Here is a 114634-nt window from a genome sequence, read left to right on the forward strand (position 1 = left end):
GTGTTCCTGGACACCGGCTACCACTTCGAGGAGACCATCGGCACCCGTGACGCGGTCGAGGCCGTGATGGACGTCAACGTCATCACCCTCACCCCGCGCCAGACGGTCGCCGAGCAGGACGCCGAGTACGGCCCCCGGCTGTACGAGCGCGACCCCGACCTGTGCTGCAAGCTGCGCAAGGTGCAGCCGCTGGAGCAGGGCCTGACGGACTACCAGGCCTGGGCGACCGGGCTGCGCCGCGACGAGTCCCCGACCCGGGCGAACACCCCGGTCGTCGGCTGGGACGACAAGCGCCAGAAGGTCAAGATCTCGCCGATCGCCCGCTGGACCCAGGACGACGTGGACGCCTATGTCACCGAGCACGGCGTCCTGACCAACCCGCTGCTGATGGACGGCTACACCTCCATCGGCTGCGCCCCCTGCACCCGCCGGGTGCTTGAGGGCGAGGACGCACGCGCCGGCCGCTGGGCGGGCCGCGGCAAGACCGAGTGCGGGCTGCACGCATGACCATCACCGAGGAGAACCACGTGACGACCGGAGCCACCGTCTGGCTCACGGGTCTGCCGAGCGCCGGCAAGACCACCATCGCGTACGAGCTGGCCGGCCGGCTGCGCGAGGAGGGCCATCGCGTCGAGGTGCTCGACGGCGACGAGATCCGCGAGTTCATCTCGGCGGGCCTCGGCTTCAGCCGCGAGGACCGGCACACCAATGTGCAGCGCATCGGTTTCGTCGCCGAACTGCTCGCCCGTAACGGCGTGCTGGTGCTCGTCCCGGTCATCGCGCCGTACACCGACAGCCGCGACGCCGTGCGCAAGCGGCACGAGGCGAACTCCACGGCGTACGTCGAGGTGCACGTGGCGACCCCGGTGGAGGTGTGCTCGGTCCGCGATGTGAAGGGTCTGTACGCCAAGCAGGCCGCGGGCGAGCTGACCGGGCTCACGGGGGTCGACGACCCCTACGAGGAGCCCGAGTCGCCCGATCTGCGGATCGAGTCCCAGAACCAGACCGTGCAGGAGTCCGCGGCGTCGGTCCACGCGCTGCTCACCGAAAGGGGCCTGGCATGACGACCGTCGCCTCCTCCGTCCACGAGGACACCGACACCCCGTACGCGCTCTCCCACCTGGACGCGCTGGAGTCCGAGGCCGTCCACATCTTCCGCGAGGTGGCGGGCGAGTTCGAGAAGCCGGTGATCCTGTTCTCCGGCGGCAAGGACTCGATCGTCATGCTGCACCTGGCGCTGAAGGCGTTCACGCCGGCGCCGGTGCCGTTCTCGCTGCTGCACGTGGACACCGGGCACAACTTCCCCGAGGTCATCGAGTACCGCGACCGCACCGTGGAGAAGCACAGCCTGCGCCTCCACGTGGCCTCGGTGCAGGACTACATCGACCGCGGCGTCCTCAAGGAGCGCCCGGACGGCACGCGCAACCCGCTGCAGACGCTGCCGCTGACGGAGAAGATCCAGGCGGAGAAGTTCGACGCGGTCTTCGGCGGCGGCCGCCGTGACGAGGAGAAGGCGCGGGCCAAGGAGCGGGTGTTCTCGCTGCGGGACGAGTTCTCGCAGTGGGACCCGCGCCGCCAGCGGCCCGAGCTGTGGAACCTGTACAACGGCCGGCACGCCCCCGGCGAGCACGTCCGCGTCTTCCCGCTGTCCAACTGGACCGAGCTGGACGTGTGGCAGTACATCGCCCGCGAGGGCATCGAGCTGCCGGAGATCTACTTCGCCCACCACCGGGACGTGTTCCTGCGCGGCGGCATGTGGCTGACGGCCGGCGAGTGGGGCGGCCCGAAGGACGGCGAGACCGTCGAGCAGCGGCTCGTCCGCTACCGGACCGTCGGCGACATGTCCTGCACGGGCGCCGTCGACTCCGACGCCGACACGATCGAGAAGGTGATCACCGAGATCGCCGCCTCCCGGCTCACCGAGCGCGGCGCGACCCGCGCCGACGACAAGCTCTCCGAGGCCGCGATGGAAGACCGCAAGCGCGAGGGGTACTTCTAAGCATGAGCACGACCACGGAACTCTCCGAGACGACCCTTCTGCGTTTCGCCACCGCGGGCTCCGTCGACGACGGCAAGTCCACCCTGGTGGGCCGGCTGCTGCACGACTCCAAGTCGGTCCTCGCCGACCAGCTGGAGGCCGTGGAGCGCGTCTCCGCGAGCCGCGGCCAGGAGGCCCCCGACCTGGCGCTGCTCACCGACGGCCTGCGGGCCGAGCGGGAGCAGGGCATCACCATCGACGTGGCCTACCGCTACTTCGCCACCCCGCGGCGCCGGTTCATCCTGGCCGACACCCCCGGGCATGTGCAGTACACGCGGAACATGGTCACCGGCGCCTCCACGGCCGAGCTGACGGTGATCCTGATCGACGCCCGCAACGGCGTCGTCGAGCAGACCCGTCGGCACGCCGCCCTGGCCGCGCTGCTGCGGGTGCCGCACGTCGTGCTCGCCGTCAACAAGATGGACCTGGTGGGCTACCAGGAGGCCGTGTTCGCGGCGATCGCCGAGGAGTTCACGGCGTACGCCACCGAGCTGGGCGTCCCCGAGGTCACCGCGATCCCGATCTCGGCCCTCGAGGGCGACAACGTGGTGGAGCCCTCCGCCCACATGGACTGGTACGGCGGCCCGACGGTGCTGGAGCACCTGGAGACGGTCCCGGTCACCCACGACCTGAGCCACTGCCACGCCCGGCTGCCCGTGCAGTACGTGATCCGGCCGCAGACCGCCGAGCACCCCGACTACCGGGGTTACGCGGGCCAGATCGCCGCCGGTTCCTTCCGCGTCGGCGAGAGCGTGACCGTGCTGCCGTCCGGCCGGGCCACGAAGATCTCCGCCATCGACCTGCTGGGCAAGCCGGTCGACGTCGCCTGGACCACGCAGTCGGTGACCGTCCTGCTGGAGGACGACATCGACATCTCGCGCGGCGACCTGATCGTGCCCAGCAAGGACGCGCCCCCGACCACGCAGGACGTCGAGGCGACCGTCTGCCATGTGGCCGACCAGCCGCTGACCGTCGGGCATCGGGTGCTGATCAAGCACGGCACCCGCACGGTCAAGGCGATCGTCAAGGACATCCCGTCCCGGCTCACCCTCGACGACCTGTCCCTGCACCCGCACCCCGGGCAGCTCGTCGCCAACGACATCGGCCGCGTGAAGATCCGCACCGCGGAGCCGCTGCCCGTCGACTCCTACGCCGACTCGCGCCGCACCGGTTCGTTCATCCTGATCGACCCGGCCGACGGCACCACGCTCACCGCGGGCATGGTCGGCGAGTCGTTCGCCGCTCCGGAGCCGGTCAAGGACCGCGCCGAGGACGACGGGTGGGACTTCTGAGCATGAACTCCACCGACTACTACTCGACGTTCGCCAAGGAGGGCGGCCGCATCGGCAGCGGCGCCGTCGGCAGCGGGCAGGGCGGGGTGGCGCGATGTGTGCGCTGACGTACGCGCACCGCTTGCGCGCCCGCACCCCCCACGCCAGACGAAGACCTGCCGATCTCCCGGCCACGGCCTGAACAAACCGTGACCGCCGGGCCAACGAGAGGAACACCTCCCGTGCCTGCCAACTCCGCTCTCCGTCGTACCTTCGCGGTGGTCGCCGCGCTCCCCCTGTTCTCCCTCGCCGCCTGCGGCTACGGCTCCGACGCCAAGGAGACCCCGGCCCAGCAGAAGGTCGCCGCCGGCGCCGAGAAGATCGACGGCCTCGACTCCGTCAAGATCGGCTACTTCGGCAACCTGACCCATGGGACCGCGCTGGTCGGCGTGCAGAAGGGCTTCTTCCAGAAGGCGCTGGGCGCCACGGAGGCCAAGTACCAGGTCTTCAACGCCGGCCCGTCCGAGATCGAGGCGCTGAACTCCGGCTCGATCGACATCGGCTGGATCGGCCCGTCCCCGGCGATCAACGGCTACACCAAGTCCAAGGGCACCAACCTGCGGATCATCGGCGGCAGTGCGTCCGGCGGTGTGAAGCTCGTGGTGAACCCGGACAAGATCAAGTCGGTGAAGGACGTCGAGGGCAAGCGGATCGCGACCCCGCAGCTGGGCAACACCCAGGACGTGGCGCTGCTCAACTGGATCGCGGAGCAGGGCTGGAAGGTCGACCCGCAGAGCGGCAAGGGCGATGTGTCCGTGGTCCGCACGGACAACAAGGTCACCCCGGACGCCTACAAGTCGGGCTCCATCGACGGTGCCTGGGTGCCGGAGCCGACCGCGTCCAAGCTGGTCGCCGAGGGCGCGAAGGTGCTGCTGGACGAGGCGGACCTGTGGCCGGACAAGAAGTTCGTGATCACGAACATCATCGTGTCGCAGAAGTTCCTGAAGGAGCACCCGAAGGCCGTCGAGGCGGTGCTGAAGGCATCGGTCGACACCAACAAGTGGATCAACGCCAACCCGGACGCGGCCAAGAAGGCGGCCAACACCCAGCTGGGCATCGACTCCGGCAAGGAGCTCAAGCCCGAGGTCCTGGACCCGGCGTGGAAGTCCATCCAGTTCACCAACGACCCGCTGGCGGCGACCCTCAACACCGAGGCGCAGCACGCCGTGAAGGCCGGTCTGCTGGACGACCCGCAGCTGGACGGCATCTACGACCTGACGCTGCTGAACAAGGTGCTCGCCGCCGCGGGCGAGAGCTCCGTCGACGACGCCGGGCTCGGCGCCAAGTAACCCCGTAGACCGAACAGTTCCCAGGAGGTGACGACCATGGCCACCGCGATCGCACAGGCCGAGACCGCCGAGTCGGTCGAGCACGCCGCACGAATCGAGCACGTGTCGAAGTCCTTCGCCGGACCCGCCGGGCAGCAGCTCGTCCTGGACGACATCAGCCTCGATGTCGCCCCGGGCGAGTTCGTCACCCTCCTGGGGGCCTCGGGCTGCGGCAAGTCCACGCTGCTGAACCTGGTGGCGGGGCTCGACGCCCCGTCCGCCGGGCAGATCACCACCGACGGGCGTCCGGCTCTGATGTTCCAGGAGCACGCCCTGTTCCCGTGGCTGACCGCGGGCAAGAACATCGAACTCGCCCTGAAGCTCAGGGGAGTTCCCAAGAACGAGCGGCGCGACCGGGCCGAGGAGCTGCTCGAGCTCGTGCGCCTCACCGGGGCGTACGGCAAGCGGGTGCACGAGCTGTCCGGCGGTATGCGCCAGCGGGTCGCGCTGGCCCGCGCGCTCGCGCAGGACAGCCGGCTGCTGCTGATGGACGAGCCGTTCGCCGCGCTCGACGCCATCACCCGGGACGTGCTGCACGACGAACTGACCCGGATCTGGGCCGAGACCGGCCTGTCCGTGCTGTTCGTGACGCACAACGTGCGCGAGGCGGTCCGGCTGGCCGAGCGCGTCGTGCTGCTGTCCTCGCGGCCGGGCCGGATCGCCCGTGAGTGGCGGGTGGACATCCCGCAGCCGCGGCGCATCGAGGACGCCCCGGTGGCCGAACTGTCCCTGGAGATCACCGAAGTACTGCGTGGGGAGATCCGCCGTCATGGCAAGCACTGAGACGACGGACGCCTCCGTCAAGGACGACGCCCGGCCCGGCGCCGCGCTGGGCGGCCTGGAGGCCGGCCTCGACGCCCTGGAGTCCCAGGCGTCGGGCCGTACGCCCTTCCGCCGCACCTTCCTCGACAAGATCTTTCCGCCGATGGTGGCGGTCGCGCTGGTGCTGGTGATCTGGCAGGCGCTGATCTCGCTGAACATCGTCGACGACCCGACCAAGCTGCCCTCGCCCGGCGAGGTGTGGGCGGAGGTCGAGAACGCCTGGCTCCAGGGCACCCTGCTCGACTACATCTGGACCAGCGTCTCGCGCGGTCTGCTCGGCTTCCTGCTGGCGCTCGCGATCGGCACGCCGCTCGGCATGCTGGTGGCCCGGGTGAAGTTCGTGCGCGCCGCGATCGGCCCGATCCTGTCCGGGCTGCAGTCGCTGCCGTCGGTGGCGTGGGTGCCGCCCGCGGTGCTGTGGCTGGGCCTGAACAACTCGATGATGTACGCGGTGATCCTGCTCGGCGCGGTCCCCTCCATCGCCAACGGCCTGGTGTCCGGCATCGACCAGGTGCCGCCGCTGTTCCTGCGGGCCGGCCGCACCATGGGCGCGACCGGCCTCAAGGGCGCCCGGTACGTCGTCATGCCCGCCGCCCTGCCCGGCTATCTGGCGGGTCTGAAGCAGGGCTGGGCGTTCTCCTGGCGCTCGCTGATGGCCGCGGAGATCATCGCCTCCTCGCCGGACCTCGGGGTGGGCCTCGGCCAGCTGCTGGAGAACGGCCGCAACGCCAGCTCCATGCCGATGGTGTTCCTGGCGATCCTGCTGATCCTCATCGTCGGCATCGCGATCGACCTGCTCATCTTCAGCCCGCTGGAGCGGGCGGTACTGCGCAGTCGCGGCCTGCTGGTGAAGGGCTGAGTCCGTCATGGATCCGGTGCTCCTCGTCATCGCCCACGGCAGCCGCGACCCGCGGCACGCCGCGACCGTGCACGCCCTCGTGGAGCGCGTACGGTCGCTGCGGCCGGGGCTGCGCGTGGAGACCGGCTTCCTGGACTTCAACATCCCCTCGGTGCAGGGCGTGCTGGAGTCCCTGGCGGCGGAGGGCGTCCGCGACGTGGTCGCCCTCCCTCTGCTGCTGACCCGCGCCTTTCACGCGAAGGCCGACATCCCGGCCGTCCTGCGGGACGCCCCGCGCGGACTGCGCATCCACCAGGCGGACGTGCTCGGCCCGTCGCCGCTGCTGCTGTCCGCCCTGGAACGCCGGCTGTACGAGGCGGGCCTGAGCCCCGCCGACAAGTCCCGCACCGGGGTCGTCCTGGCCTCGGCGGGCTCCACCGACCCGGAGGCGATCGCGGTGATCGCAGCAATCGCGCGGGAGTGGCGGCACACCGGTTGGTGCGCCGTGCGACCCGCGTTCGCCTCCGCATCCCTTCCCCGCACGGAGGACGCAGTCCGCGAACTGCGCGCCCTGGGCTGCGAGAAGGTGGCCGTAGCCCCGTACGTCCTGGCCCCGGGCTTCCTCCCGGACCGCATAGCGAGGGGCGCTCAGGAAGCGGACGTACTGGCAGAGGTGCTCGGAGAAGCACCAGAGGTAGCTGAGCTCTTGATCGAGCGCTACGACGAGGTGGCTCTTTTGGGGGCGCGGGGAACTGCGCGAACGGCCACAACGACGCAGCGGCCGCAAGACGACACAAGGCGGCACCTCCTCAGGCGCACCGCCTAACGACACAACTCGTCCCCCAGCCGCGTACGCGCATACCGCACGATCCGCCCGCTGCGGGTCCGGTTGAGCAACCCCGCGTCGTAGAGCACCGTCAGATGCTGACTCACCGCCGACGGTGTAACCCCCAACCGATGCGCCAGCTCCGTCGTGGACGCCGGTTCACTCAACAGCATGAGCAGCCGGGCACGAGGCCGACCGAGCAGCCGAACCAGCGCATCATCCGTGACCGGGGGCGGCTCCTCCGACAGAGTCGCCCGCCCCCGAGCGGGATACATGAGCACCGGCGGCCGCGACGGGTCGATCAACGGCTGAGCCCCCCGCGCGAACATCGTCGGCAGCAGCACCATCCCCCGCCCGTCGATGGCCACATCGGTCCAGGGCGCGGGGACGTTGAAGTCCCGCGTGGACAGCCGCAGATGGCTGCCGGTCCAGCTGAGCCGGTGGTCCAGCGCGGGGAACAGCGCGCCCGCGCCCTGCTCGGCGAGCACCCGCCCCCGGTACGCGAGGTCGGCCTCCAGGATGCTCTGCACCCGGGGCCACCAGTCGGCGACCAGACAGGCGTGCCAGTACGCGTCGAGCGCGTCCGTGACCCGGACGAGGAACCGGGACGGCTCGGCGAGGCCGCGGGCGACGACGGGCGGCAGCGCCTGGGTGCGGTAGGTGGCGCGGAAGTCGGCGACGACGATCGCCTCCGGTGTGGCCCGCACCTGCTCCAGCTGCTCGGCGAAGGACGGCCGGGCGCGCTCCGGCCGCGGCGACAGAAAGTCCGGCACCCACAGCCACGGCGCGACCAGCGCGCTCAGCAGTTCCCGGTCGAGTCCGTCCAGCCGTGGGCGGATGCGCCGCAGCCAGGGCCGGTGGTGCGGATAGCGCGCCGGGTCGCGCAGACAGCGCAGCGAGAACACCGCCTCCTGGAGCGGGGAGTACGCGAAGGAGGTGGTGGCGAGGTCGCCGACGGCGAAGCGGAACTCGATCATTGAGTGCCACGCTAAATCAATGCCGGTGGACGAGCGCGGCCGGGTTGGCTGTCAGCATGACCACGACACCCACATCGGAGCAGGTCACCCGCGCGGGCGGCCTGCTCCCCACGGACCCCGCCCTGCGCCGCGCCACCGTGCTGACGGCCTTCAACTCCCTCGGCAACGGCCTCTACTTCCCGCTGGGCGTCCTGTACTTCACCAGGATCGTCGGTCTGGACGCCACCTCGGTCGGCGTGGGCCTGACCGTCGCCGGGCTGTTCGGGGTGGCGGCGGGCATCCCCGCGGGCCGGGCCGCCGACCGGTGGGGTGCGCGGCAGGTCGGCTCGCTGCTGTGGGGCGGGACCGGGGTGGCCACGGCCATGTACACGCTGGTGAACTCGTACGCGGCGTTCCTGGCGGCCGTGATCGTGGCGACGGCGTTGCAGATGGCGAGCCGCTCGGTGCTGGGCGCGGTGTACGCGGACGTGCTGCCCGCGGCGACGCGGGTGGAGGCACGCGCCTATCTGCGGATGATCACCAACGTGGGCATGGGTGTGGGTGGTGCCCTCGGCGCGGTGGCGCTCCAAGTGGACACGCGGGCCGCGTATGTGACGGTCATTCTGCTGAACTGTCTGTCGTTCGCGGCGCCTGCCGTGCTGTTGCGCGGGCTGCCGCTGGCCCCGCACGCCCTGGAGCGGGAGCGGCTGACCGAGGACGCGCCCGTCGCCGACCGCTGGCGTGCGGTGCGCGATCTGCCGTACCTGTCGGTGACGGTGCTCAACGCCGTGCTGGTCATGCAGTACACGCTGTCCGAGGTCGGGCTTCCGCTGTGGATCGTGGAGCGGACGGACGCGCCCCGCTGGACGGCGGCCCTGCTGATGATCGTCAACTGTGTGCTGGTGGCGCTGCTCCAGGTGCGGGTGGCCCGCACGGCCTCCCAAGTGCCTTCCGCCGTACGGGCGATGGGCTGGGCGGGCCTGCTGCTGGCGGTGGCCTGTGCGGTGTACGCGCTGTCGGCCGGGCTGTCGCCGGTGTGGGCGGTGCTGGCGCTGACGGTGGGCGCGGTGGTGCAGGTGTTCTCCGAGGTGCTGATGGCGGCGGGCGGCTGGACCCTGGGCTACGAACTGGCCGACTCCCGCGCCCACGGCGTCTACCAGGGCGTGTTCGGGGCCGGCATGTCCGCCGGGATGATGGCCGGCCCGGCCCTGGTCACGGTGACGGCGATCCAGCACGGCACCGCCGGTTGGGCGGTGCTGGGCGTGCTGTTCGCCGTCGCGGGCCTGGCGGTGGCCCCGGCGGTGCGCTGGGCGTCGAAGGACACCTGGCGGGGCGAGCCCGCGTAGGGCTCCGGGCTCCTCAGTCGAAGGACAGCCCGCCCGTGCGGGTGCGCTTCAGCTCGAAGAAGTCGGGCTCGTTCGCCAGCACCCGGAAGCTGTCGAAGAGCCGCGCGGCCCGCTCGCCGCGCGGGACGGCCCGCAGTACGGGGCCGAACCACACCGTGCCGTCGACGTGCAGGGTGGGCGTGCCGACATAGCCGCCGGTCTCCGGTTCCACGCCCGCCTCATGGCTGCGGCGCACCGCGTCGTCGTACGCCGGGTCGTGCGCGGCGGCCGCCAGGTCGGCGTCGAGGCCGAGTTCGGCGAGTCCCTCGGCGACGACGGCGTCGAAGTCCTTGATCTTGCGCTCGTGGATGCGGGTGCCGAACGCGGTGTACAGATCGCGCAGCACCTTCTCGCCGTGCCGCTCGGCCGCCGCTACGGCGACCCGCACCGGGCCGATCGACTTGTCGACCAACTCGCGGTACCAGTCGGGCAGTTCGTTGCCGGCGTTGTGCAGGTAGAGGCTCATCGCGTGGAACCTCAGGTCGAGCGGGCGCTCGCGCTCGACCTCCAGGAGCCAGCGGGAGGTGATCCAGGCGAAGGGGCAGGCGGGGTCGAACCAGAAGTCGACACGGGTGGGTCCGTTGCTCATGGTGTCGACCCTAGGGGCCCATTGGTCCAGGATCACGGTCCAATCCGGCTCACTTTCCCTGGTCCACTTCGGCCTCGGCCTTGTCCGCGAGCCGGACCAGTTCGGCCACCGCCAGCGAGCCCGGCTGCCGCCGCTCGCGTGCGAAGGTGTCGGCCAGGTGCTGGAGCAGCTCGTTGAGCGGGGTCGGCACACCGTGCAGGCGGCCCAGGAGCGCGATCTCGCCGTTGAGGTAGTCGGCCTCGATGGTGCCGGTGCCGCGGGCGAGGGACTGCCAGGAGGAGCCACCGCCGCGCGGGGCGCCCTCCAGCGGGACGAGGGTGACCTTGTCCCCGCGTACGGCCCGCTGTTCCTCGGCGCTCGCGCAGGCGATCCCCGCGGCGTCCAGCACGGCCACGGCCTCGGCGCGCACCCTGTCGTACAGCGCCACGGCCTCGTCACTCGCGATGGGCCCGGTGACGGCCTCCAGGGCGTTGCCGAGGTTGCCGAGGAGCTTGGCGTACTGCCAGCGCGTCACATCGGGCACCACGGGCGCCTCGAAGTGCGAGCGCTCCAGGTCGGCGGCGATCCGCCGTGCGGTGTCGTCGGTGCCGTGCGGGAAGCGGCCCAGGTGGAGGATGCCGGTGAGGGGCGCGCCCCCGGCGGAGACGACACCGGGCTCGACGTAGGTGCAGGGCAGCCAGACGCAGACGCCGTAGACGCGGCGGAACAGGCGCAGGGCGAGGCGCTGGCTCTCGACGCCGTTCTGGGCGCACAGCAGCGGCAGCCGCTCGGCGGCGGTGCCGCCGCCCGCGACCGGGCGCGGCGCCCACGCGGCGAGCGCGGCGGCGCTGTCCTGCGTCTTGACGGCGAGCACCAGCACGTCGTCGGGGCGCAGTTCGCCGAGCGCGTCGGGGCCGTCGACGGCCGGCAGCCGGTGGGTGCGGTCGCCGTCCGGGGTCATGAGCCGCAGTCCGTGCTCGCGCAGGGCCTCGACGTGTGCGCCGCGTGCGACGAGGACGACCTCGTGCCCGGCCTGGGCCAGCCGCCCGCCGATGGTGCCGCCGACCGCTCCCGCTCCGATGATCACATAGCGCATGGGTCGAGCCTGTCACGCTTCGGCGGTCAACTCCACGAGTTTCAGTACGGTGTTCCAGTTGCGGCTGGTCCCGATCAGGCCCTTGTTCAGGCGGGGGCGGGCGAGGTCACCGGCCAGCTTGGAGCGGCCGAGACCGTCGGGGGCATAGAGGTAGAGGCAGCGGTCGCCGAGGCGGAACTCCTCGGGGAGGTAGGCGTCCCGGTCGAGTTCGGCGAAGCGGTCCTCGGTGACGGGCGCGGAGAAGTAGGTGACGTGGAGCTGCTTGGGCTCCAGGTCGGCGGCCGGGAAGGGGCAGGCGTCGGCGACGGCCGTCAGATAGGCGTGGTCGCGCACCAGCACGTCGACGGCGAACCCGAACTGCTTCTCGATCGCGCCGGCCAGTTCGGCGGCGAGCGAGTCCTCGTCGCCGTGGCCGGCGGCGAAGACGGCCTGACCGCTCTGGAGGTAGGTGCGCACCCCGTCGTACCCGAGGCCCTCCATGAGCGTGCGCAGTTCCGCCATCGGGACTTTTCTGCTGCCGCCCACGTTGATCCCGCGCAGCAGTGCCGCATACGTCGTCATGGACACACCCTAAGGCGGCCGCCGTGCCCCGTGGGGGCGGGCACGGCGGCCTCGCGAAACTCTGGCCGATGGCCGGTCGTGGATCAACACCTACACACTTCTGTGACTTGTTCAACAAGGTTTCGTAATCACAAACCGGATGTCTGCACCCTGATCACCTTCCCCGAGAAGCTCGAACAGATGTAGGGGGCACTCTCCTCCTCGAAGGGGAGGGAACAGGTATCCGAGCGGATGATCCACCGGCGCCCTACTTCACCGGGCAGCAGGACGAGAAGTCCTTATCCGGCCCATACCTTCGAAGCGAAAGGTGGCGGCAGGGGGCTGTCACCGCTCACAAGGGGGAAAGCCCGTCATGGCGAACGGACACAGAAGGGTGCGTGGCCTGGCCGCGCGGGCCGGCGGCTGGAGCGCCCGCCATCGATGGGCAGCCGTAGGGATATGGGTCCTGTTCGTCGTCCTGGCGATGGGGCTCGGCTCGGCGGCGGGCATGGTCATGGTCAAGGACAGCGACCAGCTCAAGGGCGAGACGCACACCGCCGCGAAGATCGTCGAGGACGCCGGGATCGACGAGCCGGCCGGTGAGACGGTCCTGATCCAGTCGAAGGACGCCTCGGTCAAGGCCACCGACGCCGAGTTCCGTGCCGCCGTCGACGCGGTGATGAAGGCCGTCGAGGCCACCGGCCGGGTCACCGACGTGAAGTCGCCGTACGACACGGAGACGATCTCCCGGGACGGCCGCAGCGCGCTGGTGCAGTTCGACATGCGCGGGGAGTCCGACACCGCCGGTGAGCGCGTCGAGCCGGTGATGAACGCCGTCGAGAAGGTCCAGCGGGACAACGAGTCGCTGCGGATCGAGGAGATCGGCGGCGCCAGCATGATGAAGACGTTCGACGACGCGTTCGGCGACGACTTCAAGAAGGCCGAGTACTCCGCCGTGCCGGTGGCCCTCGGCATCCTGCTCATCGCCTTCGGCGCTCTGGTGGCCGCGCTGCTGCCGGTGGTGCTGGCGATGACCGCGATCATGGCGACGATGGGCCTGATGGGCATCGCCAGCCATGTCGTGCCGATGGGTGACAGCGCCAGCTCCGTCATGCTGCTGGTCGGTATGGCGGTCGGTGTCGACTACTGCCTGTTCTATCTGCGCCGCGAGCGCGAGGAGCGGGCCGCGGGCCGGGACGCGCAGACCGCGCTGCAGATCGCCGCCGCCACCAGTGGCCGGGCCATCGTGGTCTCCGGTGTCACCGTGTGCGTGGCGATGGCCGGCATGCTGTTCACCGGCCTCGCCGAGTTCGAGGCGATGGGTCTGGCCTCGCTGATGGCCGTGGCGGTCGCGATGGTCGGCTCGGTCACCGTGCTGCCCGCGCTGCTGTCGCTGCTCGGCGAGCGCGTGGAGAAGGGCCGCCTGCCGTTCCTGCGCCGCCGCCGCACGAGCGGCAGCAGCGAGAGCCGCTTCTGGGGCGCCGTCCTGAAGGGCGTCCTGGCCAAGCCGGTCCTGTCGGTGCTGGTGGCCACCGGTGCGCTGCTGGCCGTCGCCGCGCCCGCGGTCGGCATGAAGACCCAGCAGCTCACCCTGGACCAGGAGTTCGGCGACTCGCTGCCCATCGTCCAGACGTACAACCGCCTCAACGAGGCCTTCCCCGGCGGCAGCGACCCGGCCGAGGTCGTGGTCAGGGCCGACGACATCAACGCCCCCGAGGTGAAGTCCGCGCTCGCCGACTTCCGTGAGCAGGCGATCAGTTCGGGTGCCTCCCAGGGGCCGGTCGAGATCGAGCTGCACGACGCGCAGAACATGGCCTTCGTGTACGTCCCGCTGGTGGGCGGCTCCGACATGGACAAGGCGACCGAGAGCCTGGACAAGCTGCGCGACGAGGTGCGGCCCGCGACGCTGGGCAAGGTCGACGGCGTCGAGGCGCCGATCACCGGTCAGGTCGCCGGTTCCGCCGACTTCAGCGACCAGTTGGTCGGCTCGGTCGTGCCGGTCTTCGTCTTCGTGGTGGTGTTCGCCTTCCTGCTGATGCTGCTGTCCTTCCGCTCGCTGACGATCGCGATCACCTCGATCGTGCTCAACCTGCTGTCGGTGGGGGCCGCCTACGGCATCCTCGTCGCCGTCTTCCAGCACGGCTGGGGCGCTTCGCTGGTGGGCACGGAGGGCGTCGGCGCGATCGTCATCTGGCTGCCGCTGTTCCTGTTCGTGATCCTGTTCGGCCTGTCGATGGACTACCACGTGTTCGTGGTCTCCCGGATCCGCGAGGCCCGGATGCGCGGCCGTTCGACCAAGGACGCGATCCAGCACGGCGTGGTGACCACCGCGGGTGTCGTCACCAGCGCAGCGGTCATCATGGTCGCCGTGTTCGCGATCTTCGGCACGCTGTCCATGCAGTCGATGAAGCAGATGGGCGTGGGCCTGGCGGCCGCGGTCCTCATCGACGCGACGGTCATCCGCGGTGTGCTGCTGCCTGCGGTGATGGCGCTGCTCGGTGAGCGCAACTGGTACCTGCCCAAGTGGCTGAACCGGATGCCCGACCTCACGCACGACGAGGCTCCCGAGGCCTTCGAGAAGCAGGAGGTGAGCGGGGGCGAGCCCGTCCGGGTCTGAACCCCGCACGACTGAGGGCCCGCCGGCTCCTTCGGGAACCGGCGGGCCTTTCGGCGCGTCCTCCCCGCCGACCGAAGAGCTGAACGTCCGTCAACTCGGGGGAGGACGGCCCATGGACGTCACCATGAACCGACGCACACTGCTGCGCGGCGCGCTCGCCGGATCGGTCGCGGCACCGGCCGCGGGACTGCTGACCGCAGGAACCGCCGCAGCGGCACCCGCACCGTTCGACGTACTGCTCGGGGACGTCACCTCGGGCACGATCTACCAGTTCGACCGGAACAAACGCTTCACCCGGTCCCATGTGAAGTGGTCGTTCAAGCCCTCCGGCGGGCACCCGATGGAGCACCGGATCCGCGACACCACCGGCGACGGCCGCATCCTGCTGATCGCGACCGGCTCGCGGGACAGCGGGGTGGCGAGCATCCGCCGCCGCAGCGACAACAAGCTGCTGTGGTCGGCGTCGCTCGGCACCTATCTGCACTCCGTGGAGCGGGCGCGCGGCACCGGAGTCGTGGTGGTCGCGGGACGCAGCAGGGGCCCCGCACCGGGTGGCGACGGGGGCGCCACCACGGGCGGGAAGATCTACGTCTACCGGCCCACCGACCGCTACAGCCGCTCCCTGGTCAAGGCCCAGCAGTTCGACTTCCACCAGGCGCACGGCCTGCTGTGGGACCCGCAGCTGGAACGCATGTGGATCATCGGCGGCAGCGTGCTCCAGGCGTACCGCATCGTGACCACGGCGAGTTCCGCCAAGCTGGTCGCCGACCCGGAGCGCAGGGTCAAGGTGACCCGGGGCCACGACCTCCAGCCCGACTACACCAGCGCCGGCCGCCTGCTGTTCACCGACACAAACGGCGTGTACAGCTACGACAAGGCCACCAAGAAGGTCACCAGGCTCTACGGCCGCCACAAGGTGAAGTCCTTCGTGCGGCACGCCTCCGGCGAGGAGATGTGGACCGGTGCCGACGACGGGGGCAGCGCCTTCGGCACCAAGTGGGTCCACTTCAACCGGGCGGGCGCCCGCGCCCTGGAGGTGGGCAGCGGCCCGGTGGTCTACAAGGCGCGGATTCTCGACCCCGCTTATCTGTAGGCCCCTTCAGCGCCTGCTTTTCTGCAGGCCCGTTCAGCGCCCGGGCAGCTCGGCCTCGATGAGGTCGGCGGCCCGCCGGGTGCCGCCCTCGTCCGCCATCTCGGCCCGGATCTCCGCCAGTCGGCGGGCCACCTCCGGGTCGTCGATCAGGGCGAGGGCGGTGGTGCGCAGGGCTTCGGCGGTGGCCTCCTCCGTCGGCAGGTGCCGGGCGACGCCGAGGCCCTGGAGCATGTCGGCGTTGCCGAACTGGTCGACCGCCTGGGGGACGGCGATCATCGGCGTGGCGGTGGCCAGGCCCTCCTGGCCGCCGCCGGCCCCCGCGTGGGTGACGAACAGGTCGGCCTGCTTCAGGATCGCCAACTGCGGGACCCAGGAGTGCACTTCCACGTTGCCGGGGATCTCCCCCAGCTCCGACGGGTCGACGCTCCTGCCGATCTGGAGCACCACATGCCAGCCGGGCAGGCCGGCGAAGGCCTTGACGCACTCGCGGTAGAAGGCGGGCTGCTTGGTGAAGGACGAGCCGAGCGAGACCAGGACGACCTTCTCGGCGCCGGCCGGCCGCTGCCAGTCCCCCTCGTTCGAGCGGTCGCCCTGGCAGGCTCCGACGAACGTGTACACCGTCTCGTCGACCCGGTCGGCGTGCGGCTGGAGCGCCTTCGGGATCAGCACCAGGGAGCGGTCGGGGCGGCCCATGAACGGGTCGGGGTGCAGATCGATGCCGTTGTCCTTCAGCCAGTTCTCGAAGCGGGCGTAGTAGGCGCGGCCCCGCTCGGTCTTCTTCGGCTCCTCCCACATCGGCTCGGCGACCTCCTGCTCGTAGCCCTTCCAGGCGACGAGGTTCGGGGACAGGGAGATCGCGGGGACGCCCCAGCGGTGGGCGAGGACCCTGGCCGGGTAGGAGGTGATGTCGTGGATCACGAGGTCGGGTTCGTCGCCGTCGTAGGCCTCGATGAGCTGGGGCAGCGCCTGGACGGCGTCGTTCAGGAACGGCTCGACATTGTCCAGCAGCGTGGTCCCCCACGCGGACGGGTCGTCGTCGGGGGTGGGCAGGGTGGAGTTCCACGGCTTGACCTCGGCGCCGGTCGCCGCGACCTTCTCCGCGAAGATCGGCGGGATCGCGTACGTGACCCGGTGCCCGCGGGCGACGAGCTCGCGGATCACCTCGAGGCTGGGGTTCACATGGCCGTGGGCGGCGATGGAGAACATGGCGATATGTGCGGGCTGCGTCGTCATGCACCCGAGCGTAGACGAGACGAGACGTCTCGTGCAATGTTTTTCGGCGCGCTGTCGGCTTTCCCGCGCTGTCGGCTTCCGCGTGCACTGTCGGCTTCCGCGCGCGTCAGCTTCGGCGCGCTGTCAGCGCTGATAGCGGGCCAGCACCAGGTTCCCGTCCTCCTCCAGTCGTTTCCGCAAGGCGTCGAGCCCGATCGCGCCGCTGTAGTACTCCTGGAACGCCGGGGTCGCCACCTTGTCCTTCCACTCCGGATAACCTCGTACGGACTGTGCGGGCGCCGGGCGCAGATGGGCGGCGAGCGCGGTGCCGGTCGCCCAGTCGTGGCGGGTGGTGCGCAGCGCCGGGTCGGCGAGGGCCCGCTCGCCGGTCGGCAGCATCCAGTCGCCGAGGGCGAGCCGCACCATGTTCTCCGGCCGCAGCAGGAAGTCGAGGAACGCGGCCGCCTCCTTCTTGTGCGGGCTGTCCTCGGCGATGGACAGCGTCTGCGGGCTGACGCCCTGCGCGAGTCCGCCGGCGCCCGCGGGGGCGGGCAGCACCTGCCAGTCGAAGCCCTTGGGGGCCTGCTGCACGATCTGCTGGCGGTAGGAGAAGCCGAGCGGGACCATCGCGTACCGGCCGCCGAAGAAGCCCGGCAGGGTGTCCGAACCGCCGCTGCCGAGCGTGGTGTCGGAGGCGCTGCGGTCGGTGCCGACCTGGTGGTGGATGGTGCTCGGCACGATCTCGTCGCCCGCCTCGAAGCGGATGGTGACCTTGCCGTCGGGGCCCCGGTGGAACAGCCTGCCGCCCGCCGACAGGGAGAGGTTGAGCGTGGCGGACACGGGCTCCTTCAGCGGCCAGGCCACGCCGAACTTCCCGTCGCCGCTGAGCTGCCGGGTGACGGCGCGGAACTCCGCCCAGGTCCAGGGGTGTTCGGGCGTGGGTATCCGCACGCCGGACTCCTTGAGCCGGCGGGCGTTGGCGATCAGCACCCGCGGTTCCTGGAGGAAGGGGACGCCGTAGACGCCGTCGCCGAAGGTCGTCGTCTCCCAACTGCGCGCGGGGACGTCGGACTTCAGCCGCCGCGGCAGCAGGTCGGTCAGGTCGGCGAGATAGCCGCCGTAGGCGAAGTCGGCCAGGTCGTCGGAGGCGTCGTGGATGATGTCGGGCGCCTCACCGCCCTCGAAGGAGGTCAGCAGCTGGTCGTGCACACTGTCCCAACTGCCCTGCACATACTCGACGCGCACGTCCGGGTGGGCCGCGTTCCACTCCGCGACCAGCTCCTTGTTGGCCGCGACGGACTCCTCCTGCCAGGCCAGGGACTGAAAGCGCAGGGTGACGCGGCCCGCGTCGGGGCGGTCGTCGCTGCCGCAGGCGGTGAGCAGCAGGGCCAGCACCAGGCCCAGGACCAGTCGGGTGCGCATCAGCTCTTCACCGCCCCGGCGACCAGGCCGCCCGTGATCCGGCGCTGGACGACCGCGAAGACGACCAGCGAGGGCAGGGTCGCGAGGAACGCCGCCGCGGCCAGCGGGCCGAGGTCGGCGACGCCCTCCGCGCCGATGAAGTGCGTGAGCACCACCGGCAGGGTCTGCTTCTCGGGGGTCTTCAGCAGCACCAGCGCGAAGAAGAACTCGTTCCACGCGGTGACGAACGCGAACAGCCCCGTGGCCACGATCCCCGGCCCCAGCAGCGGCGCGGTCACCGACACCAGCGTCCGCAGCCGCCCGGCGCCGTCCACGGCCGCCGCCTCCTCCAGCTGCACCGGCACCGCCCGCACATAGCCGACCAGCATCCACAGCGCGAACGGCAGCGCCCACACCACGTACACCGCGATCAGCCCCGCCACCGAGTCGATCAGCCGCAGGTTCTTCAGCACCAGGAACAGCGGGATGATCACCAGCACGAACGGGAACGCCTGGCTGACCACCACCCACCCGCTCGCCGCCCGTGACAGCCGGGTGCGGTGCCGGGCCAGCACATACGCCATCGGCGTCGCGACCAGTACGGCGATCACCGCGGCCGCGCCGGCCGCCAGCAGCGAGTTGCCCGCGGCGCGCAGCAGCGGCTGCTCGTCGAAGGCCTGCCGGAAGTTGGCGAGCGTGGGGTCCTTCGGGATCCAGGTCGGGTTCAGACTGGCCAGTTCCCGGGGTGGTTTGAACGCGGTGGACACCAGCCAGAGGAACGGCAGCGCCAGGAACGCCAGATAGGCGAGCAGGGCGAGATACTGACCGCCGCGGGCCGCCTTGCCCGTCCTCATGCGTCGTCACCTCCCCGCAGCCGCCCCACGAGGAAGAGGGCGAGCAGGATCGAGATCGCCGCGACCATCACGCAGCCCATCGCCGCCGCGTAGCCGAACTGGCCGTAGCGGAACGCCTCTTCGTACGCGAACAGCATGGGCAGGCGGGTACGGCCGCCCGGTCCGCCGCTGGTGAGCACATAGACCAGGGCGAAGGAGTTGAAGTTCCAGATGAGGTTGAGGGCGGTGATGGCGAGCGCCACCGGTCTGAGCGCGGGCCAGGTGACCGTGCGGAAGCGTCTCCAGGCGCCCGCGCCGTCCAGGGCTGCCGCCTCGTGCAGCTCCCTCGGGGTGTTCTGCAGTCCGGCGAGCAGGGCGACCGTCGTCTGCGGCATACCGGCCCACACGCCGACGACGATCACCGCGGGCAGCGCGGTCGCCGGTCCGCTGAGCCAGTCCCGGCCGTCCCCGAGGCCCAGCCCGCGCAGGGTGTCGTTGAGGACGCCCGCGTCGGGGTTGTAGACCAGCCGCCACATCACCCCGACCACCACCTCGGGCATGGCCCACGGCACGATCGCCAGGGCCCGCGCCAGCCAGCGCAGCCGTAAGTCCTGGTTCAGCAGCAGCGCGAGCCCCAGCGCGAGCAGGAACTGCGGCACGGTCACCCCGACCGCCCACACCAGGCCGATCCGGAACGACTCCCAGAACAGCGTGTCGTGCAGCAGATCCCGGAAGTTGAGCGCCCCGATCCACTGCGTGGCCTGCGTCCGCCCCGACTGCGCGTCGGTGAACGCCAGCACGATCCCGTACAGCAGCGGTCCGACGCTCAGCACCAGGATCGGGATCAGCGCGGGCAGGACGAGGAACCAGGCCCCGCCGGGCCGGGGCCCTCCCCGTGCCGGCAGGCGTAATTGCCGTGCGGGCCGCTTCGTCGCGGTCACCAAGGTCACGTGATCGGCTCCTCCGACGACTCGCCACGATCTCGGACTGGGCCCCGTCATGGTCGTGACGCCACCCTGCTCCGTCAAGGCCCCGCGCACCGGTCCCACCTGCGAATGCGAGACTGGCCGACGGAGACGACCACGCACCGAGGGCGACATGGAGGCCGCACGCATGGACGAGACCCGAGCCCGGGAGGTGCTGGCCGGGGCGGGGGTTCTGCCCGGGTCGGCCGGGGACGCGCAGCTGCTCGCGCTCGGCGAGAACGCCGTGTTCGCCGCCGGTGACCTGGTGGTCAAGGTGGGCCGCGACGCCGAACTGCTGGACAGGGCACGCCACGAGCTGGCCGTGGCGCTCTGGCTCGCCGAGGAGAAGGTGCCCGCCGTCCGGGCGGCCTCGGACGAGGCACTGCTCGTCGAGGGCCATCCGGTGACCCTCTGGCAGCGGATGCCCGAGCCCGTACGCCCCGCCGAGCCCCGTGATCTGGCCGAACTCCTACGGGTCGTCCACGCACTGCCCTCACCTCCCTTCTCCCTCCCGGCCCGTGACCTCCTGGGCGGCGTGGAGCGCTGGCTGCGTCTCGCCGGCGACGCGATCGACCCCGCCGACGCGGCCTATCTGCGTGAACGCCGCGACGGCTTCGCGGCAGCCGCCTCCGCCCTCACTCCTCACCTGCCGCCGGGCCCCATCCACGGCGACGCCCTGCCCCGCAACGTCCATGTCGGCCCGGACGGTCCGGTCCTGGTCGACCTGGAGACCTTCTCCGCCGACCTGCGCGAGCACGACCTGGTCGTCATGGCCCTCTCCCACGACCGCTACGGCCTGCCGCCCGAGGCGTACGCGTCCTTCACCGAGGCGTACGGCTGGGACGTGCGTGAATGGGAGGGCTGCGGTGTGCTCCGCGGCGCCCGCGAGACGGCGAGCTGCGCATGGGTGGCCCAGCACGCACCGACGAACCCGAAGGCGAGGGCGGAGTTCGACCGCAGGGTGGCGTCACTGAAGGAGGCCGACGAGAAGGTGAGGTGGTTCCCCTTCTGAAGGAACGTGAGGGTGAGCTACTCAGGGGCGCGGGGAACTGCGCGAGCAACCACGACGAACCCGCACCCGACCGACGGCCTCACTTGGCAGACGCGATCTCCCCCACAACCTCCCTCACGGGCCAGACCCCCTCCACCACAGCCCCCGCCTCACCCTTGCGGCGCAGAAAGCTCTGGAAGTCCGCCGCCCACTCCGCATACCACCCGATCTGCCTCTGATGCAGCTCGGCCGCCCCCAGGGCGGCGACCTTCCCGTGCCGGTCGGCTATCGCGCAGGCGAGTCTCGCCGCGGCGAGGGCGTCCGCGGAGGCGTCGTGCGCGGAGTCGAGCAGGACGCCGTACTCGGTGCAGACCGCCTCGAGGTTGCGCTTGCCCCGCCGGTAGCGGTCGGCCCAGCGGTCGATGGTGTACGGGTCGACGACGGGCGCGGGATCGAGGCCGCCGAGCCGCTCGCGCAGGGACGGCAGACCGTGCCGGTGGAGCTCCGCGGAGAGCAGGGTCAGATCGAAGACGGCGTTGTAGGCGACGACGGGCACGCCCGTCTTCCAGTAGCCGGTCAGGACGTCGGCGATGGCGTCCGCCACCTCGTCGGCGGGCCTGCCCTCGGCGGCGGCGCGCTCGTTGCTGATGCCGTGCACCGCGACGGCGTCCGCCGGGATCGGGACGCCGGGGTCGGCCAGCCATTCGCGGCGCCCCAGCACCTGTCCGGCTCGGACCTCTATCACCGCGCCCGTGACGATGCGCGCCTCGCGCGGATCGGTCCCGGTCGTCTCCAGGTCGAAGCCGATCAGCAGTTCCTGGTGCCAGGCCATGGCGGCCCCCCTTCTTGGTGGTGCTCGGTGGTGCTTCCCCCAGTGGCCTCCACCCTCGCATGCGCCACTGACAATCAGGGGTCCACGTTCCGCACACCCCACCCGCGAAAGGGATAGTTCACGACACAGGGCGCGAATCCGCCCAGGCCGTCTCGAACTCCTCGCGATACGTGGAGAACAGCCCGCCCTCGTCGGCGTAGGCGTCCTGGTCCGGCTTCACCACCCGGCTGCCGCCCCGCAGCACCAGCACCGGCGCCTCCATCCCCCGCGACCGGCGCAGATAGGACTGGACGACCGCGATGCCGTCGGAGCCGTCGCCGTCCACGAGGTAGGCGGTGCAGCGGGGCGTCTCGTCGTAGACCTGGATCTGGAAGGCACCGGGGTCGCGCAGCCGGGCGCGCACCCGGCGCATGTGCAGGATGTTCATCTCCACGGCCCGGCTCAGCTCGCCCCGCTTCATGCCGAGCTCGCGCTCGCGCCGCTTGACCGCGCTGGAGGCGGGGTTGAGGAACAGCAGCCGCATCCGGCAGCCGGCCTCGGCCAGCCGGACCAGGCGGCGGCCGGAGAAGTTCTGCACGAGCAGGTTGAGGCCTATGCCGAGGGCGTCCAGCCGGCGGGCACCGCCGAAGATGTCCTCGGCGGGGAACTGCCGCAGCAGCCGCACCCGGTCGGAGTGCACGGCGACCACGTCCGCGTACCGGTCGCCGACGAGGTCCTCGACGGCGTCCACGGGCAGCCTGCGCGCGGAGGGCACGTCGCCGCCCGCGCCGAGCGCCTCCAGCAGGCGCGCGGAGGCACGCTCGGCCTGGCCCAGGACGGCCTCGGACAGGGCCCGGTTGCGGGAGACGACGTTGCGGGTCACCTCCAGCTCGTCCAGGGCGAGTTCGACGTCACGGCGGTCGTCGACGTACGGCTCGAAGCACGGCCAGTGCTGCACCATCAGCTCGCGCAGCTGGGGCAGCGTGAGGAAGCTGAGGACGTTGTCGTCGGCCGGGTCGAGCAAGTAGCCCTTGCGGCGGCTGACTTCGCGGACGGCGACCGCGCGCTGCACCCACTCCTGGCCGGCCGGGCCGGCCGCGGCGACGACCCAGTCGTCGCCGTGGACGGGTTCGTAGATGGGTCGCAGCACGGCGGCGACGACCGTGCGCAGCCGCTGTTCGACCAGGTTCAGCCAGATGTAGGCGCGGCCGGCCCGCTGGGCGCGGGTGCGCACCTCGCGCCAGGCCTCGGCGTCCCACTCCAACTCCGGCCCGATGGAACCCGTCTCCATGGGACGGGCCAGTGACACCGTGCCGGGCGGGACCTCAGTGGAGTCCCCCTCGTGACCCTCGTCACCAGGGGGCAGCTCCAGCCCTCCCGAGCCCACGCGCGCACCGCCTTCCGCTCCCCCGAGCTCTCCCCGTCCCAACGATCAAGGAAGCCTACTCCGGGAGCGGTCGGCGGTGCAGCCCGATGGAGAGGGTCGTTTCTCAACTGCGCGGCTGCCAGTGGCCGTTCTGCCACTGAAGCTCGCTCGGAGTGAGCGGATTCATAGCGGTGACGTCCCGCGGGACGATGGAGAAGCCCTGCCAGTGGACCGGCATCGGCTGCTGGTCCTCGTCGCGCGCGATGTGGTGGAAGCCGACGTTCATCCAGACCACGGGGTGGGTGAGGGCCTGGCCGTTCACCCACTTGTCGACGGACTTCGGCTGGGTGGCCGGGCAGCCGGGGTTGTGGCTGGCGAACTTCTCGCACGCGTTGTACTGGGTGACGTACAGGTCGTGCTTGGTGTAACTGCGGCCCGGGTACTTGGTGCTGGTGCCGGGGACGATCTCGTACGACCGCGGGTGCAGGTCCTTGTTCTTGCCGGTCGCGGAGACCATGCGCCACCAGCGGTAGGCCTTGGCGTCGCCGCTGAGCTCCTTGGTGACCTTGGTGCGGGTGGTCTTGGTCGTCGGGGCGCGGTTGCCGGAGACGGGGGCGGAGACGGCGGAGTCGTACTGCTCGACCCGGTTCTTCGTGGAGCCGTCCAGGGCGAAGTCGAGGCGCCAGAAGACGTTGTGGCTGTGGCTGGTGGCCTTGGCGGCCTGGGCTCCCTTGCCGATGGGCCAGCCGCGGCCGTCGCCGGCGTCGTAGTCCTCGTAGGAGAGGCTGCCGGTGGCGCCGACGTTCATGGTGACGGTGCCGTCGTCCTGGAAGCGCCACTCCGTCATGTACTCGTACCAGCCGACCTGGTTGACGGTGTAGACGAGCAGGTCCTTGCCCTGGGCCTGGAAGACCTTGTTCGCGGTGTCGCCCTGCATGCGGTAGGCGTGGCCGCGGGAGCGGGTGGTGGTGCACAGGCCCTTGACGTTGGGGTCCTGCCAGGCGTCGGGCACCTTGACGGTCTTGATGGTGCCGCCGGGGCACTCGCCGGGCGCGAGGTTGACCAGGCCCTGGGCGAAGCCGAAGCCGGTGAGGTCGTCGTACTCGACGCTGCCGTCGTCGTAGGGGACGTGGATCTGGCCGAGGCGGGCGCTGTTGAGGACGCGGATGGGCTTGGTCTCGCCCTTGGGCTGGTAGGAGATCTTCTCCAGGACGAGGCCGGCCTTGGAGTCGTAGCGCCAGCACATGCGCCACGTGGTGCCGCTGGTGAGCTTCTGTTCGATGCGGTAGGCGGCGCTGCAGTCGGCGGCCGGCGCCGGGGCGGCCTGGGGCCGGGCGGCGGGCTGGGCCGAGGCGGGGCCGGCGGCGGTCGTCACGCCGGCGGCCAGCGCGGCCACGGACAGGCCGACGGCCGCCCGGCGGGCGGGACGGATTCGGTTGGCACGCATGAAGAGGTGGCTCCCTTGCCGGAAGTCGAGTCAGGAGTTCAAGTCAGTTGGAAAAGCGAACCGACGGCCGCACGGCCGGGCTCGACACAGACGGCTGCTCAGCCGAGGTCGAGCCGGCCGACCTTGCGGGCGCTCAGGTCGATCACGAACGACCGGGCGTCGATCCACGGGCCGTTCTTGACCTTCGGGAACAGCCGCACGCACCGGTGCTCGCCGCACTTGTCGAGCAGGGCGGGCTGTGCCCCCGGAGCCGCCCGGTACACCGCTCCGTTGAGCAGCAGCTGGTCCGGCGAGGTCAGCTCCTTGCCGGTCGAGTCCTGATAGTCGGCCTTGAGGTCGGCGCCGAGCGGGTCGGCGATCAGCAGCCGGGCCGCCTCGGCGTACTCGGCGCGGCTCAGCGGCGGCTGGACACCGTGCTCGGTGGCCGTCTTCTCGACCTTCCCCGTGTCGAGGTTGACGGTCTTCGTCACCAGGGTGTCGTTCCTGTAGTCGTAGAACGACACCTCCGCGCGGCGCGGGCCGTTCGCCGTGTCGGACTCCGGTTCGGCGAGGTCCACCGCGAGACGCTGCGGTCCACGGTCCCCGTCGACGTCCTGGCTCGCGTCGAACTGCTGCCGGGTCATCGCGAGCCGCGCGACACGCTCGGTCTCGTCGTCGGTCAGCGGGTCGCGGCCGGTGCCCTTCTCGCCCTCGGCGGGCGCCTCCTCGACGACGCCGGGCTCGGCCGCCTGTGCCCCTCCAGGAGCCTGCCCGGAGTCATCGCCCTGTGCCGCCTGTCCCGCCGCGGCCGTGCCGTTCCCGGCGCTCCCCGCGCCCCCGTTCTCCCCGGCCCCGGCCGTGCCCGGCAGGGTCACGCCGATCATCACGGCGGTCCCGGCCACGGCTATGGCGGCGCCGGCCACCACCTTGCCCAGATGGCGGTGCACTATCGTGCGCACATCATCCCCCTACTCCCCGTACGTCCCCGGGAGTACGTGTTTGCCCCACACTTTCGGCATCAGCCGTATCCGGCCGTATGCACTGGTCGACCGATAAGAGGGCCGTAAGTCATAGGTGGTTCCATCACTTTCGGGGAGACTCGGGGCCAAGGCGCCCCCAGCGGGGCGGCACACCTGAAAGAGTCGTATCCATGCAGGTCTGGCCTGGAGAGGCGTATCCCCTCGGTGCCACGTACGACGGCGCCGGCACGAACTTCGCGGTGTTCACGGAGGCCGCGGACCGAGTAGAGCTGTGTCTGCTGCACGACGACGGCTCGGAGACGGCGGTGGAGCTGCGGGAGAGCGACGCGTTCGTCCGGCACGCGTACGTGCCCGGTGTGATGCCGGGACAGCGGTACGGGTTCCGGGTGCACGGCCCGTACGCCCCGGAGCGCGGATTGCGCTGCAATTCGGCGAAGCTGCTGCTCGACCCGTACGCGAAGGCGATCAGCGGTTCGATCCAGTGGGGCGAGGAGGTGTACGGCTATCACTTCGACGCACCCGAACGGCGCAACGACCTGGACTCGGCCCCGCACACCATGTCGTCCGTGGTGGTCAACCCGTACTTCGACTGGGGCGACGACCGGCGGCCGCGCACCGAGTACCACCACACGGTGATCTACGAGGCCCATGTGAAGGGCCTGACGATGCGGCACCCGGGGCTGCCGGAGGAGCTGCGCGGCACCTACGCGGCCCTCGCGCACCCGGCGGTCATCGAGCATCTGACCGAGCTCGGGGTGACCGCCCTGGAGTTGATGCCCGTACACCAGTTCGTGAACGACCACCGGCTGGTCGACATGGGCCTGAACAACTACTGGGGCTACAACACCATCGGCTTCTTCGCCCCGCACAACGCCTACGCCTCCTGGGGCGACCGCGGGCAGCAGGTGCTGGAGTTCAAGTCGGCGGTGCGGGCGCTGCACGAGGCCGGGATCGAGGTGATCCTCGACGTGGTCTACAACCACACGGCCGAGGGCAACCACCTGGGCCCGACCCTGTCGTTCAAGGGCCTGGACAACCCGTCGTACTACCGGCTCATGCAGGACAAGCGCTACTACATGGACACCACGGGGACCGGGAACTCCCTGCTGATGCGGTCCCCGCACGTCCTTCAGCTGATCATGGACTCGCTGCGGTACTGGGTCACCGAGATGCATGTGGACGGCTTCCGCTTCGACCTGGCGGCCACGCTGGCGCGGCAGTTCCACGAGGTGGACCGGCTGTCGTCGTTCTTCGACCTGGTGCAGCAGGACCCGGTGGTGTCCCAGGTGAAGCTGATCGCCGAGCCGTGGGACGTCGGCGAGGGCGGCTACCAGGTGGGGAACTTCCCGCCGCTGTGGACCGAGTGGAACGGCAAGTACCGAGACACCGTGCGGGACATGTGGCGGGGCGAGCCGCGCACGCTCGCGGAGTTCGCCTCCCGGCTGACCGGCTCCTCCGACCTCTACCAGGACGACGGGCGCCGCCCGCTGGCCTCCATCAACTTCGTCACCTGCCACGACGGCTTCACCCTCAACGACCTGGTGTCGTACAACCACAAGCACAACGACGCCAACGGCGAGGGCAACCGGGACGGCGAGAGCCACAACCGGTCCTGGAACTGCGGCGCGGAGGGCGACACCGACGACGAGGACGTGCTGCGGCTGCGGGCCCGCCAGATGCGCAACTTCGTCGCCACCCTGATGCTGTCCCAGGGCGTGCCGATGATCAGCCACGGCGACGAGTTCGCCCGCACCCAGCGCGGCAACAACAACGCCTACTGCCAGGACAGCGAGCTGGCCTGGGTGCGCTGGCCGGAGCCGGGGGACGAGAAGACCGACAGCGGGCTGTTCGACTTCACGCGCGCGATGGCGCGGCTGCGCAAGGAGCACCCCGTCTTCCGGCGCCGGCGCTTCTTCCACGGGCGGCCGGTGGAGGGCACGCACGACGACCTGTCGGACATCGCGTGGTTCACCCCCGAGGGCCGGGAGATGACCCAGCGGGACTGGGACTCGACGCAGGCCTCGGCGCTGACGGTGTTCCTCAACGGCAACGCCATCTCCGAGCCGGGCACGCGCGGGGAGCGGATCACCGACGACTCCTTCCTGCTGATGTTCAACGCCTCCCCGAAGGAACTGGACTTCGTGGTGCCGGTCGACCACGGGCGGCAGTGGCAGGTCGTCGTGGACACCTCCCGCCCGGAGGGCGTGCCCCCGGGCAGCGGCCCGAAGGTCGCGGCCGGGGAGCGGCTGAGGCTGGTGGACCGCAGCCTGACGGTGCTGCAGCGGCCCGCCTAGGGGCACGCGCGCGGTCCGGCCCCTGGGGTCGCTCCCGCCCGCCACCCGTCCGGGTGAGGGGGCAGGAGTGACCCCGTGGGAGCCCGTCCCGCTCTGGCGGCGCTCGAAACCGGCCACCCGCGCGTGATCATGTCTCCGGGACGATGACACGAAAGGCGGCCGGGCGGGTACGTAGGTCCACATGACACCTGAGCGATCCGTCCCGCCGGTGCCGACGTCCACGTATCGGCTCCAGCTCCAGCCAGCGTTCCCGTTCGCGGCCGCAGCGGCGGCCGTGCCGTATGTGGCCTCGCTCGGCGTCTCGCATCTGCATCTGTCGCCCGTGCTGGAGGCAGTCCCCGGTTCGACGCACGGCTACGACATCGTCGACCACACGCGTGTGCGCGCGGAGCTCGGCGGCGAGGAGGGCCTGCGTGCCCTGGCCCGCACCGCGCGGGAGTACGGGCTCGGCCTGGTGATGGACATCGTGCCGAACCACATGGCGATGGCCCCGGCCCACAACCCCGCCCTGTGGGAGGTGCTGCGCGAGGGACCCAAGTCGCCGTACGCGCGCTGGTTCGACATCGACTGGGACGCCCAGGGCGGCCGGCTGCTGCTGCCGGTGCTGGGCGGCCCGCTCGGCGGCGAACTGCACGCGCTGCGGGCCGACGGCGACGTCCTGCGCTACTACGACCATGTCTTCCCGCTGCGCGAGGGCACCGAGGACCTGCCGCTGCCGCAGTTGCTGGACGCCCAGTGGTACCGGCTCGCGTGGTGGCGGCTGGCCCGTACGGAGCTGAACTACCGGCGGTTCTTCAGCATCTCCGAGCTGATCGGGGTGCGGGTGGAGGACCCGGAGGTCTTCGAGGCCACGCACGCCAAGATCCTCGCCCTGCTGCACGAGGGCGTGGTCGACGGGCTGCGCGTGGACCACGTCGACGGGCTCGCCGACCCCGGCGGCTATCTCGCGCGGCTCGACGAGGCCACCGGGGGCCGCTGGACGATAGTGGAGAAGATCCTCGCCGACCACGAGCACCTGCCCGCCTCCTGGCGGGTGGCGGGCACCACGGGCTACGACGCGCTGCGCCAGGTCGACGGGCTGTTCACCGACCCCCAGGGGGCCGCGGAGCTCCTCGGCCACTACCGGCGCTTCGCGGCCCCGCAGACCGACCGGGGCGGCGACTGGGACGCGACCGTGCGCCGGGCGGCGTACGGCGTCGTCGAGCACGAGCTGGCGGCGGAGCTGGACCGGCTCACCCGCGTGGCGGTCCGGGTGTGCGCCGCCTCGCCGGACCCGGCCCTGCGCGACCGGGCCCCGTGGGCGCTTGCCACGGCCCTGCGCGAGCTGCTGGTCCGCATGGAGGTGTACCGCCCGTACGGGCCCGAGGACGCGGCCGTCGTGGTCACCGAGGAGGCCGCCGCCGAGGCCCGGCGCGCCTTCGTGGTACCCGAGGAGGCCGGGGCCGTGGACGTCGTACGGGATCTGCTGCTGGGGCGATACGGAGATAACACAGACGGCACAGACGGCACAGACGGCACGGAGAGTCCCGACCGGGTGGAGTTCCGCACCCGGTTCGCGCAGCTGTCGTCGGCGCTGCGGGCGAAGTCCGTGGAGGACACGGCGTTCTACCGGTATGTGCCGCTGCTGTCGGCGACGGAGGTCGGCGGTGACCCCGGCGTGCCCGCGGTGGCGCCGGAGGACTTCCACGCGTACTGCGCGCGCGTGCAGCGCGACTGGCCCGTGTCCGGGACGGTCGTCTCGACCCACGACACCAAGCGCAGCGCCGATGTGCGGGCCGCGCTCGCGGTGCTCACCGAGTGCCCGGGGCGTTGGGCGGAGGTCCTGGCGGAGGTGTCGCGGGCGGAGGAGGCGATGCCGGACGCGCAGGTGGCGTGGGCGGCCTGGCAGACGGTGTTCGGGCTAGGCCCGGCGGCCCCGGAGCGGGTGCAGGGCGCGCTGCTGAAGCATGTGCGCGAGGCCGGGCTGTACACGACCTGGACCGAGCAGGAGCCGCCGTACGAGGAGGCGGTGGCGGCGTTCGTCGCGGCGGGGCCGTGCGGGGTGCCGGGCGAGCGGGTGGCCGCCTTCCGGGCGACGCTTGAGCCGCACATCCAGGCGAACGTGCTGGGCGCGGCGCTGGTGCATCTGACGATGCCGGGGGTGCCGGACCTGTACCAGGGCACGGAGGCGGAGTACCGGGCGCTGGTCGACCCGGACAACCGGCGGCCGGTGCCGCTGCCGCCCGAGGACCCGGGCGACAAGACGGCGGTGACGGCGGCCGCGCTGCGGCTGAGGTCGCAGCGGCCGGAGGCGTTCGGGGAGTCGGCGACGTACGCGCCGCTGGCCGCCGAGGGCCCGGCGGCCGGGCACTGCGCCGCGTTCGTGCGCTCCGGGCATGTGGTCACGGCGGTGACCCGGCTGTCGCTGCGGCTGGCGGAAGAGGGCGGCTGGCGGGACACCCGGCTGCCGCTGCCGCCGGGCCGCTGGGCGGACGCGCTCGCTCCGGGACGGGAGTTCAGCGGGCACGCGCGTGTGGCGGAACTCTTCGAGCGGCTGCCGGTGGCGCTGCTGGAGCGGGTCGGGGACGCGCGCTGACGCCGGCCGCCCGCCAGGGAGTGCCCCCGGGCGCCCCCTGGCGGTTGTGGCCGATGTTCTTGACAGAGACTCAACTCCGTGGGGTACTGCGGGTTCAGGCCGGTCGGAAACAAGTCGGGGGTGAGTCTCCTGCCGGAGCTGCGCTACCCCACCGTGCCCGAACTGGTCTCCTCCGCGCGGATGCTCGCGGCCGGTCATCCCGGTCTGTGCGCCCTGCGTGAGGTGGGCGTCTCGCGGGAGGGGCGCCCGCTGCATCTGCTGTCCGTGGGCCGCGCGCGGCGTACCGTGCTGGTCGTCGCGGGCGCCCACGCCAACGAACCGGCCGGCGGCCCGACGCTGCTGGCGCTGGCCGAACGGGTGCTGCACGAGCGGGTGTTGCGCGACGGGGTGTCCTGGCACTTCCTGCTGTGCGCGGACCCGGACGGGGCGAGCCTGCACATCACGCCCGCGCCGCGCAGTCTGCTCGACTACCACCGCGGCTTCTACCGGCCGGCCGGGCCCGAGCAGCCGGAGTGGTCGCCGTCGGTGCTGCCGCCGGACCGGCTGCCGCCCGAGACGCTCGCGCTGACCGGCGTCATCGACGAGCTGCGGCCGTACCTCCAGGTGACGCTGCACGGCACCGACCTGGGCGGCAGTTGGGTGCAGTTGACGAAGGACATCCCGGGGCTGGCCGAGCCGTTCGCCAAGTCGGCGGCGGAGCTGCACATCCCGGTGGAGACGGGCGCCTCGGACGCCGCGGGCTGGCCCGCGTCCGGCCCCGGCGTGCATGTGCTGCCGACGCGCGAGTCGGGGGTGGCGTACCCGAGCATGCCGGACGACGCGCGGCACAGCACCTGGTACCACGCGCACCGCTACGGCGGCCTGACCGCGGTCGTGGAGGTGCCGATGTGGGCGAGCGACCTGGTGGACGACGTGGCGCCGCATCCCGCGCCGGCCGCGGCGCTGCACCGGCTCGCCGAGCGGCTGCTGGGGGACACGCTGGAGGTGGAGCGGGTGCTCGCCGACGCGCTGCCCCGTCTGGAGGGCGTGGACGGTCCGCTGCTGCGGGCCGCGAAGTGGGTGCTGGAGCTGGTGCCGGGGCTGGCCGCGGACTGGATGCACACCCAGCCCGCGGACGACTCGATGGCGTACGTCGGCAGCGTGGACGCCTTCGCCCGGCGGCTGCCGCTGCGGGCGGCGGCCATGCTGCTGCGGGTGCTGCGGGAGACCGACGACCGCGCGGCCCCGCTGCTGGAGCGGCTGGTGGTCGACTGGAGCGACTCCTTCGCCGAGCGCTTCCACGCCCGCTGGGTGCCGCTGGAGCACCAGATCGAGCACCAGTCCCGCACGGTGGTGGCGGCGGCCCTGTACGCGCGCGAACGGGCGGCCTGAGGAAGCACCGCCCGTCCGCCCGCGGCGCCGGTGGTCAGCCGTTCAGGGCGAACACCTCTCCCGTCAGGGTCGCCATCTCGCATTCGTTGGAGAAGGTCCGCGTGTACTGCACGGGCATGCCGTGCCACCGCCCGCGCGCGTGGGCGGTCACGGGGGCGTAGACCATGGGGCAGATCGCGGCCCTGGGCGCGATGCGGTCGATGTCGCCGTCGACGGCGCCGAGCTGGTCACAGGCCTCGGCCGCGCGGACGTGGCCCTGCGGCGGGTCGCAGAGCAGCACGGTGCCACGGGTGTCGGCGGAGCGGTTGTCGCCGTGGGTGACGGTGAGGTAGAGCCAGTCGCCGGAGAAGGCCTCCTGGTGCGACGCCTGGGCCGGGGCCGCGCCGACGGTGAGGAGGGCGGCCGCCAGCAGACCGCCCCGTACCGCGTTGGTGAAGGTGTACGTCATTCCCGATGCATCGGCACGACCTCCGGCGGGCCCCACCCCTGATCACCCGAACGGGACCACGCGCGCGTGCCCTGTGCGGTGGCCAGTTCGAACGCGTCGAGGACGACCCTCGTCTGGAACTCGGTCTGGATCCCGACCGGGATCCAGCGCGTCCCGCACCCGTCGCGGTAGTCGGCGCAGCGCTGGTCGATGAGCCGGTCCAGCTCCGGCAGCACTCCGGCCACGCCGCGCCCGGCGGCCCGCGCGAGCCGGCGCAGCAGGCCCGCGGTGCGCAGGGCGAGCCGCAGCCCGGCGATGCGCAGGGCGGCCAGGTGGGCGGCGGTCAGGGGTGGCAGCGGGCGGGTGCCGTCGTGAGGGCCGGTGTCGGGGTCCCAGGCGTCGGCGAGGCCGGGGCAGACGAGTAAATAGTCCTCGACCGGGGCGAGCAGCCGGGCGGCGTCGGGCACGGCGCCGAGGTGCGGCCGGATCCGCGCCAGGAGCACCTCCAGGAGCCGGGTGTCGTGGCGCAGGGTGGTGCTGACGGCGCGCAGCACGCGGTCGGCGTCGGCGGGCTCGGAGTCGTCCTCGACGGCGGCCACGCCCCACATGGGGGCTTCGACGACGGCCGTGACGGTGCCGTGCCGGTGCGGGTGGTACCAGGTCGACTCGACGGCGGCCTCGGTGATCGCGGCGGCCAGGTCGCCCCGGCTGGGCGGCGGGATGCGGTAGACGCCGGGTCCCAGGCGCGGCCAGTACAGGGCGTCGTAGCAGCCGAGTTCGCGCGGCACGCCGAGGCGGGCGGCGGTGCGGGCCAGGCGGCGCTCCAGGCCGGGCAGCTCGTGGGTGAGCTCGACGAAGCCGCCGCCCACGTCGACGCCGTGCAGCGACACCTGGAGGAAAGGTTTCAGCTCGTCCTGGAGCCGCAGCAGCGCCCGGGTCTCCGGCAGCGCGGCCCCCGCCGCCCCGTCCGGCAGCCACTCGGGCTGCTCTTGGAAGCCGGGGCGGAAGAAGCTGCGGAAGTAGTGGCCGAGGGTGTACGGCCCGTGCAGCCAGCCCTCGTTGCGGCGCAGGCCGTCGGGGTCGAGGCAGAGCAGCAGGTTCCAGGTGACGCCGTCGGCGAGCTCCGGGCGGGCGAGGACGCGCTCGGCCAGGCGCAGGGCGGTGGCGCCGCCCACGGGCTCGTTGGCGTGCGGCCCCGCCACCACGAGGACCTGCCGCTCGCCGTGCCCGACGGACAGCAGCCACAGCGGCTCGCCCGCGCGTGAGGTGCCGGCCCTGCTCAGCCGGGCGTCACGCGGACGGCGTTCGACGAACCCGGCCGCGTGGGCGGCCAGTTCACCGACGGTGGGATAGCGCTGGAGGGGCGGCAGGGCACACCTCCACGGCGTGGGACCTACGGTTCACCTGGTGTGCATGGTGTACGCACAGTCAGTCACGGCCGACCGTCCACGTCAACACCGTGGACAGCGAAGGATCTTGAGAGCGCGATCAGTTCACGGACAGCCGGTACGCCATGCTGCCGAAGCCCACCTGGTCGCCCTCGCGGACCACGGCCGAGCCGATCACCCTGCGGCCGTTCACGGTCGTGCCGTTGGTGGAGCCGAGGTCGCGCAGCACCCACATGCCGCCCTGCCGGGTCAGCTCGGCGTGCACCCGCGAGACCGTCTCGTGGTTCAGCCGCAGCCCGCAGGCGGGGTCACGGCCGATGCGCAGGGCGTGTCCGGTGGCCGGGTGCGGCAGCAGCAGCTTGGGCAGCCGCTCGGCCTGCCAGGCCCTGCGCAGCCGTACGGTGAACCCGGACACCGCCTCGACGGTGCCGAACACCAGGCGCGAGACCCGGCTCTCCTGGGGCAGGTCGGCGGTGAGCGCGGCGAGTTCGTCGGACCTGCGGGCGGCCAGCGCCAGCTCCATGCGCCGGATGAACGTGTCGTGCGACAGCCGTCCCATGGCGACGCCGTCGCGCAGCACCTGAAGCACCTTGTCGCGCTCCGCGTCGGACAGCCGCGCGGGGTAGGTGGGGAACTCGAAGGACGACGTCACGCAGGTGATTGTCGGTCAGTGAACCCCGGGTGTCCAGGAGAGGGGGAAACGGCGGGCACGCGCGCGTACCTCAGGACACCTGCGGGGAAAGGCCCGAATCGAACCCGGATCGATCTCGGTTGACGCACCATGGTGGGGCTACATCACTGAGCAGACGAAGGGGAACCGTCCGTGCAGTTCGAGGTGTGGGCACCGCAGGCCGGCCGAGTGACGCTCCAGTGCGACGGGGCCACGCACGCGATGGAGCGCGATCCGCGGCGCGAGGGGTGGTGGACGGCCGAGGCGGAGGCGGACGACGGCTCGCGCTACGGCTTCGCCGTGGACGACGGCCCCGTACGCCCGGACCCGCGCTCGCGGCGCCAGCCGGACGGCCCGCACGGCCTGAGCGCGGTCGTCGACCAGGGGCGCTACAGCTGGCGCACGCCCTGGAAGGGGCGTCCGCTGCAAGGGGCGGTGCTGTACGAGCTGCACGTGGGCACCTACACCCGCGAGGGCACACTCGACGCGGCCGCGGGGCGGCTGGAGCATCTGGCGGAACTGGGTGTCACCCACGTGGAGTTGATGCCGCTGTGCCCCTTCCCGGGGCGGCACGGCTGGGGTTACGAGGGCGTGTCGCTGTGGGCGGTGCACGAGCCGTACGGCGGGCCCGAGGCGCTGAAGCGGTTCGTGGACCGGGCGCACGAGCTGGGGCTCGGCGTGGTCCTGGACGTCGTGCACAACCACCTGGGCCCCGACGGCAACTATCTGCCGGTGTTCGGGCCGTACTTCACGGACACGCACCACACGCCGTGGGGTCAGGCCGTCAATCTGGACGCGCCCGGCTCCGACGAGGTGCGGGCGTTCCTGCTGGGCAGCGCGCTGGCCTGGCTGCGGGACTACCGGCTGGACGGGCTGCGGCTGGACGCGGTGCACACGCTGGTCGACACGCGCGCGTACCACTTCCTGGAGGAGCTGTCCGCGCGGGTGGACGGCCTGGCGGCGGAGCTGGGGCGGCCGCTGTTCCTCATCGCCGAATCGGAGGTCAACGACCCGCGGACGATCACCCCGCGCGAGGAGCACGGACTGGGTCTGCACGCGCAGTGGAGCGACGACTTCCATCACGCACTGCACGCCGCGGTCACGGGTGAGTCGCAGGGCTACTACGGCGACTTCGCGCGGGCCCCGTTCGCCGCGCTGGCCAAGACGCTGACCGGCGGGTTCTTCCACGACGGCACGTACTCGACGTACCGGGGCCGCCTGCACGGCCGCCCGCTGGACCGCTCCCGGGTCGCCGCGCACCGGCTGCTGGGCTACACCCAGACCCACGACCAGATCGGCAACCGCGCCCAGGGCGACCGGCTCGCGGCGCTCACGGACTCGCCCGGTCTGCTGGCCTGCGCGGCGACGCTGGCGCTGACGGCGCCGTTCACGCCGATGCTGTTCATGGGCGAGGAGTGGGCGGCGGGCACGCCCTGGCAGTTCTTCACCGACCACACCGACCCGCAGCTCGCCGACGCCGTACGACGGGGCAGGCGGCGGGAGTTCGCGGCGTACGGCTGGCCCGAGGACGAGGTGCCCGACCCGCAGGACCCGGCGACTCGGGAGCGTTCCTGCCTGGACTGGTCCGAGCCGGAGCGTGAGCCCCACGCGCGCATGCTGGCCTGGTACCGGCAGCTCCTCACGCTGCGCCGCGAACTGCCCGACCTCACCGACCCGGATCTCGCCGACACCAAGGTCGCCTTCGACGAGGAGGCCCGCTGGCTCGCCTTCCGGCGCGGCGACATCTGTGTGGCCGTCAACCACGGCAAGGAACCGGCCCCGCTCCAGCTCGGCAGCCGTCCGGTCCGGGTCCTCGCCGCGTGGGAGCCGGTCGAGGCGCCCGGCGAGGACGGGGTGCTGCATCTGCCGGCCGAGTCGTGCGTGGTGCTGGCGCAGGACTGACGGGGCGGGCGCCGCCGCGCGGGCCTCAGCGGCGGCCCCGCCGGTCGTCGCCCCTGGCCGCGTTCAGCGAGCTGTGGAACGTACGGAAGAACGCGTCGACGGTCCGGGCCGTCCGGCGGCCCGGCAGGACCAGCGTGCTCACCAGGCCGACGCCGATGACGACCCTGGCGACTCTGCGTGCTGCACCCGTCTCGGCCACGCCCTTCCGTCCTGCCCGCCGCAGGCTAGTAGCTGTCGTCCCCCGTGACCCGTTCCAGGAGGATCGCCTCCCAGGCGTGGCGCAGATGGGTGCGCAGCAGGGGCAGGGGGGTCGGGTCGTTGCCGTCGAGGGCGGAGGCGAGGCGGATCACCGTGTCGCAGCGGGCCAGCCACAGGCCGCGCAGACAGGGGCGGGCGCCGTAGCCGGCGAGGGTGGCGGCGCGTACGGCGGCCGGGGAGCCCACGGCGAGGGCGAGGCCCGCGATGTCCTCGGCGGGGTCGCCCAGGACGGCGTCGGCCCAGCCGAGGGCGCCGCGCACCCGGCCGTCGGCGCTGACGACGAGGTGGTCGCCGGTCAGCCCGTGGTGGACCAGCACGGCCGCGCCGGGCTGCGCGGCCAGCTGGACGGCTGCGGGCGGGGTGAGCTGGTGCAGCCGCGCGGGGTCGAACTCGTCGGCCCGCGCGAGCCGTTCGGCGGCCAGCGCGGCGGCCCGGCGCAGGGACTCCAGCGAGCGCGGGGAGGTGCGCGGCACGCCGAGCATCTCGGCCTGCCGGGCGGGCACCTCGCGCAGCCCGGTGAGCAGTCCGGCCAGGTCGGCCTCGCCGACGGCGGAGACGTCCTGCCGGTCGCCCGAGCCGCCGGGCACCTTGGTGTCGAGCGTGCAGGCGAGGCCGGGCGCCCACTCGCCCTGGGCGACGCTCACCGGCACGGCGACGGGGATGTGCGGCCGGACCAGGTCGCGCAGCCGCACCTCGCGGCGCAGCCGGGTGGAGGCGTCCGGGTCGGGGGCGAGGCGCAGGACGTGCCGGGTGCCCACCCACCAGGTGGTCTGCCGGACGCTCTCGGGCACGGGACGCACGTCGGCGTCCTTCGCGCCCTCCTTGGTGAGGGTGTGGACCAGTTCACGGACGGTGTCCGCGGTGGGAGTCGGTGCCTGGGTCATGGTCGCGCCGCTGTCGCTCGGAGGTGTGGTCGGCCGGGGTCGGGGCGTCCGGTGCGGGGCCCGCTCAGTCCACTATGACCATCTCGCGCGTGGTGTCGTTGAGCCGGCGGCCCCCGTCCGGGGTGACGGTGACGATGTCCTCGATCCGGACGCCGAAGCGGCCGGGCAGATAGATGCCGGGCTCGACGGAGAAGCACATGCCGGGCACGAGCTCCTGCTCCTCGCCCTCGATCATGTACGGCGGCTCGTGGGTGGTGACGCCGATGCCGTGGCCGGTGCGGTGGATGAAGTACTCGCCGTAGCCCGCGTCCGCGATGACGGCGCGGGCGGCCCGGTCGACGTCCTGGCAGGCGGCGCCCGGCCGTACGGCGGCGAAGCCGGCCTCCTGGGCGGCGCGCACGATGTCGTGGACGCGGCGCTCCTCCTCGGTGGCCTCGCCGACGTGGACGGTGCGGGTGGTGTCGGAACCGTAGCCGCGTCGCAGACCGCCGAAGTCGAGTACGACCATGTCGCCGCGCTCGATGACCCGGTCGCCGACCTCGTGGTGCGGGTTGGCGCCGTTGGGCCCTGAGCCGACGACGGTGAAGTCGACCTGCTCGTGGCCGTGCTCGAGGAGCAGCCGGGACAGGTCGGCGGCCACGTCGGACTCCCTGCGGCCGGCGAAGGGCAGCGTGCGGATGTCCTCGAAGGTGGCGTCGGCGGCCGCGCCCGCGGCGGCCATCAGCTCCAGCTCGGCCGCGTCCTTGACGGCCCGCAGCATGGGCAGCGCGTCGGTGAGGGCGGCGCAGGAGATGCCGGGCAGCGCCCTTTGCAGGGCCAGCAGATGCAGGGCCCAGGCGTTGTCGCTGACGCCGAGCCGGCCGTCGGCGCGCAGCAGCTCGGCGGTGAGGGCGTAGGGGTCCTTGCCGTCGGTCCAGTCGCGCAGGGTCAGCGCGGGCGCGCCGGGTGCCTTGGCGGCGTCGGGGGCCTCCAGGGCGGGGACGACGAGGACGGGGTCCTGGCCGGGGGCGAGGACGAGCGCGGTGAGCCGTTCGGTGATCGCGGTCGGCGCGTAGCCGGTGAGCCACACGAGGTCCGGTCCGGGGGCGACGAGCAGTGCGGCCAGTCCCGCGTCCGCGGCCGCCTGCGCGGCCCGCCGCATACGGGCCCGGTAGTCGTCGACGGTGAAGGGCGCGGGCGTACTGCCGGTCATCCGGGCCTCCCTGGACGGGTGAAGGGGCTACGGGGAGCATCCTGCCCGGCCGGGAGGGGCGGCGCGAGCCGGTTGCCGAGGCTGCCGGGGCCTGTCGCACGAGCGCGGCCAGGGCTCTAATGCCTGGCTCTTGCTCAACCATTAGCCGTAATGGTTTGATCAACTCACTCCATTAGCCACAGGACAGGGGGCCACACCACCGTGCTCGTACTCGCCCACATCAGCGATCTGCATCTCGACGGAACCCCGCGCGCGAGAGAGCGTGCCGAGCGGGTGCGCGACCGGCTGTGGCGGCTGCCGGGCCGGGTGGACGCCCTGCTGGTCACCGGGGACATCGCGGACCACGCCGAGGAGGCGGAGTACGAGGAGGCCGCTCGCGTCCTGGGGCTGCGCGACGGCGACGCGCCCTTCCCGGTGCTGACCTGCCCGGGCAACCACGACAGCCGGGCCCCGTACCGCAAGGCGCTGCTGGGCGAACCGGCCTCCGACGGGCCGGTCGACAGTGTCCGGGTGTTCCCCGGCGGGGCCGTGCTGATGTGCGACTCCAGCATCCCCGGCCAGGACGACGGGGCTCTGGAGGAGGAGACGTACGACTGGATCGAGCGGACCCTCGACGGCCTGGACCCGGAGCTGCCCGCCCTGCTGGCCTTCCATCACCCGCCGGTCGCGCTGCACCATCCGCTGCCCGACTCCTACCAGCTGGGCGACCCCGGCCGGCTGGCCGCGCTGCTGGAGCGCCGGCCGCAGATCGCCGGGCTGATCACGGGCCACGCGCACACGCCCGCCGCGACCCTGTTCGCCGGGCGGCCGCTGGTCGTCGGGCCGGGCGTGACCTGGACGCTGAACCTGCCGTGGGAGGACGAGCAGGTCGCCGACCGGGACGCGCCGGTGGGGCTGGCCTTCCACATCCTGGACGACGCCGGGCGGCTGACCAGCCACTTCCGGGTGGTCACGTGACGACGCCCGGGACGACCGACAACTGCTGGTAGGCGCCGCTCTCATGACGCACCGTCACGGTGAGCGGCTTGCCCGGCCGGGCCTCGTCGACCGCGCGGGCCAGGTCCGCGGCCGAGTCGACACGGGCGTCGCCGAAGGTGAGCAGGACGTCCCCGCGCACCAGGCCCGCCGAGTAGCCGGGCCCCGGCACATGGACGCCGACGACGAGGGCGCCCGACTTCTCGGCGTCGACCGCCTCCACACCCAGGCTCGCCTCCGCGCGTGCCGGGGCGACCGGGGCGGGCGTGGGTGCGGGCGTGGGCCGCGGGGCGGGGGCGGAGGGGCGGGGCAGTTGCCGGCTCTGGAGTTCGGCGAGCCGGCTCATGCCGATCACGGTGGCCCCCACGGTGCCGAGACCGACCCCGGACAGCACCAGGACCGCGCCCACCAACAGCCCGGACAGCAGGGTCGTCAGCCGTCGGCCACGGCGCCGCGCGGCATGCGGCCGCCGGGCGGGGACCTCGCCCCGGCCGGCGGTGCCGCCGGGCTCCCGACCGGGCATCGGCTTGGGACGCAGCGCAGTCTGTTCCATGGTTCGCCTCCGGCTGGTGCTCTACCCGGCGCACCCCGGCGCGACGAGCCACGAACGAGTGAGACTGCGGCTCGGGGATCGGTGGAATCGGGCTGCGTGGCCTGCGGCGATGTGCCTATCGTGGGGCGCCGCCGCCCGTCCGCACCGGGTGAACGGCCGCCGAGGGCAAGGACTTAGCGGCAGAAGGGCCGAGAGATGACCGAGCACGCCACCGCCGACCCGGCGACGGAGGCGTTCGTCGCCCACCGGAACCTGCTCTTCACCGTCGCCTACGAGATGCTCGGCTCGGCCGCCGACGCCGAGGACGTCCTCCAGGAGACCTGGCTGCGCTGGAGCGACGTGGACCTGGAGCAGGTGCGGGACGTGCGCGCGTACCTGGTGCGGATCACCACCCGGCAGGCCCTCAACCGGCTGCGCGGCATGAAGCGCCGCAAGGAGGCCTACGTCGGACCCTGGCTGCCGGAGCCGCTGCTGACCGCGCCGGACGTGGCCGAGGACGTCGAGCTCGCCGAGAGCGTGTCGATGGCGATGATGCTCGTCCTGGAGACGCTGTCTCCCACCGAGCGGGCCGTGTTCGTGCTGCGCGAGGCCTTCGACGTGGGCTACGACGAGATCGCGGAAGCCGTGGGCAAGACCCCGGCGGCCGTCCGCCAGATCGCCCACCGCGCGCGCCGTCATGTCGACGCCCGCCGCCCGCGTCAGGTGGTCCCGGCGAGCGCGTCCCGCGCGGCCCTGGAGGCCTTCCGGCGGGCGATCGAGACCATGGACACGCAGGCCCTGCTGGAGGTGCTCGCGCCGGAGGTCGTCCTCATGAACGACGGCGGCGGCATCAAGCAGGCCTCGCCGCGGCCCATCCTCGGCGCCGACAAGGTCACCCGCTTCATGCTCGGCGTGCTCGGCAAGAACACCGACCGCGCGATCACCCTGTCCCCCACCGTGGTCAACGGCGCCCCGGCGCTCCTCGTGCACCTGGACGGGGAGTTCGACGGGGTGCTGGCCGCCCAAGTCGAGGGCGCCGTCATCACCGGGCTCTACTACGTCCGCAACCCGCAGAAGCTGACCCGCGTCACCGCCGAGACCAGCCTCACCCTGCGCTGAAGCCCGCGAGGGCGCCCGGCCGTTCGGCGAGCCGGCCGGGCGCGGGGGTCAGCCGCCGAGCAGCGACAGGGCCGGGGCCGGCGCGTGGTCCGGGAGGAATCCGTGGGTGCGGCGGGCCAGGTAGTCCGGCTTGTAACGGTCCACGTGGCGGTGCCAGTTGAGGATGCCGGACATCCAGTTGCGCAGTGCCTCCACATAGCCGTCCATCGCCTTGCGGTCCTCGCCGGACAGGGCGAAGTCGGCGTACACCACGGGCAGTTCCACCGCCGCCACGTGCTCGAACTGATCCATGCGCTGGTTCATCAGGTCCGCGACGATCCGCAGCCCCGTCGGGTAGTCGCAGCCGAAGAAGTTCTGCACCACCAGGACCGCGTTGTGGATCTCGCCCTCGTACTCGATCTCCTTCTGGTACGAGAAGACGTCGTTGAGCAGGCAGGCGAAGTCGATCGCGGCGTTCTCCAGCGAGCGCACCGGGCCGCTGCGGTAGACCTCGGGCGGGATGGACGGGGCGTGGCCCATCCGGCACAGGCTGAGGGTGAGGTCGGAGCCGAAGGTGGCGCGGCGCATCTCCAGGTAGTCGACCGGGTCGGGGACGCGGTGGTGGATCTGGTTGGCCAGCTCCCACAGCCAGGCCTCCGTCATCACGTTCACCGAGGCCTTGAGGGTGCGCTTGGCCTCCGGGTCCATGCCGGCGGTGGTGCGCGCCCACAGGTCGGTCAGGCCGCACTCCATGCCGCCCACCGGGAGGAGCGGCTCCTCGCCGTCCAGGGGCATGCACGCGGACAGGCGTTCGGTGGTGAGCCGGGCGGCGGCGAGGTCGCGGCGGTGGCCGAAGACGAGCGGGTAGTAGTCGTCGCCGTAGGTGCCCCAGGCGAGCCAGTGGGCGCTGAGGTCCAGGGCCTCCTGGGTGCCGTCCGGGTCGAGACCGGCCGAGCACAGGGCCAGGTCGCAGGAGGCGAGCTTGTCCTCGTCCCACACGCCCTCGTTGAGGATGCCCATGCGGTGCGACCACGCGAGCAGGCTGCCGCGGGCCCTGTCCAGGCCGGGGTTGAGGCGCAGTTCGAACGGCATGCGGATGTCGGGGATCACCGACGGGCCGACCTTCTTGAACGGCCGGTGGGTGCGGGCGCGCAGCCGCTCGGCGCCGGCCGTGGCGAGCAGGGTGCGCAGGTCGGCGCCGCCGCCGAAGGTGCGGTTCCAGGGCGAGTCGGAGACGGCGTTCTCGTTCATGTACCGGCTGGAGCGCATGTGCCACTCGTGGCCGCCGGACTGCCAGTCCTGGAGTCCCTTGGTGTACGCGGCGACGGCCGCGACCTCGGCCGGGCCGAGCCCCTTCTCCAGCGCGACCGCGGGCACCTCGGTGAACGCGGTGTGCTCGAACTGGTGGAGGCGGGAGGTGAGGACGTCGTTGACGGTGTCGGCGGCCTCCTGGGTGGTGCAGCCGAAGAAGGTCTCCAGGACGAGCACGCCGTTGCTGTTCTCGCCCTCCTCCTCGACCTCCCGCTGGTAGGAGAACAGGTCGTTGCGCAGGTGCACGGCGTCCGAGAAGGTCTCCATCAGCACCCTCAGCGGCCGGGTCCCGGCCACGGCGTCGGGCACCTCGGCGGTCGCGTACTCCACGAGTCCGGCCGACCAGGGGGCGCCGCCCACCTTGCGGCGCATCTCGATGTACTCGACCGGGTTGGCGATCCGGCCCTCGTTGATGTTGGACAGCTCCCACAGGGACTCGTTCAGCAGGTGTTCCGTGGCGACGGCGAACCGGCGGCGCCAGCCCTGCGACATCGCCGGGACGGTACGGGTCCACAGGTCGGCGAGCCCCGCCTCGACCGCGTTGACCGGCTCCGGCATCGGCGTGGCCAGGTCCATCGGCATGAACAGCGGCAGCCGGTCGAGGTAGGCCTTGCCGCCGGCCCGGTCCTGGCTGCGCTTGAAGGTCTCCAGGAAGTGGTCGTCGAAGAAGAACACCCACACGTACCAGTCGGTGATCAGGGACAGGGCCGGGCCGTCGCAGTCGGGGTGGGTGTAGGCGCACAGCAGGCCGTAGTCGTGCGCCTCCAGGTCGGCCTGCTCCCAGATCCCGGACCCTTCCAGCATGCCCATCTCGCGGGCCCACTCGGTCGAGTGGGCACGGGCCTCGTCGAGGTGCGGATTCAGGCGCGCGGGATGCGGCATGTAGAAGTGCGGGAGTTCGAACGGCTGCGTCATGGCCGGGGCCCTACCCGTGGACCGGGGGACGCATCCGTCCAGCTCCCCATGATCACTCCATCGCGTGAATCACCGTCGAAACAGGGAACTTCGCGGCACTTCGGCACTTCGCAACCCGCCCCGTACGCACTCTTGCCTAGCCGCGGCCCGCCGGTCACCTTGGTCGCATGACCTCCTTCACGCTGCCTCATGAGCTGCACGGCGACGGCGCCCACAAGGTGTTCGCCGTGCACGGCTGGTTCGCCGACCGGTCCGCGTACGCGGCCGTGGTCCCGGATCTGGACCGTACGTCCTTCCAGTACGCGCCGGTCGATCTGCGCGGTTACGGGCGGGCCAGGGACACCGAGGGCCCGTACACCACCGCCGAGGCGGCACTGGATCTGGTGGCACTCGCCGACCGGCTGGGCTGGGAGCGGTTCTCGGTGGTCGGGCACTCCATGGGCGGGGCGGTCGCGCAGCGGCTGCTCTCCGTGGCGCCGCACCGGCTGCGGCGGATCGTCGGTGTCTCACCCGTCCCGGCGTCGGGGCTCGCGCTGCCGCCCGAGCAGTGGGAGCTGTTCGCGGACGCCGCGCACCGGCCGGAGAACCGGCGCACCATCATCGACATCACGACCGGCGGGCGCCGCCCCGGCGCCTGGCTGGACCGGATGGTCACCCGCTCCCTGGAGGTCAGCGACACCAAGGCGTTCCGTGCCTGGCTCGACTCCTGGGCGCTGGACGACTTCCACGCCCGGGTGGAGGGCGCGCAGGTGCCCGCGCTCGCGGTGACCGGGGCGCTCGACCCGGCCCTGTCGGCGGACGTCATGCGGCAGACCTGGATGACCTGGTACCCGCGCGCGGAGCTGCACGAGCTGGTGTCCGCGGGGCATTACGCGATGGACGAGACGCCGCTGGAGCTGATCCGGGTGGTGGAGGACTTCCTGAGGGCCGACGACGAGGGCGGCTCGGCGTGACGGTCCCCGAGACCGCGGTCCCGGACGTCTTCGACCCGCGCCGCTACGCCGTCGGTGTGCCCTACGACGACTACCGCGTACTGCGCGACCACCACCCGGTGGCCCGGCAGGAGGAGCCGGAGGTGCTGGGCTGGCCGGCCGGGCCGGGCTTCTGGGCGGTGACCCGGCACGCGGACGTGGTGCGGGTGCTGAAGGACGCCGCGTCCTTCTCGTCGTACGCCGGGGCGACGCAGATCCGGGATCCCGACCCGGACGATCTGCCGTTCATCCGGCGCATGATGCTCAATCAGGACCCGCCCGCGCACGGCGGTTTGCGGCGGCTGGTGAGCCGGGCGTTCACGCCGGGGCGGATCGAGCGGTTCACCGCGGTCGTCGAGGAGCGGGCCCGGACGCTCTGGGCGCAGGCCGTGCGGCGGGCGCGGGAGGAGGGCGGCACGGTCGACGTGGTCGCCGCGGTCACGGACGACTACGCGCTGCTGAACCTCGCCGATCTGCTGGGTGTGCCGGAGAGCGACCGGGGGCTGCTGCTGCACTGGACGCAGCGGGTCATCGGCTACCAGGACCCGGACGAGGCGGGGGCGCCGGTGCGCGACGAGCGGGGCCGGCCGGTGAATCCGCGGTCGCCCGCGATGCTGCGGGACATGTTCGCGTACGCGCGGCAACTGGCCGCGTTCAAGCGGCGGCAGCCGGGCGACGACGTGCTGACGGTGCTCGCGCAGGACGCCGAACTCGCCGACGGCGAGCTGGAGATGTTCTTCTTCCTGCTCACCGTCGCCGGGAACGACACCGTGCGCAGTGCCGCGCCCGGCGGGCTGCTGGCGCTGGCGGAGCATCCGGACGCGCAGCGGGAGTTGCGCGCCGGGAAGCACGAACTCTCGCTCGCGGTGGAGGAGTTGCTGCGGTGGCATCCGCCCGTGCTCACCTTCCGGCGTACCGCCGTACGGGACACCGAGCTGGCCGGGCGCAGAATCCGGGCGGGCGAGAAGGTGGTCGTCTTCCATGCCTCGGCCAACCGGGACGAGCGGGTCTTCGCCGAGCCCGGTCGGCTGGATCTGTCGAGGGCGCCGAATCCGCATGTGGCGTTCGGGGACGGTCCGCATGTGTGTCTGGGCGCGCACTTCGCGCGGCTTCAGCTGCGGGTGCTGTACCGGGAGGCGCTGCGGGCGCTGCCGGGGCCGTGGTCGGCCGGGGAGCCGAGGCGGCTGGTCTCCAACTTCATCAACGGCGTCAAGTCACTCCCCCTGCACGTGACTTGACGCCGCTGAATCGTCCCTCACCCGCCCCGGGCCTGGGCGGGTGAGGCTCCAGGACGGGCCGGCCGGCGCCCATCCGCACCGGCCGGCCCGTCTGTCCGGGTGACCTCAGAAGGTGAGGTTCCAGCTGTTGAGCGTGCCCGTGTCGGCCGAGTAGACGTCCTGGACGCGCAGCTTCCAGGTGCCGTTCGCGACCTCGGTGGAGGCGTTCACCGTGTAGGTGGTGTTGACGTTGTCCGCGGAGTCCGAGGAGCTGGAGGACTTCAGGCGGTACGCCGACCCGTCCGGGGCGATCAGGTCGATGACCAGGTCACCGCGGTAGGTGTGGGTGATGTTCACCCCGACCTTGAGGGTGGAGGGCGCGTTGCCGCTGACGCCGGAGACGGTGATCGGGGATTCGATCGCCGAGCCGCCGTCCGGGATGGCCACCGAGGAGGTGCTGGAGAAGGTGGTGCCGGTGCTGGTGCCGCCGGCCACCGCGGCCACGGTCTTGGTGGCGTCGGCGAGACCGGCGCCGCAGCCGCCGGAGCAGGTGCCGGGCAGCGCACGGGCGTTGGTCTTGATGGCCGACTCGATCTGCGCCGGGGTCAGCGTGGAGTTCGCCGACTTCATCAGCGCCACCAGGCCCGCGATGTGCGGGGTGGCCATGCTGGTGCCCTGGTAGTAGGCGTACGACTCGGTGGACGGCGTCTTGGTGCCGGAGTTCAGCGTGGAGTAGATGCCGTTCGCGGTGCCGGTGCTCATCTCGCCGCCGGGGGCGGAGATGTCGACCAGGGAGCCGTAGTTGGAGTAGGACGCCTTGGAACCGGTACGGCCGGTCGCGGCGACGGAGATGACGTTGTTGCAGTTGCCCGGCGAGTGGTTGGCCACGTTGTCGTTCTCGTTGCCCGCGGCGACGACGACCGTGGTGCCGCGGTTCACGGCCGCGTTGATCGCGGACTGGGTGGCGGAGGTGCAGGCGCCGTCGCCGCCGAGGCTCATGTTGATGACCTTGGCGACGTTGCTGTTGGCGGGCACGCCGGAGACGGTGCCGCCGGACGCCCAGGTGATGGCGTCGATGATGTCGGAGTCGTAGCCGCCGCACTTGCCGAGCACCCGCAGCGGGGAGATCTTGGCGCCGTAGGCGATGCCGGCCATGCCCTTGCTGTTGTTGGTGACGGCGGCGATGGTGCCGGCCACGTGGGTGCCGTGCCAGGAGGAGTTGCTGGCGGGGACGCCCGTGCCGCAGTCCCCGGCGGCGTACCAGTCGCCCGGGTCGGCCGGGTTGGAGTCACGGCCGTCGCCGTCGACGGAGACGGCGGTGTCGGAGATGAAGTCGTAGCCGCCGACGATGTTGCCCGCGAGGTCGGAGTGGGTGACGTAGCCGGTGTCGATGACGGCGACGGTCACGCCGGAGCCGGTGCTGGTGGACCAGGCGCCCGGGACGCGCATGCCGGCGGTGGTCTCGAACAGGTCCCACTGCTTGGCGTAGTCGGTGTCGTTCGGGTCGGCCTTGGGCGTGTTCAGGCGGTCCGGGACGACGTAGGCGACCTGGGGGTCGGCCTGGTACTCGGCGATGACGTCCGCGACGTCCGCCCGGGTGAGGTCCTCGCCCAGGTCGACGAGGGCGGCGCCGGTGCCGAGGCGGCGCTGGAAGTCGAGCTTCTCGCCGGCCTCCTTGCCCTTGGCGGCGGCGTCGGCCTCGGCGGCCGTGTTGGACTTCGCCTCGGCGGCGCCGGACTTGTAGCCGACGATGAGACGCTCGGCCGGGGTGCCGGGGGCGGCCTCGGTGCGGGCCGCGAGGTCGGCGGAGGAGGTCGGGGAGGCGGTGTCCTGGGCGACGGCGACCGTGGCGGTGGCCGCGGTGAACAGGGCCGCGGTGACGGCGGCGGCGGAGACCAGTCTTCGCCGGGTGGGGGCAGAGGTACGCAAGGGCTTGCCTTTCGTGACCGTTCCGGGCAGCGCGGAACGGCGGTCTGGCGCTTCGTCCTCGAAGCGGAGGGGGGCTGTTCGAAAAGCGTTCGCGTATGGCCGGCCAGGCGCGTTACACCGACCCGACGTGGGGGTTACCTGTGGGTCGGCTGTGTTCGAACGATAGGGAAAGGCGTGTGCGTAGGGGTACAGGGGAAACCCTCGATCCGGCCGGAAACCCACCCTTGCCGTCAGTCGGCCGACCGGTTTTGCCCCTCTTCATCCGCATCCTCCGGCGCGAGAACGCGCCGGAGGATCGGAGTGCGGTGCGGGGTCAGTTGACGAAGACCGCGGCACCCGAGGTGGTCACCGGCGCGTACTTGGCGCTGAAGTACGCGTTGGAGAAGCACAGGGACGAGCCGGAGACCTTGCTGAAGGGCTGGTTGGAGAAGGTGATGCTGTTGTCGGCGTTGCTCGCCGCGCCCGTGAGACCGGCCCCCTGGTAGACGCAGGAGACGTTGCCCAGCAGGGTGCGCAGCGACACCGTGGTGCGGATGGTGGAGCCGCTCGGCGGGCTGACCGTGACGACTCCGGCGGAGGTCACGGTGGTGCCGTACGGCAGGTTCTGCACGGTGATGCTGTTGACGCCGAGGACTCCGCTGACGTTGCTGGTGCAGCCCGCGAAGGTGTGCGCGGTGAGCGACTCGGTGGCGGTGCCCGGCGCGGTCGGGTTGCCGGTGACGGTCGCCGAGAACTGCGAGGTCGTGCAGCGCACACCGCTGGTGCCGGTGGCGCTGGAGTAGAACGTGGCGGCGGTGCCCGAGGCCAGCGGGGCGCTCAGGACGGCGCCGACGGCGACGGGGGTGCCACCGGCCGAGCCCGTGGTGAGCACGGGTCCGGCGACCGCGCCCGCGGGGGCGGCCAGGGGGAGGGTTAACGCCGCGGCCGCGGCCGCGAGCGGGAGAAGGGTGCGAGTACGCATGTGGGGTGCCTCTGCTTCCGGATGAGGGTGGCGGCCGTGCCGGTCCGGGTACGCGGCCGTGCCGCGGGACGGTCCGGATCCGGCGCCACGGATCCGGGGAGAAGCAAGGGTGTTTGTAGAGCTGACAACCAGTCAACGTCAATGGTTCGAACGGAAGTTGACCCCAGGACAACAAAATCGGCGGACGCTGCTGACGAAAGGTCCAGCAGTTGCGCACGGACGGTTGACCCCGCCTGTAACCGCCGGTAACTTCCCGAATACGGCCACTGCGGCGCATGTGAAAGCCCTTGCGGACACCGGGAGTTCGCGAGCGGAGGCACCGCCGTGGCCGGCGTCCGCGCCAGGACACCGCGCCACTGGAACCCACTTCGCACTCATCCGCACCGGGAGCAGTCATGGCCTCGTCCTCGGACCACACCCCGCACCCCGCACCCGAACCACCGGACGGCGATGCCGCCGCGACGCCCACGCAGGGCCAGGAAAGACGCGGCCGGGTCAGGCTGCGGCGGGCCGCGGTGCCCGCCGTCGTGGCCGTCGCCGGAGTCGCCACGCTGGCGATCCTCACCGCGCAGGGCGCGCTCGGCGTGCAGTTCGCGATCTCCGGCATGCCCTTCACCGTCACCGCGAGTTCGCTCGACGGCACGGGCTTCGCGCAGTTCGGCGGGCTGGACAACATGGCGGAGGGCAGCCCCAACGAGGGCGACACCGGCGGTCAGGTCCTCGTCGTCACCTCGGTGATCGACGACGCCACGCTGACGGACCTGTGCCAGAGCGTCGACCTCGGCGGCACCAACCTGCTGATCAAGGCCGGCTGGGGCAAGGAGAAGGTGACGGCGAGCAACCTCACCACCGACTCCACCCAGCTGTCCGGCGACGCCGCCTTCCGCAACATCGAGATCGGCAACGACGCCAGCACCCTGGACAAGGTCAGGACCAAGGGACCCATCGGGGTGTTCAGCCAGCAGGCCGACACCGTGCACATCGACAACCTGCGGCAGACCAACTACGCGACCACGGCCGCGGTGTTCCGGCTGCCCGGTCTCAAGCTCGGCTTCAGCGAATCGGGCTGCCCGTGACCGCACGCCCCGAACGCGCCGGAGCCCGGGCCGCGTTCCGCCGCTGGCGGGGCCGCCGGCCCTTCTGGGGCGGGCTGCTGCTCACCCTCGCCGGGGCGGAGATCCTGCTCACCATGAAGGCGTCCCTGAAGGTCGTCCTGCACGTCGGCATGCAGGGCCTGGCCGGGTATCTGCTGCCGGCGCTGATGACGCTGTGCGGTCTGCTGCTGCTCTTCAGCCCCGGCCAGCGCGTCTTCTACTCCCTCACCGGCCTGCTGCTGTCGCTGGGCACCTGGGCCACGTCGAACCTCGGCGGCTTCCTGATCGGCCTGCTCCTCGGATGCGTCGGCAGCTGTCTGGCCTTCGGCTGGCTGCCCGACCAGGAGCCGCGCCACGGCCGGCGACGCCGTCGCAGGGAGGCACGGGCGGCACGGGCGGCTGCCGCGCACTGAACGGCACAGGCCGCGGGGAGTGGCGTACGTCATGGCGTACGCCACTCCCCGCGGCCTGAAGGCGTCCGGCGGCAGGTCAGTCCAGACCGGCCGACTTCAGCCAGGCCTTCGCCACGTCCAGCGGGTCCTTGTTCTCCAGCTGCACCTGCGAGTCCAGCTCCAGCAGCGTCTTGGTGTCGAGCGCGGCGGACACCGCGTTCAGCGCGGCGACGCCCTCCTCGGACAGGCCGCTCTTGTACACGAGCGGGGTGACGTTGGCGAACCCGAAGAGGTTCTTCGGGTCCTGGAGGACGACGAACTTCTCCTTGGTGATGGTCGGGTCGGTGGTGAAGATGTCCGCGGCCTGCACGGTGTTCTTCTTCAGCGCCGCCTGGGTGAGCGGGCCGCCCGCGTCCAGCGCCTTGAAGGACTTGAACTTCACGCCGTACTCGGCCTCCAGGCCGACCAGGCCCTGGTGGCGGGTCTGGAACTCGGGCGAGCCGCCGATCACCAGCTCGGGCGCGATGTCCTTGAGGTCGGCGAGCGTCGACTTCTCGGTGAGGCCGTACTCCTTCGCCGTCTCGGCGTTGACCGACACGGAGTCCTTGTCCTCGGCGGGCGAGGACTGAAGGAGGGTCAGCTTGCTGTCGAGCTTGGCCTTGACGGCGCTGTTCACCGCCTGGGCGGACTCCTGCCCGGCCTTGGGGTCCAGATAGGCCAGCAGGGAGCCGTTGTACTCGGGCAGCACGGTGATCGTGCCGTTCTTCAGCAGCCCGTACGTCGTCTCGCGGCTGCCGATGTTCGGCTTGTAGGTGACCTCGATGCCCTTGGCCTTCAGGGCCTCGCCGTAGATGTCGGCGAGCAGGATGCTCTCGGCGAAGTTGTTGGAACCGACGACGACCGAGTCGCCGTCGGCGCCGCCCCCGTCCAGCGGGTTGTCGGAGGTGCCGTCGTCCGAGCCACATCCCGTGACGAGCGTCGCCATGACGGCGAGCGTCGCCACGGCGACGCCGGGGTGTCTCGTGAGGGTCCAGCTGCTCTTCTCGGTGGAAGTCACAATGTCCGTTCCGGGCCGGTAAGTCGGTGGGCGGTGCAGGGCGTTCGCTGCGCGTGTGCGGGGTGCGGGCTCCGCACACCCGTCGATCCAATCCAGCGGGTTCTCGGTCAGTCAAGAGCAGCCTGGTCACCAATTGGCATCGGGAAGTGACCGGTTGTGTTTGCGTTCTGCCGTCCTGCGCCTCAAGAGGCGGTAGTCTCCCCGGAGTTGGCGTCGGCCCCGTTGTCCCGGCACGCCCCGAAGGAGGCGCTGTGTCCCCCAAGGAGCGCAGCGGCCTGCGCGGCTTCGCCGATCGGTGGCCGCTGCGCCGCAAGCTCGACGTCCTGCTGGGCGTCCCGCTCGCCGTGATCGCGCTGCTGCTGGCCTACCTCGTCACCGACCTGCTCCAGGAGTCGCAGCGCGCCCGCGCGGCGGCGCGGTCGGTGCGCGACAGCGCCCAGGTCGCCCGGCTGGTGGACCGGCTGGAGGCCGAGCACCAGCAGGCGATCCTGCTGTCGGTGCGCCATGAGGCCGCCGAGGGCGTCGCCCTGCCCTCCACCGCGGCCTACCGCGACGCGCAGGAGGTCGTGGACCGGCAGATCGCCGAGGTGCGCCGGGCGTTCGGGGACCGGCTGCCGCGCACCGAGGCCCAGGCCCTGCGCGAGGTGGAGGGCCTGGACGGGCTGCGCGCCACGGTCGAGCAGGGCTATCTGCCCGCCGACAACATCGACCCGGCCTACGCGGGCGCCGTCCGGGGCCTCATCGACGGGCTCGGCCTCGGCCGCGGCTCCGTGCTCGCCGCGGGCACGACCGGCAGCCTGCTGGACGCCCTGCTGCGCGCGGGCGCCGCGCACGGCTCCTTCGAGACCGGCGTCTTCGCCGCGAGCACCCGCGACTCCAACGCGCTCACCCAACTCCTCGCCGCCGTGGGCTCCTTCGAGCTGTACACCCACCAGGCCGACCGGTTCAGCCGGCTGGCCGGCGAGGAGCAGGCCGAGCAACTGCGCGCCATCGAGCACAACAGCGCCCAGGCCGCCATCGCCCTGAGCTACGCCGAGCTGCGCATCGACCCGAGCGGAGTGCAGGCCGCCGCCCCGCACGAGGTGCGCACCGCCTTCCGGCGGGCCCTCGCCGACTACCCCGACTACCGGGCCGAGGCCGGCATCCGGCTCGGCGTCACCACCTCGCTGATCGGGCAGATCGCCGACCGCGCGGACGCCGCCGCCACCGACGCCCAGTGGCGCGCGGGCCTGCTGCTGGGCCTCGCGCTGTTCGGCTGCGTCGCCTGGTTCGCCCTCTCCGTCGTCGTGCGCCGCTCGGTCGTCCGCCCCGTGCGGTCCCTCACCGCGGCCGCGCGGGAGGTCGCCGAGGTCGCCGGGCGGGAACTGGCCCGGGTCGCCGACGAGGACGCCGAGGACGAGAGCCCGCCGAAGCTGCGCGCGATGCCCGTCACCGCGCGCGACGAGATCGGCGACCTCGCCGACGCGTTCGACCACGTCCAGACCACCGCCGCCGCGCTGCTCGAACGCCAGGTGCTCAGCCGCCGCAACGTCGCCGAGATGTTCGGCAACGTGGGCCGCCGGGTCAGCAACCTCACCACCCGGCAGCTCGCTCTCATCGACGCGATCGAGCGCGGCGAGACCGACCCGGCGCTGCTCGAACGCCTCTACCGCATCGACCACATCGCGGTCCGGCTGCGCCGCAACGCCGACAGCCTGATGCTGCTGGCCGGCCTGCGCGAGACCGTCCTGGACGCCGGTCCGACCCGGCTCAGCGACGTCGTACGGGCCGCGCTCGGCCAGATCGAGGGCTATCGGCGCGTCGCCCTGCACGCCGGCACGGAGGCGCCGGTGTCCCCCGACGTGGCCGGCGACCTGACCCTGATGGTGGCCGAACTCCTCGACAACGCCGTACGGTTCTCGCCCTCGGGCACCCCGGTCGAGGTGACGGTCGCGGCCGACGCGGACGGGGCGACCGTCACCGTCGCCGACCACGGCCTGGGCCTGAGCGCCGAACGGCTCGCCGAGGAGAACGCCCGTCTCGTACGACGTGAGCGGCTGGACCTCGTCCCCACGAAGGTGCTCGGCCTGTTCGTGGTGGGCACGCTGGCGCGCCGCTGGGGCATCGGGGTGACGCTGTCCCGCACCCGGGGCGGCGGGGTCACGGCGGAGGTCACGGTTCCGGGGGCGCTGCTGGCACCGCGTGAAGCGGCGGCCCCGGCCTCGGCGGGTGCGGTGGCGAGCGGTACGGCGGTGAAGGCCGACCTGGCGTCCGGGCCGTGCCCTGCGGTGGTGGCGGGCAGCGCCGCTCAGGCACCGGTCGCCGGGGGCAGGCCCGCGCAGGACAACCCCCCGCTGCCCCGCCGCGTCCCGCGCCGGGAGGCCCCGGCCGAGGGCGACAGCGGGGCCCCGCTGATCCCCAAGGCCCGCACGGAGGCGAGCCCCGCGCCCGGCAAGGCCCTGCGGCGCCGCGTACGGGGTGCGTCACTTCGTACGACCACGGCTGCGGAAGCCGATCACCGGGTGGCGTCGCGGGACACCACGGGCCCCGTCGACGCGGACGCCGTACGCAGTGAGCTGGAGGACTTCGAGGCGGCGGTGGAGCGCGCCCACCGTGACAGCGCCGGGCAGCGGGACAGCGCGCGTCCAGAGGCCGACCCCCCGGAAGGAGCGGAGCAGTGAGCACGTCGACAGGTGGCACCCCGACCGGGGGCGCCGCACCAGCTGTACCGGCCACACCGGCCGAGCCCCAGGATCTGCAGGCGGCCGCGGCGGACTTCACCTGGCTGCTGAACCGTTTCGCGACGGAGACCGCGGGCGTGGTGGACGCCATCGCCGTGTCCTCCGACGGGCTGCTCATCGCGGTGGCCCAGCTGCGCGAGCGCGCCCACTCCGAGCGGCTCGCGGCGATCGTCTCGGGCCTGACCAGCCTCGCGGCCGGGGCGTCCGGCAACTACGGCCTCGGCGCGCTCAACAAGGTCATCATCGACCTGGAGGGCGGCCATGTCCTGGTCTCCGCGATCGGCTCCGGCGCCGTGCTGGGCGTGGTCGCCGACAAGGAGGCCAAACTCGGCAACATCGCCTACGAGATGACCCTGTTCGCCAACCGCGCCGGTGCCGCGCTCAGCCCGCAGCTCGTGCTGGAGCTGAAGAACAGCGTCGGCGTGGTGCGGTCGGGCTGACGGGCGGGAGGACGTACATCCCCATGGCGGCGGACCGCGGCACCGGGGCGCAGGACCGTGGCACCGGTGCGGCGGACCGCGGCACCGGTGCGGAGGGGCTCGTGCCGGAGCCCGGGCCCGAGGGCCCCGTCGCCGCCGTACGGCCGTTCCTGCTCACCGCGGGCCGGGTGGCGCCCACCGCGACCGGCCGGCCCATGCCCGTGGAGACCCAGGTGGTGGCGACCGCGGACGGGCTCGCCGCGCTCGACGGGCTCTCCTTCGAGCGGCACGACATCGTCGCCGCCTGCCGGCAGCCGCTGTCGATCGCGGAGCTCGCGGCCCGGCTGCGGCTGCATCTGAACGTCGTCCGGGTGCTAGCCGAGGATCTGCGCGCGGCCGGGCAGTTGACGGTGCACGTGCCCGACACGGCCGACACCCACGACGCGTCCGTCCTGCGCCGGGTCATCGAGGGCCTGCGCGCCATCCCCGACTCCCCGAGGGGCACTGCGTGACTCCGACTGAGCAGTTCGCCGGTCCGCCGGCCGGCCGGACCGCGGCCCGCCCGCCGCTGCCGGTGAAGCTGGTGATCGCGGGCGGCTTCGGCGTGGGCAAGACCACCGCCGTCGGCGCGATCTCCGAGATCGAGCCGCTGACCACCGAGGCCCCGATCACGGAGGTCGCGGCGGGCGTGGACGACCTGACCCACACCCCGCGCAAGACCACCACCACCGTGGCGATGGACTTCGGCTGCCTCACCATCGACCCGACCCTGAAGCTCTACCTGTTCGGCACGCCCGGCCAGGAGCGGTTCGGCTTCATGTGGGACGACATCGTCGAGGGCGCGGTCGGCGCGCTGGTGGTCGTCGACACCCGGCGCCTGGACGACTGCTACGCCGCCGTCGACTACTTCGAGCACCGCGGCATCCCCTTCGCGGTCGCCCTCAACGCCTTCGACGGGCGCGTCGAGCACACCCTGGAGGAGGTCCGCTGGGCCCTGGACGTCTCCGACGGCGTCCCGGTCGTCGTCTTCGACGCCCGCGACCGCGGTTCGGTCCGCGACGCCCTGCTCGCCGTGCTGGAACTGGCCCTGGCCCGGCAGGAGGCCTGACCCCGGCCGCGCTACGCGCTTCTGCGCACCCCCGGCGACACCGCGAGGCGGCCCGCAGCCCAGAACAGGGCCAGGGTCGCGAGGGCCAGGGCGGCGACCAGGGTGGCGCCGCCGACGACCTTCTCGTAGTCGCGCTGGTAGAGGCCGTCGATGATGTAGCGGCCGAGCCCGCCGAAGCTGACGTACGCGGCGATGGTGGCCGTCGAGACGATCTGCACGGCGGCCGTGCGCAGCCCGCCGAGGACCAGCGGCAGCGCCTCGGGCAGCTCGACGCGCAGCATGATGTCCCGCTCGCGCATGCCCATGCCGCGGGCCGCGTCCACCGGGGAGGGGTCGACCGAGCGCACGGCCTCGTAGGTGGTCACCAGGATCGGCGGGACGGCGAGCACGACCAGCGGGACCATCACCGGCAGCATCCCGAAGCCCAGCGTCATGGTCAGCAGCACCAGCAGGCCGAAGGTGGGCAGGGCGCGCCCGGCGGTGGCGATCAGGGCGAGGACGTTGCCGCCGCGCCCGTAGTGGCCGGTGACCAGGCCGACCGGCAGCCCGATCGCGGCGGCCAGCGCCAGCGCCTGAAGGGTGTACTGGACGTGCTCGGCGAGGCGCGTGGGAATGCCGTCGTAGCCGTGCCAGTGGGCGCCGTCGCTGAAGAAGGCGCTGGCGAAGTCGAGGATGTTCACCGGCTGTCGATCTTCCGTGAGGGGGTGCCTCCGGGCATCCAGGGGGTCAGCAGGGCGCGTACGACGACCAGGGCGGCGTCGACGAGGACCGCGAGGGCGGCCATGGTGAGCACGGCGTTCCAGGCCAGCTCGGGCCGGTTGTAGATGCTGGCGTCGTGCAGCAGGTTGCCGAGGGCGCCCTGGTTGCCGATCAGCATGCCGACGCTGACGAGGGAGATGCTGGAGACGGTCGCCACCCGCAGTCCGGCGATGATCGCCGGCACCGCGATGGGCAACTGCACCTGCGCGTACCGGCGTACGGGCCCGAAGCCCATCGCCTTCGCGGCGGCGAGTGTCTCCGGCGGCACCGAGCGCACCCCGTCGACGATCGCCGGGACGAGGACGACGAGCGTGTAGACGGTGAGCGGGATCATCACCGTCAGCTCGCTCTGCCCGGTGTAGTCGATGAGGACGACGAAGAAGGCCAGCGAGGGGATCGCGTAGAGCACGGTCGTCACCGCCAGCACGGGCGGGTACAACCAGCGCAGCCTGACGCAGAGTTGGGCCAGCGGCAGGGCGAGCAGCAGCCCGGCCAGGACCGGCAGCAGCGCCTCGCGCAGATGCAGCCCGATCAGGCCGAGCCAGCTGTGCTGGAGGTCGCTGGGGATGTCGAAGAAGCGGTTCATCGGGCGACCTTGGCGCCGCTGCGGGCGGACGCCCCGGCCCCGCCCTCCCGGCCCGCGGCGTGGGCGCCTCGGATGGCCTCGCCGATCGTCGCCTGGGAGACGACGCCGACGGCGCGTCCTTCTGCGTCCACGGCGACGGCCCAGCCGGTCGGCGACAGCACGGCACAGTCGAGGGCGGCCCGCAGGGAATCCTCGCCGGGCACGAACGGGCGGCCGTACGGCAGGAGTCGCCCGGCCTCGATCTCCCCCGCGACCAGGTCGCCGCGTTCGCCCCAGCCGAGCGGTCTGCCGTCGAGGTCGGTGACGAGGAGGTAGGGGAACTCGGCGCCGTCCCGCGCGGCGAGCTGCTCGGCGGTGGAGTCGACGGCCACGATCGGCGCGGTGAGCAGCTCGAGCCCGGCGGAGCCGAAGAAGGACAGCCGGCGGATGCCGCGGTCGGCGCCGAGGAAGTCCTCCACGAAGGCGTCGGCGGGGTGGGTGAGCAGCTCGGCGGGCGGGGCGAACTGGGCGAGCCGGCCACCGGTGCGCAGCACGGCGACCATGGTGCCGAGCTTGACCGCCTCGTCGATGTCATGGGTGACGAAGACGATCGTCTTGCCCAACTCGCCTTGAAGGCGCAGGAGTTCGTCCTGGAGCTGCTTGCGCACCACGGGGTCGACGGCGGAGAACGGCTCGTCCATCAGCAGCACCGGCGGGTCGGCGGCCAACGCCCTTGCCACACCGACGCGTTGCTGCTGGCCACCGGAGAGCTGGTAGGGGTAGCGGCGGGCCAGCGCGGCGTCCAGGCCGACGCGTTCCATGAGGTCGCGGGCGCGCTCGCGGGACTTGGCCCGGCCCCAGCCGAGCAGCCGGGGCACGGTGGCGATGTTGTCGAGGATGGTGCGGTGCTGGAAGAGGCCGGCGTTCTGGATGACGTAACCCATGGACCGGCGCAGGGTGTTGACCGGCTGCTGCCGTATGTCGACGCCGTCGAGTTCGATCGTGCCGGCGGTGGGCTCGACCATCCGGTTGATCATGCGGAGGGTCGTCGTCTTTCCGCAGCCGGAGGGTCCCACCAGGACCGTGATCGCGCGGTCGGGTATGTCGAGGGAGAGCCGGTCGACCGCCACGGTGCCGTCCGGGTACCGCTTGGTGACTGAATCCATCCGTATCAAGACGGAGACCCTCCGGTGGTTCGGCAGCGGTTGTCGCCCGGTGAGTCTAGACGGCGGGTGTTGCGGGAGTGTGGAGTGCGGATGCGTTCTGCCGGGATCTGTTGTGTCCGGGCTGTGGGCTCGTCGTGGCTGGTCCCACGGTTCTGTCAGGGGCTGGGGGTGCGCGCACGCCGGTCCCGTCGCCCGCGCCACCAGGTGCGCGCCCACAGCAGATGCAGTCCGCCGAGTACGGTGATGACGACGGCCGCGTCGAGGTTCTGCGGGGCGGTGCGGTCGGGCCCCAGGCCGGCCGCCGCGCGGGCGAGCAGGGTGAGGTCCGCGGGCAGGGTGACGGTGACCAGGAACGCGAGGCACAGGGCCGTTCCCAGGACCAGGATCACGCTGTAGACGCGTACAGCCCGGCGCTCGTGGGCGGGCAGGCGCAGACTGGGATCGTCCTCGGCCGCGCCACGCCCGGTGATCCGCCGCACCGCGTAGCGCGCGTACGCCGCCCCGTCGCCGTAGAGGTCGCGGCAGCGGGTGAGGTCCTGGAGCACGAAGTACAGGTCGGTCCGCATGAAGACCATGCACTGGAACGGCAGTGGAGCCAGGGCCAGCAGCGCGAGGGCCGCCAGGAGGCGGTGCCCGGTGGTCGACGGCTCCACCGTGGCGGCGAGCAGGACCGCGGCCGACGCCACGCCGAGGTTGACGGCGATGCCCGCGAGGTAGGCCGTCAGGCGGTGCCGCCGCGGGGCGAGTTCGATGCCGCTGATGTCGGTCTGCATGACGAGGAACTGCAGTCGCGTGCCGAGCCGCATCCGGCCGGGCACTCCGGTCGCCCGCGCCGCCACCAGGTGCGCGCACTCGTGGAGCAGCAGCAGCGTCCAGCCGGCCGTGGCCGCGACCAGGATCACCAGGCTGCCGTGCGGGCTCCACAGCAGGGCGCGGTGGTCCAGCGCGACGGCCGGTCCGGCGGCCTGCGCGGTGACCGCCGCCGCGGTCAGGGCGCCGACCAGCACCGCCACGGCCGGGCTGAGCACCCAGCGGACGTGACGTGGCCGGATGCGGGGCAGGGTCGGCTCCGGCGGCACGGGCGACGGCACCGGACGCCCGTCGATCTCGGCCACGAAGCCGAGGCCCAGCAGACCCTCGACGAAGTCGGGGACGTCCACGTCCTCCCCGGTCCGGCTCTTCAGCCGGGCGGACACCTCGCCGACGGTCAGCCCCTGTCCCAGCAGGTCCAGGGCGTGCTTGCCGATGTCCGGCAGCGCCACGAAGCGCCCCGTGCTCATCCTGCCGACGATCCATTCGTCGCCGTCCTGCCGCGAGTCGAGGGCGTGCAGCCGGACGCGCAGCGGCGTGTCGGTCATCGTGCCGGTCCGGCCGCGGGCAGGTCCGCGCATGCCGGGCAGTCGGCCCGTCGCGGGAAGCGCACCATGACCGGGTCGCCGGGCAGCATCAGGTTCAGGCCGAAGCGGAACCCCGGTTCCAGCGCGGGAACCCCGGTCAGCAGGGCGAGCGCGGCATGGGCGAGCAGGCCTCCGGACAGCCCGGCGGTCACCGCGTTCGCCGGGTTCCAGGGCATACGGGGTGAGGTCACCTCCTCGTCCTGGCCGGGGCCGAGCCGCAGGTCGCGGCGCTCCGCCTCGCCCGCCCGCAGACACTCCCAGCACGCCCCCTGACCCGGGACATGCACCCCGACCGTCACCAGCGGGCCGCGGTAGCCGCCGTCCGCCCAGGGCGTGCCGGAGTCCAGGCAGGCCCGGTTCGTCCAGCGGCGGATCTCCGGCGGGCTGTCGGCGGCGAGCACCAGCAGGTCGTAGGCCGGTTCGCCCGCCAGCAGCGCCGCGAGGTCGTCCGGTCCGCCGACCGCCCGGCGCTCCCCCGTCACGGCCACGTCGGAGTTCAGCGCGCGCAGGGTGTCTAGGGCCGCCTCGACCTTGGGTCTGCCGATGTCGTTCTCGCGGAAGAGGGGCTGCCGGTTGAGGTTGGACAGCTCCACCGTGTCGGGGTCCACACAGTGCAGATGCCCGACCCCGGAGGCCACCAGGCTCTGGGCGACGTGTCCCCCGGTCCCGCCGACCCCCAGCAGCAGGACCCGGGCCCGCTTCAGCCGCAGCTGGACCTCCCAGCTGTCGGCCCGGGGACCGAGGTCCATCCAACGCAGCAGCGGAACTCCCCTGCTGTAGCGGGTGCGTTCACGCTTCGACAGCTCGGCCGGCAGCGGCGCGCCCGCGTCCTCCACGAACCCGGCCTCCAGCAGATCGGCGAGGGCCTGGAGGACATCGTCACTCGTCAACTCTTCATGGCGGCCCAGCACTTCGGCCACCACCGCGTCGGGCGCCCGCGAGCCGTCCGCCGCCTGCACCAAGGTCCACACCCAGCCCTGCGGGTCCAGGATCTCCGCGCCGATGCCGTGGATCACGCTGCCGATGCGGACATGGCCGTCGACGGTTCGGTACGGCCGGTGCTCGGGTTTGATCCGCGGGCGTATCAGCATGTCCACCGTGGTGGTCACGGCTCCTCCGTTCGACTTCGTTCGACGGAAACGTGCCCTTGACATCCTGTCCCGGCCTGTCGAGCCTTGCCAAGACGCGGTCCTCGACCGCGCCGAATCGGTCAACGCCGTTTTCTGTACGGTGACTTGGAACGCCTCCGGGTCCTGACCGGAGGCGGACATGCGCGGGACCCCGTACCTCACCCTCGCCGGGCTGGCGTACGACGCCCATGCCGGTCGTGCAGTTCTCGCTGCACGGGGTCGAAGTCGGTGGTTCGTTCGTGCAGTTGACGCGAGAGGTCACCGGCCTGGCCGAGGGCGACTCCCCTCAGGAGGAGTCGCGCCGAGCCCTGTTCACGGCAGCCCGGGAGCGTCTCCCTGCGCATCGCGGCCGGCCGCATTCCCCTGCGCGCGGCAGCGATGCTGCGCCAGGCCCTGACGGAAGGGCCCGCCACCTCCGCTCCGGAGCGGCTCGTGCGCGAATGGTGCCGTGAACTGGAGGACACCTTCGGCGCCTACTGAACGGCCGCGCCCCCGAAGGGGCGCGGGGAACTGCGCGACCAGCCACAGACGACCGGTAGCCGCGAACGACGGAAGGAAACACGGCGGGTGGGCGTCACACAACTGGCGTCACACAACGCCCCCCCGCCGACGAGTCAGCCCTCTTCCGGCGCCAACCGCAGCGCGATGCTGTTGATGCAGTACCGCTGGTCCGTCGGCGTCGGATACCCCTCACCCTCGAACACATGCCCGAGGTGAGATCCGCAGCGGGCGCAGCGCACCTCGGTGCGGACCATCCCGTGCGAGCGGTCCTCGATCAGTTCCACCGCGTCCGAGTCCCGCGGGTCGTAGAAGCTCGGCCAGCCGCAGTGCGACTCGAACTTCGTCTCCGAGGTGAACAGGTCCGCGCCGCAGGCGCGACAGGAGTAGACGCCCTTGGCCTTGGTGTCGGTGTACTCACCGGTGAACGCGGGCTCGGTGGCGGCCTGCCGCAGCACGGCGTACTCGGCCGGGGTCAGCTCCGCGCGCCACTGCTCGTCCGGCTTCTCGACGTCGTACGACATGAGCCCTCATTCCTCACGCAGATCACTGGGACAGGCGGTCCAGGATGTGCGGGCCGAGGTCGGTGACATCGCCCGCTCCCATGGTGAGAACGAGATCCCCGGGCCCCGCCATTCCCACGACGGCCTCGGGCACCTCGCCCTTGTCGTGGACGGCGGTGACGTCCGCGCCGGCCGCCCGCGCCGCCTCGATGATCAGCTCGCTGGTGACCCCGGGGATCGGGTCCTCACGGGCCGGGTAGATGTCGAGGACCACGGAGGCGTCCGCCAGGGCCAGCGCCTGGCCCATCTCCTTGCCCAGCTCCTGGGTGCGGGAGAACAGGTGCGGCTGGAAGACGACCAGGATGCGCGCGTCACCGGCGGCCGCCCGCATCGCCTCCAGATCCGCGGTCATCTCGGTCGGGTGGTGGGCGTAGGAGTCGATCACCTGCACGCCCTTGGCCTCACCCTTGAGCTGCAGGCGCCGCTTCACCCCGGTGTACGCGGCCAGCGCCGGTGCCAGCTCGGCGGCCGGGACGCCCAGCGCCACGCCCGCCGCGAGGGCGGCGACCGCGTTGTGCGCGTAGTGCCGGCCCGGGACCGACACCGTGAAGGTGAGCTGCTCGCCGTCCAGCAGGACGGTGACCTCGCTCTTGAGCCCCTGCGGCACGACGGACAGCACCCGCACGTCCGCGTCCGCCGCCTCGCCGTACGTCACCGTCCGCACGGTGCCCGCGACGCGCCGGGTCAGCTCCCGGGCGCCCTCGTGGTCGGCGGAGATCACCAGCGTGCCGCCGGGCACGATCCGGCCCGCGAAGGTCTGGAACGACTCGTAGATCTCGTCCATCGACGCGTAGTTGGCGTGGTGGTCGAGCTCCACGTTGAGCACGATCGCCACCTCGGGCGCGTACTTGTGGAAGCTGCGGTCGCTTTCGTCCGCCTCGGCGACGAAGATCTCGCCCTCGCCGTGCAGCGCGTTGGAGCCGGGCGCGTCCAGGTCGCCGCCGATCGCGTACGACGGCTGCCGGCCCAGCGAGCCGAGCGAGACGGCCAGCATCGAGGTGGTGGTCGTCTTGCCGTGGGTGCCCGCGACCGCGATCGGCCGCAGGCCCTCCATCAGCGCCGCGAGCGCGTCGGACCGGTGCACCACGGGGATGCCCAGCTCCGCCGCGCGCACCAGCTCCGGGTTGTCCGCCCGGATCGCCGACGACACCACGACACAGCTCGCGTCGTCCGCCAGGTGCTCGGCCGCGTGCCCGATGTGCACGGTGGCACCCAGCGCCCGCAGCGCCTCGGCGGTCGCCGATTCCTTGGCATCGCTGCCGGCGACGGCCGCCCCGCGCTGGGCGAGGATCTTCGCGATCCCGGACATCCCGGCCCCGCCGATACCGATGAAGTGAGGTCGCTCCATGGCGGTAGGAAGGCCGGGTGCCATGCGTGTTCTCCCAAGATTGCGATACGAGGTAGGGCTCCACCCTAATGCCCCCAGGGGCGCGGGGAACTGCGCGAGCAACCACGACGCACCCGCACCCGGCAACGCTCCCGAGCACCCCACACAGCTACGCCTTGCTGTGCGAGAACAGCTTCAGCACCGGCACGCCCACCTTGTGCCGAGCCCGAGAGGCCCAGTCCCGGTGGAAGAACTCCTCCACATAGTGGGGGTCGGTCAGCACGATCACCTCGTCGGCCCCCACCTCCGCGACCAGCCCCTTCAGCGCCTCCAGCGGATGGTCGTCGACCAGCCGCCCCTCCGCCTCGGACCCCGCGGTGCGCAACGCCGTCAAGGACACCTCCAGCGCCTTCTCCCCGACGTTCATCGCCACGTCGCCCTCCGGCGTGGAACCCTCCCGCACCGCCTCGTCCAGCTCGCCGAGGGCGATGTCGTCGATGGCGCGCAGCAGCCGGTCCGCCTGTTCGCCGCGTGGCTGGAGGAGCACGTGGAAGGAGACCTGCTCGTCCCCGTGCAAGGTCGTGACGAACTCCACGTCGGCGGACGTCAGGGCCTTCTCGATCATCAAAACGCTTGTGAACACCAGCGCCCCTTCTTGTTCGAGGGCCCCATGGGCCCTCCGTCCTGCGTGGGCCGTTCCAGGCCCTGCGGAAACCATCCTGCCCCGTGATCGCACGGGTACTGCCGGTCTAAGTTTGCCCAGCGGAAGCTAAACGGAACGGCACATTCCGCTGATTTCACGACCGACGGTAGCGACTGAACAAGAACCCGGCCTCTTCCAGCAGGGACACGAGTTCGAAATGGCGCGGAACGGTGACGGACGGGCCGCCCGCGATCCGCTGCGCGTCGCCCGCGGTGAGCATCGGCGAGACCGTCAGACACAGCTCGTCGAGCACGCCGGAGGCGATCAGCTGGCCCAGCAGCCGCGGCCCGCCCTCGGTCAGCAGCCGCGTGTGCCCGAGCTCGGCCAGCTCCCGCACGGCCCGCACGGGGTCCACGCCCACCCCGTCACCGGCGATCACCACCTGCGCGCCGGCCTTCTCGGCGGCAGCCCTGCGGTCGGGCGCGGCGGCCGCGCCGGTGAGGATCAGGGTGGGTACGGCCGGTGAGGTGAACAGCGGCAGCGAGAAGTCGAGGTCCAGGCCGGCGGTGACCACGGCGATCGCGGGCGCGGGGGCCTGACCGGCGGCCTCGCGCGCTGCGGCGAACTCCGCACGCACGCGTGCCGGGCGGTAGCCCTCCTGGCGTACCGTTTCAGCACCGACCACGACCACATCCGCCAGCGCCCGCAGCGTGCCGAAGATCCGCATGTCGGTCGCGGTGGAGATGGGCTGCGAGCGGCCGTCGTGCTGGGCGGCTCCGTCGAGCGTGGAGACCATGTTGGCGCGCAGCCACACCTCGGGACCCTCGGGGCCGGTCCGGGGATACGCGTAGGCGGTAGCGAGCTCGGACAGACTCCACTCGTGGTCGCCCCTTTCCCGGGTCTCGGAGGCCGGGGCTGCTGTTTCATCGGTCACAGGGAACAGGCGTCGCATGTTCCGCAGTGTTCCACGCCGCTTAAGCTGGGGAACCGTGTCGTCCTCCCCCGCTGCCTCCGGCCTCCACCCGATAGCCGACCCGGCCCCGCTGTCCCTGTGCGCCCGCGAGCCGCACGTCCCCGCGGACCGGCTGGTCGCCGAGATGGTGCCGCCGCCGCGGTTCGACTCGGTGCGCTTCAGCACGTACATCCCGGACCCGAACCAGCCCAGCCAGACCGAGGCGGTCCGGGTCCTGGAGGACTTCGCGGCCGGACTGGGCGGCGCGCACGCCACCGGCGCCGGCCGGCGCGGCTTCCTCGGCTTCGGCCGGGCGAAGACCCCCAAGGCCCCGGCCGGCCCGCGCGGTGTCTATCTGGACGGCGGCTACGGCGTCGGCAAGACCCATCTGCTGGCCTCCCTGTGGCACGCCACTCCGGCGGAGCCGTCCCTGAAGGCGTTCGGCACCTTCGTGGAGCTGACCAACCTGGTCGGCGCGCTCGGCTTCCAGCAGACGGTGAAGACCCTCTCCGGGCACCGGCTGCTGTGCATCGACGAGTTCGAGCTGGACGACCCGGGCGACACCGTCCTGGTCTCCACCCTCCTCGGCAAGCTGGTCGAAGCGGGTGTCGCCCTCGCGGCCACCTCCAACACCCTGCCCGGCAAGCTCGGCGAGGGCCGGTTCGCGGCGGCCGACTTCCTGCGCGAGATCCAGGGCCTGTCGGCCCACTTCCGCGCCCTGCGCATCGACGGCGAGGACTACCGCCACCGCGGCCTGCCCGAGGCCCCGGCGCCGTACTCCGACGACCGGGTGACGAAGGCCGCCTACGCCACCCCGGGCGCCTCCCTCGACGACTTCCCGCACCTGCTGGAGCACCTCGCCCGCGTCCACCCCAGCCGCTACGGCGCGCTGACCGACGACCTCCGGGCGGTCTGCCTCACCGGTGTGACGCCCGTGCCGGACCAGTCGACGGCGCTGCGGCTGGTCGTCCTGGCCGACCGGCTCTACGACCGTGAGGTGCCGGTGCTGGCCTCCGGGCTGCCGTTCGACCGGCTGTTCAGCGAGGAGATGCTGAAGGGCGGCTACCGGAAGAAGTACTTCCGGGCCATCTCCCGGCTCACCGCGCTGGCTCGGGACGCCAAGCGCCTCGTGGAGTCCTGAACAGATCACCGAACATCAGATAGTACGCGCGCACAAGGGCGGGATCAGGCCACTGACCCGCCCTTTCGCAGCTCTTTCCGGTCGGAAACACGTCGTTCACCCTGCAAGCGACTTTGCCCGGCTAACGTGTTTCTTGACCATCTGTTGACCAACCATTGGGACGCGGCATACTGCTTTGCCGTGCCTCCAGGAGGCCAACCCATGCAACCCCTCATCGACAACGCCCGTACGTTCGGACAGCGCCCTGAGGAGTTCGCCAGGCTCGCCGAGGGCCAGTCGCCCACCGTTCTGTTCATCACCTGCTCCGATTCCAGGGTCGTACCGGCCCTGATCACGGGAGCGGGACCCGGCGAGCTGTTCGAGCTGCGCACCGCGGGCAACATCGTCCCGCCCCACGACCTGGCCCGCCCCACCGCCGAGGCGGCCACCATCGAGTACGCCGTGGACGTGCTCGGCGTCCAGGACGTCGTCGTCTGCGGCCACTCGCACTGCGGCGCGGTCGGGGCGCTGGTCCGGGGCGACGACCTCGACGCGGTGCCCGCCGTGCGCGACTGGCTGGCGCACGCCGCCGGCGAACCGGCCGCGGCGGACCGCGACGACCCCACCGTCGCCGACGCGGTGCAGCACCACGTCCTCGCCCAGCTGATGCGGCTGCGTTCCTACCCCTGCGTGGAACGGGCCCTGGCAGAAAGGCGGTTGCGCACACACGCCTGGTACTACGAGGTGCACACCGGTGCCGTGCGCGAACACCGCGCGGAGTCCGACGCGTTCGAGGCCCTGTGAGGCGTGCCATGTCCATACACCCCCACATACACAACCCCCACCTGAAGCAGGACTTCCTCGCTTCCCTCGTGGTGTTCCTGGTCGCTCTCCCCCTCTGCGTCGGCGTGGCCGTCGCGTCCGGCGTCCCGGCCGAACTCGGCCTGGTCACCGGCATCGTGGGCGGCCTCGTCACCGGAGTGATGCGCGGCAGCAGCCTGCAGGTGTCCGGCCCGGCGGCCGGACTGACCGTGCTGGTCTTCGAGGCCGTCTCCGAGTTCGGCCTCGCCGCGCTCGGCGTGATGGTGCTCGCCACCGGCCTGCTGCAGATCCTCATGGGCAGCCTGAGACTGGGCCGTTGGTTCCGCGCGATATCCGTGTCCGTCGTCGAGGGCATGCTGGCCGGTATCGGTCTGGTCCTCATCGCCGGACAGCTGTACGCGCTCGCCGACACTAAGGCGCCCTCCTCGGGCCTGGAGAAGATCGCCGGTGTGCCCGGGGCGTTGGCGGACGCCCTCACGGACACCGCGTCGCTCGCCTCGCTGGCCCTGGGCGCGGGCACGATCGCCGTGCTGGTGCTGTGGCCGCGGCTGCCCGGCCGGGTGCGTGCGGTGCCCGGTCCGCTCGCCGCGGTGGGCCTCGCGACCCTCGCCTCGGTGGCCCTGAGCCTGCCGGTGGCCACCGTCGAGGTGCACGGCCTGTTCGACTCGGTGCGGCTGCCCTCCCTCGGCACGCTGGGCGACCTGGCCGACCCCGGGATGCTCGCCACCATCGTCGCGTTCACCATGATCGCCTCCGCGGAGTCGCTGTTCAGCGCCGCGGCCGTGGACCGGATGCACTCCGGGCCGCGCACCGAGTACGACAAGGAGCTGGTCGCGCAGGGCGCGGGCAACGCCGTCAGCGGTCTGCTCGGCGCCCTGCCGCTGACCGCGGTCATCGTGCGCAGCTCCGCCAACGTCCAGGCGGGCGCGCGCACCAAGGCCGCCCGGGTGATGCACGGCCTGTGGCTGCTGCTGTTCGCCGCCCTGCTGCCGCAGGTGCTGGCGTACATCCCCATCGCGGCCCTGGCGGGCGTCCTGATCCACGCCGGCGCCAAGCTGATACCGGTGCGCACGCTCGTGCCGCTGTGGCGCGAGAGCCGCGGCGAGGCGGTGATCCTCGCGGTGACGGCGCTGGCGATCGTCTCGGTCAGCATGTTCGAGGGCGTGCTCATCGGCCTGGGCCTCGCCATCGTCAAGACGGCGTGGGAGGCCTCGAACCTCCGCCTGGAGGTCGTCGACAAGGGCGCGGGCCCCATCCAGGTGTATCTGTCGGGCAACGCGACCTTCCTCAGACTGCCGAAGGTCCTCGACAGCCTGGAGGCACTGCCCCAGGACCGGCCCGTGGAGCTGGACCTGTCCGGACTGCACCACCTGGACCACGCCTTCCGTACGGCGCTCCAGGGCTGGTCCGAGCGGCACAGCGCGACCAGCGCCGAGCCGGTGAAGGTCACCGCGGCCGCCACCGAGCCGGTGGAGGTCGCCGCACCCTGAGACGGCCCCTGAGACGGCCCCTGAATCGACCCCCGAGTCGACCCCTGCCCGGTCCGCGCCCGCTCATGGCCCCGGACCGGGCTCCGGGCATATCGTGACAGGAGCGGGCAATCGGGCCCTCCGGCCGAGGAGGTCGTCATGCTCCAGGAGCTGCTGGCGGTGGCCGCGGGGGCGGGCGCGGCGGGTCTGGTCTACGTCGCGGCGGCGGCCCGGGTGGTCAAGCAGTACGAACGCGGCGTGGTGTTCCGGCTCGGCCGGCTGCGCGACAAGCCGCGCGCCCCGGGGCTGACGCTGATCGTGCCGGGCCTGGACCGCATCCGCAAAGTCAATCTGCAGATCGTGACCATGCCGATCCCGGCTCAGGAGGGCATCACCCGGGACAACGTCACGGTGCGGGTGGACGCGGTCGTCTACTTCAAGGTCGTGGACGCGGCGGCCGCGATCGTCAATGTCGAGGACTACCGGTTCGCGGTCTCGCAGATGGCGCAGACCTCGCTGAGGTCCATCATCGGCAAGAGCGAGCTGGACGACCTGCTGTCCAACCGCGAGAAGCTCAACGAGGGCCTGGAACTGATGATCGACAGCCCCGCCGTCGGCTGGGGCGTGCAGATCGACCGCGTCGAGATCAAGGACGTGTCGCTGCCGGACACCATGAAGCGCTCGATGGCCCGTCAGGCCGAGGCCGACCGCGAGCGCCGGGCCCGGGTCATCAACGCGGACGCCGAGCTGCAGGCGTCGAAGAAGCTCGCCGAGGCCGCGCAGCAGATGTCCGAGACCCCGGCCGCGCTCCAACTGCGCCTGCTCCAGACCATCGTGGCGGTCGCGGCGGAGAAGAACTCGACGCTGGTGCTGCCGTTCCCGGTGGAGCTGCTGAGGTTCCTCGAGAAGGCGCAGCAGCCGCCACCGGACCGGTGACTCCTGCGACGCGCGTAGTTCCCGCGGGGCCCTGTGGGTGATAGACACGCCTGGTCAGTCCTGTCCGCCAACAGGAAGGCTGCACCATGTCCATGACTCGTCGTCAGGCGCTGGCCCGTTCCGGGGCCGTGGGGGCCGGCATCGCGTTCACCGGAGCCCTCTCGGAGCTGTTCACCGGTACGGCCGCCGCGCAGGGCCTCGGCCATCAGGGCTACGGCCCGCTCGTGCCCGACCCGAACGGCCTGCTCGATCTGCCGGAAGGTTTCCGCTACCGGGTGCTCTCCCGCGAGGGCGACGCCCTGCGCTCCGGCGAGGGCCCGGTGCCCTCCAACTTCGACGGCATGACCGCCCTGCCGGGCAGAGGCGGCCGCGTCCATCTCGTCCGCAACCACGAGAACCGCGTCACCGGCCGCATCATCGTCCCCACCGTCCCGGGCCTGACGTACGACCCGATGGGCAAGGGCGGCTGTACGACGCTCACCCTCGACTCCCGCAACCGCGTCCTGTCCGAGCGGGTGGCGATCGCGGGCACGGCCGTCAACTGCGCGGGCGGCCCGACCCCGTGGCGCACCTGGCTGACCTGCGAGGAGACGGAGGACAAGGCAGGTACCAACGGGTACACCAAGGACCACGGCTTCATCTTCGAGGTGGACCCGGTCGACCCGCACCGCAGCGGCGCGGTGCCGCTGACCGCCATGGGCCGCTTCGCGCACGAGGCGATCGCGGTCGACCCGGGCCGTGGCATCGTCTACGAGACGGAGGACGCCTTCCAGAAGCCGTTCGGCCTGTTCTACCGCTTCCTGCCGGAGAAGCCGCTGGGCGGCCCCGGCTCGCTGCGCGCGGGCGGCCGGCTCCAGGCGATGCGGGTGCCCGGGGTGCCGGACCTGTCGGTGGTCCAGGAGGCGGGCACCTCGTTCAACGGGGTGCAGTGGGTGGACGTACCCGATCCGCTGGCGAAGACGACGCCGATCCGGCTGCAGGACTTCGGGGCCGGGGGCATCACCCATGCGCAGAAGCTGGAGGGCTGCTACTGGGGCGGGCGCAGCGTGTACTTCGTGTCGTCGTTCGCGCGCAGGAGCAACGGCTCGGGGGCCGACCACTACGGCCAGATCTGGCGCCTGGACCCCCGGCGCCGCCGTCTCACCCTGGTGATCGTCTTCGGCCCCGACTCCGATGTGCAGCTGCCCGGCGATTCCCCGGACAACATCTGCCTCGCCCCCAGCGGCGGCCTGATGGTGTGCGAGGACGGCAGCGGCGTCCAGCACGTCTACGGCGTCACCCGCAGCGGCGAGGTCTACGCCATGGCCCGCAACCGCCAGAACATCGGCACACCACAGGCTCCGGCGTACAGCGAGTTCGCCGGCGTCACCTTCTCCCCCGACGGCAGGACGATGTACGTCAACTGCTACACCCCCGGCACGACGTTCGCCGTGACGGGCCCCTGGAAGGGCTGACCCGCACCGCGGCGGGCCCGGGCGGGTGATCCCCGCCCGGCACGGGCGCACGGACGGCACCGGCTCCCCGAAATGCCGGTTCGCTCCTCTTACGTTCGTACGGTGATCCTTTCTGTACGACGAATCGCCGCCGTCTGTGCGCTCGGCGCGGCCCTCTCCGCGTGCGGCACCCCCGCGGCGCCGCCCCGCTCCTCGGGCGCCGCCCGCCCGGCCCCCTCCCCCTCGGTGACCCGGCCGCCCACCCTGGCGCCGGGCCCGGCGGGTCTGACCCCCGTCTTCCGCAACGGCCCCCGCGGCGCGGGCAGGACCGTCGCGCTGACCTTCGACGCCGACATGACCGCGGGCCAGGGCGACCGGGCGGCGGCCGGCGAGCACTTCGACAACCCCTCCCTGATCGCCACCCTGCGCGCGCTGAAGGTCCCGGCGACGGTCTTCATGACGGGCCGGTGGGCCGAGCAGTACCCGGAGCAGGCCCGCGCCATCGGCCGCGACCGCCTCTTCGAGGTCGCCAACCACTCCTACAGCCACTACGCCTTCACCCCCGACTGCTACGGCCTGCCGGACCTGCCCGCGGGCCGGATGCGGTCCGACGTGGAGCGGGCGTACACGGCGTTCCGCGCGGCGGGCGTCCCGGACGCGATGCCTTACTTCCGTTTTCCCGGCGGCTGTTACGACCGTGAGGCGCTGCGGGCCCTGACGCCCACGGGTGTGACGGCCGTGCAGTGGGACGTGGTCGGCGGCGACGCCTTCGCCACGGACTCCGACGCCGTCGCCCGCCAGGTCCTGGACGGGGTGCGCCCCGGCTCGGTCGTCGTCCTGCACTGCACCCGCAGCGCGGCCCCCGCCACCGAGCGGGCCGTCCGGGAGATCGTCCCGGAGCTGCGCCGGCGGGGCTACCGCTTCGTGAAGGTCTCGGAGCTGATCGGGGCCGCCGCCCGGGGCCGGTGACCGTCCTACGCTGGAGGCATGAGCGAGGACGACTACTGCCTGATCGCCCCGGCCCGGCCACCGAAGGCCGAGGGCCCGCCGTACGCCGAGTGCGTGCTGTGCCGGGAGCCGACGGAGTACCCCGAGACGTACAAGGGCATCACCCTGTGCCCGGTCTGCGAGTGGCAGGAGGCCCAGCGCACGGCCTGCTCAGGGTGAGCGGCGGGCGGTGAGCGCGCAGGCCACGGCCGTTGCGGTCACGGCCGACAGCGCGGCCGCCAGCAGCGGCAGCACCGGCACGGTCACCGTGCCCGACCGGGAACCGGTGACCAGGCCGCTGACGGCGGCGTTCGCCGGGGAGCCACTGACGACCAGGGCGAGCAGCGCGGCCAGCAACAGCGTGGGCACCGCGCGGCCGGTCGAGCGCAGCACCGGCCAGACAGTGAGTGCGCCCACAGCGGTGCCGAGCAGCGCGCACGCCTGGGCCGCGAGCAGCCCGGCCAGGCCCGCCGCGGGCCGTGACACCCGGGTCTGATGGTCGGCGCCCACCGGATCGCTGATCAGCGTCACCACCAGGGTCGCCGCCGTGCCGAGCAGCACCGCCGCGCCCAGGGCGACGAGCAGCGCGGCGAGATGCGCCCGCGCCGGTCCGACCGCCGCGGCCACACAGGCCCGGGCCGCCGGGGGCTCGCCGGTGACACAGATCCGCACCAGCCAGGCCGCGACCGGCAGCAGCGCCGCGGCCGCGTAGCCCAGCGAGTCGAGCACCGGCTCCCCGCCCTGCACGCCGACGGCGAGGAAGACGGCGTACAGCACGAACGGCGGCAGCCAGCGCTGGGAGCGCACCAGGAGCGCGGACTGGTAGCGGAGCAGTGCGGTCATCGGGGGTTCTCCGGGGCGTCGCTGTCGGTGGCGGGGCGCACGCTGACGACATGCCAGGGCGGGCGGGCCGTGAGCAGGGCGCGCAGCGATACGTCGCTGCGGGCGGCGGGGACAGTGAGCCGGTGAACGCCGGGAGCGGTCTCGGCTGTTGTCGTCGCGGTCCGGAGCACCTCTGCCGGCAGGAGTGCGCCGGGTGCCGCCTGCGCCTCGACGACGACCTGCGGCCCGGCGACGGACGCGGATGTGGTCTGTGTACGGCGGTGCAGGCCGCCTTCGAACACCGCGTACTCGGCGTCGGACAGCCCGGCGAGCCGGGCCGGGTCGTGGTCGACGAAGACGACCGCCCCGCCGGCGGAAACGCGCTCGGCGACGGCCCGGTCCAGCTCCGCGCGGGCGTCCATGTCCAGGCCGGTCCACGCCTCGTCCAGCACCAGCAGCTCCGGTCCGGCGAGCAGCGCCTGGGCGACGGCGACCTTCTGACTGCCCCCCTTGGACAGCCTGGCCATGGGGGTGTCCCTGTACTGGAAGGCACCGAACCGCTCCAGCCAGTCGTCCGCGGCGCGCTCGGCCCTGGGGCGGGGCAGGCCGTGCACCGTGCCGAGGTGGGTGAGGTAGGCGTGGGCGGTGAAGGGCAGGGCGGGCGGGAAGCGTTCGGGAACGTACGCCGTACGGGGGCGGCCGCTGAGGCGGCCCTCGGTCGGGGCGTCGATGCGGGCGAGCAGGCGCAACAGGGTGGACTTGCCGGTGCCGTTGTGCCCTGTGACGCGGGTGAGGGTGCCGGGTGCCAGGTCCAGGTCGACGGCGCGCAGGACCCAGGGGCCGCGGACGCCGTAGCGGCGGCCGACGTTTTCGAGGCGCAGAGCGCTGGGTGCGAGGGTCATCGTCCCGTTAGACGGGTGCGGGCGGACATCGGTTGATCACACGGGCCGCCGTTCGTCCAGGCGAGTCCAGTAGCCTCGCGGTGTGAGTGAGAGCCCCTTCCGTTCCGAGCCGAGCGCGCGTGACCAGGCGCCCCAGTTCGTGCTGCCGTTGGTCGTCCGCATGGAGCGCGACGCGCCCCCGGCCCGCACCGACGCGCTGGAGACCGCCGCCCGGGCCGTGCTGACGATCCTCAGCGACCCCCGGTCCCTCGGTGAGGGCGAGTGGGCGCAGGCCGTGCGGGACTGGCAGGACGCCCGGATCCGGAAGGTCGTACGACGGGCCCGGGGCGCGGAGTGGCGGCGGGCCGAGGCGCTGGACGGCATCACCGTGACCGGGAAGTCGGCGGAGGTACGGGTGTTCCCGCCCGTGCCGCTGGACGGCTGGCCCAAGGATCTCGCGCGGCTCCAGGTCTCCGGCACCGAGCTGGACGACCCCGAGGAGCCGGTCGCCGCGGACCCCGGGGCGCCCGTGCTGTGGATGAGCCCCGAGGTGGAGATGTCGGCCGGCAAGGCCATGGCGCAGGCCGGGCACGGCGCCCAGCTCGCCTGGTGGGAGCTGTCGGACGAGGAGCGCGAGGCGTGGCGCGAGGCCGGCTTCCCGCTCGCCGTGCGCACCGCCGACCCGGCCCGCTGGCGGGAGCTGACCCAGAGCGGACTGCCGGTGGTGCGGGACGCCGGGTTCACGGAGATCGCGCCGGGCTCGTGCACGGTGGTCGCGGAGCATCCGGCGCTGCGGAACTGAGAGCCGGACCGTGATGAACATCCTGGGTGCGCCGCGCGTACCACTGGTCGTCGGCCGTGCATCACCGGCCACAGCGACCAGTCGGCTTTCCCCGGGAGGCTTCCTTTGCGGCGTATCAACGGTACGGCCCTGATCATCGCGGCCCTCGTCGCCACCGTGGGCGCGCTCGCTTTCCCCGTGTGGTCCTACGCGGACCGTTCCGGCACCGGCCAGGCGAACCTGGCGGCAGGGACGGTGAACACCCGGTGGGGGCCGCTGACCGCGTCCGACCGCGATCTGATCGTGCGGGTGCGGCTGGCCGGGCTGTGGGAGCTGCCGGCGGGGCAGCAGGCCATGGAGCGGGCACCCAGCGAGGCGATCAAGGAGGCCGCCGACCATCTGATCGTCGGCCACACCGACCTGGACAAGCGGGTGCGGATCGTGGCGGCCCAGCTGGGTGTGGAGCTGCCGAACCAGCCCAACGAGCAGCAGCAGGGCTGGCTGCAGGAGATGACGGCGGCGACGGGCGCGGACTACGAGTACAAGTTCGTCAACCTCCTGCGGTCCGCGCACGGCAAGATCTTCCCGGCGATCGGCGCGGTGCGGAACAGCACCCGCAACACCCTGGTGCGGCAGCTCGCCTCCGACGCCAACCAGACCGTGCTCGACCACATCACCGTGCTGGAGAAGACCGGCAAGGTCGACTTCGACGCCATCGCCAACGACATGGCGAACGGCTCGACGGCCAGCCCCAGCGGCCCGCCGCCGCCGGTCCCCGGCCAGCCCGTGCCGTCGGCGCCCGCCGCCGGACCGAGCGGTGACATCCGCGCCACCTCGCGGCCCTCGCCGGGCGCCCCCGGCACGGTCAACACGAGCCGGCCGGACCCGGTGGACTCCGAGGGCGTCCTGCAGTAGTTCCAAGGGCGTCCCGCAGTGCGGCGGGAACCTCAAATGTTGCTCTGAAAGCGGCCCGGCGGGATTCGGGACCGGGCCGCCTGGGCGATACCCCGAACGAGCACGCACACTCGGGGGAGGAACCATGGAGCGACTCGGGACGGGGATCGGCTGGCGGCCGGAGATCGCGGACGCCGTGGAGCGCATGCCCGGCATCGACTGGGTCGAGGTCGTCGCGGAGAACGTCTGCCCCGGCCATCTGCCGGACTCCCTGCGGCGGCTGCGCGAGCGCGGGGTGACCGTCGTACCGCACGGCGTCTCGCTCGGCCTCGGCGGCGCCGACCGGCCGGACGAGGGCCGGCTCACCGCGCTCGCCGAGCGGGCCGAGGCGCTGGGATCGCCGCTGGTCACCGAGCACATCGCGTTCGTCCGGGCGGGCGGCCCGCTCACCGCGTCCCCGCGCCTGGAGGCCGGTCACCTGCTGCCGGTGCCGCGCACCCGGGACGCCCTGGACGTGCTCTGCGAGAACATCCGCATCGCCCAGGACGCATTGCCCGTGCCGCTGGCCGTCGAGAACATCGCCGCGCTGATCTCCTGGCCCGGCGAGGAGCTCACCGAGGGCCAGTTCCTCTACGAACTCGCCGACCGCACCGGCGTACGCCTCCTGATCGACGTGGCCAACCTGCACACCAACCACGTCAACCGCGGCGAGGACCCGGCCAAGGCACTGGCCGAGCTCCCGCTGGAGGCCATCGCCTACGTCCATGTCGCGGGCGGCTTCGCACGCGACGGGGTCTGGCACGACAGCCACGCCCACCCCGTCCCCCGCCCCGTCCTCGACATCCTCACCGACCTCGCCGCCCGCGTCTCCCCGCCGGGGGTGCTGCTGGAGCGCGACGAGAACTTCCCGGAACCGGCCGAGCTGGAGCGGGAGTTGGCGGAGATACGGGGCGCGGTGGAGGCGGGCGGCGGGGCAGCGGCCCTGGAGGCGCGAACCGATGCCGGAGCGCGCCGGGCCGACCCCTCGCCGAAGCCGGAGGCCCGGCTGCGCCTCGGCCTCGCCCAGACCGCCCTGCTGTCCGCCCTGGTGGCCGGAACCCCCGCGCCCGAGGGCTTCGACCGGGCCCGGCTGCGGATCCAGGCACGCGCCCTCGCCGGAAAGCGCGCCGACGTGGTGGCGAAGGTGGCCCCGGAGCTTCCGCAGATCCTGGGCGACACCTACCGCCCTGCCTTCCTGGCGTACGCCCAGCGCACTCCCATGACGGGCGGCTACCGCCAGGACGCCCTGACCTTCGCCGAGACGCTGCTGGACGAGGGAGACGTACCGAACGGCCGCACCCGCCGGGCCTTGAGGGACTGGTGGCTGGACCGGACGGGCCCCGCCCCGCGCCGTCGCCTGGCCGGCACGGCGAAGAAGTTTCTCCTGGCCAGGTGACCCTGTGGGCCCGTCCAACACTCGCACGGTGAACCCCCATTCGGTAGGCGCAGTAACATGCCCCCGCAAATCAGGAGGCACCACTTGCGACCCCGACCCCCCATACCCGGCCGAGGCATACTCAGCGGCACCGGACTGATCATCACCGGCCTGACCGCGACACTCCTCGCCATGGTCTTCCCGATCTGGTCGTACGCCGACCGCTCCGGCACCGGCCCCTCCGTACTGGACGCCCAGACCGTGACGACCCGTTTCGGCCCGCTGTCCGCCCTGGACCGGGAGTTCATCACCAAAGTCCGCCTGGCGGGCCTGTGGGAGCTGCCCGCAGGCCAGCAGGCGCAGCAGAAGGGCACGACTCAGGCCGTACGCACCGCGGGACAACACCTGGTCGACGGCCATGTGTTCCTGGACGACCGGGTGCGCGACGTGGCCTCCCGGCTGGGCCTGGAGCTGCCGAACGAGCCCAACGAGCAGCAGCAGGCCTGGCTCGACACCCTCGACGCGGCCCAGGGCACCACGTACGACCGGGAGTTCGCCAACATCCTGCGGCTCGCGCACGGCAAGGTGTTCGGCGTGGTCGCGCAGGTCCGCGCGAGCACCCGCAACACCCTGGTGCGGCAGCTCGCCGAGGACGCCAACGCGACCGTGCTGGACCACATCAAGGTCCTGGAGGCCACGGGGTACGTCGACTTCGACCAGCTGGCCCACGACATGGCGGCCGCCTCCACCCCGCCGATCACCAACTCCCCCGCCCCGCCCGGCCCGGCCACGGACCCGGCGCCCGCGCTGCCGGCGACCCCGGCGCCTCGCCGGGCTGCAGGTCACACCTCCGCCACAGCTCGTCCGGATGGTGAACAAGGCATGGAGTTTCCAGGGCCTTTGACATAGAAACGCGGCATGTTCTGGGTCCTCCTTCTGCTGCTGGCCTGGGCCGCCGCCGGCACCGCCTGCACCCGGCTGTGCCTGGCCGCCGTACGCGCCGCGACCCTGGAAACGGACGCGGTGAGCGCGGGCCGGGACCACACGCTGACCCTGTACGAGGCGGCGTTCCTGTCCGGCGGCCCCCGCCGGGTCGCGGATCTGACGCTGGTGTCGATGGCCCGGCAGCGCCGGCTGCTGCTGGCCCACACCGGCTGGGCGACGGTCGTCGACCCGCGCGGACGCGACGAGATGGAGCGTTCGGTGATCGGGGCGATCGGCCCGGAGGGCCAGTCCCCCATCGCGCCGGTCCGCACCGCCGCGGCCCACGCCGACCCGGTGCGTGCCCTCGCCGACCGGCTGGTGGGCGCCGGTCTCGCGGTGCCGGAGGACGGCCGCCCCTCGGTCGCCTCCGCGCTACGGCAGGTGCAGGCCGCCGCGGTCGCCGTGACGGTGCTCGGCGCGACCGCGCTGCTGCTGCCCGTCCCGGCCGACATGCCGCGCCCGCTGATGGCCATGTGGTTCGCGCTGCCGCTGATCCTCACGCTCAGCTCCCTGGTCATCGCCCGGTTCGAGGCGCGTCCGTACTCGCGCTGGGCCTCCCCCGCCGGGCAGCGGCTGCTCGGCGCGCTCGCCCGGCACACCGGCAGCGGCGACGACCGGGCCTTCCTCACGTCCGTCGCCGTGCGCGGCGTCCACGCCATAGGCGAACCGGACCTGCGGGCGGCCTTCGCACACCGTGAGCAGCACCTGGAGCGCTACCTCGACCACAACGGCTGACGGGCCCGCCCCTCAGGGGGCGCACAGGGGGCATTGGGGCCGACACCGGCCGGACGGTGCTTGCCTTGACCGACAAGCGAACGAAACATCCCTTTAGTCGCCGCCGTGCACCGAAGGGATACCCCATGAGAGCTGCCGCCCGTCACTCGGCCGCGGGGGCGCTGGCCGCCGCGCTGCTGCTGACCACCCTGGCCGCGGCCCCGGCCGGTGGCGCGTCCGGCCCGTTCGGTACGTCCCGTGCGCCCGGCGCGGCGGCCGAGCTGCGGGGCGCCGCGGTCGCCGCCGCGCGGGCCCGGCAGACCGGTATCGACTTCGGCGCGTGCTCGTCCGACCAGGACGTGCCCGGAAGCATGGAGTGCGGCACGGTGTCCGTCCCGCTCGACTACGCCGACCCGGACGGCAGGCAGATCAGCCTCAGCGTCTCCCGGGTCCGCGCCACCCAGCGCGACCCGCACAACAGCAAGCACAAGGTGCCGCGCCAAGGTGCCCTTGTCTTCAACCCGGGCGGGCCCGGCGCCTCCGGCTTCCACTTCCCGCTGATCGGCATGCTGCCGGAGTGGAAGCGCATCGGCGCCGCCTACGACCTCGTCGGCTACGCCCCGCGCGGTGTCGGCCGTTCCGCGCCGCTGTCCTGCCAGGACCCGAAGCGGTTCTTCAAGGGGCCCTCCCAGGCGCCGACACACCCCTCGGAGTCGTACAAGAGGGAGCGCATCGCCCAGGCCAAGGCGTACGCCCGCGGCTGCGCCGAGCGGACCGGCGACGCCCTGCGGCACTACCACTCCCTGAACAACGCCCGCGACCTCGATGTGCTGCGCGCCGCCCTCGGCGAACGCCGGCTGACGTTCATGGGCGCCTCGTACGGCACGTACTTCGGGGCGCTGTACGCGACGCTGTTCCCCTCGCACGTGCGGCGGATGGTGTTCGACTCGGCGGTGGACCCCGACCCGGAGCGGATCTGGTACCGCAACAACCTCGCCCAGTCGGCCGCCTTCGAAGGGCGTTGGGCCGATCTGCGGGAGTGGATCGCCAAGCACGACGAGGTGTACGGCCTCGGCGACACCTCCGAGGAGGTGCTGCGCTCCTACGAGAGGGCGCGGGCCCGGCTGGCGGCGGAGCCGGCCGGCGGCAAGGTCGGTCCCGGGCAGTTGCAGGGGGCGTTCCTGCAGGCCGGGTACCACGACGACTACTGGCCGCTGCGGGCACAGGCGCTGTCGGAGTATCTGAAGGGCGACCCGCAGCTGCTGATCGACATCGCCGGACCGGTGCGGGACGCCGCCGGTGAGGCGGAGAACGCCGGTGCGGTGTACACGGCCGTGGAGTGCAACGACGCGCCCTGGCCGACGGACTGGCGGGTGTGGGACCGGGACAACACGCGGCTGGCGCGGGTGGCGCCGTTCGAGACGTGGGACAACGCGTGGACGAATCTGCCCTGCGCGTTCTGGCTCGCGCCGCGTCAGCAGCCCCTCGATGTGCGGACCGGGCCCGGGGAGCTGCCGCCGGTGCTGATCCTCGCCGCCGAGCGGGATGCGGCCGCGCCTTATGACGGGGCACTGGAGTTGCACCGGCGGCTGTCGGGTTCGGTGCTGGTGACCGAGCGGGACGCGGGGTCGCACGGGGTGGCCGGGGGGCCGAACCGGTGTGTGAACGCGTACTTCGAGGCTTACCTGTTGGAGGGGCGTGTGCCCGGGCGGCGCGCGGCCTGCGAGGGACGTGCGGAGCCTTCGCCGTCTCGGTGACCCCGGTGGGGAACCGCGGACCGTTCGTGGCTGGTCGCGCAGTTCCCCGGGCCCCTTCTAGGCCAGGCCGGCGACCAGTTCGCTCACGCTCTTGCGGCGGCCGGTGAAGAAGGGCACCTCTTCGCGGACGTGCATCCGGGCCTCCGAGGCACGCAGGTGGCGCATGAGGTCGACGATGCGGTACAGCTCGTCGGCCTCGAAGGCGAGCAGCCACTCGTAGTCGCCGAGGGAGAAGGAGGCGACCGTGTTGGCGCGGACGTCCGGGTAGCCGCGGGCCATCTTGCCGTGGTCGGCGAGCATCCGGCGGCGGTCCTCGTCCGGCAGGAGGTACCAGTCGTAGGAGCGCACGAAGGGGTAGACGCTGACGTAGTTGCGCGGCGTCTCGTCGGCGAGGAACGCCGGGATGTGCGAGCGGTTGAACTCGGCGGGGCGGTGCAGCGCCATGTTCGACCAGACCGGGGTCAGGGCGCGGCCCAGCTTGGTGCGGCGGAAGAGGTTGTACGCCTCCTGGAGCTGGTCGGCGGTCTCGGCGTGCCACCAGATCATGAGGTCGGCGTCGGCGCGCAGGCCGGAGACGTCGTAGGTGCCGCGGATCGTCACGTCCTTCGCGGCGAGCTGGTCGAACAGCTCCTGGACCTCTTCGGCGTAGCCCGCGCGGTCCTCGGGCAGCACGTCCTTCAGCTTGAAGACGGACCACAGGGTGTAGCGGATGACCTCGTTGAGGTCCTTGGCCAGCTTGCCCTTGTTCGGGATCCGGTCGGGGCCGGTGGTGGGGGCGTCGTCACTCATGGTCCTTATTCTCCTGCTCCTCCGTGCAGACTCTGCACCGGGTGGGCGGTGAGCTCCTGCACACCGCCGAGATCTCCGTCGAGCTGGTCCACGGCCGCGTACGCGCTCGCGATGCAGGCCGGGACGCCGACGCCGTCGTAGACCGCGCCGCACACGGCGAGGCCGGGGAGCTTGCCGAGGTGCTCGCGGATGCGGGCCACGCGCGCGTGGTGGCCGACCGGGTACTGGGGCAGGCCGTCGGTCCAGCGGGTGACGCGGGTGTCGAGGGGGCGCGCGTCCAGGCCGGTCGCCGCGCGCAGGTCGTGCCGGGAGACGTCGACGAGGTCGGCGTCGGGGCGGTCGAGGATCTCGGTCTCGCCGTAGCGGCCGACGGAGGTGCGCAGCACGACCACGTCCGGGTTCTCCTCGTCGATCCAGCCCCATTTGCGGGAGGCGAAGGTGGAGGCCTTGATGGTGCGGCCGTCGACGGGTGGGACCAGGAAGCCGCTGCCCTCGGGGAGGTGCACGTCGGCGCGGCGGTAGGCGAGGGTGATCAGCGCCATGGAGGCGTACTCGACGGCGGTCAGCTCGGCCGCGGCGGCCGGGGCCTCGGCGCGCAGCAGGGCCGCGGCGGCGGGCGCGGGGGCGGCGACGACGACGGCGTCCGCGTGCAGCACCCGGTCGCCGGTCACCACGCGCCAGCCCGTCGCCTCGCGGCGCAGCTCCGTCACGCGCGCGTGGGTGAGGATCTCGCCGCCGCGGGCGCGGACCGACTCGGCGACGGCGAGCGGCAGGCGGGCCACGCCTCCGGCGATGCCCATGAACACCGGCCCGGTCTGCTGGGCGGCGGTCGCCTTGGCCTGGATGTCGCGTACGGCCGCGGTGAGCGAGGTGTGCCGCTGTGCGGCCTGGAAGAGCTGGGGAACGGCCGAGCGCATGGAGATGCGGTAGGCGTCGCCCGCGTACACCCCGCCCAGCAGGGGTTCGACAAGCCGGTCGACGACCTCGCGGCCGAGTCGGGCGGCGACGAACTCGCCCACCGCCACGTCGTCCCCCGTCTCGGTGCGGGGCAGCTCGGCGTCGGCCTCGATGCGCTTCAGGCCCTCCTCGGACAGCACGCCGGCCAGGGCGGAGGCGGTGCCGGGGACGCCCATGACGTGGCCCTTGGGCATGGGGCGCAGGGCGCCGCGGGTCCAGATCGAGGCGGTGGCGGTGGCGGGCGGCTGGAGTCTGTCGGCGAGGCCGGTCTCCCGGGCGAGGTCGACCGCCTCGGGGCGGCGGGCGAGCAGCGACTCGGCTCCCAGGTCCACGCGCGCGCCCGCGATCTCGCCGGGCAGCAGCTTGCCGCCGACCCGGTCGGACGCCTCCAGGACGGTCACGGCCGCGCCGCGCGCCAGCAGCCGGTGGGCGGCCGCGAGTCCCGCGATACCGGCCCCGATGACGACGACCTGCCTGGTGTGGGTGCCACGTGCGCTCATGACCCCCACTTTCTCATCCGCCACCGACAACGCGGCCGGGGCCGTGTGTCCCCGCCGAGTCCCGACCGTTATCGCCTCGGAACGCGACGACCCCAACGTCCGGGCGGGCTCGGGCGTCCAAGAGGCATCAAGGTGTCGACCCTCGGGGGGAAGTCCCATGCACGCACGCGTACGACCCGCGCGGACCCTGGCCGGAGTCCTGCTCGCCGCGGCCCTGGCGCTCACCGGGTGCAGCAGCGGCGCGAACGACAGCGGCGGCAGCAGCGACGCCGACGACAAAGCGGCCGGCGTCTCGGACGGCCGGGGCGCGCAGGGCGCCGAGGCGGCGGGCGGCGGCGCCGCCACGGACCGCAAGACCGCGCCCGTGCCGGACACGCCGTACATCATCCGCACCGCCTCGCTGACGGTCCAGGTGAAGGAGGTGCCGAAGGCGCTGGAGCAGGCCCGTACGGTCGCCGAGGCCGCGGGCGGCTATGTGGGCCGGGAGTCGACCTCGCGGGACTCCGAGGGCCGCGAGCGCACCCGGCTGGTGCTGCGCGTGCCCGCCGGCTCCTACGACGAGGTGCTGGCCGATCTTCAGGGCGCGGGCAGGCTCCTGGAGCGCAGCGCGCAGGCGGAGGACGTCACCGAGCAGGTCGTCGACGTGGAGAGCCGGATCAGGACGCAGCGCGCGAGCGTGGCCCGCATCCGGGAGCTGATGGACCAGGCGACGCGGCTCAGTGACGTGGTGGAGCTGGAGGGCGAGCTGAGCACCCGCCAGGCCGACCTGGAGGCGCTGCTGGCCCGGCAGGCGTCCCTGAAGGACCGCACCAGCCTGGCGACGATCACGCTGTCGCTGACCGAGACGCCGGTGAAGCGGACCGCCGAGGACGACGACCCCGGGTTCGGGGACGCCGTGTCGGGCGGCTGGGACGCGTTCCTGACGACGCTGCGGTGGATCGCGCTGGTGCTGGGCGCGGTGCTGCCGTTCCTCGCGGCGCTCGCCCTGCTCGCGCTGCTGTGGCTGCGGGTCGTCCGGCCCCGGCTGCCGCGCCGCTCGGAGCGGCCCCCGGCCATGACCACGCTCGGCCCGCTGCCGACGGCCCGTCCGGTGCCCGGTGCTCAGCGGCAGGGCGACGAGGACTGAAATGCCCTGTCCCCGTAGCGTGTTCGCATGACCATGAACAGGGGCACGGGGAACGGGAAGAAGCGGCTCGTCGTGATCGGCGGGGACGCGGCGGGCATGTCGGCGGCGTCCCAGGCGCGCCGGATGAAGGGCCCCGACGAGCTGGAGATCGTGGCCTTCGAACGCGGCCACTTCTCCTCGTACTCGGCGTGCGGGATTCCCTACTGGGTGGGCGGTGACGTCACCGACCGGGACGAGCTGATCGCCCGCTCCCCGAAGGAGCACCGCTCCCGCGGGATCGACCTGCGCATGCGCACGGAGGTCACGGAGATCGACGTGGCCGGGCAGCGGGTACGCGCGCGTGACGTGGATTCCGGGGACGAGTCCTGGACGTCGTACGACTTTCTGGTGATCGCCACGGGCGCCCGGCCGATCCGGCCCGACATGCCGGGCGCCGACGCGCCCGGGGTGCACGGGGTGCAGACGCTGGACGACGGGCAGGCGCTGCTGGACACGCTGGAGCGGACGCGCGGGCGGCGCGCGGTGGTCGTCGGCGCCGGGTACATCGGGGTGGAGATGGCCGAGGCGCTCATCCGCCGCGAGTACGAGGTGACCGTCGTCAACCGGGGCAGCGAGCCGATGTCGACCCTCGACCCGGACATGGGCCGCCTGGTGCACAAGGCGATGGAGGGCATGGGCATGACCATGGTCGACGACGCCGAGGTCACCGCGATCCGGACCGGGCCCGACGGCCGGGTCCGGGCGGTGGCCACCGCGGACGGCGAGTACGCGGCCGACGTCGTCGTGCTCGGCATCGGCGTCCGTCCCGAGACGTCCCTCGCCCGCGCGGCCGGGCTGCCGCTGGGCACGCACGGCGGCCTGCTGACGGACCTCGCGATGCGGGTGCGCGGCCACGAGAACATCTGGGCCGGCGGCGACTGCGTCGAGGTCCTCGACCTGGTCTCCGGCCGCGAACGGCACATCGCGCTCGGCACCCACGCCAACAAGCACGGCCAGGTCATCGGCACCAACGTCGGCGGCGGGTACGCCACCTTCCCCGGCGTCGTCGGCACCGCCGTCAGCAAGGTCTGCGACCTGGAGATCGCCCGCACGGGCCTGCGCGAGAAGGACGCCCGGCGGGCGGGCCTGCAGTACGAGACGGTCACGATCGAGTCCACCAGCCGTGCGGGCTACTACCCCGGTGCCTCTCCCATGACGGTCAAGATGCTCGCCGAACGCCGCACCGGCCGCCTCCTCGGCGTCCAGATCGTCGGCCGCGAGGGGGCGGGCAAGCGCGTCGACATCGCGGCCGTCGCCCTGACCGCGGGCATGACGGTCGACCAGATGACCGCCCTCGACCTGGGCTACGCCCCGCCGTTCAGCCCGGTGTGGGACCCGGTCCTGGTGGCGGCGCGCAAGGCGTCGGGCAAGGTCCGGGCGGGCTGACGGGGCGTCAGCGGAAGCGGGCCCGTCCTGGGGGCCACAAGTCCGTCGACGAGGGTCTGCTCGCCGGCCGCCGAGCCGTCCAGGTAGAGCCGGCCGCCCTTGTCACGCACATCGACGAGGAACCGTGTGGCCGGGCCGGACCGCTCAAGGCCGTGGATGCGCTCGTCGGTGTAGCCGAGGCCGTTGAGGATCTTCCTGACCTCGGCCGGGGTGGGGTTCGCCAGATTCCACAGCGCCTGGGTGACGCGCTCCTCGTGGAGGTGCTTCGCGCACCAGTCGCGCGCGTCCAGTTCCACCTCCGGGCCCGCGGTGGGTGCGACGGGCCCCTCCAGCTCCTCGGTCGCGGGATCGTCGCTCGGCAGGTCCGTCGGCGGCATGTCCCGCGGGCCGTGAGCGGGACAGGACCGCGCGACATCCTCCAGCATCGCGGTGAAGGCGGACTCCTGACCGGAGACGGCCGCGGCCTGGGTGCGCCGAGCGCCGGCCGGATCGGCGGTCGGCTTCTCGGTGCCGCAGGCGGTGAGCGACACGGCGGCGAGGGCTGTCGCCGCGAGGGCGACCGTACGGGTCAGAGCGGTGATTCGTGACATGCGCACAGCCTGCTGCCCCGCCCGCCGGCCGCACATGAGTACCGGTACTCAACAGCGGCGGGCGCCCTGCCTAGGGCCTGTCTTCCGGATCAGGCCGGCTGCGAGGCGCTTCCGCCTCCTGGCCGGGTCGAGCGGGGTCTGGTGCGTGCAGCTGCAAGGCGGAGGAGGGCGTCGACGCGGAGCGTCGGCAACCGACGACAACGCGGCAGATGTGCGTGCCAGACCCCGGGACGCCGGCATGATCCGGAAGACAGGCCCTAGGCCGACCCGTTGAGGCGCGGCAGCGCGGACACGGCGGCGCCGGCCGGCTGTTCGGCCGGCCGCGCATGCGCGGCCACCGCCGGGCGTGACCGCAGCCGGTGGCTGACGGCCTCGTCCAGCGTCACCGGCCGCTGCATCTGCGTGGCCAGCCGCCCGGCCTCCTGCCCCAGCCGTGCCACGTCCTCCCACGGGATCCGCACCACGAGCGCGATCTCGGCCTCCCCGTCCGGAAGGGCATGCATCGCGGGCACCGCACCGACTCGTTCGTTCATCGCCATGTGCAGTCATACGTGCGTGACGACGGCCACGTTCACCGGTTCGCCACACGGATCGGGGGCAGTAGTCCTGTGTGGTCATCCCCGTCCATGACGTGAACCCCGTACGGCGCACCCCCTGGGTGACGTACGGCCTCATCGCCGCGAACGTCGTCGTGTTCCTGTTGATGCCGTGGAGCGGCCAGGGCCTCGCGCAGCTCTGCCACATGCAGGCGTTCCTGGACCAGTACGCGGCCGTCCCGCAGGAGCTGATCCACCATCAGCTGCCCCGGCTGGTGCCGACCGGCGACGTCGGCGTCGGCGCGCAGGGGCCGGGCTGTGTGATCGGGCCGCCGGACTACGACAAGTCGCCCGAGCTGAGCGTGGGGACGGCGATGTTCCTGCACGGCGGCTGGCTGCATCTGCTGGGCAACATGCTGTTCCTGCTGATCTTCGGCAACAACGTCGAGGACCGCATGGGCCATGTGCGCTTCGCGCTGTTCTACGGCGTCTGCGGCTTCGTGGCGACCTACGGCTTCGCGGTGCTGAACGCCGACTCGGGTGAGCCGCTGATCGGGGCGTCCGGGGCGATCGCCGGGGTGCTCGGGGCGTATCTGGTGCTGTATCCGAAGGCCAGGGTCTGGGTCCTCGTGCCGTTCCTGATCTTCCTGCCGCTGCGCCTGCCGGCCTGGATCGTGCTGGGCTTCTGGTTCGCGCTCCAGGCGGTGTACTCGTCCGGCGAGGGCGTCTCCGACGCGGGCACGGTGGCGTACGCGGCGCACATCGTCGGGTTCCTGGCCGGCATGCTGCTGGCCTGGCCGCTGCGCCCGGGCACACCCCCGCCGCCGGAGCCGCGCGGCCTGCTGTTCGGCAGGCGTGCGCGACCCCGGCACACGTGGTGACAGGCTCTAGCGGGCCGTCTGGGTGTGGACGTAGTCCACGAGGCGCGTCAGGGCGTCGGGGTCGGTGGACGGCATGACGCCGTGGCCGAGGTTGAAGACGTGGCCCTCCAGGCCCGCGGCGGAGTCCAGGACCTCGCGGGTCTTGGCCTCGACCGCCTCGGGCGTGGCGAACAGCACGGTCGGGTCGAGGTTGCCCTGGAGCGCCTTGCCGGGGCCGACGCGGCGGGCGGCCTCGTCGAGGGGCACCCGCCAGTCGACGCCGACGACGTCCGCGCCGGCCTCGCCCATGAGACCGAGCAGCTCGCCCGTGCCGACACCGAAGTGGATGCGCGGGACACCGTAGGACTCGACCGCGCGGAAGACCTTCGCGGAGGCGGGCATGACCGAACGGCGGTAGTCGACCGGGGCGAGAGCTCCGGCCCAGGAGTCGAACAGCTGGATCGCGCTCGCGCCCGCCTCGATCTGCACCTTCAGGAACGCGGCCGTGATCTCCGCGAGGCGGTCGAGCAGGTCGGCCCACAGCTCGGGGTCGCCGTACATCATCGCCTTGGCGTTCTCGTACGTCCGCGACGGGCCGCCCTCGACGAGGTAGCTCGCGAGGGTGAACGGGGCGCCCGCGAAGCCGATCAGCGGGGTGGACCCGAGCTCGCGGGTGAGCATCCCGATCGCCTCGGTGACGTAGGAGACGTCCTCGGGGGTGAGGTCGCGCAGCTGGGCGAGGTCGGCGCGGGTGCGGATCGGGCGCTCGACGACCGGGCCGACGCCGGGCTTGATGTCGAGGTCGATGCCGATGGCCTTGAGCGGGACGACGATGTCGCTGAAGAAGATCGCCGCGTCCACGCCGTGCCGGCGGACCGGCTGCAGGGTGATCTCGGTGACCAGCTCCGGGCGCATGCAGGACTCGAGCATCGGGATGCCCTCGCGGACCTTGCGGTACTCCGGCAGCGAGCGGCCAGCCTGCCGCATGAACCACACGGGCGTGTGCGGCACGGGCTCGCGCCTGCACGCCTTGAGGAAGGCGGAGTCGTAGGTGGCTGTCGGCTGCTGGCCCGCAGGGCTTCCGTTGGCACTCACGTCGGAAAGTCTCGCACGGCGCCGGAGGTGACGTGGCCGCCCCCCTGCCGGGTGTCTTGCCCTGCGCACGGCCCCCGTTCCCCTTACTCTTCCCCGCATGGCTGCGGCTCAGGGAAGACTGTCGGACGGCGCTGGCGGAATGGACGAGAGCAAGGACACGGGGGACATCGCAGACGGGGAGCGGCATACGGGCAAGGCGGCACCGCTGCCGTTCAGGGCCGCCGTCGACGCCCTGCGGGCGGCCCGGCTGCGCCCGCAGATCGAGGTGGAGCCGACACCGGCCCCCAAGCGGCTGGCCCCCTTCGCGTACGCGCTGGAGGCGACCGTCGTGGACGGTGAGCAGGAGCTGGCCGACGGCCGGCTGGTGCTGCTGCACGACCCGGCCGGGCACGACGCCTGGCGTGGCACGTTCCGGCTGGTGACGCTGGTGCGCGCGGAGCTGGAGCCGGAGATGGCGGTCGACCCGCTGCTGCCGGACGTGTGCTGGACCTGGCTGACCGGCGCGCTCCAGGCGCGTGGTCTGGCCTACGGCGAGCCGAGCGGCACGGTCACCCGGGCGAGCTCTCATCATTTCGGTGGTCTGTCGGCCCGTCCGGCCGCCTCGCAGATCGAGATCCGGGCGTCCTGGACGCCGCGGGAGGGGCTGGGCGGGATTCCGGACACGGCGGCGCATCTGGCGTCCTGGTGCGATCTGCTCGCCCAGGTCGCGGGGCTGCCTCCGGCCGGTCCCGGGGACGCGTCGGTGGTGACGCTGCCGCAGCGGCGGGGGCCACAGAGCCGGTGACGGTGTCCCTGGGCGCCCTCAGGGCCATCTCTTTGTCGATACGGCCACTTTCCATCAGAAGCAGTCGATCGAACGAAACGATGTGGTCACCGAACGATCGATCGCCTGTCCGAATTGCACTAATTGTTACTCACTAGATCGTGATCATTCTCTAAAGGGCACCGGGTTTGCTGCCGAAGACGACTGTGACCTTCAAAGCCGTCCCGCACCCAGGAGGCCTGGTGTCCGTTCTCCTCGAGCAGCCCGCAAGCCTGGTCGCCTACCGTCCCAACAAGCCCACCGCCATGGTCGTCGTCGCGGATCCACGCGTACGCTCCACCGTCACTCGCCATCTGTGGGCACTCGGAGTGCGCGACGTCATCGAGGCGTCGTCCGTCGCCGAGGCCCGTCCCCGCATCGGCAACCCCCGCGACATCTGCGTCGCCGATGTCCATCTGCCCGACGGCTCGGGCCTGACCCTGCTCTCGGAGACCCGCGCCGCGGGCTGGCCCAACGGCCTCGCCCTGTCGGCGGCCGACGACATCGGCGCCGTGCGCAACGCCCTCGCGGGCGGAGTGAAGGGCTACGTCGTCACCGGCACCCGCACCAACGTCGGGCTCCCCACCCGGCCCGGTGCGGCCCCCATCGGCGCGGCCGCCGCCCGGCTGCACCGCCGCCCCCCGGGTGCTCCGAGCCACCCGGGCGGCTACCGCGAGCTGTCCGGCCGGGAGGTCGAGGTGCTGCGGCTCGTCGCCGAGGGCCAGTCGAACAAGGCGATCGGTGTCTCCATGGGCCTGTCGGCCCTGACCGTCAAGAGCCACCTCGCCCGCATCGCCCGCAAGCTCGGCACGGGCGACCGCGCCGGCATGGTGGCGGTGGCCCTGCGGACCGGGATCATCCACTGAGCCGGTGTTCATGAGCATGACCGGAGCCGGGCGTCGATCCCCCAAGCGTCCGCGACCGCCTCTTGTCATGAAGCGTCGTGAACCGGGTGTTTCACCGAGCTGACTGGTTTACGACCCCAAGGTGCCCGTCGACGGAACGTTCCGTCGGCGGGCCCTGTCCATGCATGGATACCCTTGACAGGTGACCGACGCCCAAGAGACCGCAGCAGACACACCACTGCGAACCACCGGGGGCGCCCCTCCGGACGACAACGGATCTTCTGCTGAAGGGGCGCCGATCCCGCTGCTCGAACCCCGCGAGGGCATTCCGCCGGTGATCGCCGACGAGGCCGCCCTCGCCGAGGTGATCGCCGCCTTCGCCGCCGGCTCCGGCCCCGTCGCCGTGGACGCCGAGCGCGCCTCCGGCTACCGCTACGGCCAGCGCGCCTACCTGGTGCAGCTGCGCCGCCAGGGCGCCGGGAGCGCGCTGATCGACCCCGTGGCCTGCCCGGACCTGTCCGGGCTCGGCGAGGCGCTGTCCGGCGTCGAGTGGGTGCTGCACGCCGCCACCCAGGATCTGCCCTGTCTGCGCGAGATAGGCATGGTGCCGGGCCTGCTGTTCGACACCGAGCTGGCCGGGCGGCTGGCCGGGTTCCCGCGGGTCGGCCTCGGCGCGATGGTCGAGTCCGTCCTCGGCTTCGTCCTGGAGAAGGGGCACTCCGCCGTCGACTGGTCCACCCGTCCGCTGCCCGAGCCCTGGCTGCGGTACGCCGCGCTGGACGTCGAGCTGCTCGTCGACCTGCGCGACGCGCTGGAGAAGGAGCTGGACCGGCAGGGCAAGCTGGAGTGGGCCCGCCAGGAGTTCGACGCCATCGCCTCGGCCCCGCCGGCCGAGCCCCGCAAGGACCCCTGGCGTCGTACGTCCGGGATGCACAAGGTGCGCAGACGCCGGCAGCTGGCCGTCGTACGGGAGCTGTGGCAGACGCGCGACCGGATCGCCCAGCGGCGGGACGTGTCGCCGGGCAAGGTGCTGTCCGACGCGGCCATCGTGGAGGCCGCGCTCGCCGTTCCGGCCAACGTCCACGCGCTGGGTGCGCTGAACGGCTTCGGGCAGCGCATGGCGCGGCGGCAGCTGGAGCAGTGGCAGGCGGCCGTGGACCGGGCCAGGGCGCTCACCGAGTCCCAGCTGCCGCAGCAGGGGCAGGCCGTCGCCGGGCCTCCGCCGCCGCGCGCGTGGGCGGACAAGGACCCGGCCGCCGCGGCGCGGCTGTCCGCGGCGCGGGCGGCTGTTTCCGCGTTGGCCGAGCGTTTGAACATGCCTCAGGAGAACCTGATCGCTCCGGACACGGTGCGGCGGGTCTGCTGGGAGCCGCCGAAGGTCGTCGACGCCGAGTCCGTCGGGGCCGTGCTGGAGGGGTACGGGGCGCGGGCCTGGCAGGTCGAGCAGGTCACGCCCGTCCTTGTGGAGGCCTTGTCCGCCTAGGCGCGACCGGGTGTCTCATCGCGTGGCCCCTCTCATGAAGCCGTTGTAGATGAACCTCTGCAGCAGCAGGAAGACGATCAGGGTCGGCAGGATCACCAGGACGGTTCCTGCCGAGATCGTCTCCCAGTGGGCGGCATAGGGGCCGCGGAAGCGGAAGAGGGACGTCGAGATCACGCCAAGCTCTTCGGAGGGCATGTAGAGGAAGGGGATGTAGAAGTCGTTGTAGACGGTGATCCCCTTCACGATGACGACCGTCGCGATCGCCGGTTTCAGCAGCGGGAAGATGATCTTCCGGTAGATCGTGAAGGCGTTGGCGCCCTCCAGGCGTGCGGCCTCGTCCAGGGAGATCGGGATGGACCGGACGAACTGCAGGAAGATGTAGATCGAGACGATGTCCGTGCCCATGTAGAGCACGATCGGCGCCCACAGGGAGTCGAACATGCCGAAGCTGTTGACGATCTGGAAGGTCGCCACCTGGGTGGTGACGCCGGGGACCAGCGCGGCGACCAGGAACAGCGCCACGACCAGCTTGCGGAAGCGGAACTGGAAGCGGTCGATGGCGTAGGCCGTCATCGAGCCGATCAGGACCGTGCCGCCGATGGCGAAGAGCAGGATCAGGGTCGTGTTGCCGAACGCCTGGAGCATGTGACCGTCCCGGAACGCGGTCACGTAGTTGTCGAAGTTCAGCGGGTTCCCGGGGAGCGAGAGGGCGCCGTCGGACTCCGCCATCTCCCGCTCCGACTTCAGCGAGGTCAGCAGGACGACGACCAGCGGGAGCAGGACCACCGCCGTCGCCGCGAGCAGCGAGAGGTGGACGAGCGTCCGGGCAACGGCTCGGCGCGTCATACGAGTTCCACCTTGTCGTCGGGGACCAGGCGCCGCTGGAGCCAGGTCACCACCAGGATGATCAGCAGCAGGACGACGGCCGCGGCCGAGGCGAGCCCCGTCTTGTTGAAGCGGAAGGCCAGTTTCACGGTCTGGATCACGAAGGTCTCGGTGCCGGTCGCCCCGCCGGTCATGATGTACGGGATCTCGAAGACCGACAGCGAGCCGGAGATGGACAGGATGACCGTCAGGCTCACGACCGGCTTGATGCCGGGGGCGATGATGTACCGGAACTGGTGCCAGCGGTTCGCGCCGTCCAGCTCGGCCGCCTCGTACAGCTCCCCCGGGATCGACTGGATCGCGCCGAGGAACAGCACGAAGTTCAGGCCCAGATAGCGCCACACCGAGACACCCGCGAGCGAGGTGTTCGCGGAGGTCGACGTACCCAGCCAGGCGTGGTCGGTGTGGACGCCGAACAGGCTCAGCACCGAGTCGAGGGTGCCGCCGTCCTGGAAGAAGTAGAGGAAGACGAAGCCGATCGCGACGCCGTTGATCAGGTACGGGAAAAAGAGCACGCCCTTGTAGAAATTGCGGAAACGAACATTGAAGCTCAGGATCGTCGCGAAGTAGAGGGCCGCCGCTATCTGCACGGCGCTTGCCGCGAGGTAGTAGCCGCTGACGAAGAACACCCGGAACAGGTCCTCGCGGGTGAAGATCTCCGCGTAGTTGCCGGTGCCGGTGTAATGCAGCTCCGGGCTCACGCCGTCCCAGTCGGTGAAGCTGTACGCCACCATGTTCGCTATCGGCGCGTACGTGAAAACGATCAGCAGAACGAGCGGAACGATCAGGAACAACCAAGGCGTCATGCCGCGCCACAGGCGTGTCCCGCGCGGGGCGGGGGCGGCCGGCGCGGTCCCCGCGGCCGCCCGGTCGAGCGGCTTCTGTGCGGTGGCCGCCATCAGCGCTGCGCCTCGGTCCAGCGCTTGCTGAGGTCGGCGAAGAAGTCGTCCAGGGTGCCCCGGCCGGAGCCGCGGGCGAGGTCGACCAGCTTCTGCCGGTACTCGGGGGCGAAGAGGCCGGTCTCCGACTCGTTGTCGATCCGCTTGACCTCGGCGCCCTTGGCGTCGCTGACCTCGATGAGCTTCACGCCCGCGTCCTCATAGGGCCCCAGGACCTCAGGAAGTGTGCCGTTCTTCAGCGGGGAGATCGCCAGATTGTCCTTGTCGTAGCCGGACTTGTCGGTGAACCAGTCGATCCAGGCGCGGGCGGCCTCCTTGTGCGCGGAGTGCACATTGACGGCCTGGTTGTAGTCGGGGCCGACCACCGCGCAGAAGGTGCCGTCGGTCTGGGCCGGGAAGGGCATGAACCCGATGTCGTCGGGGTCCGCCCCGGCCTTCTCGGCGGCGTCCTGGAACTGCACGATCGCCCAGGTGCCGAGCCACTGGGTGGCGATCTCGCCCTGTGCCGTACGGGCCTTGGACTGCTCCCAGTTGGTGGTGGTCGGGTCCTTCTCGGCCAGGCCCTGCTTCACGATGTCGTACAGCAGTGTGTCCCCGACGCGCAGGTCGGCGCCCTCGGCCCAGGGGTCGCCCTCGGCGAGTTCGGTGGTGGCCTCGGGGTCGCAGTGGACCGAGCCGTTGACGGCCGTCCAGGAGCTCATCGTCCAGCCGGCGGCGAAGTTGGTGTAGTAGGGCACGGCGTCCGTCTTCGCCTTGATCGCCTTCAGCGCGGTGAGGAACTCGGCCGGTGTGGTGGGCCATTCGGTGACGCCGGCCTCCCGCCAGACCCTGCGGTTGTAGACGAAGCCGGGCATCACTCCGACCGGGCTCTGGCCGTAGACCTTGCCGTCGACGGCGGTGAAGTCGGTGAAGCGGTACTTCTCGCTCCGCTCCTCGACCGTGCCCAGCGAGGCGAAGAACTTCGGGTAGTCGTCCTTCTTGATCACGGCGGGGATCAGCAGGACGTCGCCGTAGTTCTCCGTGTTCATCCGGATCTTGACTTCGGACTCGTAGTTGGTGAGGGCCTCGAACTCGACCTTCACCTTCGGATAGACCTTGCGGAACTCGGCGGCGTACCGGTCCATCGTGCCGTCCTGCACGAGGTCGGTGCGCACGGTGAGGACCTTGATGGTCCCGCTCACCTCGGCCGGGTCGGTGGGCGCGTCGGCGGCCGCGCCCTTGGAGGTGCCTCCGGTGCCGGTGCACGCCGAGAGCAGCAGGGCGGCACCGGTGACCATGGCGAGGGCTGTACGGCGGTACATGTGCATCAGCTCCGTTCAGGGGGACGGACGAGCACGAGCGGTTGCGGGTTGGCTGGTTCGGAACTCTGACAGCGCTTTCTCGACCGGTAAAGTCCCTATCTCGCCAACGCGCCAAAAACCTTTCCCCGCACTGGGGTTGACCGGTCTAGGGAGCGCGCATGCCGAACGACACACCCCGGTACCGCGGGGAGCCTCACCGATGACCTGGCCGTCGCAGCCGCGCGTCACCATCAAGGACGTCGCCGCGCGGGCCGGGGTGTCCAAGGGCGCGGTGTCGCTGGCGTTCAACCACAAACCCGGACTGTCGGAGGCGACCCGGGACCGGATCTTCCGGGCCGCCCGCGAGCTGGGCTGGGCGCCCAGTCTGACCGCGCGGTCGCTGGCCGGTGCGCGGGTGGACGTGGTGGGGCTGGCGATCTGCCGGCTGGCCCGACTGCTGGGCCTCGAGCCTTTCTACATGGAGTTCGTCTCGGGGGTGGAGAGCGTCCTGAGCGAGCGTTCCTGCGCGCTGCTGCTCAGACTCGTACGGACCGTGGAGGAGGAGGTCGGCGTCCAGCAGACCTGGTGGCGGGGGCGCCGGATCGGCGGGGCGATCCTCGTCGACTTCCGGCCCGCCGATCCCCGGGTGGCGGCGGCCCAGCGGCTCGGGATGCCGGTGGTGGCCGTCGGGCACCCCTCCTTCACCGGCGGCCTCACCTCGGTGTGGACGGACGACGCGACGGCCGTGACGCAGGCGGTGCGGTATCTCGCGGCGCTCGGGCACCGGCGGATCGCGCGGGTCGGAGGCCCGGCGGCGCTCGGGCACACGGTCATGCGGACGGCCGCGTTCGACGACGCGTCGCGTGCGCTGGCCCTGGCCGGGGCGTGGCAGGTGACGACGGACTACTCGGGTGAGGCGGGGGCGCGGGCGACGCGGTCGCTGTTGACGGCGCCGGCGGGTGAGCGGCCGACCGCGATCGTGTACGACAACGACATCATGGCGGTGGCCGGGTTGTCGGTGGCCGCGGAGATGGGGCTGTCGGTGCCGGGAGACGTGTCGCTGCTGGCCTGGGACGACTCCCAGCTGTGCCGGCTCACCCGGCCCACCTTGTCGGCCATGAGCCATGATGTGCACGGGTTCGGGGCGGAGGTGGCCCGGGCCTTGTTCGAGGTGATCATGGGCAGGGTTGCGGGGTCACATCCCGTGCCTACACCTGTGCTCGTGCCCCGGGGGTCCACGGCTCCGCCGTCGGGGTGAGGGCCGGCTCCGGACCGCGGCGCCATCGTGGCTGGTCCGCAGTTCCCCGCGCCCCTCGACGGCCTCCGCTCGGCCCCTGTGTCTGTGTGACCTTCGCCGCTTGGGCCGTGGGGGCTGTGCAGCTACGTTACTCGTAAGTAGCATGGGTCCTGAGCGCGCGCTCAGTGCATGCGTGCCGCAGCAGTGCCATACCGCACCCTGGAGGAGAGCCATCGTGCCTCGTACCGTCAGGGACGTCGTTTTCGTCGACGGCGTCCGCACCCCGTTCGGCAAGGCGGGCCCGAAGGGCATCTACCACGAGACTCGCGCCGACGACCTCGTCGTCAAGGCGATCCGGGAGCTGCTGCGCCGCAACCCCGGCCTGGACCCGAAGAAGATCGACGAGGTCGCCATCGCCGCGACCACGCAGATCGGTGACCAGGGTCTGACGCTGGGCCGCACGGCGGGCATCCTCGCCGGTCTGCCGCAGTCGGTGCCCGGTTACTCGATCGACCGTATGTGCGCCGGCGCGCTGACCGCCGTGACCTCGGTCGCCGGTTCCGTCGCCTTCGGCGCCTACGACGTCGCCCTCGCCGGTGGCGTCGAGCACATGGGCCGCCACCCCATGGGTGAGGGCGTGGACCCGAACCCGCGTTTCGTGAGCGAGAAGCTGGTCGACGAGTCCGCCCTGTTCATGGGCATGACCGCCGAGAACCTGCACGACCGCTACCCGAGCATCACCAAGCTGCGTGCCGACGAGTACGCGGTGCGCTCGCAGGAGAAGGCCGCCAAGGCGTACGCCGACGGCAAGATCCAGCAGGACCTGGTGCCGATCTCGGTGCGCCGCACCAACCCGGAGGCCGGCGAGACCGGCTGGGGCCTGGTCACCGCCGACGAGCCGATGCGCCCGGGCACCACCCTGGAGAACCTCTCCGGGCTGAAGACGCCGTTCCGCGTCCACGGCCGGGTCACCGCCGGTAACGCGGCCGGTCTGAACGACGGCGCCACCGCCTCGATCATCGCCTCCGAGGACTTCGCGCGCGAGAACGGCCTGCCGGTCAAGATGCGCCTGGTCTCCTACGCCTTCGCGGGCGTGGAGCCGGAGGTCATGGGCTACGGCCCGATCCCGGCCACGGAGAAGGCCCTCGCCCAGGCGGGGCTCAGCATCTCCGACATCGGTCTGTTCGAGATCAACGAGGCCTTCGCCGTCCAGGTGCTGGCCTTCCTGGAGCACTACGGCATCGCCGACGACGACGCGCGCGTCAACCAGTACGGCGGCGCCATCGCCTTCGGCCACCCGCTGGCCTCCTCGGGCGTGCGTCTGATGACGCAGCTGGCCCGCCAGTTCGAGGAGCAGCCGCACGTCCGCTACGGCCTGACCACCATGTGCGTCGGCTTCGGCATGGGCGCGACGGTCATCTGGGAGAACCCGCACTTCGAGGGGGACAAGTGAGCACCACCGCTGAGCTTCTGAAGGGTGCGGCCGAGCTGTTCCCCGACGAGGTCGTGACGTCCGCGCACGTCCGCCACCTCGACCTGCCGTTCGGCGCGGGGCGCTTCGCCCTGATCACGCTGGACAACGGCTTCGACCACACCAAGCCGACCACCTTCGGGCCGCAGTCGCTGGCGAACCTCAACGCCGCCATCGACCAGGTCGAGCAGGAGGCCACCGCCGGCTCCATCGTCGGCGCCGGCATCACCGGCAAGCCGTTCATCTTCGCCGTCGGCGCCGACCTCAAGGGCGTCGAGCTGCTGAAGAAGCACGAGGACGCGCTGGCCATCGGCAAGGGCGGCCACGAGGTCTTCAAGCGCCTCGCGGGCCTCGCGGTCCCGACCTTCGCGTACTACAACGGTGCCGCGATGGGCGGCGGCGTCGAGGTCGGCCTGCACTGCACCTACCGCACCGTGTCGAAGGCCCTGCCGGCCTTCTCGCTGCCCGAGGTGTTCCTGGGCCTGGTCCCGGGCTGGGGCGGCTGCACGATCCTGCCGAACCTGATCGGCGCGGAGAAGGCCGTCTCGGTGATCATCGAGAACAGCCTGAACCAGAACAAGCAGCTGAAGGGCAAGCAGGTCTTCGAGCTGGGCATCGCCGACGCCCTGTTCGAGGGTGCCGACTTCCTGGAGCAGTCGCTGATCTGGACGGCGAACGTCCTCAAGGGCGACGTCGTGGTCGAGCGCCCGGTGATCGACCGCGGTGAGGCCTGGGACCAGGCCGTCGCCAAGGGCCGCTTCATCGCCGACTCCAAGGTCCACGGCGCCGCCCCGGCCGCCTACCGCGCCCTCGACATCATCGAGGCCGCCAAGGACGGCGACCTGCAGAAGGGCTACGACGCCGAGGACCAGGCCCTCGCCGACCTGATCATGGGCGGCGAGCTGCGCTCCGGCATCTACGCCTTCAACCTGGTGCAGAAGCGCGGCAAGCGCCCCGCCGGTGCCCCGGACAAGAGCCTGGCCCGCCCGGTCACCAAGGTCGGTGTCGTCGGCGCCGGTCTGATGGCCTCCCAGCTGGCCCTGCTGTTCCTGCGCCGCCTTGAGGTGCCGGTCGTGCTGACCGACATCGACCAGGAGCGCGTCGACAAGGGTGTGGGTTACGTCCACGCCGAGATCGACAAGCTGCTCGGCAAGGGCCGCATCAACCAGGACAAGGCCAACCGCCTCAAGGCCCTGGTCACCGGTGTGCTGGACAAGGCCGAGGGCTTCGCGGACGCGGACTTCGTCATCGAGGCCGTGTTCGAGGAGATCGGCGTCAAGCAGCAGGTGTTCGCCGAGGTCGAGGCGGTCGCCCCGGCGCACGCGATCCTCGCCACCAACACCTCCTCGCTGTCGGTGTCGGAGATGGCGTCGAAGCTGAAGCACCCGGAGCGGGTCGTCGGCTTCCACTTCTTCAACCCGGTCGCGATCCTGCCGCTGCTGGAGATCGTCCGCGGCGAGCAGACCGACGACGCCTCGCTGGCCACGGCCTTCGCCGTCGCCAAGAAGCTGAAGAAGACCGCGGTGCTGACGAAGGACGCCCCGGCGTTCGTCGTGAACCGCATCCTGACCCGCTTCATGGGCGAGATCCAGAACGTCATCGACGAGGGCACCCCGGTCGCCGTCGCCGAGAAGGCCGTCGAGCCCCTCGGTCTGCCGATGTCGCCGCTGGTCCTGCTGGAGCTGGTCGGCCCGGCCATCGGCCTGCACGTCTCGGAGACCCTGAACCGCGCCTTCCCGGAGCGCTTCAAGGTGTCCCCGAACCTCAAGGCGGTCGTCGAGGCCGGCAAGCGCGGCTTCTACGTCTACGACAGCGGCAAGCCGGAGCTGGACCCGGAGGTCGCGGCGCTGCTGAAGCAGGGCGACGTCGTCCTGACCGAGGAGCAGGTCCGCGCCCGGGTGCTGGACGCGGTGGCGCAGGAGATCGGGCTCATGCTCGACGAGGGCGTCGTCGCCGAGGCCCAGGACATCGACCTCTGCCTGATCACCGGCGCCGGCTGGCCCTTCCACCTGGGCGGCATCACGCCGTACCTGGACCGCGAGGGTGTCTCCGAGCGGGTCAACGGCAAGCGGTTCCTGGAGCAGGGCGTGGCGAGCGTCCCGGCGTAACCCTTCCGTACGCACGGACGGGGCCCGGCACATCGGCGGATGTGCCGGGCCCCGGCGTTTTCTCGTACGGCGGATCAGATCGCGTCGTACGGCGGATCAGATCGCGTCGTACGGCGGACGTCGTACGGCGGATCAGGTCTCGTCGTACGGCCGCTCAGACCTCGTCATACGGCCGATCAGGACTCTCCGTACGGCCGCTCAGACCTCGCGCCACGCCTCCAGCGCCAGCCCCGGCTCCTCCTTGCGGCGGCTCAGCCGCAGGGTGCCGTCCGGGGTGAGGGTCGCCGCGACGACCCGGCCCGTGGCGTCCTGGGCGAGCGCCACCCGCGTGCCGGTGGGCAGTTGGGGGCCGGACTCGGTCCAGCTGAGGCCGGCCGTCTCCTGCTCGGTCGGGTACGCGGCGAACGCGACCCGGCCGGAGGCGGAGCGCTGGGCGAGGATCGTGCAGTCGAGGCCGTCGATGTCGCAGCGCAGCACGGTCACCGGGCCGGGGCCGGCCGCCGCGAGCAGGGGCCTTGGCTCGGCGTCGGGCCGCCAGGCGTAAAGGGTGCCGTCCGGGTCGGCGTAGAAGAGGGTCGTGTGCTCCTTGGAGGTGGGCAGCGCGGCGAGCGTGCCCGGCTGCATCTGGACGAGCAGCGGATCAGCCGCGACCGGGCGCCTGCCGGGCTCCTGCTGGAACCAGCGCAGGATGCCGGTGTGGTTGCTCGCGTACACCTCGATACGGCCCGACTCCCCCGTCACGGCGAGCAGGTCGTGGACCTTGGAGCCCTTGAGGTCGTGCCAGGCGTTGAGCCCGCCGCGCTCCTTCTGGTTCCTCATGGACACACCCTTGCCGCGGTTGCGGACGAAGAGGTGGGCGCGCCCCTCGACGTCGACGGCCACGACGGGGTCGCCGGTGCGGTCGCCCTCCTTGTTGGGGTGCCCGAACGGCATCCAGTCGAGTGCGGCGAGCAGCGGCCGGAAGTGGGTGGTGTGGACCAGCCCTGATTCACCCGATCGAGTGGGCCGCCAGGCCACCAGATGGGCATAGCCGTCGGGGCCCTGGCCCACCGCGAAACCGGCGTGCAGTTGCTGCTCGCCGCCGATCCTGCGCGGGGGTTCCCAGGACCCGCCGGGGACGCGTTCGGCCCGGCAGAGGACCGCGTCGTCGGCGGGCAGGTAGACGCTGAGTCGGCCGTCCCGGCCTCGTATGAGCCAGTTGCCGTTCACTGTACGGTCCATCGACACGAGGCCACTTTAGCCGTGGGGGCGGGGCTGCCTTGTCGGGGGGGCGTGGGAGTCTGACGGCATGAGTGACTCGTTGCTGGTGATCGTCGACGCGGCGAACGTGGTCGGGTCGGTGCCGGACGGGTGGTGGCGGGACCGGCGCGGGGCGGCGGAGCGGCTGCGGGACCGGCTGGCGGTGGACGGGGTGCCCGGGGTTGCCGGGCCGGTGGAGATCGTGCTGGTGGTGGAGGGGGCGGCTCGGGGGGTTTCCTCTGTGCCGGGGGTTCGGGTGGAGTCGGCTGCCGGGAGTGGGGACGATCGGATGGTCGAGCTGGTCGCCGAGGCCTCCGGCCGGGCGTGCCTGGTGGTGACGGCCGACCGGGAGTTGCGGCGGCGTGTGGGTGAGCTCGGGGCGTCCGTGACCGGGCCTCGTGCGGTGCGTGGGGGTGGGGACTGAGCGCCGGTCGCCGTGCCTTGATCTGCCGTCCCGCGTCTGCCTGATCGTCGTGGCTTGTCGCGCAGTTCCCCGCGCCCCTGGGGAGCTGATCCCCGGCTCCCCCGTAAGGCGGACGTCAGTCCCCTAGCTCTCTTCGCCCCTCGGGGGCTTCAGGACCTGGCCAACTGTCGTCTCCTCCTGGCGGCCCAGGCGGCTGTGGGAGCGGCCGTAGAGGAAGTAGACGACGAAGCCGACGATCATCCAGCCGGCGAAGCGGAGCCACGTTTCGGTCGGGAGGTTGAGCATCAGCCAGAGGGAGGCGAGGACCGACAGGATCGGGACGACCGGGACCCAGGGGGTGCGGAAGGCGCGGTGCAGGTCGGGGCGGGTGCGGCGGAGGATGATGACGCCGATCGCGACGACGACGAAGGCGAACAGGGTGCCGATGTTGACCAGTTCGGCGAGTTCGCTGAGCGGGGTGAAGCCGGCGACGATCGCGATGATCACGCCGAGCAGGATGGTCGGCCGGTGCGGGGTCTTGAACTTCGGGTGGACGCGCGAGAAGAAGCGCGGCAGCAGCCCGTCGCGGCTCATCGCGAAGAAGACCCGGGTCTGGCCCAGCAGCAGGATCATGCAGACCGTGGTCAGGCCAACGGCCGCGCCGAAGCTGATGAAGCCCGCGAACCAGGGGTGCCCGGTGGCCTTGAAGGCGTCGGCGAGGGGGGCCGTGATGGACAGCTCGGTGTAGTGCTGCATGCCCGTCACGACGATCGACACGGCCACGTACAGGGCGGTGCAGATGAAGAGGGAGCCGAGGATGCCGCGGGGCATGTCGCGCTGCGGGTTGCGGGTCTCCTCGGCGGCCGTGGCGACGACGTCGAAGCCGATGAAGGCGAAGAAGACGACGGAGGCGGCGGTGAAGATGCCCATGACGCCGAAGTTGGAGGGCGCCCAGCCGAACATCAGCTGGATGAGCGGGGACTGGAGGCTGTCGCCCGCCGGGACCTCCTGGGCCTTGGGGATGAACGGGTCGTAGTTGTCGCCGTGGATGAAGAAGGCGCCCGCGATGATCACGGTGAGGACGACCGTCACCTTGACGGCGACGACGAGCGAGGTGACCCGCGCGGAGAGCTTGGTGCCGAGGACGAGGATGCCGGTGAGGACCAGGACCAGCGCGGCGGCGAGGATGTCGAAGCCGAAGCCGTCGGCGCCGTCGCGGGTGCCGAGGGCGTCGGGCAGGTGCCAGCCCGCGTTGTCCAGCAGTGAGGCGATGTAGCCGGACCAGCCGACGGCCACCACCGCCGTGCCGAGCGCGAACTCCAGGACGAGGTCCCAGCCGATGATCCAGGCGGGCAGCTCGCCGAGGGAGGCGTACGAGAAGGTGTAGGCGGAGCCGGCCACCGGGACGGTGGAGGCGAACTCGGCGTAGCAGAGCGCGGCGAGCGCGCAGACCACACCGGCCGCGACGAAGGCGAGGGCCACCGCGGGTCCGGCGTTGTTCCTGGCCACTGTGCCGGTGAGGACGAAGATGCCGGTGCCGATGATCACACCGACGCCGAACACCGTGAGGTCCAGGGCGGACAGGGACTTCTTGAGCGCGTGCTCGGGTTCCTCGGTGTCGAGGATGGACTGCTCGACCTTCTTCGTCCGGAAGAGGGAACTGCTCACGGGCTTACCTCCCACTTGTCGTCCCCGACATGATCGAGAGGGGGTGACCCACGTATGCCCCGGCACGAGCAGTTTCACGCGAATGGGCCGATTTCACCACTCTCGCAGTGGTGAAATCGGCCCATTCGGGTGTGTCCGTCCCGTCAGTCGCGGGCGGGCTCGGCCTCGTCGGCGCTCTCGCGGTCGAACCGTCCGTCGATCTTGGAGACCAGGCCGGTCACCTGGCGGGCGATGTCCGGGGCGGTCAGTCCGATCTCGGCCATGACCTCGGCGCGGGAGGCGTGGTCGAGGAAGCGCGGCGGGATGCCGAAGTCACGCAGCGGGACGTCGACGCCCGCGTCGCGCAGGGCCTGGGCGATCGCGGAGCCGACACCGCCGACGCGGGAGTTGTCCTCCACGGTGACGACCACGCGGTGCCGCTCGGCGAGCGGGGCCATGGCCTCGTCGACGGGCTTGACCCAGCGCGGGTCGACGACGGTGGTGGAGATGCCCTGCTGGTCGAGCAGGCCGGCGATCTCCAGGCACATCGGTGCCAGCGCGCCGACCGAGACGAGGAGGACGTCCGGCCGGTCGGTGCCCGGCTCGCGCAGCACGTCCATGCCGCCGACCTTGCCCACGGCCGGTACGGCGGGGCCGACGGCGCCCTTGGAGAAGCGGACCACGGTCGGCGCGTCGTCGACCTGGACGGCCTCGCGGAGCTGGGCGCGCACCTGGTCGGCGTCGCGCGGGGCGGCGAGCCTGAGGCCGGGGACGACCTGGAGGATCGACATGTCCCACATGCCGTTGTGGGAGGCGCCGTCGGTGCCGGTGACGCCGGCCCGGTCCAGGACGAAGGTCACACCGCACTTGTGCAGGGCGACGTCCATCAGGACCTGGTCGAAGGCGCGGTTGAGGAAGGTGGCGTAGACGGCGAAGACGGGGTGCACGCCCGCGTGGGCGAGGCCCGCCGCGGAGACCGCGCCGTGCTGCTCGGCGATGCCGACGTCGTAGACGCGCTCGGGGAAACGCTTGGCGAACTTGTCCAGGCCGACCGGCTGGAGCATGGCCGCGGTGATGGCGACGACGTCCTCGCGCTCCTCGCCGAGCCTGACCATCTCCTCGCCGAAGACGGAGGTCCAGTCGGCGCCGGAGGAGGCGATGGGCAGGCCGGTGTCGGGGTGGATCTTGCCGACGGCGTGGAAGCGGTCGGCCTCGTCCTGGAGGGCGGGCTGGTAGCCGCGGCCCTTCTCGGTGAGGCAGTGCACGATCACCGGGCCGCCGAACCGCTTGGCGCGGGCCAGCGCGGACTCCAGCGCCTCGATGTCGTGGCCGTCGATGGGGCCGACGTACTTCAGGCCCAGGTCCTCGAACATGCCCTGCGGGGCGATGAAGTCCTTCAGGCCCTTCTTGGCGCCGTGCAGGGTCTCGTAGAGCGGCTTGCCGACGACCGGGGTGCGCTCCAGGAGGTCCTTGCCGCGGGCCAGGAAGCGCTCGTAGCCGTCGGTGGTGCGCAGGGTGGCCAGGTGGTTGGCGAGGCCGCCGATGGTGGGCGCGTAGGAGCGCTCGTTGTCGTTGACGACGATGACCAGCGGGCGGTCCTTGGCGTCGGCGATGTTGTTCAGCGCCTCCCAGGCCATACCGCCGGTGAGCGCCCCGTCACCGATGACGGCGACGACATGGCTGTCGCGTTTCATCAGCTCGTTGGCCTTGGCGATGCCGTCGGCCCAGCCCAGCACCGTGGAGGCGTGGCTGTTCTCGATGACGTCGTGCTCGGACTCGGCCTGCGAGGGGTAGCCGGACAGGCCGCCCTTCATCTTCAGCCGGGAGAAGTCCTGCCGGCCGGTGAGCAGCTTGTGCACATAGGACTGGTGGCCGGTGTCCCAGAGCACCTTGTCCTTCGGCGACTCGAAGACGCGGTGCAGGGCGATGGTCAGCTCGACCACACCGAGGTTGGGGCCCAGGTGCCCGCCGGTCTTGGAGACCTCCTGGACGAGGAAGGTCCGGATCTCCTCGGCCAGCTGGTCCAGCTGCTCCAGGCTGAGCCGGTCCAGATCGCGCGGTCCCGTGATGCGGGTCAGCAGCGGCACCCGTGCCTCCTTGCGAGTAGAGCTGTTGAGCTGTTGCCGGGCTCGTCGAGTCTAATGTTCCGGCCGAACAACGCCGCAAAGGGGCGCGGCCCTGTCGGTGACCTCAGCGGCAACGCCGTAAGGGGCGCGGGGAACTGCGCGACCGGCCACACATGTGCGGCAGTCGCCAGTCCACCCGCGCCCCTACGGCGCGAAGGCGTTACTTCTACGCCCGGCCGGCGGTCTTCTGCGTCTTCCGGGTGATGGAGTCGATGACGACCGTGGTGAGCAGCACACCCGCGGTGATCATGTACTTCACCGGCTCGGCGATGGACTCCAGCTGGAGACCGTACTGGATCGAGACGATCACCAGCACACCGAGCAGCGCGTTCCAGGTGCGGCCACGGCCGCCGAACAGCGAGGTGCCACCGATCACGGCGGCGGCGATCGCGTTCATCAGCAGGTCACCGGTACCGGCGCTCTGGTTGGCGGAGGCGATCTTGGAGGCCAGGAACAGGCCGCCGATCGCGGCGAAGCCACCGGAGATCGCGAACACCGAGATGCGTACGGCGGTGACGTTGATGCCCGCACGACGCGAGGCCTCGACGCTGCCACCGAGGGCGAAGATCTTGCGGCCGTAGGAGGTACGGCGCAGCAGGAAGTCCGTCGCGACCAGGAACACCAGGAAGATGACGGTGGCCAGCGGCAGGCCCTTGTAGTTGTTGTACATGGCCGCCGCGGCGAAGGCGACCACGGCCAGCAGGCCCGTGCGCAGCAGGGTGTCGCTCAGCGGCCGGGACGGGATCCCCGCCGCCTCACGCCGGCGGTTGCCGAGGAAGGAGGTGAGGAAGAACACGGCGGTCACCACGGCCGCCAGGCCGTAGGCGGCGGCGACGTCGCTGAAGTAGTACGTGGTCAGCTTGCCGATGAAGCCTTCGCTGTCCAGGTTGATCGTGCCGTTGGCACCGAGCGTCTGGAGCATGAAGCCGAGCCAGAACAGCAGACCGGCCAGAGTCACGGCGAACGCCGGCGCGCCGAGGACGGCGAAGAAGAAGCCGTGCAGGGCACCGATGGCCGCGCCCGCGGCGACGGCGATGAGGACCGCCGCCCACTCGGGCCAGCCCTGGTTGACCGCCAGGACGGCCGCGATGGCGCTGGTCGCGCCGCTGACCGAGCCGACGGAGAGGTCGATCTCGCCGAGCAGCAGCACGAAGACGATGCCGACGGAGATCATGCCCGTGCCGACCATCGTGATCGTGATGTTGCTCAGGTTGCCCGCGGAGAGGAACTCCGAGTTCAGGCTCTGGAAGATGATGCAGATGGCGACCAGGCCGAGGATGACGGGCAGCGAGCCGAGCTCACCGGCCTTCATCTTCCGCCGGAACTCGCCGATGTAGCCGGCCAGGCCCTGCTCCTGCACCAGCAGACGCGGGTCGACGGCGGTGACGGCGGCGGAGGCGGCCTCGGGGTTCTCCACGGCGTGCTCGTCCTGCGGAGACGTTTTTGCGGTGGAGGTCTTGTCGATGCTGCTCACTTGGAAACCTCCCCGGTCGTGCGCGCCGCACGGCGGGTCACGGCGTTGTCGGTGGCGCCCGTGATGGCGGAGATGATCTCCTCCTGCGAGGTCGTCTTGACCTCGAAGACACCGTTGTTGCGGCCGAGGCGCAGCACTGCCACCTTGTCGGCGACGGCCTTGACGTCGGCCATGTTGTGGCTGATGAGGACGACCGCGTGGCCGCGCTCGCGCAGCCGCTCGACCAGGTCGAGGACCTGGGCGGTCTGCTCCACACCGAGGGCGGCGGTGGGCTCGTCGAGGATGACCAGCTTGGGCTCGCCGAGCATGGAGCGGGCGATGGCCACGGTCTGGCGCTGACCGCCGGAGAGCGAGGCGATCGGGATGCGCACGCTGGGGATGCGGATGGAGAGCGTCTTCAGCAGTTCGAGGGAGCGGCGCTCCATCTCGACCTCGTCCAGGACACCGCGCTTCTTGAGCTCGCGGCCCAGGAAGAGGTTGCCGACGACGTCGATGTTGTCGCACAGCGCGAGGTCCTGGTAGACGGTCGCGATGCCCAGGGACTGGGCGTCGTGCGGCTTGTTGATCGTGACGGACTTGCCTTCCCATTCGATGACGCCCTCATCGATGGGGTGCACGCCGGCGATCGTCTTGACCAGCGTGGACTTTCCGGCGCCGTTGTCGCCGACCAGGGCGACAACCTCACCGGCGTGGACCTCAAGCTCTACGTCGGTGAGCGCCTGGACGGCACCGAACCGCTTGGAGACCCCGCGCAACGCCAGCACGGGCGTAGCGGACACGTGAACCATCTCCTTCGCCGCCTGACCCGGCGGAAGGTAGTGCAGAAAAGTTGGGGGAGTTTTCCGTCCGGCGCCCCGCGCTAGCTTGCGGGGCTGTGTATGAGCGGGGCGCCGGAGGAGTCTTTGTTACTTGATGCCGAGCTTGTCGCAGGCGGCCTTGTACTTGCCGGTGCAGATCTCGGCGGCGGTGTAGACGCCGTCCTTGATGACGGTGTCGTTGATGTTGTCCTTGGTCAGCGAGGTGACGTCGACCAGGACGGACGGGACGTCCTTGGCGCTGCCGCTGGAGACCTTGTCCTTGGCGATCGAGCTCAGGTCCTCGCCCTTGGCCAGGGCGACGGCCATCTCGGCGGCGGCGTCCGCCTCGGGGGCGTACGGCTTGTAGACGCTCATGAACTGCTCACCGGCGACGATGCGCTGCACGGCCGCGAGCTCGGCGTCCTGGCCGGTGACCGGGATGTTGCCGATGCCGGCCGCCTTCAGGGCGGTGATGATGCCGCCCGCCATGCCGTCGTTGGCGGAGTAGACGCCGACGATGTTGTTCTTGCCGAGCGCGGAGATGGCCGCCTCCATGTTGGAGTTGGCGTTCTCCGGCTTCCACTCCTTGGTGTCGTACTCCTTGCCGATCTTCACCTTGCCGTCGAGGACGGAGTGGGCGCCTTCCTTGAACTGGGCGGCGTTGGGGTCGGTGACGGAGCCGTTCATCATGACGATCTGGCCGCTCTTGGCCTTGTCGCCCAGCGCCTCGAGGAGCGCCTCGCCCTGGGTCTTGCCGACCTGGACGTTGTCGAAGGACGTGTAGGCGCTGATCGGGCCCTCGGCCAGGCGGTCGTAGGCGACGACCTTGATGCCGGCGTCCACGGCCTTCTGCACGGAGTTCTTGATCGCCTTGGCGTCGACGGCGTCCACGATCAGGACGTCCACCTTGTTGGTGATCATGGTGTCGACCTGCTGCGCCTGCAGGTTCGCGTCCTGCTTGGCGTTGTTGTAGTCGATCGTCGCCTTGCCGTTCGTCAGCTCCTTGATCTTCTTCTCGATCAAGGGGCGGTCGAACTTCTCGTAGCGCGCGGTCTGGTTCTCGGGAAGAAGGAGACCGACCTTGATGTCGTCGCCCTTCGCGGCGGACGACTTGGTGGAGTCGCTGCCGCCGTCGGCTTCGTCCGCGCTGCCACAGGCGGCGAGGGAAACGGCCATCGCACTGGCGGCGAGAGCCACGGCGGCACGACGCATACGCGTGTTCACTTCTAGAAACCTCCCTGACGAGGCCGCGTCGTTGCGGCCGAGGTGGCTGGAAGTCAACTCGGCCACACGTGCGACGTCAAGAAGTAAATCCTTAACGAGATGGCAACGGTGCCATCCGTTCTCTAAGTGAAGGCAGGCGCCGCACTGTGCAGCGTGCCGTCCAAAAGTGTCGAATCACCCATCTCGCTGAGGGCGAGGGCGAGCGCTCCGAGTACCTCCGCACGGCCCCCAAGTGCCCCCGGGAGAACGGAGAGTTGGCGCGCCGCGCTGGGAATCGCGTAGCGGCCGACAGACTCCCTGATCGGCCCGAGGACGAGCTCACCGGCCTCGGCGAGATCACCGCCCAGGACGACTCGGCTCGGGTTCAGCAAGTTGCAGAGATTGGCCACTCCACTGCCGATGTGTCGGCCGACGTCGGCGATCACCCGACGGCAGCCCGGATCACCGTCCCTGGCCAGCCTGACTACGCCTTCCATGGTCAGGTCGGTGCCATGGCTGGGCTGGAGGAGCGGCAGCACATAGCGCGCCGCCGCGAAGGTCTCCAGGCAGCCGCGGTTGCCGCAGCGGCAGACCGGGCCGGATTCATCAAGAGTAATATGTCCGATTTCTCCCGCAGTGCCACCGGGGCCGCGGTAGATCTTCCCGTCGATCACCAGACCGGCTCCCACACCGCTGGAGACCTTGATGTACGCCAGGTCCCGAACGCCCTTGCCCGCGCCCCAGACCAGCTCTCCGAGGGCGCCCAGGTTGGCGTCGTTGTCGACGTGCACAGGAACGCCCAGACGGCCGCGGAGCTCTTCGGCCGGACGGGTGCCCGTCCAGCCGGGCAGGATCGCGGTCGAGCCCAGGGTGCCGGACTCCACGTCGATCGGGCCGGGCACGCCGAGGCCCACTCCGGCGATCTTGGAGCGGTCCACGCCGGTCACCGCGATCAGCCTGCCGACCAGCTCCTCCGCCCGGTCGAAGCCCTGGGCGGCGGAGGCGTCCACGTCCAGCGGCTCGGACTCCTCGGCGAGCACCTGGTGGGCGAGGTTGCCGAGGGCGACCCTGAGGTGGGTGTGCCCGAAGTCGACGCCGATCACGATGCCGGCGTCCCCGCTCAGGGACACGCTGCGGGCCCGGCGGCCGCCCGCCGATGTGGGCGTGACCTCGACGGTTCCGCCGTCCTTGAGCTCGCGCACGATGTTGGAGACCGTCGCCGCGGACAAGCCCGTGGTCCTCGCGATCTCCGCCTGCGTGAGGGAACCGGCCAGCCGTACGGCGCGGACCACCCGCTCCAGGTTGGCTCGGTGCAGCGACGACTGCGACCCCGGAGTCTCCACGACGACCTCCTGCGCGGCGGGGCCGCCTCAGCGAGGCCCCGTTCATGTCCAACTAGTGAACTCTAAGCTGAGCTGTTCGGGTTGCCTCCCGTCAAGAGGTTGAACCCTTTCCGCGAGCAGGGACACAACGACGCACGCCGCTTCCAGGGGCGGAAGCGGCGTGCGTACGGTCGTGCGCGCCGGGTTACTCCAAGGGCCGGCCCCGTCTCATTTCAGGGTCGCCGAGGTCAGTCCGGCCTGCACCTGGCGCTGGAACGACAGGTACACGACCAGCATGGGGATCATGGCGATGCTGACGCCGGCGAAGAGCACCGGCAGGTCGGTGGCGTAGCCCTGCTGCTGCTGGAGCTGGATCAGACCCTGGGTGAGGACATAGCGCTCGGGGTCGTCGCCGCTCTGCGGCTGCATCAGCACGGTGGGCAGGATGAACTGGTTCCACTGCCCCAGCGTGTTGAAGATCCCGACGCTGATCAGGCCCGGCTTGGCCATCGGCAGCATCACCTGGAAGAAGGTCCGCGCGTGCGAGGCCCCGTCCAGGATCGCCGCCTCGAACACCGCGGTCGGCAGCGTCCGGAAGAAGGCGTGCATGAAGAACACCGTGAACGGCATCGAGTAGGCGACGTACACCAGGATCAGGCCCTGGTAGCTGTTCAGCATGTCCAGCCGCTTGACCATGAAGAACAGCGGCACCAGCGCCAGGAACACCGGGAACATCGCGCCCGCGACGAAGAAGTAGTACAGGAGCCGGTTGCCCCAGAACTGGTAGCGGGCGAGCACGTACGCGGCCATGGAGCCGAACAGCATGGTCAGCGGCACCGAGAAGGCCAGCACGATGACCGTGTTGAGGAAGTAGTCGCCGATGCCCTTGTCCCAGGCCCGTGCGAACACGTCCAGGTCCCAGTTCTGCGGCCAGCCGAAAGCCGAGCCGCCGATCTGGGCGTCGGTCTTGAAGGAGCTGAGCACCAGCCACAGCAGCGGCAGCACGATCAGCAGGGCCCACAGGGCGAGGAAGCCGTGCGAGAAGACGTTCAGGACGACGCCCTCGTTGCGGGGGCCGTCGGGGCGGGCGGGGACCTTGTCCACGGGCCGCGTGACGGGCACGGCCTCTTTCACGGGGGTCTCGTCGATGGGTGCGCTCATGTCGGTCGTCTCTCTCCCGCTCAGAACTCGATGCGCTCGCGGCGGGTGGCGCGCAGCATGACCACGGACAGGATCAGGGTGAGCAGCAGCATCACCACACCCATGGCGCAGGCGTAGCCGCTCTTGCCGTAGATGAGGAAGTTGCGCATCATCACGGTCGCCATGACCTCGCTGTGGTGGTCGGGGCCGCCGCCGAACTCACCCGCGGTCATGGTGGACACCAGGATGAACATGTCCATCGCCGCGATGCCCAGGTACACCCACGCGGTCTGCACCGAGTCCCACAGCAGTGGCAGCGTGATCCGGAAGAACGACTGGGCGCGCCCGGCGCCGTCGATCAGCGCCGCCTCGTAGATGTCCCGCGGGATGGACTGCATGGCCGCGGAGAACAGCACCAGGTAGAAGCCGACGCCGTGCCAGACCACGACCAGCAGCAGCATCCACAGCACCATGTTCGGCTCGTTGAGCCATTCCACCGGGCTGCTCTCGTCGACCAGCCCCACCTTCATCAGCAGGCCGTTCAGCATGCCGCCGCTGTCACTGCGGTACACGGCTCCGAACAGCACCGCGAGAATCGCGAGCGACAGCACCTGCGGAAAGAAGTACACGACTTTGTAGAACTTCGATCCGGCGACCCCGGACACCCCGCCGGCCCTGCTGCGCCCGCCCGCGTTCAGCATGAACGCGAAGAACAGCGCGAGCAGAATGGTGATCACCGGGATGAACACCAGGAACAGGATGTTGTGCCAGACGGCCCCCAGGAAGATGTCGTCCTGGAACAACTCCTTGTAGTTGTCGAGCCCGACGAACTTGAACGTCTGCGACTGCCCCTTCCAGTCGGTCAGCGAGTAACCGATCGTCTGGAGATAGGGCCAGATGACGAAGACGAGATACAACGCCACAGGGACGAAGAGAAACCCCGCGACGAACCGATACTGCCCTTTACGCATAAATTTCCCTGCCCTGTAGTGCCTTCAGGGGCGCGGGGAACTGCGCGAGCAACCACGGACAAGCGGCACCCCGCAATCCACCGCGCCCCGAACGGCGAACCCCGGAAAACTACTCGCGCCGGTTGTTCTTGGACGCCGGATCCTTCGCGGCCTTGTCCACCGCGGCCTGCGCCCGCTTCAGCCACTCCTTCGGCTGAATCCGCTTGGCCATCAGCTCATTGGACGCGTTCTGGATCGCGGTGTCCATCTCGCTGTACCACTCGGTGTACAGGAAGCGGAAGGTGTTGTCACCGGCGGCCTTGGACGCCTCCACCGTCGACTGCGTACCCGGCCGCAGCTGCACGCTCGGGTCCACGCCGTCCTTGAGGATGGTCAGCGAGTTCGCCTCCTTGGCGAACGTCGTCGACCACTCGCGGGACAGCATCATCCGCATGAACTCCTTGGCCGCGGGCAGGTTCTTGGCCTTGGCCGGGATGATGAACGGCTCGCCGGACCCGGCCCGGATCGCCTCGTACGGCATCGCGCTGTCCGCCAGCACCGGCATCGGCATGAACTTCATGTCGAAGTCGGCCGGCGTCTGCTTGATCTGCTCGTTCTCCAGCCAGGAGCCACAGGTGATGAACGCGGCCTTGTACTGGTTCCAGCGGGTCTGCGACTCGGTGTGGGTCAGGCCGTTCGTGCCGGGCATGAGGTAGCCCTTCTCGACGACCTCGTAGACCGCCTCGACGGCCGCCTGGGCGGCGTCGGAGCCGACGAACGCCTTGGGGTCGAGGTTGTCGATCGCCTTCATGGCGTCCAGGCCGCCCTTCTTGGCGATCAGGTCCATGATGGCGACGTTGATGTAGTACGGGTACTTGCCCTGGTGCGCGAGGCCGCCGATGCCCTGGGACTTGGCGTCCTTGCAGACGGCGAGGAAGTCGTCCCAGGTCTTGGGCTCCTCCCAGCCCTTCTCCTTGAAGAGCTTGCCGGAGTACCACAGGCCCCACACCGTGTAGATGTAGTTCAGGGCGACGACCTTGCCCGACTGCAGGCCCGGGTCGAGCGTGCCGGGGATGACGGTGTCGCGGACCTTCTTGGAGGGGTCGTCCACGCTCGGGGCGTCCAGGACCTCGGCGAGGTCGAGGAGCTGGCCGTTCTTGTACAGGACGTCGATCTTGATCTTCTGGGCGCCGGAGTCGTCGACGATGTCCGGCGGGTTGCCGCCGTTGAAGCGCGGCTGGAGTTTGCCGGTGATCTCCTGGGTGCCGGTGTGCGTGGAGGTGACGCCCCACTTCTTCTGGAAGCTGGCCTCCCACGCCTTGGCGTAGTCGTCGCCGTAGCCGCCCTTGAAGATGACGACGTCGAGTTTGCTGCCCTTCTTGACGCCGAAGGGGTTGTCCTTGGACGTCTTGCCCTGCGTGTCCTCGTTGGAGTCGTCGCCCCCGCCGCCGCTCGCGCAGGCGGAGAGGAAACCCATCGACGGCACGGCGACCAGACCTAGCGCGGCGGACCGCTTCATCAGATCGCGGCGGCCGACACCCGACGAACCGTATTCGTTCTCGGCGGAAGTGGATCCCATGCTCAAGTCCTCGCCTTCTCCAGGACTCAGGCGGTGAACCGGATCCTCCCCGGCACCGCGGTGGGGTCAAGCTGGGTCGTGCACGAATCGCTCCGGGACTCAGGGGAAGGTCCGGGATCGCCGACAGGTATAGTCCACTTACCGCCGGAGGAGCAAGATCGAAAGCAAGGTTAGCCGCCTGTCTTTTCCGAGTTGAGACCTCACGGAAATATCCGCCGCCCGTGCGCGCCTTGTCGGAAAAATCCGCGACATTACCCCCGGACGCCACAGCCAACACCCTTGACATGCTTCAGCACTTGCACCCCTACTGGACCCTGCGCACTGAAGTTGACAACGTTGTCCGATGTGCAGGGAGGGCTTGTGCACAGAGTTCGGCACAGATGGGGTCGGGCGGTCGTCCTGACCGCCGTCCTCGCCTTGGCGGTGGGCTCACAGGGGGCGGCGGTGGCCCTTCCGCAGGAAGCGGCGGCCGCGGAGCGGGACTTCGCCTCGTCCTTCGAGGCGGGTGAACCGGCACCGGACTGGCTGAACACCGTCGACACCGCACCCGACGGCGGCAAGCACGCCTCCGGGGTGGACGGCGGCTACAGCAGCGGCATCCCGGGCAATGTGACCGACCACGTCACGGACGTCCGGGCCAGCGGAGAGAACACCGGCGGCGGTGAGGTGAAGGAGAACCTCGTCGACGGCGAGCCGAGCACCAAGTGGCTGGTGTTCCAGCCGACCGGCTGGGTCGAGTTCGAGCTGGACAAACCGGTGAAACTCGTGACGTACGCCCTCACCTCGGCCAATGACTACGCCGAGCGCGACCCGCGCGACTGGACCCTGAAGGGCTCCGCCGACGGCACGGACTGGAAGACCCTCGACACCCGCACCGGCGAAACCTTCGCCGAGCGGTTCCGGACGAAGACCTACGATCTCGCCGAACCGGCCGAATACCGCTACTTCCGGCTGGACGTCACCCGCAACAACGGCGCCCTCACCATCACCCAGCTGGCCGACGTCCAGTTCTCGATCGGCGGCAGCGACGGCCCGGTGCCGCAGGACATGCTGTCGCTGGTCGACCGGGGCCCGAGCGGCTCGCCGACGGCCAAGGCGGGCATGGGCTTCACCGGCAAGCGGGCGCTGCGCTACGCCGGCCGGCACACCGCGGACGGACGGGCCTACTCGTACAACAAGATCTTCGACGTGGACGTGGCCGTGGGCCGCGACACCCAGCTGTCGTACCGGATCTTCCCGTCGATGGCGGACGGGGACCGCGACTACGACGCCACGAACGTGTCCGTCGACCTCGCCTTCACCGACGGCACCCTGCTCAGCGACCTCAGGGCGCGCGACCAGCACGGGTTCGAGCTCAGCCCGCGCGGGCAGGGCGCGGCGAAGGTGCTGTACGTCAACCAGTGGAACAACGTCGTCGCGCGGATCGGGTCGGTCGCGGCGGGCCGGACGGTCGACCGGATCCTGATCGCCTACGACTCCCCCGCCGGACCGGCGAAGTTCCGCGGGTGGATCGACGACATCCGCCTCGCGCAGGCGGCTCGGGAACGGCCGAAGGCGCATCTGTCCGACTACGCCCTGACCACCCGCGGCACCAACTCCAGCGGCGGCTTCTCGCGCGGCAACGACTTCCCGGCGACGGCCGTGCCGCACGGCTTCAACTTCTGGACGCCGGTGACGAACGCGGGCTCGCTGAGCTGGCTGTACGACTACGCCCGCGCGAACAACGACGACAACCTGCCGACAGTCCAGGCGTTCAGCGCCAGCCATGAGCCGAGCCCCTGGATGGGCGACCGGCAGACGTTCCAGGTGATGCCCTCGGCGGCCGCCGGCACCCCGGACACCGGCCGCGAGGCGCGCGAGCTGGCGTTCCGGCACGAGAACGAGACGGCACGGCCGCACTACTACGGCGTGACCTTCGAGAACGGCCTCAAGGCCGAGATGACCCCCACCGACCACGCGGCGGTGCTGCGCTTCACCTACCCCGGCGACGACGCGAGCGTGCTGTTCGACAACGTCACCGACCAGGCGGGGCTGACACTGGACACGGCGAACGGCACCTTCACCGGCTACTCGGACGTGAAGTCCGGCCTGTCGACGGGCGCGACACGGCTGTTCGTCTACGGCGAGTTCGACAGGCCGGTGACGGAGGGCTCCTCCAGCGGCGTCAAGGGCTATCTGCGCTTCAAGGCGGAGGACCGGACCGTCACGCTGAGGATCGCCACCTCGCTGATCAGCGTCGACCAGGCCAAGGACAACCTCCGCCAGGAGATCCCGGAGGGCACCGGCTTCGACGAGGTCCGTGCCCGCGCCCAGCGGCAGTGGGACCGCGTCCTCGGCAAGGTCGAGGTCGAGGGCGCCACACCGGACCAGCTGACCACCCTGTACTCCAGCCTGTACCGGCTGTACCTGTACCCCAACTCGGGCTTCGAGAAGGTCGGTTCGACGTACAGGTACGCCTCCCCGTTCTCGCCGATGCCGGGGCCGGACACCCCGACCCGCACCGGCGCGAAGATCGTGGACGGCAAGGTGTACGTCAACAACGGCTTCTGGGACACGTACCGGACGACCTGGCCGGCCTACTCGCTGCTGACACCCACTCAGGCGGGCGAGATGGTCGACGGGTTCGTGCAGCAGTACAAGGACGGCGGCTGGACCTCGCGCTGGTCCTCCCCCGGCTATGCCGACCTGATGACCGGCACCTCCTCGGACGTGGCGTTCGCGGACGCCTACGTCAAGGGCGTCGACTTCGACGCGCGGGCGGCGTACGAC

The 114634-nt window shown here is 71.5% G+C and carries 100 protein-coding genes and 2 pseudogenes (2 of these 102 cut by a window edge); 50 read left to right on the top strand and 52 right to left on the bottom strand.

All coding sequences use genetic code 11. The annotated features are described in order from the left end of the window. The 8 genes from RKD23_RS09060 to RKD23_RS09095 all read left to right on the top strand — a co-directional run. A protein-coding gene (locus RKD23_RS09060) for a phosphoadenylyl-sulfate reductase (protein WP_424853211.1) crosses the window boundary here: on the top strand, positions 1-507 show its 3' portion. 204 nt of this gene lie to the left of the window's left edge; the window shows 507 of its 711 coding nt (coding positions 205-711); the start codon falls outside the window, past its left edge; it ends in the stop codon at positions 505-507. After that, a complete protein-coding gene (cysC, locus tag RKD23_RS09065; protein ID WP_424853212.1) occupies positions 504-1064 on the top strand; it encodes an adenylyl-sulfate kinase in 561 nt (186 codons plus the stop codon). The genes RKD23_RS09060 and cysC overlap by 4 nt, the downstream gene beginning before the upstream one ends. Continuing rightward, positions 1061-1999: a sulfate adenylyltransferase subunit CysD gene (gene cysD, locus RKD23_RS09070; RefSeq protein ID WP_424853213.1), complete on the top strand. Its 939-nt coding sequence runs from the start codon at positions 1061-1063 to the stop codon at positions 1997-1999. Before cysC ends, cysD begins: the two co-directional genes overlap by 4 nt. Positions 2000-2001: 2 nt before the next feature. Continuing rightward, on the top strand, positions 2002-3330 hold the full coding sequence (locus RKD23_RS09075) for a sulfate adenylyltransferase subunit 1 (RefSeq protein ID WP_404032903.1): 1329 nt from the start codon (positions 2002-2004) through the stop codon (positions 3328-3330). A 221-nt stretch (positions 3331-3551) separates the two neighbouring features. Next, the gene (locus RKD23_RS09080; RefSeq protein ID WP_424853214.1) at positions 3552-4658 is read left to right on the top strand and encodes an aliphatic sulfonate ABC transporter substrate-binding protein; all 1107 of its coding nucleotides are present in this window, start codon (positions 3552-3554) and stop codon (positions 4656-4658) included. A gap of 36 nt (positions 4659-4694) precedes the next feature. Beyond that, positions 4695-5480: an ABC transporter ATP-binding protein gene (locus tag RKD23_RS09085; RefSeq protein ID WP_424853215.1), complete on the top strand. Its 786-nt coding sequence runs from the start codon at positions 4695-4697 to the stop codon at positions 5478-5480. Beyond that, positions 5467-6378 (top strand): ABC transporter permease, encoded by a 912-nt coding sequence (locus tag RKD23_RS09090; RefSeq protein ID WP_424853216.1) that lies wholly within the window; start codon positions 5467-5469, stop codon positions 6376-6378. The genes RKD23_RS09085 and RKD23_RS09090 overlap by 14 nt, the downstream gene beginning before the upstream one ends. A 7-nt stretch (positions 6379-6385) precedes the next feature. Beyond that, entirely contained in the window at positions 6386-7183 is a 798-nt protein-coding gene (locus RKD23_RS09095) for a sirohydrochlorin chelatase (protein ID WP_424853217.1), read from the top strand. Here the strand turns inward: RKD23_RS09095 and RKD23_RS09100 are convergent. Next, the gene (locus RKD23_RS09100) at positions 7180-8160 is read right to left on the bottom strand and encodes an ArsR family transcriptional regulator (protein ID WP_424853218.1); all 981 of its coding nucleotides are present in this window, start codon (positions 8158-8160) and stop codon (positions 7180-7182) included. The genes RKD23_RS09095 and RKD23_RS09100 overlap by 4 nt on opposite strands. A 56-nt stretch (positions 8161-8216) precedes the next feature. On the opposite strand from RKD23_RS09100, the gene RKD23_RS09105 reads away from it, so the two are divergent. After that, positions 8217-9485: an MFS transporter gene (locus RKD23_RS09105; RefSeq protein ID WP_424853219.1), complete on the top strand. Its 1269-nt coding sequence runs from the start codon at positions 8217-8219 to the stop codon at positions 9483-9485. A 13-nt stretch (positions 9486-9498) separates the two neighbouring features. Here the strand turns inward: RKD23_RS09105 and RKD23_RS09110 are convergent, their stop codons facing one another. From RKD23_RS09110 to RKD23_RS09120, 3 genes are read right to left on the bottom strand one after another with little or no spacing between them, the layout of a single operon-like run. Beyond that, the gene (locus RKD23_RS09110) at positions 9499-10113 is read right to left on the bottom strand and encodes a DsbA family protein (RefSeq protein ID WP_424853220.1); all 615 of its coding nucleotides are present in this window, start codon (positions 10111-10113) and stop codon (positions 9499-9501) included. Positions 10114-10162: 49 nt separating this feature from the next. Next, positions 10163-11188: a ketopantoate reductase family protein gene (locus RKD23_RS09115; protein WP_424853221.1), complete on the bottom strand. Its 1026-nt coding sequence runs from the start codon at positions 11186-11188 to the stop codon at positions 10163-10165. A gap of 12 nt (positions 11189-11200) precedes the next feature. Beyond that, positions 11201-11749 carry a DUF1697 domain-containing protein gene (locus RKD23_RS09120; RefSeq protein WP_424853222.1) on the bottom strand — a complete coding sequence of 183 codons (549 nt, stop codon included), beginning with the start codon at positions 11747-11749 and terminating at the stop codon, positions 11201-11203. A gap of 352 nt (positions 11750-12101) precedes the next feature. Here RKD23_RS09120 and RKD23_RS09125 point away from each other — a divergent pair, with 352 nt between their 5' ends. Then, on the top strand, positions 12102-14345 hold the full coding sequence (locus RKD23_RS09125) for an MMPL family transporter (RefSeq protein WP_424853223.1): 2244 nt from the start codon (positions 12102-12104) through the stop codon (positions 14343-14345). Positions 14346-14469: 124 nt separating this feature from the next. Further along, the gene (locus RKD23_RS09130; protein WP_424853224.1) at positions 14470-15438 is read left to right on the top strand and encodes a hypothetical protein; all 969 of its coding nucleotides are present in this window, start codon (positions 14470-14472) and stop codon (positions 15436-15438) included. A gap of 33 nt (positions 15439-15471) precedes the next feature. On the opposite strand, the pseudogene mgt reads toward RKD23_RS09130, so the two are convergent. The 4 genes and pseudogenes from mgt to RKD23_RS09150 form a co-directional block, all read right to left on the bottom strand. Further along, positions 15472-16759, bottom strand: a pseudogene (gene mgt, locus RKD23_RS09135) (macrolide-inactivating glycosyltransferase). A 35-nt stretch (positions 16760-16794) separates the two neighbouring features. Continuing rightward, the gene (locus tag RKD23_RS09140; protein WP_424853225.1) at positions 16795-18072 is read right to left on the bottom strand and encodes an ABC transporter substrate-binding protein; all 1278 of its coding nucleotides are present in this window, start codon (positions 18070-18072) and stop codon (positions 16795-16797) included. Further along, positions 18072-18905 (bottom strand): carbohydrate ABC transporter permease, encoded by an 834-nt coding sequence (locus tag RKD23_RS09145; RefSeq protein WP_424853226.1) that lies wholly within the window; start codon positions 18903-18905, stop codon positions 18072-18074. The genes RKD23_RS09140 and RKD23_RS09145 overlap by 1 nt, the downstream gene beginning before the upstream one ends. Continuing rightward, positions 18902-19834: a carbohydrate ABC transporter permease gene (locus RKD23_RS09150; protein ID WP_424853227.1), complete on the bottom strand. Its 933-nt coding sequence runs from the start codon at positions 19832-19834 to the stop codon at positions 18902-18904. The genes RKD23_RS09145 and RKD23_RS09150 overlap by 4 nt, the downstream gene beginning before the upstream one ends. Before the next feature lie 163 nt (positions 19835-19997). Here RKD23_RS09150 and RKD23_RS09155 point away from each other — a divergent pair, with 163 nt between their 5' ends. Further along, on the top strand, positions 19998-20861 hold the full coding sequence (locus RKD23_RS09155; protein WP_424853228.1) for a phosphotransferase enzyme family protein: 864 nt from the start codon (positions 19998-20000) through the stop codon (positions 20859-20861). A gap of 79 nt (positions 20862-20940) precedes the next feature. Here RKD23_RS09155 and RKD23_RS09160 read toward each other — a convergent pair whose 3' ends face one another. The 4 genes from RKD23_RS09160 to RKD23_RS09175 all read right to left on the bottom strand — a co-directional run bounded on the left by RKD23_RS09160 (position 20941) and on the right by RKD23_RS09175 (position 25402). Further along, the gene (locus RKD23_RS09160; RefSeq protein WP_424853229.1) at positions 20941-21672 is read right to left on the bottom strand and encodes a 3'-5' exonuclease; all 732 of its coding nucleotides are present in this window, start codon (positions 21670-21672) and stop codon (positions 20941-20943) included. 118 nt (positions 21673-21790) lie between these two features. Then, complete coding sequence (locus RKD23_RS09165; RefSeq protein WP_424853230.1) at positions 21791-23038, bottom strand: SAV2148 family HEPN domain-containing protein; 1248 nt, start codon at positions 23036-23038, stop codon at positions 21791-21793. Between the two features lie 103 nt (positions 23039-23141). Further along, entirely contained in the window at positions 23142-24464 is a 1323-nt protein-coding gene (locus RKD23_RS09170; protein ID WP_424853231.1) for a copper amine oxidase, read from the bottom strand. 98 nt (positions 24465-24562) lie between these two features. Then, positions 24563-25402, bottom strand: a complete 840-nt coding sequence (locus tag RKD23_RS09175) for a Tat pathway signal sequence domain protein (RefSeq protein ID WP_424853232.1) — start codon at positions 25400-25402, stop codon at positions 24563-24565. A gap of 191 nt (positions 25403-25593) precedes the next feature. Here RKD23_RS09175 and glgX point away from each other — a divergent pair, with 191 nt between their 5' ends. From glgX to RKD23_RS09190, 3 genes are all read left to right on the top strand, one after another. After that, positions 25594-27717, top strand: coding sequence for a glycogen debranching protein GlgX (gene glgX, locus RKD23_RS09180; protein ID WP_424853233.1), 2124 nt, complete (start codon positions 25594-25596; stop codon positions 27715-27717). Between the two features lie 181 nt (positions 27718-27898). After that, complete coding sequence (treY, locus tag RKD23_RS09185) at positions 27899-30292, top strand: malto-oligosyltrehalose synthase (RefSeq protein ID WP_424853234.1); 2394 nt, start codon at positions 27899-27901, stop codon at positions 30290-30292. A gap of 120 nt (positions 30293-30412) precedes the next feature. Then, complete coding sequence (locus tag RKD23_RS09190) at positions 30413-31663, top strand: M14 family zinc carboxypeptidase (protein ID WP_424853235.1); 1251 nt, start codon at positions 30413-30415, stop codon at positions 31661-31663. A 34-nt stretch (positions 31664-31697) separates the two neighbouring features. Here RKD23_RS09190 and RKD23_RS09195 read toward each other — a convergent pair whose 3' ends face one another. The 3 genes from RKD23_RS09195 to RKD23_RS09205 form a co-directional block, all read right to left on the bottom strand. Then, on the bottom strand, positions 31698-32111 hold the full coding sequence (locus RKD23_RS09195; protein ID WP_424853236.1) for an SSI family serine proteinase inhibitor: 414 nt from the start codon (positions 32109-32111) through the stop codon (positions 31698-31700). Further along, positions 32108-33460: a M14 family zinc carboxypeptidase gene (locus tag RKD23_RS09200; RefSeq protein WP_424858202.1), complete on the bottom strand. Its 1353-nt coding sequence runs from the start codon at positions 33458-33460 to the stop codon at positions 32108-32110. Before RKD23_RS09200 ends, RKD23_RS09195 begins: the two co-directional genes overlap by 4 nt. 118 nt (positions 33461-33578) lie before the next feature. After that, positions 33579-34130 carry an FHA domain-containing protein gene (locus RKD23_RS09205; RefSeq protein ID WP_424853237.1) on the bottom strand — a complete coding sequence of 184 codons (552 nt, stop codon included), beginning with the start codon at positions 34128-34130 and terminating at the stop codon, positions 33579-33581. A gap of 171 nt (positions 34131-34301) precedes the next feature. Between RKD23_RS09205 and treZ the strand changes: the two genes are divergently transcribed. Further along, positions 34302-36050: a malto-oligosyltrehalose trehalohydrolase gene (treZ, locus tag RKD23_RS09210; RefSeq protein ID WP_424853238.1), complete on the top strand. Its 1749-nt coding sequence runs from the start codon at positions 34302-34304 to the stop codon at positions 36048-36050. Between the two features lie 25 nt (positions 36051-36075). Here the strand turns inward: treZ and RKD23_RS09215 are convergent, their stop codons facing one another. The 3 genes from RKD23_RS09215 to RKD23_RS09225 all read right to left on the bottom strand — a co-directional run bounded on the left by RKD23_RS09215 (position 36076) and on the right by RKD23_RS09225 (position 38384). Further along, on the bottom strand, positions 36076-36249 hold the full coding sequence (locus RKD23_RS09215) for a hypothetical protein (protein WP_424853239.1): 174 nt from the start codon (positions 36247-36249) through the stop codon (positions 36076-36078). A gap of 25 nt (positions 36250-36274) precedes the next feature. Next, the gene (locus RKD23_RS09220) at positions 36275-37192 is read right to left on the bottom strand and encodes an aminoglycoside phosphotransferase family protein (protein ID WP_404032978.1); all 918 of its coding nucleotides are present in this window, start codon (positions 37190-37192) and stop codon (positions 36275-36277) included. 64 nt (positions 37193-37256) lie between these two features. Beyond that, a complete protein-coding gene (locus tag RKD23_RS09225; protein ID WP_424853240.1) occupies positions 37257-38384 on the bottom strand; it encodes an aminopeptidase P family protein in 1128 nt (375 codons plus the stop codon). Between the two features lie 201 nt (positions 38385-38585). Between RKD23_RS09225 and RKD23_RS09230 the strand changes: the two genes are divergently transcribed. Continuing rightward, entirely contained in the window at positions 38586-39341 is a 756-nt protein-coding gene (locus RKD23_RS09230; protein WP_424853241.1) for a metallophosphoesterase, read from the top strand. On the opposite strand, the gene RKD23_RS09235 is transcribed toward RKD23_RS09230, so the two are convergent. Next, on the bottom strand, positions 39334-39912 hold the full coding sequence (locus RKD23_RS09235; RefSeq protein ID WP_424853242.1) for a PDZ domain-containing protein: 579 nt from the start codon (positions 39910-39912) through the stop codon (positions 39334-39336). The two genes, RKD23_RS09230 and RKD23_RS09235, sit on opposite strands and share 8 nt — an antisense overlap. A 195-nt stretch (positions 39913-40107) precedes the next feature. On the opposite strand from RKD23_RS09235, the gene RKD23_RS09240 reads away from it, so the two are divergent. Further along, positions 40108-41010 carry an RNA polymerase sigma-70 factor gene (locus RKD23_RS09240; protein ID WP_424853243.1) on the top strand — a complete coding sequence of 301 codons (903 nt, stop codon included), beginning with the start codon at positions 40108-40110 and terminating at the stop codon, positions 41008-41010. A 48-nt stretch (positions 41011-41058) separates the two neighbouring features. Here RKD23_RS09240 and cyc2 read toward each other — a convergent pair whose 3' ends face one another. Next, positions 41059-43215, bottom strand: a complete 2157-nt coding sequence (gene cyc2 / locus RKD23_RS09245; RefSeq protein WP_424853244.1) for a germacradienol/geosmin synthase Cyc2 — start codon at positions 43213-43215, stop codon at positions 41059-41061. A 167-nt stretch (positions 43216-43382) separates the two neighbouring features. On the opposite strand from cyc2, the gene RKD23_RS09250 reads away from it, so the two are divergent. Further along, on the top strand, positions 43383-44168 hold the full coding sequence (locus tag RKD23_RS09250; RefSeq protein WP_424853245.1) for an alpha/beta fold hydrolase: 786 nt from the start codon (positions 43383-43385) through the stop codon (positions 44166-44168). Then, entirely contained in the window at positions 44165-45424 is a 1260-nt protein-coding gene (locus RKD23_RS09255; protein ID WP_424853246.1) for a cytochrome P450, read from the top strand. The genes RKD23_RS09250 and RKD23_RS09255 overlap by 4 nt, the downstream gene beginning before the upstream one ends. Before the next feature lie 105 nt (positions 45425-45529). Here the strand turns inward: RKD23_RS09255 and RKD23_RS09260 are convergent, their stop codons facing one another. Next, a complete protein-coding gene (locus RKD23_RS09260) occupies positions 45530-47332 on the bottom strand; it encodes a S8 family peptidase (protein WP_424853247.1) in 1803 nt (600 codons plus the stop codon). Between the two features lie 313 nt (positions 47333-47645). After that, on the bottom strand, positions 47646-48293 hold the full coding sequence (locus RKD23_RS09265) for a Tat pathway signal sequence domain protein (protein ID WP_424853248.1): 648 nt from the start codon (positions 48291-48293) through the stop codon (positions 47646-47648). 395 nt (positions 48294-48688) lie between these two features. Here RKD23_RS09265 and RKD23_RS09270 point away from each other — a divergent pair, with 395 nt between their 5' ends. Beyond that, positions 48689-49369, top strand: a complete 681-nt coding sequence (locus RKD23_RS09270; RefSeq protein WP_424853249.1) for a DUF6230 family protein — start codon at positions 48689-48691, stop codon at positions 49367-49369. Then, a complete protein-coding gene (locus RKD23_RS09275) occupies positions 49366-49800 on the top strand; it encodes a DUF6114 domain-containing protein (RefSeq protein WP_424853250.1) in 435 nt (144 codons plus the stop codon). Before RKD23_RS09270 ends, RKD23_RS09275 begins: the two co-directional genes overlap by 4 nt. Before the next feature lie 76 nt (positions 49801-49876). Here the strand turns inward: RKD23_RS09275 and RKD23_RS09280 are convergent, their stop codons facing one another. Beyond that, positions 49877-50836, bottom strand: a complete 960-nt coding sequence (locus tag RKD23_RS09280; protein WP_424853251.1) for an ABC transporter substrate-binding protein — start codon at positions 50834-50836, stop codon at positions 49877-49879. Between the two features lie 251 nt (positions 50837-51087). Between RKD23_RS09280 and RKD23_RS09285 the strand changes: the two genes are divergently transcribed. From RKD23_RS09285 to RKD23_RS09300, 4 genes and pseudogenes are all read left to right on the top strand, one after another. Next, entirely contained in the window at positions 51088-53496 is a 2409-nt protein-coding gene (locus tag RKD23_RS09285) for an ATP-binding protein (RefSeq protein ID WP_424853252.1), read from the top strand. Further along, entirely contained in the window at positions 53493-53996 is a 504-nt protein-coding gene (locus RKD23_RS09290) for a roadblock/LC7 domain-containing protein (RefSeq protein ID WP_424853253.1), read from the top strand. The genes RKD23_RS09285 and RKD23_RS09290 overlap by 4 nt, the downstream gene beginning before the upstream one ends. A gap of 23 nt (positions 53997-54019) precedes the next feature. Further along, a pseudogene (locus RKD23_RS09295) lies at positions 54020-54497 on the top strand (DUF742 domain-containing protein). Continuing rightward, positions 54484-55083, top strand: coding sequence for a GTP-binding protein (locus tag RKD23_RS09300; protein ID WP_424853254.1), 600 nt, complete (start codon positions 54484-54486; stop codon positions 55081-55083). The pseudogene RKD23_RS09295 and the gene RKD23_RS09300 overlap by 14 nt, the downstream one beginning before the upstream one ends. Positions 55084-55094: 11 nt before the next feature. Here RKD23_RS09300 and RKD23_RS09305 read toward each other — a convergent pair whose 3' ends face one another. From RKD23_RS09305 to RKD23_RS09345, 9 genes are all read right to left on the bottom strand, one after another. After that, positions 55095-55763 carry an ABC transporter permease gene (locus RKD23_RS09305; protein WP_424853255.1) on the bottom strand — a complete coding sequence of 223 codons (669 nt, stop codon included), beginning with the start codon at positions 55761-55763 and terminating at the stop codon, positions 55095-55097. After that, positions 55760-56428 (bottom strand): ABC transporter permease, encoded by a 669-nt coding sequence (locus RKD23_RS09310; protein WP_424853256.1) that lies wholly within the window; start codon positions 56426-56428, stop codon positions 55760-55762. The genes RKD23_RS09305 and RKD23_RS09310 overlap by 4 nt, the downstream gene beginning before the upstream one ends. After that, positions 56425-57582, bottom strand: a complete 1158-nt coding sequence (locus RKD23_RS09315) for an ABC transporter ATP-binding protein (RefSeq protein WP_424853257.1) — start codon at positions 57580-57582, stop codon at positions 56425-56427. The genes RKD23_RS09310 and RKD23_RS09315 overlap by 4 nt, the downstream gene beginning before the upstream one ends. Positions 57583-57728: 146 nt before the next feature. Continuing rightward, a complete protein-coding gene (locus RKD23_RS09320) occupies positions 57729-58964 on the bottom strand; it encodes a hypothetical protein (protein ID WP_424853258.1) in 1236 nt (411 codons plus the stop codon). Further along, positions 58928-60061, bottom strand: coding sequence for a ThiF family adenylyltransferase (locus RKD23_RS09325; protein WP_424858203.1), 1134 nt, complete (start codon positions 60059-60061; stop codon positions 58928-58930). The genes RKD23_RS09320 and RKD23_RS09325 overlap by 37 nt, the downstream gene beginning before the upstream one ends. 653 nt (positions 60062-60714) lie before the next feature. After that, positions 60715-61122: a peptide-methionine (R)-S-oxide reductase MsrB gene (gene msrB / locus RKD23_RS09330; protein WP_424853259.1), complete on the bottom strand. Its 408-nt coding sequence runs from the start codon at positions 61120-61122 to the stop codon at positions 60715-60717. Between the two features lie 22 nt (positions 61123-61144). After that, on the bottom strand, positions 61145-62533 hold the full coding sequence (murC, locus tag RKD23_RS09335) for a UDP-N-acetylmuramate--L-alanine ligase (RefSeq protein ID WP_424853260.1): 1389 nt from the start codon (positions 62531-62533) through the stop codon (positions 61145-61147). 124 nt (positions 62534-62657) lie between these two features. Beyond that, entirely contained in the window at positions 62658-63131 is a 474-nt protein-coding gene (locus RKD23_RS09340; protein WP_404033036.1) for an indole-3-glycerol phosphate synthase, read from the bottom strand. 154 nt (positions 63132-63285) lie between these two features. Next, positions 63286-64083: a pyrimidine reductase family protein gene (locus RKD23_RS09345; protein ID WP_424853261.1), complete on the bottom strand. Its 798-nt coding sequence runs from the start codon at positions 64081-64083 to the stop codon at positions 63286-63288. A gap of 37 nt (positions 64084-64120) precedes the next feature. Between RKD23_RS09345 and zapE the strand changes: the two genes are divergently transcribed. The 7 genes from zapE (at position 64121) to RKD23_RS09380 (ending at position 71030) form a co-directional block, all read left to right on the top strand. Beyond that, positions 64121-65224 carry a cell division protein ZapE gene (gene zapE / locus RKD23_RS09350; protein ID WP_424853262.1) on the top strand — a complete coding sequence of 368 codons (1104 nt, stop codon included), beginning with the start codon at positions 64121-64123 and terminating at the stop codon, positions 65222-65224. Between the two features lie 201 nt (positions 65225-65425). Further along, positions 65426-66007, top strand: coding sequence for a carbonic anhydrase (locus RKD23_RS09355; protein ID WP_424853263.1), 582 nt, complete (start codon positions 65426-65428; stop codon positions 66005-66007). Positions 66008-66015: 8 nt separating this feature from the next. Next, complete coding sequence (locus tag RKD23_RS09360) at positions 66016-67515, top strand: SulP family inorganic anion transporter (protein ID WP_424853264.1); 1500 nt, start codon at positions 66016-66018, stop codon at positions 67513-67515. Between the two features lie 138 nt (positions 67516-67653). After that, positions 67654-68430 carry a slipin family protein gene (locus tag RKD23_RS09365; RefSeq protein WP_404033050.1) on the top strand — a complete coding sequence of 259 codons (777 nt, stop codon included), beginning with the start codon at positions 67654-67656 and terminating at the stop codon, positions 68428-68430. 92 nt (positions 68431-68522) lie between these two features. Then, on the top strand, positions 68523-69884 hold the full coding sequence (locus RKD23_RS09370) for an alkaline phosphatase PhoX (RefSeq protein WP_424853265.1): 1362 nt from the start codon (positions 68523-68525) through the stop codon (positions 69882-69884). Positions 69885-69986: 102 nt separating this feature from the next. Beyond that, complete coding sequence (locus RKD23_RS09375; protein WP_424853266.1) at positions 69987-70832, top strand: polysaccharide deacetylase family protein; 846 nt, start codon at positions 69987-69989, stop codon at positions 70830-70832. An 18-nt stretch (positions 70833-70850) separates the two neighbouring features. Then, positions 70851-71030 (top strand): hypothetical protein, encoded by a 180-nt coding sequence (locus tag RKD23_RS09380; protein ID WP_404033059.1) that lies wholly within the window; start codon positions 70851-70853, stop codon positions 71028-71030. On the opposite strand, the gene RKD23_RS09385 is transcribed toward RKD23_RS09380, so the two are convergent. Further along, complete coding sequence (locus RKD23_RS09385) at positions 71022-71693, bottom strand: ABC transporter (protein WP_424853267.1); 672 nt, start codon at positions 71691-71693, stop codon at positions 71022-71024. The genes RKD23_RS09380 and RKD23_RS09385 overlap by 9 nt on opposite strands. Further along, positions 71690-72574, bottom strand: a complete 885-nt coding sequence (locus tag RKD23_RS09390) for an ATP-binding cassette domain-containing protein (RefSeq protein WP_424853268.1) — start codon at positions 72572-72574, stop codon at positions 71690-71692. Before RKD23_RS09390 ends, RKD23_RS09385 begins: the two co-directional genes overlap by 4 nt. Positions 72575-72656: 82 nt before the next feature. Here RKD23_RS09390 and RKD23_RS09395 point away from each other — a divergent pair, with 82 nt between their 5' ends. The 6 genes from RKD23_RS09395 (at position 72657) to RKD23_RS09420 (ending at position 79097) form a co-directional block, all read left to right on the top strand. Further along, positions 72657-73355: a peptidyl-tRNA hydrolase gene (locus RKD23_RS09395; protein ID WP_424853269.1), complete on the top strand. Its 699-nt coding sequence runs from the start codon at positions 72657-72659 to the stop codon at positions 73353-73355. A gap of 105 nt (positions 73356-73460) precedes the next feature. Then, on the top strand, positions 73461-74249 hold the full coding sequence (locus RKD23_RS09400; RefSeq protein ID WP_424853270.1) for a DUF4142 domain-containing protein: 789 nt from the start codon (positions 73461-73463) through the stop codon (positions 74247-74249). Positions 74250-74373: 124 nt separating this feature from the next. Then, positions 74374-75663, top strand: coding sequence for a DUF692 domain-containing protein (locus RKD23_RS09405; protein WP_424853271.1), 1290 nt, complete (start codon positions 74374-74376; stop codon positions 75661-75663). 84 nt (positions 75664-75747) lie between these two features. After that, positions 75748-76551 carry a DUF4142 domain-containing protein gene (locus RKD23_RS09410; RefSeq protein WP_424853272.1) on the top strand — a complete coding sequence of 268 codons (804 nt, stop codon included), beginning with the start codon at positions 75748-75750 and terminating at the stop codon, positions 76549-76551. Between the two features lie 9 nt (positions 76552-76560). Next, positions 76561-77361, top strand: a complete 801-nt coding sequence (locus RKD23_RS09415) for a TIGR04222 domain-containing membrane protein (protein ID WP_424853273.1) — start codon at positions 76561-76563, stop codon at positions 77359-77361. Positions 77362-77486: 125 nt separating this feature from the next. Beyond that, positions 77487-79097 (top strand): alpha/beta hydrolase, encoded by a 1611-nt coding sequence (locus RKD23_RS09420; RefSeq protein ID WP_424853274.1) that lies wholly within the window; start codon positions 77487-77489, stop codon positions 79095-79097. Positions 79098-79154: 57 nt separating this feature from the next. Here the strand turns inward: RKD23_RS09420 and hemQ are convergent, their stop codons facing one another. After that, positions 79155-79886, bottom strand: a complete 732-nt coding sequence (gene hemQ, locus RKD23_RS09425; protein ID WP_404033078.1) for a hydrogen peroxide-dependent heme synthase — start codon at positions 79884-79886, stop codon at positions 79155-79157. Between the two features lie 5 nt (positions 79887-79891). After that, entirely contained in the window at positions 79892-81343 is a 1452-nt protein-coding gene (gene hemG, locus RKD23_RS09430) for a protoporphyrinogen oxidase (protein WP_424853275.1), read from the bottom strand. Between the two features lie 157 nt (positions 81344-81500). Here hemG and RKD23_RS09435 point away from each other — a divergent pair, with 157 nt between their 5' ends. Continuing rightward, a complete protein-coding gene (locus RKD23_RS09435; protein WP_424853276.1) occupies positions 81501-82469 on the top strand; it encodes a DUF4349 domain-containing protein in 969 nt (322 codons plus the stop codon). Positions 82470-82502: 33 nt separating this feature from the next. Next, positions 82503-83894: an FAD-dependent oxidoreductase gene (locus RKD23_RS09440; protein ID WP_424858204.1), complete on the top strand. Its 1392-nt coding sequence runs from the start codon at positions 82503-82505 to the stop codon at positions 83892-83894. Here the strand turns inward: RKD23_RS09440 and RKD23_RS09445 are convergent. Then, positions 83813-84484, bottom strand: a complete 672-nt coding sequence (locus RKD23_RS09445; RefSeq protein WP_424853277.1) for a hypothetical protein — start codon at positions 84482-84484, stop codon at positions 83813-83815. The genes RKD23_RS09440 and RKD23_RS09445 overlap by 82 nt on opposite strands. Before the next feature lie 257 nt (positions 84485-84741). Continuing rightward, positions 84742-84987: a hypothetical protein gene (locus tag RKD23_RS09450; RefSeq protein ID WP_424853278.1), complete on the bottom strand. Its 246-nt coding sequence runs from the start codon at positions 84985-84987 to the stop codon at positions 84742-84744. A gap of 107 nt (positions 84988-85094) precedes the next feature. On the opposite strand from RKD23_RS09450, the gene RKD23_RS09455 reads away from it, so the two are divergent. Then, positions 85095-85901: a rhomboid family intramembrane serine protease gene (locus tag RKD23_RS09455; protein ID WP_424853279.1), complete on the top strand. Its 807-nt coding sequence runs from the start codon at positions 85095-85097 to the stop codon at positions 85899-85901. Between the two features lie 6 nt (positions 85902-85907). Here the strand turns inward: RKD23_RS09455 and hemE are convergent, their stop codons facing one another. Continuing rightward, positions 85908-86975: a uroporphyrinogen decarboxylase gene (gene hemE, locus RKD23_RS09460; RefSeq protein WP_424853280.1), complete on the bottom strand. Its 1068-nt coding sequence runs from the start codon at positions 86973-86975 to the stop codon at positions 85908-85910. A gap of 97 nt (positions 86976-87072) precedes the next feature. Between hemE and RKD23_RS09465 the strand changes: the two genes are divergently transcribed. The 3 genes from RKD23_RS09465 to RKD23_RS09475 all read left to right on the top strand — a co-directional run bounded on the left by RKD23_RS09465 (position 87073) and on the right by RKD23_RS09475 (position 90105). Then, positions 87073-87759 carry a DUF3000 domain-containing protein gene (locus tag RKD23_RS09465; protein WP_424853281.1) on the top strand — a complete coding sequence of 229 codons (687 nt, stop codon included), beginning with the start codon at positions 87073-87075 and terminating at the stop codon, positions 87757-87759. Positions 87760-87980: 221 nt separating this feature from the next. Further along, a complete protein-coding gene (locus RKD23_RS09470) occupies positions 87981-88643 on the top strand; it encodes a response regulator transcription factor (protein WP_003972894.1) in 663 nt (220 codons plus the stop codon). 181 nt (positions 88644-88824) lie between these two features. Next, entirely contained in the window at positions 88825-90105 is a 1281-nt protein-coding gene (locus tag RKD23_RS09475) for an HRDC domain-containing protein (RefSeq protein ID WP_424853282.1), read from the top strand. A gap of 15 nt (positions 90106-90120) precedes the next feature. Here the strand turns inward: RKD23_RS09475 and RKD23_RS09480 are convergent, their stop codons facing one another. From RKD23_RS09480 to RKD23_RS09490, 3 genes are read right to left on the bottom strand one after another with little or no spacing between them, the layout of a single operon-like run. Next, complete coding sequence (locus tag RKD23_RS09480) at positions 90121-90951, bottom strand: carbohydrate ABC transporter permease (protein ID WP_424853283.1); 831 nt, start codon at positions 90949-90951, stop codon at positions 90121-90123. Continuing rightward, positions 90948-91889 carry a carbohydrate ABC transporter permease gene (locus RKD23_RS09485; protein ID WP_424853284.1) on the bottom strand — a complete coding sequence of 314 codons (942 nt, stop codon included), beginning with the start codon at positions 91887-91889 and terminating at the stop codon, positions 90948-90950. The genes RKD23_RS09480 and RKD23_RS09485 overlap by 4 nt, the downstream gene beginning before the upstream one ends. Then, entirely contained in the window at positions 91889-93196 is a 1308-nt protein-coding gene (locus RKD23_RS09490; protein WP_424853285.1) for an ABC transporter substrate-binding protein, read from the bottom strand. The genes RKD23_RS09485 and RKD23_RS09490 overlap by 1 nt, the downstream gene beginning before the upstream one ends. Positions 93197-93389: 193 nt before the next feature. Here RKD23_RS09490 and RKD23_RS09495 point away from each other — a divergent pair, with 193 nt between their 5' ends. The 3 genes from RKD23_RS09495 (at position 93390) to RKD23_RS09505 (ending at position 97985) form a co-directional block, all read left to right on the top strand. After that, entirely contained in the window at positions 93390-94427 is a 1038-nt protein-coding gene (locus RKD23_RS09495) for a LacI family DNA-binding transcriptional regulator (protein ID WP_424853286.1), read from the top strand. 214 nt (positions 94428-94641) lie between these two features. Continuing rightward, a complete protein-coding gene (locus RKD23_RS09500; RefSeq protein WP_424853287.1) occupies positions 94642-95859 on the top strand; it encodes a thiolase family protein in 1218 nt (405 codons plus the stop codon). Next, positions 95856-97985 (top strand): 3-hydroxyacyl-CoA dehydrogenase NAD-binding domain-containing protein, encoded by a 2130-nt coding sequence (locus RKD23_RS09505; RefSeq protein WP_424853288.1) that lies wholly within the window; start codon positions 95856-95858, stop codon positions 97983-97985. The genes RKD23_RS09500 and RKD23_RS09505 overlap by 4 nt, the downstream gene beginning before the upstream one ends. A 198-nt stretch (positions 97986-98183) precedes the next feature. Here the strand turns inward: RKD23_RS09505 and RKD23_RS09510 are convergent, their stop codons facing one another. Continuing rightward, entirely contained in the window at positions 98184-99206 is a 1023-nt protein-coding gene (locus RKD23_RS09510; protein ID WP_424853289.1) for a hypothetical protein, read from the bottom strand. A 67-nt stretch (positions 99207-99273) separates the two neighbouring features. On the opposite strand from RKD23_RS09510, the gene RKD23_RS09515 reads away from it, so the two are divergent. Continuing rightward, a complete protein-coding gene (locus tag RKD23_RS09515) occupies positions 99274-99648 on the top strand; it encodes an NTP pyrophosphohydrolase (protein WP_424853290.1) in 375 nt (124 codons plus the stop codon). A 123-nt stretch (positions 99649-99771) separates the two neighbouring features. On the opposite strand, the gene RKD23_RS09520 is transcribed toward RKD23_RS09515, so the two are convergent. The 9 genes from RKD23_RS09520 to ngcE all read right to left on the bottom strand — a co-directional run bounded on the left by RKD23_RS09520 (position 99772) and on the right by ngcE (position 111865). Next, positions 99772-101295, bottom strand: coding sequence for an amino acid permease (locus RKD23_RS09520; protein WP_424853291.1), 1524 nt, complete (start codon positions 101293-101295; stop codon positions 99772-99774). Between the two features lie 143 nt (positions 101296-101438). After that, positions 101439-103361: a 1-deoxy-D-xylulose-5-phosphate synthase gene (dxs, locus tag RKD23_RS09525; RefSeq protein WP_424853292.1), complete on the bottom strand. Its 1923-nt coding sequence runs from the start codon at positions 103359-103361 to the stop codon at positions 101439-101441. 205 nt (positions 103362-103566) lie between these two features. Then, positions 103567-104874, bottom strand: coding sequence for a sugar ABC transporter permease (locus tag RKD23_RS09530; RefSeq protein ID WP_424853293.1), 1308 nt, complete (start codon positions 104872-104874; stop codon positions 103567-103569). Further along, complete coding sequence (locus RKD23_RS09535) at positions 104871-105662, bottom strand: ATP-binding cassette domain-containing protein (protein WP_424853294.1); 792 nt, start codon at positions 105660-105662, stop codon at positions 104871-104873. The genes RKD23_RS09530 and RKD23_RS09535 overlap by 4 nt, the downstream gene beginning before the upstream one ends. A gap of 117 nt (positions 105663-105779) precedes the next feature. Then, the gene (locus tag RKD23_RS09540; RefSeq protein ID WP_424858205.1) at positions 105780-106883 is read right to left on the bottom strand and encodes a sugar ABC transporter substrate-binding protein; all 1104 of its coding nucleotides are present in this window, start codon (positions 106881-106883) and stop codon (positions 105780-105782) included. Positions 106884-107017: 134 nt separating this feature from the next. Further along, the gene (locus RKD23_RS09545; protein ID WP_404033129.1) at positions 107018-108217 is read right to left on the bottom strand and encodes an ROK family transcriptional regulator; all 1200 of its coding nucleotides are present in this window, start codon (positions 108215-108217) and stop codon (positions 107018-107020) included. Positions 108218-108424: 207 nt separating this feature from the next. After that, positions 108425-109357 (bottom strand): carbohydrate ABC transporter permease, encoded by a 933-nt coding sequence (locus tag RKD23_RS09550; protein WP_424853295.1) that lies wholly within the window; start codon positions 109355-109357, stop codon positions 108425-108427. A 20-nt stretch (positions 109358-109377) separates the two neighbouring features. Next, positions 109378-110307 (bottom strand): carbohydrate ABC transporter permease, encoded by a 930-nt coding sequence (locus tag RKD23_RS09555; RefSeq protein WP_424853296.1) that lies wholly within the window; start codon positions 110305-110307, stop codon positions 109378-109380. A 109-nt stretch (positions 110308-110416) separates the two neighbouring features. Beyond that, on the bottom strand, positions 110417-111865 hold the full coding sequence (gene ngcE, locus RKD23_RS09560; RefSeq protein WP_424853297.1) for an N-acetylglucosamine/diacetylchitobiose ABC transporter substrate-binding protein: 1449 nt from the start codon (positions 111863-111865) through the stop codon (positions 110417-110419). A 417-nt stretch (positions 111866-112282) separates the two neighbouring features. Here ngcE and RKD23_RS09565 point away from each other — a divergent pair, with 417 nt between their 5' ends. After that, on the top strand, positions 112283-114634 hold the 5' portion of the coding sequence (locus RKD23_RS09565) for a GH92 family glycosyl hydrolase (RefSeq protein ID WP_424858206.1). It continues 1389 nt past the right edge of the window; the window shows 2352 of its 3741 coding nt (coding positions 1-2352); the start codon lies at positions 112283-112285; its stop codon lies beyond the right edge, outside the window.

The sequence above is a fragment of the Streptomyces sp. SAI-170 genome, assembly GCF_049739565.1.
In the GTDB taxonomy this organism is placed as follows: domain Bacteria; phylum Actinomycetota; class Actinomycetes; order Streptomycetales; family Streptomycetaceae; genus Streptomyces.

Excerpts from the sequence above, each read along its gene's own strand:
- cysC (WP_424853212.1), top strand. The coding sequence starts at position 504 with ATGACCATCACCGAGGAGAACCACGTGACGACCGGAGCCACCGTCTGG.
- RKD23_RS09105 (WP_424853219.1), top strand. The coding sequence starts at position 8,217 with ATGACCACGACACCCACATCGGAGCAGGTCACCCGCGCGGGCGGCCTG.
- RKD23_RS09515 (WP_424853290.1), top strand. The coding sequence starts at position 99,274 with ATGAGTGACTCGTTGCTGGTGATCGTCGACGCGGCGAACGTGGTCGGG.
- RKD23_RS09445 (WP_424853277.1), bottom strand. The coding sequence starts at position 84,484 with ATGTCACGAATCACCGCTCTGACCCGTACGGTCGCCCTCGCGGCGACA.
- RKD23_RS09490 (WP_424853285.1), bottom strand. The coding sequence starts at position 93,196 with ATGCACATGTACCGCCGTACAGCCCTCGCCATGGTCACCGGTGCCGCC.
- RKD23_RS09075 (WP_404032903.1), top strand. The coding sequence starts at position 2,002 with ATGAGCACGACCACGGAACTCTCCGAGACGACCCTTCTGCGTTTCGCC.
- RKD23_RS09235 (WP_424853242.1), bottom strand. The coding sequence starts at position 39,912 with ATGGAACAGACTGCGCTGCGTCCCAAGCCGATGCCCGGTCGGGAGCCC.
- treY (WP_424853234.1), top strand. The coding sequence starts at position 27,899 with ATGACACCTGAGCGATCCGTCCCGCCGGTGCCGACGTCCACGTATCGG.
- RKD23_RS09495 (WP_424853286.1), top strand. The coding sequence starts at position 93,390 with ATGACCTGGCCGTCGCAGCCGCGCGTCACCATCAAGGACGTCGCCGCG.
- RKD23_RS09195 (WP_424853236.1), bottom strand. The coding sequence starts at position 32,111 with ATGACGTACACCTTCACCAACGCGGTACGGGGCGGTCTGCTGGCGGCC.
- RKD23_RS09130 (WP_424853224.1), top strand. The coding sequence starts at position 14,470 with ATGAACCGACGCACACTGCTGCGCGGCGCGCTCGCCGGATCGGTCGCG.
- RKD23_RS09100 (WP_424853218.1), bottom strand. The coding sequence starts at position 8,160 with ATGATCGAGTTCCGCTTCGCCGTCGGCGACCTCGCCACCACCTCCTTC.
- RKD23_RS09420 (WP_424853274.1), top strand. The coding sequence starts at position 77,487 with ATGAGAGCTGCCGCCCGTCACTCGGCCGCGGGGGCGCTGGCCGCCGCG.
- RKD23_RS09085 (WP_424853215.1), top strand. The coding sequence starts at position 4,695 with ATGGCCACCGCGATCGCACAGGCCGAGACCGCCGAGTCGGTCGAGCAC.
- RKD23_RS09370 (WP_424853265.1), top strand. The coding sequence starts at position 68,523 with ATGACTCGTCGTCAGGCGCTGGCCCGTTCCGGGGCCGTGGGGGCCGGC.
- RKD23_RS09550 (WP_424853295.1), bottom strand. The coding sequence starts at position 109,357 with ATGAGCGCACCCATCGACGAGACCCCCGTGAAAGAGGCCGTGCCCGTC.
- RKD23_RS09310 (WP_424853256.1), bottom strand. The coding sequence starts at position 56,428 with ATGAACCGCTTCTTCGACATCCCCAGCGACCTCCAGCACAGCTGGCTC.
- RKD23_RS09090 (WP_424853216.1), top strand. The coding sequence starts at position 5,467 with ATGGCAAGCACTGAGACGACGGACGCCTCCGTCAAGGACGACGCCCGG.
- RKD23_RS09125 (WP_424853223.1), top strand. The coding sequence starts at position 12,102 with ATGGCGAACGGACACAGAAGGGTGCGTGGCCTGGCCGCGCGGGCCGGC.
- RKD23_RS09160 (WP_424853229.1), bottom strand. The coding sequence starts at position 21,672 with ATGGCCTGGCACCAGGAACTGCTGATCGGCTTCGACCTGGAGACGACC.
- RKD23_RS09225 (WP_424853240.1), bottom strand. The coding sequence starts at position 38,384 with ATGACCGGCAGTACGCCCGCGCCCTTCACCGTCGACGACTACCGGGCC.
- RKD23_RS09380 (WP_404033059.1), top strand. The coding sequence starts at position 70,851 with ATGAGCGAGGACGACTACTGCCTGATCGCCCCGGCCCGGCCACCGAAG.
- RKD23_RS09120 (WP_424853222.1), bottom strand. The coding sequence starts at position 11,749 with ATGACGACGTATGCGGCACTGCTGCGCGGGATCAACGTGGGCGGCAGC.
- RKD23_RS09390 (WP_424853268.1), bottom strand. The coding sequence starts at position 72,574 with ATGACCCTCGCACCCAGCGCTCTGCGCCTCGAAAACGTCGGCCGCCGC.
- RKD23_RS09145 (WP_424853226.1), bottom strand. The coding sequence starts at position 18,905 with ATGAGGACGGGCAAGGCGGCCCGCGGCGGTCAGTATCTCGCCCTGCTC.
- RKD23_RS09140 (WP_424853225.1), bottom strand. The coding sequence starts at position 18,072 with ATGCGCACCCGACTGGTCCTGGGCCTGGTGCTGGCCCTGCTGCTCACC.
- RKD23_RS09465 (WP_424853281.1), top strand. The coding sequence starts at position 87,073 with ATGGCTGCGGCTCAGGGAAGACTGTCGGACGGCGCTGGCGGAATGGAC.
- murC (WP_424853260.1), bottom strand. The coding sequence starts at position 62,533 with ATGGCACCCGGCCTTCCTACCGCCATGGAGCGACCTCACTTCATCGGT.
- RKD23_RS09240 (WP_424853243.1), top strand. The coding sequence starts at position 40,108 with ATGACCGAGCACGCCACCGCCGACCCGGCGACGGAGGCGTTCGTCGCC.
- msrB (WP_424853259.1), bottom strand. The coding sequence starts at position 61,122 with ATGTCGTACGACGTCGAGAAGCCGGACGAGCAGTGGCGCGCGGAGCTG.
- RKD23_RS09170 (WP_424853231.1), bottom strand. The coding sequence starts at position 24,464 with ATGCGTGCCAACCGAATCCGTCCCGCCCGCCGGGCGGCCGTCGGCCTG.
- RKD23_RS09320 (WP_424853258.1), bottom strand. The coding sequence starts at position 58,964 with ATGCGCGGACCTGCCCGCGGCCGGACCGGCACGATGACCGACACGCCG.
- RKD23_RS09325 (WP_424858203.1), bottom strand. The coding sequence starts at position 60,061 with ATGCTGATACGCCCGCGGATCAAACCCGAGCACCGGCCGTACCGAACC.
- RKD23_RS09265 (WP_424853248.1), bottom strand. The coding sequence starts at position 48,293 with ATGCGTACTCGCACCCTTCTCCCGCTCGCGGCCGCGGCCGCGGCGTTA.
- RKD23_RS09405 (WP_424853271.1), top strand. The coding sequence starts at position 74,374 with ATGGAGCGACTCGGGACGGGGATCGGCTGGCGGCCGGAGATCGCGGAC.
- cysD (WP_424853213.1), top strand. The coding sequence starts at position 1,061 with ATGACGACCGTCGCCTCCTCCGTCCACGAGGACACCGACACCCCGTAC.
- RKD23_RS09270 (WP_424853249.1), top strand. The coding sequence starts at position 48,689 with ATGGCCTCGTCCTCGGACCACACCCCGCACCCCGCACCCGAACCACCG.
- RKD23_RS09095 (WP_424853217.1), top strand. The coding sequence starts at position 6,386 with ATGGATCCGGTGCTCCTCGTCATCGCCCACGGCAGCCGCGACCCGCGG.
- hemQ (WP_404033078.1), bottom strand. The coding sequence starts at position 79,886 with ATGAGTGACGACGCCCCCACCACCGGCCCCGACCGGATCCCGAACAAG.
- RKD23_RS09435 (WP_424853276.1), top strand. The coding sequence starts at position 81,501 with ATGCACGCACGCGTACGACCCGCGCGGACCCTGGCCGGAGTCCTGCTC.
- ngcE (WP_424853297.1), bottom strand. The coding sequence starts at position 111,865 with ATGGGATCCACTTCCGCCGAGAACGAATACGGTTCGTCGGGTGTCGGC.
- glgX (WP_424853233.1), top strand. The coding sequence starts at position 25,594 with ATGCAGGTCTGGCCTGGAGAGGCGTATCCCCTCGGTGCCACGTACGAC.
- RKD23_RS09485 (WP_424853284.1), bottom strand. The coding sequence starts at position 91,889 with ATGGCGGCCACCGCACAGAAGCCGCTCGACCGGGCGGCCGCGGGGACC.
- RKD23_RS09220 (WP_404032978.1), bottom strand. The coding sequence starts at position 37,192 with ATGACCCAGGCACCGACTCCCACCGCGGACACCGTCCGTGAACTGGTC.
- RKD23_RS09345 (WP_424853261.1), bottom strand. The coding sequence starts at position 64,083 with ATGCGACGCCTGTTCCCTGTGACCGATGAAACAGCAGCCCCGGCCTCC.
- RKD23_RS09110 (WP_424853220.1), bottom strand. The coding sequence starts at position 10,113 with ATGAGCAACGGACCCACCCGTGTCGACTTCTGGTTCGACCCCGCCTGC.
- RKD23_RS09385 (WP_424853267.1), bottom strand. The coding sequence starts at position 71,693 with ATGACCGCACTGCTCCGCTACCAGTCCGCGCTCCTGGTGCGCTCCCAG.
- RKD23_RS09480 (WP_424853283.1), bottom strand. The coding sequence starts at position 90,951 with ATGACGCGCCGAGCCGTTGCCCGGACGCTCGTCCACCTCTCGCTGCTC.
- RKD23_RS09155 (WP_424853228.1), top strand. The coding sequence starts at position 19,998 with ATGGACGAGACCCGAGCCCGGGAGGTGCTGGCCGGGGCGGGGGTTCTG.
- RKD23_RS09555 (WP_424853296.1), bottom strand. The coding sequence starts at position 110,307 with ATGCGTAAAGGGCAGTATCGGTTCGTCGCGGGGTTTCTCTTCGTCCCT.
- RKD23_RS09415 (WP_424853273.1), top strand. The coding sequence starts at position 76,561 with ATGTTCTGGGTCCTCCTTCTGCTGCTGGCCTGGGCCGCCGCCGGCACC.
- RKD23_RS09365 (WP_404033050.1), top strand. The coding sequence starts at position 67,654 with ATGCTCCAGGAGCTGCTGGCGGTGGCCGCGGGGGCGGGCGCGGCGGGT.
- RKD23_RS09535 (WP_424853294.1), bottom strand. The coding sequence starts at position 105,662 with ATGGTTCACGTGTCCGCTACGCCCGTGCTGGCGTTGCGCGGGGTCTCC.
- hemG (WP_424853275.1), bottom strand. The coding sequence starts at position 81,343 with ATGAGCGCACGTGGCACCCACACCAGGCAGGTCGTCGTCATCGGGGCC.
- RKD23_RS09510 (WP_424853289.1), bottom strand. The coding sequence starts at position 99,206 with ATGGACCGTACAGTGAACGGCAACTGGCTCATACGAGGCCGGGACGGC.
- RKD23_RS09360 (WP_424853264.1), top strand. The coding sequence starts at position 66,016 with ATGTCCATACACCCCCACATACACAACCCCCACCTGAAGCAGGACTTC.
- RKD23_RS09250 (WP_424853245.1), top strand. The coding sequence starts at position 43,383 with ATGACCTCCTTCACGCTGCCTCATGAGCTGCACGGCGACGGCGCCCAC.
- RKD23_RS09540 (WP_424858205.1), bottom strand. The coding sequence starts at position 106,883 with ATGCGTCGTGCCGCCGTGGCTCTCGCCGCCAGTGCGATGGCCGTTTCC.
- RKD23_RS09115 (WP_424853221.1), bottom strand. The coding sequence starts at position 11,188 with ATGCGCTATGTGATCATCGGAGCGGGAGCGGTCGGCGGCACCATCGGC.
- RKD23_RS09440 (WP_424858204.1), top strand. The coding sequence starts at position 82,503 with ATGAACAGGGGCACGGGGAACGGGAAGAAGCGGCTCGTCGTGATCGGC.
- cyc2 (WP_424853244.1), bottom strand. The coding sequence starts at position 43,215 with ATGACGCAGCCGTTCGAACTCCCGCACTTCTACATGCCGCATCCCGCG.
- RKD23_RS09355 (WP_424853263.1), top strand. The coding sequence starts at position 65,426 with ATGCAACCCCTCATCGACAACGCCCGTACGTTCGGACAGCGCCCTGAG.
- RKD23_RS09450 (WP_424853278.1), bottom strand. The coding sequence starts at position 84,987 with ATGCATGCCCTTCCGGACGGGGAGGCCGAGATCGCGCTCGTGGTGCGG.